General features: G+C 67.5%; 105 protein-coding genes (2 of these 105 cut by a window edge). 72 read left to right on the top strand and 33 right to left on the bottom strand.

From position 1 onward, the window contains the following. Nucleotides 1–829: the 5' portion of a bifunctional phosphopantothenoylcysteine decarboxylase/phosphopantothenate--cysteine ligase CoaBC gene (gene coaBC, locus J2126_RS10175; RefSeq protein WP_209486410.1), read on the bottom strand. It extends 389 nt beyond the left edge of the window; the window shows 829 of its 1,218 coding nt (coding positions 1–829); it begins with the start codon at nt 827–829; the stop codon falls past the left edge of the window. Nucleotides 830–1,187: 358 nt separating this feature from the next. On the opposite strand from coaBC, the gene J2126_RS10170 reads away from it, so the two are divergent. The 17 genes from J2126_RS10170 to J2126_RS10090 all read left to right on the top strand — a co-directional run bounded on the left by J2126_RS10170 (nt 1,188) and on the right by J2126_RS10090 (nt 21,453). Next, the gene (locus J2126_RS10170) at nt 1,188–3,572 is read left to right on the top strand and encodes a putative bifunctional diguanylate cyclase/phosphodiesterase (protein WP_209486408.1); all 2,385 of its coding nucleotides are present in this window, start codon (nt 1,188–1,190) and stop codon (nt 3,570–3,572) included. Nucleotides 3,573–3,905: 333 nt separating this feature from the next. Then, complete coding sequence (gene nifA / locus J2126_RS10165; protein WP_209490022.1) at nt 3,906–5,678, top strand: nif-specific transcriptional activator NifA; 1,773 nt, start codon at nt 3,906–3,908, stop codon at nt 5,676–5,678. A 286-nt stretch (nt 5,679–5,964) separates the two neighbouring features. Further along, the gene (locus tag J2126_RS10160; RefSeq protein WP_024281078.1) at nt 5,965–6,159 is read left to right on the top strand and encodes a 4Fe-4S binding protein; all 195 of its coding nucleotides are present in this window, start codon (nt 5,965–5,967) and stop codon (nt 6,157–6,159) included. A 168-nt stretch (nt 6,160–6,327) separates the two neighbouring features. Continuing rightward, a complete protein-coding gene (sufB, locus tag J2126_RS10155) occupies nt 6,328–7,812 on the top strand; it encodes a Fe-S cluster assembly protein SufB (RefSeq protein WP_209486406.1) in 1,485 nt (494 codons plus the stop codon). Nucleotides 7,813–7,871: 59 nt separating this feature from the next. Next, nucleotides 7,872–8,633 carry a Fe-S cluster assembly ATPase SufC gene (gene sufC, locus J2126_RS10150; RefSeq protein WP_168457244.1) on the top strand — a complete coding sequence of 254 codons (762 nt, stop codon included), beginning with the start codon at nt 7,872–7,874 and terminating at the stop codon, nt 8,631–8,633. After that, nucleotides 8,633–9,976, top strand: coding sequence for a Fe-S cluster assembly protein SufD (sufD, locus tag J2126_RS10145; RefSeq protein WP_209486400.1), 1,344 nt, complete (start codon nt 8,633–8,635; stop codon nt 9,974–9,976). Before sufC ends, sufD begins: the two co-directional genes overlap by 1 nt. 3 nt (nt 9,977–9,979) lie before the next feature. Next, on the top strand, nt 9,980–11,230 hold the full coding sequence (locus tag J2126_RS10140) for a cysteine desulfurase (RefSeq protein WP_209486398.1): 1,251 nt from the start codon (nt 9,980–9,982) through the stop codon (nt 11,228–11,230). Nucleotides 11,231–11,694: 464 nt separating this feature from the next. Further along, entirely contained in the window at nt 11,695–12,579 is an 885-nt protein-coding gene (gene nifH / locus J2126_RS10135; protein WP_209486269.1) for a nitrogenase iron protein, read from the top strand. An 84-nt stretch (nt 12,580–12,663) separates the two neighbouring features. Next, nucleotides 12,664–14,169 carry a nitrogenase molybdenum-iron protein alpha chain gene (nifD, locus tag J2126_RS10130; protein WP_209486396.1) on the top strand — a complete coding sequence of 502 codons (1,506 nt, stop codon included), beginning with the start codon at nt 12,664–12,666 and terminating at the stop codon, nt 14,167–14,169. Nucleotides 14,170–14,267: 98 nt separating this feature from the next. Next, a complete protein-coding gene (gene nifK, locus J2126_RS10125; RefSeq protein WP_209486393.1) occupies nt 14,268–15,827 on the top strand; it encodes a nitrogenase molybdenum-iron protein subunit beta in 1,560 nt (519 codons plus the stop codon). Nucleotides 15,828–15,958: 131 nt separating this feature from the next. Beyond that, entirely contained in the window at nt 15,959–17,854 is a 1,896-nt protein-coding gene (gene nifE, locus J2126_RS10120) for a nitrogenase iron-molybdenum cofactor biosynthesis protein NifE (protein WP_209486387.1), read from the top strand. A gap of 9 nt (nt 17,855–17,863) precedes the next feature. Then, a complete protein-coding gene (nifN, locus tag J2126_RS10115) occupies nt 17,864–19,291 on the top strand; it encodes a nitrogenase iron-molybdenum cofactor biosynthesis protein NifN (RefSeq protein ID WP_209486379.1) in 1,428 nt (475 codons plus the stop codon). A 40-nt stretch (nt 19,292–19,331) separates the two neighbouring features. Beyond that, on the top strand, nt 19,332–19,727 hold the full coding sequence (nifX, locus tag J2126_RS10110; RefSeq protein ID WP_209486377.1) for a nitrogen fixation protein NifX: 396 nt from the start codon (nt 19,332–19,334) through the stop codon (nt 19,725–19,727). 9 nt (nt 19,728–19,736) lie between these two features. Continuing rightward, nucleotides 19,737–20,207 carry a NifX-associated nitrogen fixation protein gene (locus J2126_RS10105; protein ID WP_209486375.1) on the top strand — a complete coding sequence of 157 codons (471 nt, stop codon included), beginning with the start codon at nt 19,737–19,739 and terminating at the stop codon, nt 20,205–20,207. A gap of 16 nt (nt 20,208–20,223) precedes the next feature. Further along, nucleotides 20,224–20,424 (top strand): CCE_0567 family metalloprotein, encoded by a 201-nt coding sequence (locus tag J2126_RS10100; protein WP_029555930.1) that lies wholly within the window; start codon nt 20,224–20,226, stop codon nt 20,422–20,424. Nucleotides 20,425–20,446: 22 nt separating this feature from the next. Then, nucleotides 20,447–20,743: a ferredoxin III, nif-specific gene (gene fdxB / locus J2126_RS10095; RefSeq protein WP_168457254.1), complete on the top strand. Its 297-nt coding sequence runs from the start codon at nt 20,447–20,449 to the stop codon at nt 20,741–20,743. 59 nt (nt 20,744–20,802) lie between these two features. After that, nucleotides 20,803–21,453, top strand: a complete 651-nt coding sequence (locus tag J2126_RS10090) for a nitrogen fixation protein NifQ (protein ID WP_209486372.1) — start codon at nt 20,803–20,805, stop codon at nt 21,451–21,453. A 93-nt stretch (nt 21,454–21,546) separates the two neighbouring features. Here the strand turns inward: J2126_RS10090 and J2126_RS10085 are convergent, their stop codons facing one another. The 4 genes from J2126_RS10085 to J2126_RS10070 all read right to left on the bottom strand — a co-directional run bounded on the left by J2126_RS10085 (nt 21,547) and on the right by J2126_RS10070 (nt 23,621). Next, nucleotides 21,547–21,864: a hypothetical protein gene (locus tag J2126_RS10085; protein ID WP_024281063.1), complete on the bottom strand. Its 318-nt coding sequence runs from the start codon at nt 21,862–21,864 to the stop codon at nt 21,547–21,549. 52 nt (nt 21,865–21,916) lie between these two features. Then, nucleotides 21,917–22,171 carry a hypothetical protein gene (locus J2126_RS10080; RefSeq protein ID WP_209486370.1) on the bottom strand — a complete coding sequence of 85 codons (255 nt, stop codon included), beginning with the start codon at nt 22,169–22,171 and terminating at the stop codon, nt 21,917–21,919. Nucleotides 22,172–22,182: 11 nt separating this feature from the next. After that, complete coding sequence (sseA, locus tag J2126_RS10075) at nt 22,183–23,043, bottom strand: 3-mercaptopyruvate sulfurtransferase (protein ID WP_209486368.1); 861 nt, start codon at nt 23,041–23,043, stop codon at nt 22,183–22,185. A gap of 116 nt (nt 23,044–23,159) precedes the next feature. Further along, nucleotides 23,160–23,621, bottom strand: a complete 462-nt coding sequence (locus J2126_RS10070; protein WP_209486366.1) for a hypothetical protein — start codon at nt 23,619–23,621, stop codon at nt 23,160–23,162. Nucleotides 23,622–24,005: 384 nt separating this feature from the next. Between J2126_RS10070 and J2126_RS10065 the strand changes: the two genes are divergently transcribed. Both J2126_RS10065 and J2126_RS10060 read left to right on the top strand, forming a co-directional pair. Further along, nucleotides 24,006–25,634 (top strand): flavin monoamine oxidase family protein, encoded by a 1,629-nt coding sequence (locus J2126_RS10065; protein WP_209486364.1) that lies wholly within the window; start codon nt 24,006–24,008, stop codon nt 25,632–25,634. An 11-nt stretch (nt 25,635–25,645) separates the two neighbouring features. Continuing rightward, complete coding sequence (locus J2126_RS10060) at nt 25,646–26,131, top strand: Rieske (2Fe-2S) protein (RefSeq protein WP_209486362.1); 486 nt, start codon at nt 25,646–25,648, stop codon at nt 26,129–26,131. A 138-nt stretch (nt 26,132–26,269) separates the two neighbouring features. Here J2126_RS10060 and J2126_RS10055 read toward each other — a convergent pair whose 3' ends face one another. Beyond that, nucleotides 26,270–26,857, bottom strand: a complete 588-nt coding sequence (locus tag J2126_RS10055) for a hypothetical protein (protein ID WP_209486360.1) — start codon at nt 26,855–26,857, stop codon at nt 26,270–26,272. 532 nt (nt 26,858–27,389) lie between these two features. Here J2126_RS10055 and J2126_RS10050 point away from each other — a divergent pair. From J2126_RS10050 to J2126_RS09970, 17 genes are all read left to right on the top strand, one after another. Next, the gene (locus tag J2126_RS10050) at nt 27,390–27,710 is read left to right on the top strand and encodes a HesB/IscA family protein (protein ID WP_209486358.1); all 321 of its coding nucleotides are present in this window, start codon (nt 27,390–27,392) and stop codon (nt 27,708–27,710) included. 74 nt (nt 27,711–27,784) lie between these two features. Beyond that, complete coding sequence (locus J2126_RS10045; RefSeq protein WP_209486356.1) at nt 27,785–28,186, top strand: NifU family protein; 402 nt, start codon at nt 27,785–27,787, stop codon at nt 28,184–28,186. A gap of 49 nt (nt 28,187–28,235) precedes the next feature. After that, complete coding sequence (nifS, locus tag J2126_RS10040; protein ID WP_209490020.1) at nt 28,236–29,435, top strand: cysteine desulfurase NifS; 1,200 nt, start codon at nt 28,236–28,238, stop codon at nt 29,433–29,435. Between the two features lie 150 nt (nt 29,436–29,585). Continuing rightward, the gene (gene nifT / locus J2126_RS10035) at nt 29,586–29,801 is read left to right on the top strand and encodes a putative nitrogen fixation protein NifT (protein ID WP_209486349.1); all 216 of its coding nucleotides are present in this window, start codon (nt 29,586–29,588) and stop codon (nt 29,799–29,801) included. Between the two features lie 6 nt (nt 29,802–29,807). After that, on the top strand, nt 29,808–30,674 hold the full coding sequence (locus tag J2126_RS10030) for an SIR2 family NAD-dependent protein deacylase (protein ID WP_209486347.1): 867 nt from the start codon (nt 29,808–29,810) through the stop codon (nt 30,672–30,674). A gap of 333 nt (nt 30,675–31,007) precedes the next feature. Then, entirely contained in the window at nt 31,008–32,597 is a 1,590-nt protein-coding gene (gene nifB / locus J2126_RS10025; RefSeq protein WP_394031400.1) for a nitrogenase cofactor biosynthesis protein NifB, read from the top strand. A 24-nt stretch (nt 32,598–32,621) separates the two neighbouring features. Continuing rightward, a complete protein-coding gene (locus tag J2126_RS10020; protein ID WP_011995790.1) occupies nt 32,622–32,846 on the top strand; it encodes a 4Fe-4S binding protein in 225 nt (74 codons plus the stop codon). Nucleotides 32,847–32,857: 11 nt separating this feature from the next. Further along, nucleotides 32,858–33,172, top strand: coding sequence for a HesB/IscA family protein (locus J2126_RS10015; RefSeq protein WP_024281049.1), 315 nt, complete (start codon nt 32,858–32,860; stop codon nt 33,170–33,172). A gap of 101 nt (nt 33,173–33,273) precedes the next feature. Next, nucleotides 33,274–33,825: a hypothetical protein gene (locus J2126_RS10010; protein ID WP_209486331.1), complete on the top strand. Its 552-nt coding sequence runs from the start codon at nt 33,274–33,276 to the stop codon at nt 33,823–33,825. Then, nucleotides 33,815–34,597: a 4Fe4S-binding leucine-rich repeat protein gene (locus J2126_RS10005; RefSeq protein WP_209486330.1), complete on the top strand. Its 783-nt coding sequence runs from the start codon at nt 33,815–33,817 to the stop codon at nt 34,595–34,597. Before J2126_RS10010 ends, J2126_RS10005 begins: the two co-directional genes overlap by 11 nt. Beyond that, nucleotides 34,594–34,920 carry a nitrogen fixation protein NifZ gene (locus J2126_RS10000; RefSeq protein WP_209486328.1) on the top strand — a complete coding sequence of 109 codons (327 nt, stop codon included), beginning with the start codon at nt 34,594–34,596 and terminating at the stop codon, nt 34,918–34,920. The genes J2126_RS10005 and J2126_RS10000 overlap by 4 nt, the downstream gene beginning before the upstream one ends. After that, nucleotides 34,920–35,159 (top strand): nitrogen fixation protein NifZ, encoded by a 240-nt coding sequence (locus J2126_RS09995; protein ID WP_209490018.1) that lies wholly within the window; start codon nt 34,920–34,922, stop codon nt 35,157–35,159. The genes J2126_RS10000 and J2126_RS09995 overlap by 1 nt, the downstream gene beginning before the upstream one ends. Nucleotides 35,160–35,213: 54 nt before the next feature. Further along, nucleotides 35,214–35,543 carry a hypothetical protein gene (locus J2126_RS09990; protein ID WP_209486326.1) on the top strand — a complete coding sequence of 110 codons (330 nt, stop codon included), beginning with the start codon at nt 35,214–35,216 and terminating at the stop codon, nt 35,541–35,543. 88 nt (nt 35,544–35,631) lie between these two features. Next, a complete protein-coding gene (locus J2126_RS09985) occupies nt 35,632–35,892 on the top strand; it encodes a hypothetical protein (protein WP_209486324.1) in 261 nt (86 codons plus the stop codon). Then, nucleotides 35,892–37,097 carry a DegT/DnrJ/EryC1/StrS family aminotransferase gene (locus J2126_RS09980; protein WP_209486322.1) on the top strand — a complete coding sequence of 402 codons (1,206 nt, stop codon included), beginning with the start codon at nt 35,892–35,894 and terminating at the stop codon, nt 37,095–37,097. The genes J2126_RS09985 and J2126_RS09980 overlap by 1 nt, the downstream gene beginning before the upstream one ends. A gap of 47 nt (nt 37,098–37,144) precedes the next feature. Next, complete coding sequence (locus tag J2126_RS09975) at nt 37,145–37,459, top strand: ferredoxin (protein ID WP_209486320.1); 315 nt, start codon at nt 37,145–37,147, stop codon at nt 37,457–37,459. Between the two features lie 253 nt (nt 37,460–37,712). Beyond that, the gene (locus J2126_RS09970; RefSeq protein ID WP_209486318.1) at nt 37,713–37,937 is read left to right on the top strand and encodes a hypothetical protein; all 225 of its coding nucleotides are present in this window, start codon (nt 37,713–37,715) and stop codon (nt 37,935–37,937) included. Between the two features lie 151 nt (nt 37,938–38,088). On the opposite strand, the gene grxD is transcribed toward J2126_RS09970, so the two are convergent. Both grxD and J2126_RS09960 read right to left on the bottom strand, forming a co-directional pair. Then, complete coding sequence (gene grxD, locus J2126_RS09965) at nt 38,089–38,418, bottom strand: Grx4 family monothiol glutaredoxin (RefSeq protein ID WP_209486315.1); 330 nt, start codon at nt 38,416–38,418, stop codon at nt 38,089–38,091. A gap of 62 nt (nt 38,419–38,480) precedes the next feature. After that, on the bottom strand, nt 38,481–38,714 hold the full coding sequence (locus J2126_RS09960) for a BolA/IbaG family iron-sulfur metabolism protein (protein ID WP_209486313.1): 234 nt from the start codon (nt 38,712–38,714) through the stop codon (nt 38,481–38,483). Between the two features lie 240 nt (nt 38,715–38,954). Here J2126_RS09960 and J2126_RS09955 point away from each other — a divergent pair, with 240 nt between their 5' ends. From J2126_RS09955 to J2126_RS09925, 7 genes are all read left to right on the top strand, one after another. Then, nucleotides 38,955–39,818 carry a xanthine dehydrogenase gene (locus J2126_RS09955; protein ID WP_209486311.1) on the top strand — a complete coding sequence of 288 codons (864 nt, stop codon included), beginning with the start codon at nt 38,955–38,957 and terminating at the stop codon, nt 39,816–39,818. Between the two features lie 38 nt (nt 39,819–39,856). Continuing rightward, complete coding sequence (locus J2126_RS09950) at nt 39,857–40,339, top strand: tetratricopeptide repeat protein (protein WP_209486309.1); 483 nt, start codon at nt 39,857–39,859, stop codon at nt 40,337–40,339. A 114-nt stretch (nt 40,340–40,453) separates the two neighbouring features. Continuing rightward, nucleotides 40,454–40,807 (top strand): iron-sulfur cluster assembly protein, encoded by a 354-nt coding sequence (locus J2126_RS09945; RefSeq protein ID WP_432445350.1) that lies wholly within the window; start codon nt 40,454–40,456, stop codon nt 40,805–40,807. Nucleotides 40,808–41,001: 194 nt separating this feature from the next. Continuing rightward, nucleotides 41,002–41,481: a Rieske (2Fe-2S) protein gene (locus J2126_RS09940; RefSeq protein WP_209486305.1), complete on the top strand. Its 480-nt coding sequence runs from the start codon at nt 41,002–41,004 to the stop codon at nt 41,479–41,481. A 44-nt stretch (nt 41,482–41,525) separates the two neighbouring features. Beyond that, nucleotides 41,526–41,858, top strand: coding sequence for a DUF6156 family protein (locus J2126_RS09935; protein WP_245327263.1), 333 nt, complete (start codon nt 41,526–41,528; stop codon nt 41,856–41,858). 27 nt (nt 41,859–41,885) lie between these two features. After that, complete coding sequence (locus J2126_RS09930) at nt 41,886–42,053, top strand: hypothetical protein (protein ID WP_168457281.1); 168 nt, start codon at nt 41,886–41,888, stop codon at nt 42,051–42,053. Nucleotides 42,054–42,076: 23 nt separating this feature from the next. Beyond that, nucleotides 42,077–42,511, top strand: a complete 435-nt coding sequence (locus tag J2126_RS09925) for a group II truncated hemoglobin (protein ID WP_209486298.1) — start codon at nt 42,077–42,079, stop codon at nt 42,509–42,511. A 14-nt stretch (nt 42,512–42,525) separates the two neighbouring features. Here J2126_RS09925 and J2126_RS09920 read toward each other — a convergent pair whose 3' ends face one another. Continuing rightward, the gene (locus J2126_RS09920) at nt 42,526–42,765 is read right to left on the bottom strand and encodes a hypothetical protein (protein WP_209486296.1); all 240 of its coding nucleotides are present in this window, start codon (nt 42,763–42,765) and stop codon (nt 42,526–42,528) included. A gap of 111 nt (nt 42,766–42,876) precedes the next feature. After that, a complete protein-coding gene (locus J2126_RS09915; RefSeq protein ID WP_209486294.1) occupies nt 42,877–43,122 on the bottom strand; it encodes a hypothetical protein in 246 nt (81 codons plus the stop codon). Nucleotides 43,123–43,439: 317 nt separating this feature from the next. Here J2126_RS09915 and J2126_RS09910 point away from each other — a divergent pair, with 317 nt between their 5' ends. Continuing rightward, entirely contained in the window at nt 43,440–43,925 is a 486-nt protein-coding gene (locus tag J2126_RS09910; RefSeq protein WP_209486292.1) for a hypothetical protein, read from the top strand. Between the two features lie 51 nt (nt 43,926–43,976). On the opposite strand, the gene J2126_RS09905 is transcribed toward J2126_RS09910, so the two are convergent. The 8 genes from J2126_RS09905 to nifH (J2126_RS09870) form a co-directional block, all read right to left on the bottom strand. Continuing rightward, nucleotides 43,977–44,312 (bottom strand): hypothetical protein, encoded by a 336-nt coding sequence (locus J2126_RS09905; protein ID WP_209486289.1) that lies wholly within the window; start codon nt 44,310–44,312, stop codon nt 43,977–43,979. A 97-nt stretch (nt 44,313–44,409) separates the two neighbouring features. After that, entirely contained in the window at nt 44,410–45,174 is a 765-nt protein-coding gene (locus J2126_RS09900) for a dienelactone hydrolase family protein (RefSeq protein ID WP_209486287.1), read from the bottom strand. 255 nt (nt 45,175–45,429) lie between these two features. Further along, nucleotides 45,430–46,248, bottom strand: a complete 819-nt coding sequence (locus J2126_RS09895; RefSeq protein ID WP_209486279.1) for a 4Fe4S-binding leucine-rich repeat protein — start codon at nt 46,246–46,248, stop codon at nt 45,430–45,432. A gap of 218 nt (nt 46,249–46,466) precedes the next feature. Continuing rightward, a complete protein-coding gene (locus J2126_RS09890) occupies nt 46,467–46,763 on the bottom strand; it encodes a ferredoxin family protein (RefSeq protein WP_209486277.1) in 297 nt (98 codons plus the stop codon). An 82-nt stretch (nt 46,764–46,845) separates the two neighbouring features. Continuing rightward, on the bottom strand, nt 46,846–48,153 hold the full coding sequence (locus J2126_RS09885) for an FAD-dependent monooxygenase (protein WP_209486275.1): 1,308 nt from the start codon (nt 48,151–48,153) through the stop codon (nt 46,846–46,848). Nucleotides 48,154–48,176: 23 nt separating this feature from the next. After that, the gene (locus J2126_RS09880) at nt 48,177–49,286 is read right to left on the bottom strand and encodes an electron transfer flavoprotein subunit alpha/FixB family protein (RefSeq protein WP_209486273.1); all 1,110 of its coding nucleotides are present in this window, start codon (nt 49,284–49,286) and stop codon (nt 48,177–48,179) included. Nucleotides 49,287–49,346: 60 nt separating this feature from the next. Then, the gene (locus tag J2126_RS09875; protein WP_209486271.1) at nt 49,347–50,195 is read right to left on the bottom strand and encodes an electron transfer flavoprotein subunit beta/FixA family protein; all 849 of its coding nucleotides are present in this window, start codon (nt 50,193–50,195) and stop codon (nt 49,347–49,349) included. Nucleotides 50,196–50,763: 568 nt separating this feature from the next. Continuing rightward, nucleotides 50,764–51,648 carry a nitrogenase iron protein gene (gene nifH / locus J2126_RS09870; RefSeq protein WP_209486269.1) on the bottom strand — a complete coding sequence of 295 codons (885 nt, stop codon included), beginning with the start codon at nt 51,646–51,648 and terminating at the stop codon, nt 50,764–50,766. 494 nt (nt 51,649–52,142) lie between these two features. On the opposite strand from nifH (J2126_RS09870), the gene J2126_RS09865 reads away from it, so the two are divergent. From J2126_RS09865 to lpdA, 16 genes are all read left to right on the top strand, one after another. Continuing rightward, on the top strand, nt 52,143–52,577 hold the full coding sequence (locus J2126_RS09865; protein WP_209486266.1) for a response regulator transcription factor: 435 nt from the start codon (nt 52,143–52,145) through the stop codon (nt 52,575–52,577). A gap of 6 nt (nt 52,578–52,583) precedes the next feature. Next, nucleotides 52,584–53,021, top strand: coding sequence for an ArsC/Spx/MgsR family protein (locus J2126_RS09860; protein ID WP_209486264.1), 438 nt, complete (start codon nt 52,584–52,586; stop codon nt 53,019–53,021). A gap of 3 nt (nt 53,022–53,024) precedes the next feature. After that, nucleotides 53,025–54,686 (top strand): SagB/ThcOx family dehydrogenase, encoded by a 1,662-nt coding sequence (locus J2126_RS09855; protein WP_209486262.1) that lies wholly within the window; start codon nt 53,025–53,027, stop codon nt 54,684–54,686. A 19-nt stretch (nt 54,687–54,705) separates the two neighbouring features. Further along, on the top strand, nt 54,706–55,503 hold the full coding sequence (locus tag J2126_RS09850; protein WP_209486260.1) for an ankyrin repeat domain-containing protein: 798 nt from the start codon (nt 54,706–54,708) through the stop codon (nt 55,501–55,503). A 93-nt stretch (nt 55,504–55,596) separates the two neighbouring features. After that, a complete protein-coding gene (modD, locus tag J2126_RS09845; RefSeq protein WP_209486258.1) occupies nt 55,597–56,439 on the top strand; it encodes a ModD protein in 843 nt (280 codons plus the stop codon). A 355-nt stretch (nt 56,440–56,794) separates the two neighbouring features. Further along, a complete protein-coding gene (gene nifV, locus J2126_RS09840; protein ID WP_209486256.1) occupies nt 56,795–58,042 on the top strand; it encodes a homocitrate synthase in 1,248 nt (415 codons plus the stop codon). A gap of 3 nt (nt 58,043–58,045) precedes the next feature. Continuing rightward, complete coding sequence (cysE, locus tag J2126_RS09835) at nt 58,046–58,825, top strand: serine O-acetyltransferase (RefSeq protein WP_209486254.1); 780 nt, start codon at nt 58,046–58,048, stop codon at nt 58,823–58,825. A 39-nt stretch (nt 58,826–58,864) separates the two neighbouring features. Then, nucleotides 58,865–59,206, top strand: a complete 342-nt coding sequence (gene nifW, locus J2126_RS09830) for a nitrogenase stabilizing/protective protein NifW (protein ID WP_209486252.1) — start codon at nt 58,865–58,867, stop codon at nt 59,204–59,206. A gap of 727 nt (nt 59,207–59,933) precedes the next feature. Continuing rightward, nucleotides 59,934–60,899 carry a malate dehydrogenase gene (gene mdh / locus J2126_RS09825; RefSeq protein WP_209486250.1) on the top strand — a complete coding sequence of 322 codons (966 nt, stop codon included), beginning with the start codon at nt 59,934–59,936 and terminating at the stop codon, nt 60,897–60,899. Nucleotides 60,900–61,152: 253 nt separating this feature from the next. Next, a complete protein-coding gene (gene sucC / locus J2126_RS09820) occupies nt 61,153–62,355 on the top strand; it encodes an ADP-forming succinate--CoA ligase subunit beta (RefSeq protein ID WP_209486248.1) in 1,203 nt (400 codons plus the stop codon). After that, the gene (gene sucD, locus J2126_RS09815; RefSeq protein WP_169124608.1) at nt 62,355–63,239 is read left to right on the top strand and encodes a succinate--CoA ligase subunit alpha; all 885 of its coding nucleotides are present in this window, start codon (nt 62,355–62,357) and stop codon (nt 63,237–63,239) included. The genes sucC and sucD overlap by 1 nt, the downstream gene beginning before the upstream one ends. Before the next feature lie 374 nt (nt 63,240–63,613). Then, entirely contained in the window at nt 63,614–66,568 is a 2,955-nt protein-coding gene (locus J2126_RS09810; RefSeq protein ID WP_209486246.1) for a 2-oxoglutarate dehydrogenase E1 component, read from the top strand. Between the two features lie 37 nt (nt 66,569–66,605). Continuing rightward, complete coding sequence (locus J2126_RS09805) at nt 66,606–66,932, top strand: YciI family protein (RefSeq protein WP_209486244.1); 327 nt, start codon at nt 66,606–66,608, stop codon at nt 66,930–66,932. A gap of 27 nt (nt 66,933–66,959) precedes the next feature. Continuing rightward, nucleotides 66,960–68,180 carry a 2-oxoglutarate dehydrogenase complex dihydrolipoyllysine-residue succinyltransferase gene (gene odhB / locus J2126_RS09800; RefSeq protein WP_209486242.1) on the top strand — a complete coding sequence of 407 codons (1,221 nt, stop codon included), beginning with the start codon at nt 66,960–66,962 and terminating at the stop codon, nt 68,178–68,180. A 13-nt stretch (nt 68,181–68,193) separates the two neighbouring features. Beyond that, nucleotides 68,194–68,619, top strand: coding sequence for a VOC family protein (locus J2126_RS09795; protein WP_209486240.1), 426 nt, complete (start codon nt 68,194–68,196; stop codon nt 68,617–68,619). Between the two features lie 20 nt (nt 68,620–68,639). Then, on the top strand, nt 68,640–70,043 hold the full coding sequence (lpdA, locus tag J2126_RS09790; RefSeq protein ID WP_209486238.1) for a dihydrolipoyl dehydrogenase: 1,404 nt from the start codon (nt 68,640–68,642) through the stop codon (nt 70,041–70,043). 157 nt (nt 70,044–70,200) lie between these two features. On the opposite strand, the gene J2126_RS09785 is transcribed toward lpdA, so the two are convergent. The 3 genes from J2126_RS09785 to J2126_RS09775 all read right to left on the bottom strand — a co-directional run bounded on the left by J2126_RS09785 (nt 70,201) and on the right by J2126_RS09775 (nt 73,799). Next, nucleotides 70,201–70,338, bottom strand: coding sequence for a hypothetical protein (locus J2126_RS09785; RefSeq protein ID WP_168457309.1), 138 nt, complete (start codon nt 70,336–70,338; stop codon nt 70,201–70,203). Nucleotides 70,339–70,502: 164 nt separating this feature from the next. After that, nucleotides 70,503–71,045, bottom strand: coding sequence for a CAP domain-containing protein (locus J2126_RS09780; protein WP_209486236.1), 543 nt, complete (start codon nt 71,043–71,045; stop codon nt 70,503–70,505). Nucleotides 71,046–71,165: 120 nt separating this feature from the next. Beyond that, nucleotides 71,166–73,799, bottom strand: a complete 2,634-nt coding sequence (locus J2126_RS09775) for a DUF3772 domain-containing protein (protein ID WP_209486234.1) — start codon at nt 73,797–73,799, stop codon at nt 71,166–71,168. A gap of 163 nt (nt 73,800–73,962) precedes the next feature. Between J2126_RS09775 and dapE the strand changes: the two genes are divergently transcribed. Both dapE and J2126_RS09765 read left to right on the top strand, forming a co-directional pair. Beyond that, nucleotides 73,963–75,144, top strand: a complete 1,182-nt coding sequence (gene dapE / locus J2126_RS09770) for a succinyl-diaminopimelate desuccinylase (RefSeq protein ID WP_209486232.1) — start codon at nt 73,963–73,965, stop codon at nt 75,142–75,144. Between the two features lie 9 nt (nt 75,145–75,153). Continuing rightward, nucleotides 75,154–75,924 (top strand): alpha/beta hydrolase, encoded by a 771-nt coding sequence (locus J2126_RS09765; protein WP_209486219.1) that lies wholly within the window; start codon nt 75,154–75,156, stop codon nt 75,922–75,924. A 174-nt stretch (nt 75,925–76,098) separates the two neighbouring features. On the opposite strand, the gene J2126_RS09760 is transcribed toward J2126_RS09765, so the two are convergent. Then, entirely contained in the window at nt 76,099–77,427 is a 1,329-nt protein-coding gene (locus J2126_RS09760) for a lytic murein transglycosylase (protein WP_209486217.1), read from the bottom strand. A gap of 289 nt (nt 77,428–77,716) precedes the next feature. Here J2126_RS09760 and galU point away from each other — a divergent pair, with 289 nt between their 5' ends. Further along, nucleotides 77,717–78,616 carry a UTP--glucose-1-phosphate uridylyltransferase GalU gene (gene galU / locus J2126_RS09755; RefSeq protein ID WP_209486215.1) on the top strand — a complete coding sequence of 300 codons (900 nt, stop codon included), beginning with the start codon at nt 77,717–77,719 and terminating at the stop codon, nt 78,614–78,616. 242 nt (nt 78,617–78,858) lie between these two features. On the opposite strand, the gene J2126_RS09750 is transcribed toward galU, so the two are convergent. From J2126_RS09750 to J2126_RS09705, 10 genes are all read right to left on the bottom strand, one after another. Beyond that, nucleotides 78,859–82,335, bottom strand: coding sequence for an indolepyruvate ferredoxin oxidoreductase family protein (locus J2126_RS09750; protein WP_209486213.1), 3,477 nt, complete (start codon nt 82,333–82,335; stop codon nt 78,859–78,861). A 209-nt stretch (nt 82,336–82,544) separates the two neighbouring features. Beyond that, the gene (locus J2126_RS09745) at nt 82,545–83,576 is read right to left on the bottom strand and encodes a nickel/cobalt transporter (protein ID WP_348634274.1); all 1,032 of its coding nucleotides are present in this window, start codon (nt 83,574–83,576) and stop codon (nt 82,545–82,547) included. Then, nucleotides 83,573–84,208, bottom strand: a complete 636-nt coding sequence (locus J2126_RS09740) for a DUF1007 family protein (protein WP_209486211.1) — start codon at nt 84,206–84,208, stop codon at nt 83,573–83,575. The genes J2126_RS09745 and J2126_RS09740 overlap by 4 nt, the downstream gene beginning before the upstream one ends. Nucleotides 84,209–84,373: 165 nt before the next feature. Beyond that, nucleotides 84,374–85,315 (bottom strand): prephenate/arogenate dehydrogenase family protein, encoded by a 942-nt coding sequence (locus J2126_RS09735; protein ID WP_209486209.1) that lies wholly within the window; start codon nt 85,313–85,315, stop codon nt 84,374–84,376. Next, nucleotides 85,312–86,454, bottom strand: a complete 1,143-nt coding sequence (gene hisC, locus J2126_RS09730) for a histidinol-phosphate transaminase (RefSeq protein ID WP_209486207.1) — start codon at nt 86,452–86,454, stop codon at nt 85,312–85,314. The genes J2126_RS09735 and hisC overlap by 4 nt, the downstream gene beginning before the upstream one ends. A 26-nt stretch (nt 86,455–86,480) precedes the next feature. Next, on the bottom strand, nt 86,481–87,341 hold the full coding sequence (locus J2126_RS09725; protein WP_209486205.1) for a chorismate mutase: 861 nt from the start codon (nt 87,339–87,341) through the stop codon (nt 86,481–86,483). A gap of 203 nt (nt 87,342–87,544) precedes the next feature. After that, complete coding sequence (locus J2126_RS09720) at nt 87,545–88,240, bottom strand: hypothetical protein (protein ID WP_209486196.1); 696 nt, start codon at nt 88,238–88,240, stop codon at nt 87,545–87,547. Between the two features lie 17 nt (nt 88,241–88,257). Next, nucleotides 88,258–89,526, bottom strand: a complete 1,269-nt coding sequence (locus J2126_RS09715; protein ID WP_209486194.1) for a cytochrome P450 — start codon at nt 89,524–89,526, stop codon at nt 88,258–88,260. Then, a complete protein-coding gene (locus tag J2126_RS09710; protein WP_209486192.1) occupies nt 89,513–91,246 on the bottom strand; it encodes a di-heme-cytochrome C peroxidase in 1,734 nt (577 codons plus the stop codon). The genes J2126_RS09715 and J2126_RS09710 overlap by 14 nt, the downstream gene beginning before the upstream one ends. 156 nt (nt 91,247–91,402) lie before the next feature. Further along, a complete protein-coding gene (locus tag J2126_RS09705) occupies nt 91,403–92,539 on the bottom strand; it encodes a helix-turn-helix transcriptional regulator (protein ID WP_209486190.1) in 1,137 nt (378 codons plus the stop codon). Between the two features lie 337 nt (nt 92,540–92,876). On the opposite strand from J2126_RS09705, the gene J2126_RS09700 reads away from it, so the two are divergent. The 5 genes from J2126_RS09700 to J2126_RS09680 all read left to right on the top strand — a co-directional run bounded on the left by J2126_RS09700 (nt 92,877) and on the right by J2126_RS09680 (nt 107,221). After that, entirely contained in the window at nt 92,877–94,373 is a 1,497-nt protein-coding gene (locus J2126_RS09700; RefSeq protein ID WP_209486188.1) for a hypothetical protein, read from the top strand. A 356-nt stretch (nt 94,374–94,729) separates the two neighbouring features. Next, nucleotides 94,730–103,990, top strand: a complete 9,261-nt coding sequence (locus J2126_RS09695) for a type I polyketide synthase (protein WP_209486186.1) — start codon at nt 94,730–94,732, stop codon at nt 103,988–103,990. Nucleotides 103,991–104,102: 112 nt separating this feature from the next. Continuing rightward, complete coding sequence (locus tag J2126_RS09690; protein ID WP_209486179.1) at nt 104,103–105,293, top strand: efflux RND transporter periplasmic adaptor subunit; 1,191 nt, start codon at nt 104,103–104,105, stop codon at nt 105,291–105,293. 18 nt (nt 105,294–105,311) lie between these two features. After that, nucleotides 105,312–106,457: an ABC transporter permease gene (locus J2126_RS09685; protein ID WP_209486177.1), complete on the top strand. Its 1,146-nt coding sequence runs from the start codon at nt 105,312–105,314 to the stop codon at nt 106,455–106,457. After that, nucleotides 106,454–107,221, top strand: coding sequence for an ABC transporter ATP-binding protein (locus J2126_RS09680; protein ID WP_209486176.1), 768 nt, complete (start codon nt 106,454–106,456; stop codon nt 107,219–107,221). Before J2126_RS09685 ends, J2126_RS09680 begins: the two co-directional genes overlap by 4 nt. A 157-nt stretch (nt 107,222–107,378) precedes the next feature. On the opposite strand, the gene J2126_RS09675 is transcribed toward J2126_RS09680, so the two are convergent. Continuing rightward, a complete protein-coding gene (locus J2126_RS09675; protein WP_245327262.1) occupies nt 107,379–107,927 on the bottom strand; it encodes a MarR family winged helix-turn-helix transcriptional regulator in 549 nt (182 codons plus the stop codon). A gap of 186 nt (nt 107,928–108,113) precedes the next feature. Here J2126_RS09675 and J2126_RS09670 point away from each other — a divergent pair, with 186 nt between their 5' ends. The 4 genes in view from J2126_RS09670 to J2126_RS09655 are tightly spaced (at most 35 nt apart) and all read left to right on the top strand, a layout consistent with a single transcriptional unit that may run on beyond the window. After that, nucleotides 108,114–108,626: a flavin reductase family protein gene (locus tag J2126_RS09670; RefSeq protein ID WP_209486172.1), complete on the top strand. Its 513-nt coding sequence runs from the start codon at nt 108,114–108,116 to the stop codon at nt 108,624–108,626. Between the two features lie 21 nt (nt 108,627–108,647). Further along, complete coding sequence (locus tag J2126_RS09665) at nt 108,648–110,135, top strand: 4-hydroxyphenylacetate 3-hydroxylase family protein (RefSeq protein WP_209486169.1); 1,488 nt, start codon at nt 108,648–108,650, stop codon at nt 110,133–110,135. 35 nt (nt 110,136–110,170) lie between these two features. Further along, the gene (locus tag J2126_RS09660; protein ID WP_209486167.1) at nt 110,171–110,551 is read left to right on the top strand and encodes a cupin domain-containing protein; all 381 of its coding nucleotides are present in this window, start codon (nt 110,171–110,173) and stop codon (nt 110,549–110,551) included. Between the two features lie 23 nt (nt 110,552–110,574). Beyond that, nucleotides 110,575–111,845, top strand: partial view of an amidase gene (locus J2126_RS09655; RefSeq protein WP_209486165.1) — the 5' portion only. 76 nt of this gene lie beyond the right edge of the window; the window shows 1,271 of its 1,347 coding nt (coding positions 1–1,271); its start codon is at nt 110,575–110,577; the stop codon falls past the right edge of the window.

The following is a 111,845-nucleotide window of genomic DNA, read 5'->3' as shown; positions in this document are numbered from 1 at the left end:
CCGCGGCGAACACGGCGGCGTCCACGGGCAGGTTCTCCTCCACCGCGGCCATCATGTCGCGGGCGCTCTCCACATGGATCACCCGCACGCCCTCGGGGTCGGGGACCTCCGCCGGACCGGAGACGAGGACGACATCGGCGCCAGCGGCGCGGGCCGCGGCGGCGATGGCGTGGCCCTGCTTGCCGGAGGAGCGGTTGGCGATATAGCGCACCGGATCGATGGGCTCGTGGGTCGGGCCTGAGGTGATGAGGACGCGGCGCCCGGCGAGCAGCGGGGACGGGCCTTCGCCGAAATGTGCCTTGATGGCCGCGACGATCTCCATCGGCTCGGCCATGCGACCCTCGCCGAACTCGCCGCGCTCGGCCATGGCACCCGCATTGGGGCCGACCACCGAAATGCCGTCCGCCCTCAGGCGGGCGACATTCCGGCAGGTGGCTGGATGCGCCCACATGCGCGGATTCATGGCGGGAACGACCAGCACCGGCTTGTCGGTGGCCAGCAGGCAGGTGGTGGCGAGGTCGTCGGCGAGGCCGTGGGCCATGCGGGCGAGAAGGTCTGCCGTCGCCGGTGCGACGACGAGGAGGTCGGCCTCCCGCGACAGGCGGATGTGGCCGATGTCATGCTCGGCCGTGAGATCGAAAAGGTCGGTGAACACCCGCTCGCCGGTGATGGCGCCGACCGACAGCGGCGTGACGAATCGCCCGGCGGCCTCGGTCATGATGGCGCGAACCAGCGCGCCGCGCTCTTTCAGCCGGCGGGCCAGATCGAGGCACTTGTAGGCGGCGATCCCTCCCCCGATGAGGAGGAGGATGCGCTTGTCCTTCAGCATCTGCGGCTCCCTGTGCGGTGCCTTTGCGGCGCCCCTTGCTTGGCTTCCCTGGCGTCTCCTGCCGCAGTACAGCACGCGACGGCCGCCATGCAACGCGCCATGCGACGGCACCATACACCGCGCCGGCAGCACATCACTGGGCTGGCCGGGGTATGTGTGTACGTGCGCCATGCATCTCAAAGTAGTATTCACTTGCGCGGCGCTCGCGGGAGCGCATCTTGCCGGTGGGGCATAGGCCATCCATCAGATGCTCCTGAAAAAAGTCGCTGAAGAAATCGGTGGTCGAAGGTATGATTACACGCCGACCAGGCAGCCCGCGTGCTGGCGCGCGGTCAAATGGGCCATTAGAATCCGCGATATGAAAGGTATTTCGGGTCAAGTCGCGAGCGCAGACGGGGCGGGAGGCCCCGAGGCCGCGCGTCTCCGGGCTTTCGGCGGCGAGTTCATCGACAAGGCCCTTGAGCGGCAATTCCGCCTCGCCTGCCTCGAGGAAACCCAACGGCACGCGCGCCTGCTGTTCGCCGCCTCGGTGATTCTCAACGCCCTGTTCCTGATGAGTGACTGGCGATTCGCCGGGACCCCGCATTTCGTGGTCGCGGTGAGTGCCCGGCTCGTGGTGGTGGCGCTGTCGCTCTTATGCCTCGTGGCCGTCCAGGTCGCCACCACGCCGGGGCGGATGACGGCCATCTATGTCACGTGGCTCTGGGGCATATCTGCTGCCATCGCCGTATTGGTCAGTTCGCACAGCGACCTCGCCCTGTTCGTGGTGATGCTGCTGCCGACCGTCTTCTATCTGGCCGTGCCGATCCCGTTCGGCTGGCTGGTGTCCGGCGGGTTCGGGGCCAGCGCCCTGCTGCTCCTGGGCTATCTCGATGGCTCGACGGGCTGGCAGACGGGGATGGGGCTGGCTCTCGCCGTGGCCGTGCTCAACACCATGCTGGCCCTCGTCGCCGCCCGCGCCAACCGCACCGAGCGGCGCTTCTGGTCGGTGGTGCGGGCTGAGCGGGAGGCGAACGAGAAGCTCCGCGCCAGCGAGGACATCCTCGAGAACACATTCCAGGCGGTGCCCATGCCCCTCGTGGTCGCCGGGCTCGACGACGGCCGGCACATCAAGTCCAACGAGGCCGCGCGGCGGTTCTACGGCGGGACGCTGGACCTGCCAGACGCTGCCGGCCTGTGCCAGGCCGCGCTGGGGGGCAACGATGCCGAGGCCCTGCGCGAGCGCCTCCGCCGCGACGGCATGGCCACCGAATTCGAGACCACGGTGACCCTTGCCGATGGCGAGGAGCGCCAGGTGGTGCTTGCTGCCGCGGTCACGCCCTCCGGGCCCATGCCTAATCTCGTGGCGGCACTGGTGGACGTCACCGATCGCCGCGCGGCCGAGCGGCAGGCCCGCTATGCGGCGAGCCACGATGCGCTGACGGGGCTGCCGAACCGCGCGGCCTTCCACGAGGGCCTGGAGGCCGCGCTCGCCCGCCGCAAGCCGGGGCAGGGCATCTGCGTGCTGCTCATGGACCTCGACGGGCTCAAGGACGTCAACGACACCCTCGGCCACGATGCGGGCGACGCGGTTCTCATGGAGACCGCCCATCGGCTCGACGCCCTGATCGACCAGCCGGCCCTCATTGCCCGGCTTGGCGGCGACGAATTCGTATGCGCTGTGGAAGGACCTGATCCGATCGGGCTGGGCCGGCGTCTCGCCCAGAGCATCCTCGTCGAGCTGCGGCGGCCGCTGCTCCATGCCGGCCGGCATTTTTCCACCCGCGCGAGCGTCGGCATCGCCGCCTGCCCGGAACACGACTGTTCCTATGGCGAACTGATGAAGGACGCCGACCTCGCCCTCTACGCCGCCAAGCAGCAGGGCCGGAACCGCGTGGTCGTCTACGCCCCCGCCATGCGCCAGGCGGTGCTGGAGCGCGTGGCGCTGAACCGGGCCATGATCGGCGCGCTCGCCGATGACGAGATCGTGCCCTACTACCAGCCCAAGGTGTCGCTGACGACCGGCCGCCTCGCCGGGGTGGAGGCGCTGGTGCGCTGGCGGCGCTCGCCGCACAGCATTCTGTCGCCCTCCGCCTTCGAGGCCGCGCTCTCCGATCCCGAGCTTGCCGTGCTCATCGGCGAGCGCATGGTACGCCGGGTGGCCAGCGACGTGCGCGGCTGGATCGAGCTCGGCTTCGACTGCGGCCGCGTCGCCATCAACCTTGCGCCCGCCCAGTTCAACAATCGCGACCTCGCGCCGACCCTGCTCCGCCAGTTCCATGCCGCGGGCGTGGAGCCATCGCATTTCGACGTGGAGATCACCGAGACCGTCTTCCTCGGGCGCAGTTCGGAGCATGTGGCGCCGATCCTCGAGGAGCTGGACCGCGCGGGGGTGCGCGTCGCCCTCGACGATTTCGGCACCGGCTATGCCGGCCTCATCCACCTCAAGCAGCTGCCCATCGACACCATCAAGATCGACCAGAGCTTCGTGAAGGACATCGAGCGGGATGCCTTCGACACCGCCATCGTCTGCGCGGTGATCGAGCTCGGACGCAAGCTCGGCATGCGCGTGGTGGCCGAGGGGCTGGAGACCGCGGGGCAGGCGCGGTTCCTGCGCGACAACGGCTGCGAACTGGCACAGGGCTTCCTGTTCTTCCGACCGCTCGCGGCGCCGGAAATGGCTGACCTGCTCCGCGCCGAGCGCCCGGACACCGCGGCCGCCCGACTCGCGCTGTTCTCACAGCCGCTCATCGCAAGGCTGTGAAACGGGTCCTTTGCTGCGCCTGCGTCTTTCACGCTGCACTGCAGAGGTCAGACTGAGGAAAGTTGCGGCAAGTAGAAGCGCCTTGATTTCGCTGGGCGAAATCTTTTTGCCGGATACAGGCCCATATCGTCCCTTCTCTGACAATTGGACCCCAGATGGCCGGCGCAAATGGCCAAGTTGTCGCAGCAAACGCGACAATCGGCATGCCCATGCTCAAACAATCATCAAATCTTGCCGTCAGCTTGGGCACGACATGCGAATAAAACTAAATCAAAGTGTCGCCAATCATACAAAATGGGTGGGGACGGTGCCTGGGGTGATGGAGAGAGCACCATGGTTCAGCAGGAAGCGTTGCAAATCGAGCGCGAGCAGGCGCGATCTCATGTGCCCCTCGTCTCACTGAGCGACGTGGCTCTGACCGGGATCTACGAGATCTCGAAGATCCTGACGGCCCCGAATCGCCTGGAGACCACGCTGTCGAGCGTGGTGAATCTTCTCTCGTCCTTCATGCAGATGCGCCATGGCGTGATTTCGCTGCTCGAAGACGATGGCATTCCCGACATCACCGTCGGTGGCGGCTGGAACGAGGGCACCGATGCGCGCTATCGCGCGCGGCTGCCGGAGAAAGCCATCGGCCAGGTGATCGCGACCGCCGTGCCGCTCATCGCCGAGAATGTCGCCTCTCACCCGGCCTTCAGCGCGGCGGATGCGCAGGCCCTCGGCGCCAGCGAGGACACGCGGGTGTCTTTCATCGGCGTTCCCATCCGCGTCGCCTCCCGCGTCATCGGCACGCTCACCATCGACCGCGTGTGGGACGGGCGCTCCGTGTTCCGGCTCGATTCGGATGTGCGCTTCCTGACCATGGTGGCAAACCTCATCGGCCAGACGGTGCAGCTGCATCGCGTCGTCTCGCGCGACCGCGAGCGGCTGATGGCGGAAAGCGGCCGTCTGCAGAAGCAATTGTCGGAGCTGAAGCCGTCCTCTGTCAGCCGCGAGCGCAAGCGCGTCTATGTCGACGGCATCATCGGCGACAGCCGCGAAATCCGCGCCCTGCTCGACAAGATCATGATCGTCGCCAAGTCCCATTCGCCAGTGTTGCTGCGCGGTGAATCGGGCACCGGCAAGGAGCTGATCGCGAAAGCCATCCACGAGCTTTCGCCCCGCCAGAAGGGGCCCTTCATCAAGCTGAACTGCGCCGCCTTGCCCGAATCCGTTCTGGAGTCCGAGCTGTTCGGCCACGAGAAGGGGGCCTTCACCGGTGCCGTCGGTGCGCGCAAGGGGCGCTTCGAGCTCGCCGACAAGGGTACGCTCTTCCTCGATGAGATCGGCGAGATCTCGCCGGCTTTCCAGGCGAAGCTGCTGCGGGTGCTCCAGGAACAGGAGTTCGAGCGGGTCGGCGGCAGTCACACCCTCAAGGTGAACGTGCGCGTCGTCGCCGCCACCAACCGGAACCTGGAAGAGGCGGTGGCCAAGAACGAATTCCGAGCCGACCTTTATTACCGCATCAGCGTCATCCCGGTGATCGTGCCCTCGCTGCGCGACCGCCGTGGAGATATCCCATTGCTCGCCAACGAGTTCCTCGATCGCTTCAATCGCGAGAACGGCCGGGACCTGCAGTTCAATCAGGATGCCGTGGACGTGCTGATGGGGTGCGGCTTCCCCGGAAACGTGCGCGAGCTGGAGAATTGCGTGCAGCGGACCGCGACTTTGGCGCAGGGCAGCGCGATCGTCGGCGACGACTTCGCCTGCCGTCACAATGAATGCCTGTCGGCGCTGCTGTGGCGCAGCCCGGCCGACGCGCCGCAGACGCGCCGGCCCATGGACATCCCTCTGCCGGTGATGCCGCCGGTGATCAGCGGTGAGGCTGCGAATTCCAACACCGTCTCGCGCCTGCCGCCGCTGACCGTTCCTGTTCCCGCGCCTGCCCCTGCGGTGCCGGTCCGGTCCGCGATTGCGGACGAGGACCTGAACGAGCGCGAGCGTCTGGTGGACGCCATGGAGCGCGCCGGGTGGGTGCAGGCCAAGGCCGCGCGCCTGCTGGGGCTGACGCCCCGCCAGATCGGCTATGCCCTCAAGAAGCACGACATCGAGATCAAGCGCTTCTGAACGGCGACCCGCCGCTCTCCAACCCCGTCACCCTTCGCGACCTATGCCCCCCTCACCACCCGGCGAGGGGGGCTTTTCATTTTTGGCCGAGGCTCCGCGCCATCCGCCGGGCGACCCGGGCGTGAGCTGTCCCCGCTGTCGCACTTGCGACACCGTGTCGGGTGAACGACAGCGGCGCGCGTCGCCAGCTTTCAGGAATAACAATTAAAAATCAATTTGTTGGACGATGGCACGTTGCTTGAAAGAGGCTCTTCGCCTGCCAATCTGCACAGCGCGGAGCTAGCCCATGGCCTACAAGATCGTCGCGTCCCAGTGCACCGTCTGCGGTGCCTGCGAATTCGAGTGCCCGAATGCTGCCATCAGCCTCAAGCGGGACATGTATGTGATCGACCCCAAGAAGTGCACCGAGTGCGAGGGGCATTTCGACAAAGCCCAGTGCGCCGTGGTGTGCCCGGTGGAGAACACCTGCGTCCCGGCCTGACGCCGGTGGCGCCCTGGTGGGGCTGTCGGCTCGCTCCGGACCGGGGCGCCTCCATGGTTCCGGCGGGCCTGACCCCCACACCCAACGAGGTTGGAGCCAGCCGGGCTCCACTCTCCGATCCCCGCGCGGCGGTTCGCGCCGTAGCCTGACAGTTGAATGGAGGACCAGATGGCGGCCGTACAGGACACAGTCGAGCAGGTTCGTTCCATCGACGTCGACCAGTACAAATATGGATTCGAGACCAACATCGAATCCGAGAAGGCGCCGAAGGGCCTCTCCGAAGAGGTGATCCGCTTCATCTCGGCCAAGAAGGAAGAGCCGGAGTGGATGCTGCAGTGGCGCCTCGACGCCTATGCCCGCTGGCTCACGATGCAGGAGCCGGAGTGGGCGCGCGTCAGCTATCCGCAGATCGACTTCCAGGACCTCTACTATTATTCCCAGCCCAAGAAGTTCAAGGCGCCGAAGTCGCTGGACGAGGTCGATCCGGAAATCCTGAAGACCTACGAGAAGCTCGGCATCCCGCTCCGGGAGCAGGTGATCCTGGCCGGCGTGGAAATGCCCGAGGGCGAGCGACCGAAAATCGCGGTGGACGCGGTGTTCGACAGCGTCTCGGTGGCCACCACCTTCAAGGAGGAACTGAAGGCTGCCGGCGTGATCTTCATGCCCATCTCCGAGGCCCTGCGCGAGCATCCCGATCTGGTGAAGCAGTATCTGGGCAGCGTGGTTCCGGCGACCGACAATTATTATGCGACATTGAACCAGGCGGTGTTCTCGGACGGCTCGTTCGTCTACATCCCGCCGGGCGTGCGCTGCCCGATGGAGCTGTCCACCTATTTCCGCATCAACGAGAAGAACACCGGCCAGTTCGAGCGCACCCTGATCATCGCCGACAAGGGCTCCTACGTCTCCTATCTCGAGGGCTGCACCGCGCCCATGCGCGACGAGAACCAGCTGCACGCCGCCGTGGTGGAACTGGTCGCCCTCGATGATGCCGAGATCAAGTATTCCACCGTCCAGAACTGGTACCCCGGCGATGCCGAGGGCAAGGGCGGCATCTATAATTTCGTGACCAAGCGCGGCGACTGCCGTGGCAGGAATTCCAAGATTTCCTGGACCCAGGTGGAGACCGGCTCTGCCATCACCTGGAAGTATCCGAGCTGCGTTCTGCGCGGCGAGGGTTCTTCCGGCGAGTTTTACTCCATCGCCATTTCCAACGGTCGCCAGCAGGTGGATTCCGGCACCAAGATGATCCATCTCGGCAAGAACACCACGAGCCGGATCATCTCCAAGGGCATTTCGGCCGGCAAGTCCAACAACACCTATCGCGGCCTCGTCTCGGCCCATCGCAAGGCGGCCGGCGCGCGCAACTTCACCAATTGCGACTCGCTGCTCATCGGCGACCTCTGCGGCGCGCATACCGTGCCGTATATCGAGGCCAAGAACCCCACGGCGCAGTTCGAGCACGAGGCCACCACCTCGAAAATCTCGGAAGACATGCTGTTTTACTGCATGCAGCGCGGCCTCTCGCAGGAAGATGCCGTCGCTCTCGTCGTGAACGGTTTCGTCCGTGACGTGCTCCAGCAGCTTCCCATGGAGTTCGCCGTCGAGGCGCAGAAGCTCATCTCCATCAGCCTGGAAGGCAGCGTCGGCTGACGCCTCCCAGTCTTCTTTCAGTAGCGTCGCCGGGCAACGATAACCAGAGGATCTTCACCATGGCTCCCCTTCTCGAAATCAAGGACCTCCATGCCGAGATCGCTGGGGGGCGCAAGATCATCAACGGGATGAACCTCACCATCAATCCCGGTGAAGTTCATGCCATCATGGGGCCGAACGGCGCCGGCAAATCCACGCTGTCCTACGTTCTCTCCGGCAAGCCGGGCTATGAGATCACCGGCGGCGAGGTCATCTTCCGCGGTGTCAACCTCCTCGACCTCTCCCCGGACGAGCGCGCCGCGCAGGGGCTGTTCCTCTGCTTCCAGTATCCGCTGGAAATCCCCGGCGTCTCCAACATGGCTTTCCTGCACACCGCAGTGAACAGCCAGCGCAAGAAGCGCGGCGAGGTGGAACTGACTTCTCCCGAGCTGGTGCGCAAGGTGCGCGAGCTGGGCAAGCAGCTGGGCATCGACACCGAGATGCTGAAGCGCCCGGTGAATGTGGGCTTCTCCGGTGGCGAGAAGAAGCGCAACGAGACGCTGCAGATGATGCTTCTGGAGCCTTATTTCTGCGTGCTCGACGAGGCGGACTCGGGCCTCGACATCGACGCGCTCAAGGTGGTCTCCAACGGCGTGAACGCCCTGCGCTCGCCTGAACGCTCGATGCTGGTCATCACCCACTATCAGCGCCTGCTCGACTATATTGTCCCGGACGTGGTGCATGTCTTCAATGCCGGCCGCATCGTCCACACGGGTGGCAAGGAACTGGCGCTGGAGCTTGAGGCCACCGGCTACGCCCAGTACCAGAGCGAGGCCGCGTGATGGCCACGACAGCTCCGGCCATCGTCCGTCCCATGAAGACCGGCGCCGAACTGGCGCTGGCCGAGACCTTCGCCGCCGTGCGCGCCAGCCTGCCCGGCGGTCCCGACGTGGCGGCCCAGCGCACGGCGGCTTTCGAGACCTTCGCCGATGCGGGCCTCCCGCACCGCCGGGTCGAGAGCTGGAGATACACCGACCTGCGCGCCCTGATGCGCGATGCCAAGCCCCTCGCACCGCTGCCCGACGCGGACGCCAAGGCGAAGGCGGTGGCCGCCGGCGGCCTCTTCTCCGCCCTCGGCTTCCGTCGCCTCGTGGTGGTGAACGGCGCCTTCGTGCCCGAGCTGTCCGATCTCTCGGGTCTGGAGCCCGGCCTCACCATCGCCTCCACGGCGGATGCGCTGGCCGATCCGGCGGGCCTTCCCGCAAGCTACCTCGGCCGCACTGTTGCTTCGTCTGACGCCGTGCTCGCCCTCAACACCGCACTCATGGGCGACGGCGTCGTGGTGCATGTCGCCGCCGGCGAATCGATCCTGCGGCCGGTGGAGCTGGTGTTCGTGACCACCGCCGAGACACCGGTGGCTGCCTTCACCCGCTCGCTGGTGGTGGTGGAGGATGGCGCCAGCCTCTCCCTTATCGAGAGCCATGAAGGGCCTGCGGGCATCGCCTATCAGGTCAGTACGGCGCTGGAGCTGGTGGTGGGCGCCGGCGCAACGTTCGAGCGCGTCAAGGTGACGACCGAAGGCAGCGACGCGGTACATCTCGCCACGATGCTGGCGAAGGTGGGCGCCGACGCGCGCTTCTCCAACACCTTCTTCACCACCGGCGGCGCCGTGGTGCGCAACCAGCTTCTGCTGCATCTCGCGGGAGAGAACGTGAAGGCGCACATGGGCGGCGTGAGCCTGCTCGCGGGCAAGCAGCACGCCGACACCCTGCTGTCCGTGGACCATGCGGCGCCGGCCGGGGAGAGCCGGGAATCCTTCCGCGCGGTGCTGGACGGCGCCTCCCAGGACATCTTCCAGGGCAAGATCGCCGTGCGCCAGGCGGCGCAGAAGACCGACGCCCGCATGCTCAGTCGCGCGCTGCTGCTGACCGAGACGGCGGAATCCTGCAATAAGCCGGAGCTGGAGATCTTCGCCGACGATGTGCAGTGCGGCCACGGCTGCACCACCGGCACGCTCGACCAGCAGATCAAGTTCTATCTCATGGCCCGCGGCATCCCCGCCAAGGAGGCCGAGGCGCTCCTCATCCAGGCCTTCGTCGGCGAGGTGATCGACTCCATCGGCGAGGAGGGCATCCGCACCGCTCTCGCCGAGGCGACGCGCGCCTGGCTGCTGGGACGGGAGTGAATGATGACCGCTCTTCACCCCGCGGTCTCGAACGGTTCCTACGACGTGATGCGCGTGCGCGAGGATTTCCCGATCCTCGGCCTCAAGGTCAACGGCAAGCCGCTGGTCTATCTCGACAATGGCGCCTCGGCGCAGAAGCCGAAGGCGGTGCTCGACCGCATCCAGCAGGTCTACACCTCCGAATACGCCAATGTGCATCGCGGCCTGCACTATCTCGCCAATGCCGCGACCGAGGCCTATGAGGGCGGCCGCCATGCGGTGCAGCGCTTCCTCAATGCCGCGCGCCCGGAAGAGATCATCTTCACCCGCAGCGCCACGGAAGCGATCAACCTCGTCGCCGCCACCTTCGGCAAGGCTCGCATCAAGGAGGGCGACGAGATCGTCCTCTCCATCATGGAGCACCACGCCAACATCGTGCCGTGGCACTTCCTGCGCGAGAACCAGGGTGCGGTGCTGAAGTGGGCGCCGGTGGACGACGAGGGCAACTTTCTCCTCGATGAATTCGAGAAGCTGCTCACGGACCGCACCAAGCTGGTGGCCATCACCCAGATGTCCAACGTGCTGGGCACCACCGTCCCGGTCAAGGAGGTGGTGAAGATCGCCCACGCGCGCGGCATCCCCGTGCTGGTGGACGGCTCCCAGGGCGCGGTCCACCTCGATGTGGACGTGCAGGATATCGACTGCGACTTCTACATCATCACCGGCCACAAGCTCTATGGCCCCACGGGCATCGGCGCGCTCTATGGCAAGTATGAGCATCTCGAGGCCATGCCGCCCTTCAACGGCGGCGGGGAAATGATCCGCGAAGTGCGGCAGGATTCCATCACCTATGGCGATCCGCCCCACCGGTTCGAGGCAGGCACGCCGGCCATCGTGCAGGCCGCGGGGCTCGGGGCCGCGCTCGACTACATCCAGTCCATCGGCAAGGCGCGCATCCGCGCCCACGAGAACGAGCTCTGTCGCTATGCGCAGGAGCGGCTGGGCGAGCTGAACTCCGTGCGCATCATCGGCACGGCCAAGGAGAAGGGTGCCATCATCTCGTTCGAGATCGCCGGCGCCCATGCCCACGACTTCGCGACGCTCATCGACAATGACGGCATCGCGGTGCGTGCCGGCACCCATTGCGCCATGCCGCTCCTGGAGCGGTTCGGCGTCGCGGCCACCTGCCGGGCCTCCTTCGGGCTTTACAACACGCGCGACGAAGTAGACCGCTTCGTCGCGGCGCTCAGCAAGGCGCAGGAGTTGATCGGCTGACACGGGCGTCGCGCGCGCCCAAGGCATCTTTCTCATGGACTACGACGGGCCGGCATCGCCGGCCCGTTTTGCGTTGGTCGATGACCATCCGAAAGGGAAGGTCGACAATGTGACAGGCCGGCGCACACCGCCATTGTCAGGTTTCAACAGGCCCGATCAGCGGCTCCGGAGTGTCCTGTTTCAAACAGCCCTAAACTGGCGTGTCGGCCGCAAAATCTCTGTGTCGGGTTTTGGACATGGTTCTGATGTCCCTATAAAGTATTGTTTTCAATAGATAATTCACCCCGAAAATCGCTGGCACACTCGTTGCTACACCTCTGTCAGGCGCCAGGCTGCTGGCTGGTGGGCTCCGGAAGGGCCCCGTCCGCATCCTCGCCTGAGTGCAACGCCCCCGGCCTGGTTGCGTCCTGCGCAGCGGCCCGGAGGGCACCGAATCCTCGTCTGTAGGTTCGAAGGAGAGCAAGATGGCTTCGCTGCGACAGATCGCGTTTTACGGCAAGGGTGGCATCGGCAAGTCCACCACGTCCCAGAACACCCTTGCGGCCCTGACCGAGCTTGGTCAGCGCATCCTCATCGTGGGTTGCGACCCGAAGGCGGATTCGACCCGCCTGATCCTGCATGCCAAGGCGCAGGACACCATCCTTTCGCTGGCCGCCAACGCGGGCTCGGTGGAAGACCTCGAGCTCGAGGACGTGATGAAGGTCGGCTACAAGGACATCCGCTGCGTGGAGTCCGGTGGTCCGGAGCCGGGCGTCGGCTGCGCCGGCCGCGGCGTGATCACCTCGATCAACTTCCTTGAGGAGAACGGCGCCTACGAGGACATCGACTACGTGTCCTACGACGTGCTGGGCGACGTGGTGTGCGGCGGTTTCGCGATGCCGATCCGCGAGAACAAGGCGCAGGAAATCTACATCGTCATGTCCGGCGAGATGATGGCCATGTATGCGGCCAACAACATCTCCAAGGGCATCCTGAAGTATGCGAACTCCGGCGGCGTGCGCCTGGGCGGCCTGGTGTGCAACGAGCGCCAGACCGACAAGGAATATGAGCTGGCGGAGTCGCTGGCGAAGAAGCTCGGCACCACGCTGATCTACTTCGTTCCGCGCGACAACATCGTGCAGCACGCCGAGCTGCGCCGCATGACGGTGATCGAGTATGCGCCCGATTCCGCGCAGGCCCAGCACTACCGCAACCTCGCGACCAAGGTGCATGGCAACTCGGGCAACGGCATCATCCCGACCCCGATCACCATGGACGAGCTCGAAGACCTGCTCATGGAGCACGGCATCATGAAGGCCGTGGACGAGAGCATCGTCGGCAAGACCGCCGCCGAGCTCGCCGTCGGCTGACGCCCCGCGTCGCATGACCCGAGGCCGGCCTCAATTGCGGGGCCGGCCTGCCAAACGGCAACCCAACGAGAGCGAGATTGCGAAATGAGCTTGGCCCAACCGCAAAGCGTTGCTGAAATCAAGGCGCGGAACAAGGAACTCGTCGCGGAAGTCCTCAAGGTTTATCCCGAGAAGACCGCGAAGCGCCGCGCGAAGCACCTCAACGTCCACGAGTCCGGCAAGTCCGACTGCGGCGTGAAGTCGAACATCAAGTCCATCCCGGGCGTGATGACGATCCGCGGCTGCGCCTACGCCGGCTCCAAGGGCGTGGTGTGGGGTCCCATCAAGGACATGATCCACATCTCCCACGGCCCGGTGGGCTGCGGCCAGTACAGCTGGGCCGCCCGCCGCAACTACTACATCGGCACGACCGGCATCGACACCTTCGTGACGATGCAGTTCACCTCCGACTTCCAGGAAAAGGACATCGTCTTCGGCGGCGACAAGAAGCTCGCGAAGATCATGGACGAAATCCAGGAACTGTTTCCGCTCAACAACGGCATCACCGTCCAGTCCGAGTGCCCGATCGGCCTCATCGGCGACGACATCGAAGCCGTGTCCAAGTCCAAGTCCAAGGAATACGACGGCAAGACCATCGTTCCGGTCCGCTGCGAAGGTTTCCGCGGCGTGTCGCAGTCTCTCGGCCACCACATCGCCAACGACGCGGTGCGGGACTGGGTGTTCGACAAGCTGGATCCGAACAAGCCGGCCCCGTTCGAGCAGTCGCCGTATGACGTCGCCATCATCGGCGACTACAACATCGGCGGCGACGCCTGGTCGTCCCGTATCCTCCTTGAGGAGATGGGGCTGCGCGTGATCGCCCAGTGGTCGGGCGACGGCTCGCTCGCCGAGCTCGAGAACACCCCCCGGGCGAAGCTGAACGTGCTGCACTGCTACCGTTCCATGAACTACATCTCCCGCCACATGGAAGAGAAGTTCGGGATCCCGTGGTGCGAGTACAACTTCTTCGGTCCCTCCAAGATCGCGGAGTCGCTGCGCAAGATCGCTGCTTATTTCGACGACAAGATCAAGGAAGGCGCCGAGCGCGTCATCGCCAAGTACGCGCCCCTCATGGACGCGGTGATCGCCAAGTACCGTCCGCGCCTCGAGGGCAAGACCGTCATGCTGTACGTGGGCGGCCTGCGTCCCCGTCACGTGATCGGCGCCTACGAAGATCTCGGCATGGAAGTGGTGGGCACGGGTTATGAGTTCGGCCACAACGACGACTATCAGCGCACCGCCCAGCACTACGTCAAGGATGGCACGCTGATCTATGACGACGTGACCGGCTACGAGTTCGAGAAGTTTGTCGAGAAGGTCCAGCCGGACCTGGTCGGCTCGGGCATCAAGGAAAAGTACGTCTTCCAGAAGATGGGCGTGCCGTTCCGCCAGATGCACTCCTGGGACTACTCGGGCCCCTACCACGGCTACGATGGCTTCGCCATCTTCGCCCGCGACATGGACATGGCCATCAATTCCCCCGTCTGGAAGATGACCAAGGCTCCGTGGAAGCAGGCTCCCGGCCAGGCTGGGCTGCTCGCCGCCGAGTGAGGCGGGTTTTCGAGCGCCTGAACCAGACGCCCCTCCCTTCACGGGGAGGGGCACCCGGGACGGGCTCCCATATTTGACCCACATATTAGGGGTTCGAGATGCCACAGAATGCAGATAACGTGCTCGATCACTTCGAGCTGTTCCGCGGTCCCGAGTACCAGCAGATGCTGGCCAACAAGAAGAAGATGTTTGAGAACCCCCGCGATCCCGCCGAAGTCGAGCGCATTCGCGAGTGGGCCAAAACTCCCGAGTACAAGGAAAAGAACTTCGCCCGCGAGGCCCTGACGGTGAACCCGGCCAAGGCCTGCCAGCCGCTCGGCGCGGTGTTCGTGGCGGTCGGCTTCGAGCACACGATCCCGTTCGTGCATGGCTCGCAGGGCTGCGTCGCCTACTATCGCTCGCACCTGTCCCGTCACTTCAAGGAGCCCAGCTCCTGCGTGTCGTCGTCCATGACGGAAGATGCGGCGGTGTTCGGCGGCCTCAACAACATGATTGACGGCCTCGCCAACACCTACAGCATGTACAAGCCCAAGATGATCGCCGTCTCCACCACCTGCATGGCGGAAGTCATCGGCGACGACCTCAACGCCTTCATCAAGACGGCGAAGGAAAAGGGCTCGGTCCCGCAGGAATACGACGTTCCCTTCGCTCACACTCCGGCCTTCGTCGGCAGCCATGTCACCGGCTACGACAATGCCATCAAGGGCGTGCTGGAGCACTTCTGGGACGGCAAGGCCGGCACCGCCCCCAAGCTGGTTCGCGAGCCGAACGAGAAGATCAACTTCATCGGCGGCTTCGACGGCTACACCGTCGGCAACCTGCGTGAAGTCAAGCGCATCTTCGGCCTGATGGGCGTGGACTACACCATCCTCGGCGACAATTCGGAAGTCTTCGACACGCCGACCGACGGCGAGTTCCGCATGTATGACGGCGGCACCACCCTGGAGGAGGCGGCCAACGCCGTCCACGCCAAGGCCACCATCTCCATGCAGGAATACTGCACCGAGAAGACACTGCCGTTCATCGGCAATCACGGCCAGGAAGTCGTCGCCTTCAACCACCCCGTGGGCGTGAAGGGTACCGACGAGTTCCTGATGGCGATCTCGCGGATCTCCGGCAAGGAAATCCCCGAGGAACTCGCCAAGGAGCGCGGCCGCCTGGTTGACGCCATCGCCGACTCGAACGCCCATATCCACGGCAAGAAGTTCGCCATCTACGGCGATCCCGACCTCTGCCTGGGCCTCGCCGCCTTCCTGCTGGAGCTCGGCGCCGAGCCCACCCACGTGCTTGCCACCAACGGCAATCAGAAGTGGGCGGACAAGGTCCAGAAGCTGTTCGATAGCTCGCCGTTCGGCCAGAACTGCAACGTCTATCCCGGCCGCGACCTCTGGCACATGCGTTCCCTGCTCTTCACCGAGCCGGTGGACTTCCTGATCGGCAACACCTACGGCAAGTATCTCGAGCGCGACACGGGCACTCCGCTGATCCGTATCGGCTTCCCGGTGTTCGACCGTCACCACCACCACCGCCGTCCGGTGTGGGGCTATCAGGGCGGCATGAACGTTCTGATCACCATCCTCGACAAGATCTTCGACACCATCGATCAGAACACGATCGTACCTGCGAAGACCGACTATTCGTTCGACATCATCCGTTGATCGCATAGGTGAAATGATCGATCCGGCCCGGGGCCCCGCCCGGGCCGGCCCGACAGGGAGAGTGAAGTCCGCCCCGATGTGATGTTCGCGCCCGCGATCTTTGCACAGCCCGTCCGCCGAAGGAGAGATCCATGAGCTCGGTTTCCGCCACGATCCAGCAAGTGTTCAACGAGCCCGGCTGCACGAAGAACCAGAACAAATCGGAGGCGGAAAAGAAGAAGGGGTGCACCAAGCAGCTCCAGCCCGGCGGCGCCGCCGGTGGGTGCGCCTTCGATGGCGCCAAGATCGCCCTTCAGCCGCTGACCGATGTCGCGCACCTGGTGCATGGCCCCATTGCCTGCGAGGGCAACAGCTGGGACAACCGCGGCGCGCGCTCCTCCGGCTCGCAGATCTGGCGCACCGGCTTCACCACCGACATCAACGAAACCGACGTGGTGTTCGGTGGTGAGAAGCGCCTGTTCAAGTCCATCAAGGAAATCATCGAGAAGTACGATCCCCCGGCCGTCTTCGTCTACCAGACCTGCGTGCCCGCCATGATCGGCGACGACATTGATGCGGTCTGCAAGGCGGCGAAGGAGAAGTTCGGCAAGCCGGTGATCCCGATCAATTCGCCCGGCTTCGTGGGCCCGAAGAATCTCGGCAACAAGCTTGCCGGCGAGGCCATCCTTGACCATGTCATCGGCACCGAGGAGCCGGAATATACGACACCGTACGACATCAACATCATCGGCGAATACAATCTCTCCGGAGAGTTGTGGCAGGTGAAGCCCCTGCTCGACGAGCTGGGCATTCGCATCCTCGCCTGCATCTCCGGCGACGGCCGCTACAAGGATGTCGCCTCCTCCCATCGCGCGAAGGCGGCGATGATGGTCTGCTCCAAGGCCATGATCAACGTGGCCCGCAAGATGGAGGAGCGCTACGACATCCCCTTCTTCGAGGGCTCCTTCTACGGCATCCAGGATTCCTCGGATTCGCTGCGTGAACTCGCCCGCATGCTCATCGAGCGCGGCGCCGATCCCGAGCTGATGGACCGCACCGAGGCGCTGATCGAGCGCGAGGAAGCGCGGGCCTGGGCGGCGATCGCGAAGTTCAAGGACCGCTTCAAGAACAAGAAGGTGTTGCTCATCACCGGCGGCGTGAAGTCCTGGTCGGTGGTCGCGGCGCTGCAGGAGGCCGGCCTCGAGCTGGTCGGCACCTCGGTCAAGAAGTCCACCAAGGAGGACAAGGAGCGCATCAAGGAGCTCATGGGGCAGGACGCCCACATGATCGACGACATGACGCCCCGCGAAATGTACAAGATGCTGAAGGACGCGAAGGCCGACATCATGCTCTCGGGCGGCCGCTCGCAGTTCATCGCGCTCAAGGCCGCCATGCCGTGGCTCGACATCAATCAGGAGCGCCACCACGCCTACATGGGCTACATCGGCATGGTGAAGCTCGTCGAGGAGATCGACAAGGCGCTCTACAATCCCATCTGGGAGCAGGTGCGCAAGCCCGCCCCATGGGACAATCCCGAAAACAACTGGCAGAACCGCGCCATCGCCGAGATGGAGGCCGAGGCCGCCGCGCTTGCCGCCGATCCGGTCGCCGCCGAGAAGGCACGGCGCGCCAAGAAGATCTGCAACTGCAAGAGCGTGGACCTCGGCACCATCGAGGACGCCATCACGGCCCACGGCCTCACCACGGTCGAGGGCGTGAAGACCCACACCAACGCCTCCGGCGGCTGCGGCGCGTGCTCGGGCCGCATCGAGGATATCTTCGAGGCCCTCGGCGTCGCGGAGCCCCCGCCGGCTGATCCGGTGCTGGCCGAGGCCGCGCGCCGCGCCAAGAAGGTCTGCAACTGCAAGAGCGTCTCCGTCGGTACCATCGAGGATGCGGTCGCCGCCGGCGCGGCGAACCTCGCCGAGGTGACCGCCCGCACCGAGGCCGGCTCCGGCTGCGGCAAGTGCGGTGAGCGCATCGAGGACATGCTGGACGAACTCATCGCCCCGCTCGGCACGCCGGCCGCTCTCGTGGCCGCCGAATAGGAGGGGGCGATGGCCAAGTTCGTCCAAGGCAAGAAGAGCTGTGCGGTCAATCCGCTGAAGATGAGCCAGCCCATCGGCGGCGCGCTCGCCTTCATGGGGCTCCGAGGCGCCATGCCGCTGCTGCACGGCTCGCAGGGCTGCACCTCGTTCGGCCTCGTGCTGTTTGTGCGGCACTTCAAGGAGGCGATCCCGCTCCAGACCACGGCCATGAGCGAGGTCGCCACCGTGCTCGGCGGTTATGACAATGTCGAGCAAGCCATCCTCAACATCTACAACCGCACAAAGCCTGAAATCATCGGCATCTGCTCCACAGGCGTCACCGAGACCAAGGGCGACGACGTGGACGGCTACATCAAGATGGTGCGGGACAAGTATCCGCAACTCGCGGACTTCCCGATGGTCTATGTTTCCACGCCGGATTTCAAGGATGCCTTCCAGGACGGCTGGGAAAAGACGGTCGCCAAGATCGTCGAGGTGCTGGTGAAGAAGCCCGAGCCGGATGCACCGAAGAATCCGAAGCGCGTGAACGTGCTGCCCGGCTGCCACCTCCAGCCCGGCGATCTGGACGAGTTGCGCTGCATCCTTGAGGATTTTGGCCTTCAGCCCTCCTTCCTCCCGGACCTCGTCGGTTCTCTCGACGGCCATATCCCGGACGATTTCACGCCGACCACCATCGGCGGCATCGGTGTGGACGAGATCGCCACCATGGGCGAGGCGGCCTGGACCATCGCCATCGGCACCCAGATGAAGGCGGCCGCCGAGGCGATGCAGAAGAAGACAGGCACGCCCTACCGGCTGTTCGAGCGCCTCTGCGGGCTCGGGCCGAACGACGAATTCTTCATGTTCCTGAGCGAGATCTCGGGCCGCGAGGTGCCGCGCCGCTATCGCCGGCAGCGGGGCCAGCTGGTCGATGCGATGCTGGATGCGCATTTCCACCTCGGCGGCCGCAAGCTCGCCATCGGTGCGGAGCCGGACCTCCTGTTCGATGTCGCCTCCGCCTTGCACGAGATGGGTGCGCACGTCACGGCCGCCGTCACCACCACCCAGTCGCCGGTGTTCGAGAAGTTGCCGTGCGACGAGGTCCTTCTGGGTGATCTTGAGGATCTGGAGACGCTGGCGACGGAGCGCGGCTGTGACCTGCTGCTCACGCACTCCCACGGACGCCAGGCGGCGGACCGGCTCAACATCCCCTTCTACCGCATCGGCATTCCCATGTTCGACCGCATCGGCTCCGGCCACAAGATGACGGTCGGCTATCGCGGCACGCGCGACCTCATGTTCACACTGGCGAACATGTGCATCGCCGACCACGAGCAGAACCACGACGCGACCCCCGAGACCTGGAAAAATCCCTGGGACGACCATGGCCACGGCCATGGAGGTGCCCACTCGGGCGCGCCGGAACTCGGCCCCGCACCCAGCACCGCCCATCACTGACGTTCCCAACGACCCCGACCGCGAGAGAGGCGAGCCTGCCATGAAAGTCGCATTCGCAACCCAGGATCTCAAAAGGGTCGATGCCCATTTCGGCTGGGCGAAGAACATCGCCATCTACGAGGTGGGTCCGGAAGGCCATCACTTCATCGAGGCCATCGAGTTTGACGGCGACCTGAAGGAAGACGGCAACGAGGACAAGCTGGCGCCGAAGATCGATGCGATCAAGGACTGCACCATCCTCTATGTAGCCGCCATCGGCGGTTCCGGCGCCGCCCGCGTGGTCGCCAACAACATTCATCCGATGAAGGTCAACCAGCCCGAGGATATCTCCGATCTCATCGGCAAGCTGGAAGTCGTCCTTCAGGGCAACCCACCCCCGTGGCTGCGCAAGGTCATGTCGAAGGGCCAAGAGCGCACGTTCGATTTCGACGAGTGAGGGATAGTCATGGCCGAAGCAGCGCAAGTCATCGAGCCGTCTCAGGCCGCTGACTCCCCGTTCATCAAGCAACTCATCAAGGTCTGGCGCGCCCAGGACACCCACGGCGCCTGGGAAGGCAAGGCCGATCTCGACCTGATCGAGCCTTACATCGTCGACAAGGAGGCGCGCCGCGCGCTCCCCCTCATCGGCGATCCCGACCCCGAGACCATCTGGCGCCTGGAGCTGTTCTTCAACGCGATCTGCCTGATGATCGAGATGGAGACGCGGGTGATGATCTCGCCCATGCTCAAGATGAGCCACGAAGGCTTCGGCCGCATGGTGCTCATCGGCGGGCGGCTGATCGTCGTCAACAAGCAGCTCCGCGACGTCCACCGCTTCGGCTTCGATAACCTGGCGAAGCTCGCCGAGGAGGGCACGAAGTTTGTCCAGCAGGGCGTTGAGATGATCAACAAGTTCCCCGAAGTGGCGAAATACTGAGACCCAAGGTGCACCCATGAGCGACGTGGACGAACTCAAGGCCGAGATCAAGAAGCTGTCCGCCAAGGCGACGCAGTCCAAGATGGACCTTCACGATCTGTCGGAAGAACTCCCGATCAACTGGGAGCAGATCATGGTTGTCGCAAAGAAGGCGCACGACGCCTTCGCCGAGCTTGAGAAGAAGCGCGCGGACTTGAAGGGACTCGAGGCCGCCTAATATTTCAGAAGGCGATTTTCAGATGTCTAACGAAACCAGGGATGGTCGAGCCTGGCAGCCAGACTACCTGCTCGACATCGACAAGGACAAATGCATCGGATGCGGCCGCTGCTACAAGGTGTGCGGCCGCGACGTGATGACCCTCAAGGGCATCAATGAAGATGGCGACGTCGTTTCTCTCGATGACGACGAGGACGATGAGGTCGAGAAGAAGGTGATGGTCATGAACGATATCGGCGCTTGCATCGGTTGCGGTGCGTGCGCCCGTGTCTGCCCGGCCAATTGCCAGATCCACGGCCTGGAGAAGGCCGCCGCCTGAGGCGGATTCGCCGAGCGCGGGCCTTTTCGGCCCGCGCGTGTCCTTCAAGGAGTGCCGCCATGCGCGCCGAAGAGGTCTATGACTGGTTGATCGCGTCATCGTCCTCCTCTGGTGCGGACGCGCTCGATGTTCATGTGGCGGCCTCCATCGTCAGCCTCGCTTTCGCTGAGGCGGAGGAGGACGGCAGGGAGCGGCTCGAGGCCCTCGGCCTCGACCGCGCGGCCTTCCTGGATGTTGCCGCCATTCTTTTTCCCACTGCGGCCCCTGTGCTTGCAGCGCAGGTTGACCCGCGGGCGATCGAGGTGACGCCCGAAGAACAGTCGGTACGCGACATCCTCGGCATCTATTCTTCCGATGCCGGCCGGCTGCAAACCCATTTCATCGCCATGATCGCGCGGCGCTGCCAGTCCCCCCACCATCTGTGGCAGGATCTCGGGCTGCGGAGCCGTGCCGAGCTGCGCGAATTGATGACGCGTCGCTTCGCGCCGCTCGCCCGCAAGAACAGCCAGGACATGAAGTGGAAGAAGTTCCTCTACCGCATGGTCTGCGGATCGGAGGGCTTCACCCTGTGCGCGGCGCCGGTGTGCTCGGACTGCGATGAATTTCACATCTGCTTCGGCGCGGAGGATGGCGAATCCCGTCTCGCGCGCAACGCCCGCGCGGCGGTCAATGCAAATGAGCCGATCGTCCTGGCGGAGGCCGCCGAATAGTCCTGTATCATTGCCCGCCAATGTAAAAAGCCCCGGCATGCCCGGGGCTTTTTGTCTTCAACGGATCCGGTTGCGGTGCCGCTGGCGCCACCTTCACTCGATGCCTTCGCTCCGGGCCCGCCACATCATGGCGATGCGGAAGCGCTCGTTGATCGCGGCGGGGCTGGCGAGGATTTCCGCCTCGGCTTTCTTGAAGGCGGCCTCGACCGCTTCCGCCTCTTCCTTGGTGAGCGTCACCCGGCCGGCGATGTGGGTCGCCTCGGGGTGCACCTCCCAGATCTTGCGGCGGTTGGGGTGCATCTTCACCTCGGTCAGGTCGAAGGCTTCGAGCTGGCCGTCGAACAGGATTGCGAGGCCGGACACTTCGAGCTTGCGGCCGTCGGAAGTGGTCTTGATGAGCGTGGTCGCCATGTTCGTCTCCCGTCGGCTTTCGCCGGTCTGTCATCCGCGCGCGGCGTGCGCCTCAGCCTTCCGGCGATGCGAGCCAGCTGTAGCCGCCCTGGTCCCAGAGCTGGGCCAGGACTTGGTCCGAACTCCAGTCCGGATACTGGACCCGGATCGTTTCATAGTCGCCGCGGAACCGCTCCGCGTCCTCTCCGGAAATGTCCGCAACGAGGCCGTCCGGCTTGAAGCGCAGGACGAAATGGGTCTGGTCATCAGCACCGTGCAGCGTGAATTCGTCGCCGTCGCCGAGAAGCGTGAGGTCGTCGGTCGCCATGGCGTTTCCCCTCAGGCCGCCGCCGCGCTGGGCGTCTCGTCCTTCAGGCCCCATTCGGCCCACGAGCCGTCGTAGAGCGCGACGTCCGTCTTGCCGAGGAGGTAGAGGGCGAGCATGACCACGCAGGCAATGGTGCCGGAGGCACAGGTGACGACGATGGGCTTTTCCAGATCGACGCCGGCGGCAGCGAGGCGCGCTCTGATGGCGTCGGGCTGAACCAGCTCGCCGCTCTCCTCGACGATGAGATCGCCCCACGGCAGGTTGATGGCGCCGGGGATGTGGCCCTTCTTCTTCGCCGGGAAGACATCGTCCTGGCTCCCGGTGAATTTCGCCGGCCCGCGCGCGTCGATCACCTGTTCGGTGCCGGAGGCGACGTTGGCCAGCATCTGGTCCAGCGAACGTACCAGCGTGGGGTCGAGCACGGCGGTGAAGGTCTTGGGCTCCGGCCGCACCGGAGACATGTCGGACGGGAGCTTCTCCTTCACCCACTTGCCGTAGCCGCCGTCGAGCATGGCCACGTCGTGATAGCCGAAGGTGCGGAACATCCACCAAACGCGCGCGGCCGCCGCGCCGCCGCACATGCGGTCGTAGACGATCACCTTGTCGCCATCGCCGATGCCAAGCAGGCCTACTTTCTTGGCGAACTCCGCCGCCGGCGGCAGCATGTGGGGGAGGGGGCTGGACTTGTCCGCCACGGCGTCGATATCGAAATGCACCGAGCCCGGCAGATGGCGGCCGCGATACTGCGTGCGCCCGTCCATGTTGGAGCTTTCATGCAGCCAGGTGCAGTCCAGAATCTTCACGTCCGGTGCCGACAGATGGTCCGCCAGCCATTGGGTGCTCACCAGCGGTCCGGGAAGAACGGTGGACATGACGCAAGGCTCTCCTGTGGCTGTGGAATGGTCTCTGGTCGGCATTCACGTCCGGGCAGCGCGTCCCGGGGCAGTCACGTCCCGGGGCACGGGGCCCCGGGACGAAATCAGATGGCTCAGCGCACCTTGGGCAGGCTGAAGCCGGGGCGCGGATGGGCGTCGTAATAGTCGGGACGCTCCGGCCAGCCGCCTTCCGGATTGACGGTGAACTTCACCACCTTCACCGGGGCGCCCGGCGAGCAGGAGACTTCCGCAAGCTTGATCTCGCGCGCGCCGGGACCGACAGAGAAGTCGGCGACGGTCTTGCCGTCGGCGGTCAGCGCGCGGGCGAAGCCGGGCGTGCCGACTTCAGACGCCTTCACGGCTGCTTCGACGAAACTCGGCACTTCCGAGCCGTCCTCGGAGGGCGTGCTGAAAGCCGGGGTCGCAAAGGTGAATGCGGCAAGCTTGCCGCTGCGGTCCACCGCATGATCGGCGCTCACCGGCCGGGCGACGGAATAGAAGGTGAGGGTGCCGCCCGCGAGGGCTGCCTTGATGTCGTCGAGCGAGGACGACGCGAATTCGGACGCGACGAGCATTTCCAATCTCCGGGGGCAGAAACGGTCAAACGAACTGTCCCTCAACGGGATCAAGTTTCGTGCCAGCCCGCCGGCGGGTGGGCGCGATGACTTCGGCTCGTCTCGCAAAAGGGTCAAAAATCTCGCGCCGACGCGGGTTTGCGGCCGTGGACAGGCCGGAAGACGGCCGATTGGCCGGAGGTAAATGTGGGCGCCATGTCGGAAATCCGTCGCACCACGCGGGAAATGCGACGCTGGCGAGGTGTGCGATCCCACAGGGCGAGGGCCAAAGCCGTCCGCGCCCGCCGCCGCAGGGCGTTGGAAATGCCCGCAAGGCCATATTTCCCGGAACTGTGCGCGAATCTTGCAAGGGCTCCAATCAGCAAGATTCGCGAGGACTGTTCCATGCTGGATACGGCGATCATCGGCGGAGGGCTCTGCGGCCTCGCGCTGGCGCGGCAGTTCAAGATGCAGGGCCGCAGCTTCACTGTATTCGAGGCGCGCCCGCGGCTCGGCGGACGCATCCTGTCGGCCGTGGCCGCCAGCAATGGCGCGGCGTTCGATCTCGGCCCCACCTGGTTCTGGCCCGAGACCCAGCCACTGATCGCCGCCTTCGTCGCCGAACTCGGCCTCGTAGCCTTTTCACAGCATGACGAAGGCACCGTGCTGCACCTGACCGAAGCCGACAAGCAGCCGCAGGCCTTCACCCAGGAGGTTCACGGCGGCGCGCAGCGCGTGGCCGGCGGCATGGCCCGCCTGGTATCGGTCCTGGCCGAAGGGATCGGCGAGGAGCGCCTGCGCCTCAACCACGTGCTCCACAGTGTGGAGGACAAGGGCGACCACGTGGTCCTCACCTTCCGCGTGGACGACGCCTTCATCATCGTCGAGGCCCGCCATGCGGTGCTGGCCCTGCCGCCCCGCCTCGTCGCCGAGACGGTGCGCTTCATTCCCGAGCTTGACCACGCCACCTTCGACGCGATGGGTGCCGCGCCCACCTGGATGGCCCAGCAGGCGAAGGTGGTGATGGCCTATCCCTCAGCCTTCTGGCGGCTCGCGGGCCAGTCGGGCAACGCCTTCGTTACTCATGAGCAGGCGGTGGTGGGCGAGATTTTCGACGCCTGCGACGTCACCGGCGCGAAGGCGGCGCTGGGCGGCTTCCTGAGTTTCCCTCCCGACCTGCGCGAAGCCTTCGCCGATGGCCTGACCATGTTGATGGACAGCCAGATGGCGCAGGTGTTCGGCTCGGCTGCGGACGGCGGCGAGCAGCTCTATCAGGACTGGGCGTCGGAAGCCTTCACCTGTTCGGCTCGCGACAAGGCGGAGCCGCGCGGCGAGCATGTCGCCTTCTCCAATCCCCTGCTGCGGCGGCCACTGTGGGACGGGCGGCTGCATCTCGGCGGTTCGGAGACGGCGACGCAGGGCGCCGGCTATCTCGAGGGTGCGCTGGAGGCCGCGCGCCGCATTGACCGCGCCCTGTCCCGCGCGCGGGCGGAGGAGACGGGGATCGCCATTCCCGAGGGCTTGCCGGTGAATGGCGCCAGCATCGCGCGGTTCGCCAATTGGGTGGCCGGCCAGAACGATGCGGCATTCGAGGCCTATCGCATCCGCCTCAACCGCGCGCTCGCCAGCCAGGATCGCGAACAGCTTACCCAGCGGGCCATGCTGGGGGCCATAGAAGACATCTACGAGCGCGCGGCCGATCTGATCGAGACCCTGCCCTTCGACATGACCGACGTGCCGGTGGAGAAGGGCCGCTCTGCGCTGATGAGCGACGTGCAACTGCCGTTCCGCGATTTCATCCAGACGCTGCTGGATGATGTTGTCGCGTTCAACCGCACGTCCTGTGCACTTTCCAACTTTCCCGGCGAGCATCACCTCTCGCGCGACTATGTGCAGACCATCCTGCGCGACGTCGCCGCCGCCTGGCGCGACTTCTGCCTCGCCGCCAACCGTCGCCTGCTCGCCAAGGCCGAAGCCGGCACCCCCCTTCCCCCCGGTGCCGCCAGCGGCCCGGTCCTGACGCGCGCATCGTGAACGAGGATCAGATGGAACCGACCGTCATCGACAACGAGGCCCCCCAGGATGCCATCCCGAACGACGCGGCCACCGTCGCCTACGTCATCTGCTCCATGAGCGACATCCCCAGCCAGAGGGCGCGGGGTTTCGAACTGATGCAGGTGGCGGAGGACGGTACCGAACAGCCGTTCAAGATCGTCGTGGTGCGCTGGGGCCGGCAGGTGTTCGGCTATATCAACCGCTGCCCGCACGACCAGGTGCAGCTGGACTGGGAGCGCAACCAGTTCCTCGACCCGAACGGCATCCGCCTGATGTGCGGAAAGCACGGCGCCCTGTTCGAGCTCGGCACCGGCGTGTGCCTCGAAGGGCCGTGCAAGGGCAAAAGCCTCATCCCGGTCGCGCTCACCGTGCTCGACAACGACATCTGCGTGACCGGCGTGACGCTGGCCGAGGAGGTCGATGACGACGATGAGGACGAAATCACCTCCTGTTCGGACGAGGGCGGCGGCGTCTGAACGGCGCCTCGGATCGAGATAAAAATGGCCGGGTTCTGCCCGGCCATTTTCTTTCGTCCTCAGTCGTCGCAATCCGCTGCCGGAACCGTCCCGCGCGTCCTGCCCCCTACGGCAGGCGGCGCGCGGGGACAGGCCCGCTCAGACCGGGCGGTTTTCGTTGCGGTTCTTCACCGGCTCCATGAGGGACACGCCCTTTTCATATGAGATGATCTCGTAGTCTTCGTGCCACGCCGCGGCGGCGTCCAGCACCACATCGGTCTTGCCGCCGGTGTCCATCTTCTTGATGTCGTTCTTGTCGATGGAAAGAAGGTCGGTCATCTCCTTCCACACGGTGCTCTCGTCGCAGGGCAGGACGTAGAAGGTCTTGCCGTTGTGGGTGACGCGGTACTTCGCCAGCAGGTCGATATTGTTGCAGAAGAGGAAATACTTTCCGTCGGGTGCCAGCGCGTCGCCGAGCACGTCCACCACGTCGGAGAGGAAAGCGAAATTCTGCAGGTAGCCGGCCATCACCGGGATGGTGGACTTGCCTTCCTCGGCGAAGGTCAGCACCTGCTCCATGGTGTATTCCGGCGGGCGCTTCTCGTCGGCCACCTGCTGCTGGAACTTCAGCGCAATGTCGCCACGGAAATCGAAGCGGCCCGGCTTGGTGGGCTGCTTGAGCACGGCATTCAGGAGTCGCCCCTCTTTATCCAGCCGGCCCAGGGGGGTGTTCTCGATCGCGGTCATCAAAAAGGTCTCCGGTTCAGCTCACGACTGTTCAGACGGGTCTTGGTTCAACACGGGCGCGAGCCGCGCTCACTGCGGACGGGATCGTCCGGGAGAGAGTGCCGCCCTCCGCCGAATGCGGTTCGGCGGGCCGCCCGCGCAGGGGCAGGCGCTGCGCTTCATGCAAGGCCTTTGCCGCTTTGCGCCACGCCCGCGCCGAAAGCGCGCCGTCGCGACAATTCGCCGTTTGCCGCCCCTCTCCGCTCTTCACCGCGCGCCCTTGCTGGCTTCCGCCATGCCGCGCGAAGCCAGCAAAGGCGCGGGCGCACGGGAGTGGGGATGGGATCGGCGGGTCGCGGGGCTCGCCTGTCGGCGCCATCGCGCCCGGGGGCGTCGCCGACCGGCGCGGCCGCCGGTGGCGTGTCCGAAACCGGACACGCGTCGCAAAGGCAACAGCTTCGATCCCGAAAATCGAAAGAAATCAGTTCGTTGCTGTCTGGCATGAGGATTGCTGATGTCTTGCCAGACCAGTCTCTCAAGCGAAGGTCGAGCAATGATCAATTTGACCGACAGCGCGCTTCATGCGGTCCGCGACGCGATCCATGATGCCGACCAGCCCATCAGCGGCCTGCGCATCATGGTCGAGACCGGCGGCTGCGCGGGCTACCAGTACAAGATGGGCCTCGTCAGCGACGCCGAGCCCGACGACACCGTTGTGGAGCGCGAGGGCGTGCGCGTCTTCGTCGACAACAAGAGCCACGAACTGCTCGCCGGCACCACCATCGATTTCGTGGTGGCCCTGGAGGGTTCGGGCTTCACCTTCGAAAATCCGAACGCCACCTCCAGCTGCTCCTGCGGCAAGTCCTTCGGCTAGTCCTTCGGCTGACCGCCATCCGCGCGCCGTCCCCTGCCGGGCGGTGGAACAGAGAACACACAGAGGATATTGCGATGTTGGCCGAGACCGAAGCGCCCGCCCCGCTGAGCCGTGAAGCCCGCCGCGAGGCGATCATCCGCGAGGTGATCGAGGAGATCCGCCCCAACCTCATCCGCGACGGCGGAGATTGCGAGCTGGTGGAGATCGACGGCACCAAGGTCATGGTGAAGATGACCGGCGCCTGCGTGTTCTGCAAACTGGCCAGCGAGACCATCGAGGGCATCCAGTCCAAGATCGTGGAGCGGCTCGGCGAGTTGATCCGGCTGATCCCGGTCGCCGGCGCGCAGAACAAGCCGCTGGTGAGCCTGAAAGGCCCCACCCCAGCGCTCTCCGCAGCGCCCAAGCCGGCCGCGCCGAAGCCTGCCGCAGCGGCTCCGGCGGTTCCCGCCCCGGCGACGCCGTCTCCCATCCGCTGACGGCTGCCCACACAGCAAGACGCCGCAGCCGAACCGAGGGGTGAGCGCCGTGCGCCCGGTCTATCTCGACAACAACGCGACGACGCGCACCGACCCCGCCGTCGTCGCGGCGATGCTACCGTTCTTCTCGGAGCATTTCGGCAATGCCTCGTCCACCCATGCGTTCGGTGAGCATGTGGGCGAGGCGCTGAAAAAGGCCCGCAAGCAGTTGCAGGCCCTCCTCGGCGCCCAGTTCGACCACGAGATCGTCTACACCTCCGGCGGGACGGAATCCGACAACGCCGCCGTCCTCTCCGCGCTGGAGACGCAGGAGGGGCGGGACGAGATCGTGACCACCACGGTAGAGCACCCGGCGGTGCTCACTCTTGTCGCGCATCTCGAGAAGACGCGCGGCATCAAAGCTCACCTCATCGGCGTGGACGGCCAGGGCCGGCTCGACCTCGACGCTTTTGCAGCGGCGCTGTCGCCGAAGACGGCGCTGGTGTCGGTGATGTGGGCGAACAACGAGACGGGCACGCTGTTCCCGGTCGCGGACCTCGCGCGGGAGGCTCATGCTGTGGGCGCCCTGTTCCACACGGATGCGGTGCAGGCGGTGGGCAAGGTTGCGATTGATCTCAAGTCCACCGAGATCGACATGCTGTCGCTCTCCGGACACAAGTTGCACGGCCCCAAGGGTATCGGCGCGCTCTATGTGCGCAAGGGCGTGAAGTTCCGCCCGCTGGTGCGCGGCGGACACCAGGAGCGCGGGCGGCGGGGCGGCACCGAGAACGTGCCCGGCATCATCGGCCTTGGCGCTGCGGCCGACCTCGCCCTCGGCCATATGGAGGAGGAGCGCACCCGCGTGAGGGCGCTGCGCGACCGGCTGGAGCAGGGCATCCTGCAGCAGGTCAGCCACACCCTCCTCAACGGTGACGGCGACAACCGCCTGCCCAACACCGCCAATGTCGCGTTCGAATATCTCGACGGCGAGGCGGTGCTGCACAATCTCAACAAGGCCGGCGTCGCGGCCTCCACCGGCTCGGCCTGCACGTCGGGCTCCACCGAGCCCTCCCATGTGCTGCGCGCCATGAACCTGCCGGCGAGCGCGCTACATGGGGCGCTGCGCCTGTCCCTGTCGCGCGAGAACACGGCCGAGGACGTGGACCGCGTGCTGGAGGTCCTGCCCGACATCGTGGCCCGCCTGCGCGCCATGTCGCCGGCCTGGGCGGCGGCCACAGGCGGTGCGTCCGCCCTCGCCGATCATGTCTGACCTTGGCCGCGCTTACGCCCGGCGCGCGGCGCCAAACCCTTTCGTGCTCCGTGCGGCCCCGCGCCCGGCGTGCATCACCAGCGTCCCCGTTCGGGCCTTCGGTCCTGCCGGGTCACAGCGGCGAGTAAAGCCCGAGCAAGGAATCAATAAATGAAAGTCATGATTCGCCGTTCCCCCGAAATCGGACTGTCCATATATGTCCCCAAGAAGGACCTGGAAGAGCCGATCGTGGAGTTCGAGCACGAAACCTTGTGGGGTGGTTGGATCAAGATCGCCAACGGCTGGGTGCTGGACCTGCCCGAGATGGCCGAGGGAACCACACTGCCCATCACCGTCAACGCGAAGAAGCGTGGCGAGGAGGAGTGAACTGAGATGAACATTTCCGTCGCCAATGTCGAGACGCTGAAGCTCGCCGACGCCGAGGCCGTCCTGAAGGACGTGGCGGCGGAACTGCGCGCGGACAAGGTCGTGCCCTATCTCGGGCCCGGCCTCGTCGCCCTCGGATCGCCCGCCATCCCGATGACGCCGGAAGACCTCTCGGTCTTCTTCGGCACCAAGGTGGCCCTGCCCAAGCGCGCCAAGGGCAATTGCTGGGCCGCCGCCCAGCACATCGAGAGCATGAAGCACCGCAACACCGTCTCCGCCCTCATGGCGGACGCGTTCGGGCCTCAGGTGGCGCCGCTGCCGTTCCAGACCTTCCTCGCGGGACTGCCCCTCGCGCTGATCGTGGACACCTGGTACGACGGCTCGATGCGTGCGGCCCTTGCCGGCCGCTCGGACTGGGGTGAGGCGCAGGGCATCACCCGCGCCGGCATCGGCGAGGACCGCTGGTATCGCTTCTACGATCCCGCCGGCACCGAGAGCGACCGCGCCACCGCCGAGGGATGGAAGACCGTGCTCTACAAGCCGCACGGCAGTGCGACCCCGGCGAAGAACTGGCTGATCTCCGACGCGGACTATGTCGAGGTTCTCACCGAGATCGACATCCAGACCCCCATCCCGGACGTGGTGAAGAACCGCCGCACCGAGCGCAGCTTCCTGTTCCTCGGCTGTCGCTTCCACGACCAGATGCTGCGCACCTACGCACGGCAGATCGCCAAGCGCTCCCGCGCGCCGCACTTTGCCATCGTGGACGAGGCGACGCTCACGAAGAACGAGCTGCGCTTCCTGCTGGGCCACGCCATCACGCCCATCGCCATGCCGCTGCCGAAGGCGCTCGACGTCATCATGTCAGCCTGACGCCGGCGGCGATCCGGGTCAGTCACGAGGGGAGCATGTCCGCCACCGGACATGCTCCCCTCGGCGTTTTCTGCGTCCGCTCAAGAACTTCGTGGCGCGCATTGATCTCGATCAGGAGCGCGGCCGTTCAGGCAGGAATTCTTGGTCGAACCATGTAACTTTTCCAACATGTCCGTCGTGTCGCGGCGAGATGTTGGCAAGCCGACAGCCTCAACGACATCGGCAAGCCATTGAATTTTATGCGTTATATGAAGTGTCGGAGGCTGGCACGGCTGTTGCTCTTCCTTGAGTCAAGGATTTATCGGGATCCTGCTGCAAGCGAGGAGCAGATAGATGCACGCGTCGACACAGCAAGAAAACGCGGTTGGCTTGAACGCCATTGGAACGGACGCCGTGGGAATGGACGAGAAGCTGGCCGAGGTCATGCAGGCCAAGGCCGAGCACCAGGGCTGCGGCACCTCGGGTGGTTCGGGCAAGGCGAGCTGCGGTTCGTCGGCCGGTCAGGGTGACCTGCCCACCGAGATCTGGGAGAAGGTGAAGAACCATCCCTGCTACAGTGAAGAAGCCCACCATCACTATGCGCGTATGCATGTTGCCGTTGCCCCGGCGTGCAACATCCAGTGCAACTACTGCAATCGCAAGTATGACTGCGCCAACGAGAGCCGCCCCGGCGTGGTCTCCGAGAAGCTGACGCCCGAGCAGGCTGCGAAGAAGGTGCTGGCGGTGGCCTCCACCATTCCGCAGATGACCGTGCTCGGCATCGCCGGCCCCGGCGACCCGCTCGCCAACCCCGAGAAGACCTTCAAGACCTTCGAGCTGATCGCCCGCACCGCGCCGGACATCAAGCTCTGCCTGTCCACCAACGGCCTTGCCCTGCCGGACCACGTGGACACCATCGCCGGCTTCAACGTGGACCACGTTACGATCACCATCAACATGGTGGACCCCGAGGTCGGCGCGAAGATCTATCCCTGGGTGTTCTGGAAGCACAAGCGCTACACCGGCTATGAGGCGGCCAAGCTCCTCACCGACCGGCAGATGCTCGGCCTCGAAATGCTCACCGAGCGCGGCATCCTGTGCAAGGTGAACTCGGTGATGATCCCGGGCATCAACGACAAGCACCTCGTGGAAGTGAACCGCGCGGTGAAGTCGCGCGGCGCCTTCCTGCACAACATCATGCCGCTCATCTCCGCGCCCGAGCACGGCACCGTGTTCGGCCTCAACGGCCAGCGCGGCCCGACCGCCCAGGAGCTGAAGGCGCTCCAGGACGAGTGCGAGGGCGAGATGAACATGATGCGTCACTGCCGCCAGTGCCGCGCCGACGCCGTGGGCCTCCTCGGCGAGGACCGCTCCGCCGAGTTCACCACCGACAAGATCATGGCCATGGAGGTCAATTACGACCTCGACAGCCGCAAGGCCTACCAGGCCCTCGTCGAGGAAGAGCGCGTCGCCAAGGTGGCGGCGAAGCAGGAGGAGCTGGAGGCGCTCGCCGGCGAGCAGAGCGACATCAAGCTGCTCACCGCCGTCGCGACCAAGGGCTCGGGCCTCATCAACGAGCACTTCGGCCACGCCAAGGAGTTCCAGGTGTGGGAACTCTCCACGGCGGGCGCCAAGTTCGTCGGCCATCGCCGCGTCGACCTGTACTGCCAGGGCGGCTACGGCGAGGAGGACAGCCTCGAGACCATCATCCGCGCCATCAACGACTGCCATGCGGTGTTCGTGGCGAAGATCGGCGGCTGCCCGAAGGCGGACCTCATCAAGGCCGGCATCGAGCCCGTGGATACTTTCGCCCACGAGTTCATCGAGAAGTCCGCGATCACCTGGTTCAAGGAATACCTGAACAAGGTGAAGACCGGCGAGATCGAGCACACCGCGCGCGGCGACGCCGAGATCCGGCAGGGCGCGCTCATCAACGCGGCCTGATCGGCGAAGACAAGGAGCATCGCCATGACCCTCAAAATCGTCGCGTCGCAATGCACGAGCTGCTCGGCCTGCGAGCCGGAATGCCCCAACGTGGCCATTTCGGAGAAGAACGGGACGTTCGTGATCGATCCGAAGAAGTGCACTGAGTGCATCGGCCATTTCGACGTGCCGCAGTGCGCGGCGGTCTGCCCCGTGGACGATACCTGCGTGATCGACAACGCATATCCCCGCTACCAGCCCACCGCCTGAGGATCAGCGCGATGAACTTCACCATGACCCGTTCCGCCGCCCGCTTCATGCGCATGATGATCATGGCGGACGGCGGCCCCACCGCCGGTTTCCGCATGCATGTGACTCCTGGCGGATGCTCCGGCCTCAACGCCGACATCTCCGTGCTGCCCGAACCGCAGCCCGGCGATGTGGTGGTGGAAAAGGACGGGGTGAAGCTGTTCCTGCCGGCCGAAAGCCGCCTGCTGCTCGATGGCGTGACCATCGACTTCACCGACACGGCCGCCAAGACCGGGCTCGTCTTCAACGATCCCAAGGCGACGACCTGCTCGTCCCACGCCCACTGAGGGCGCGGGAGACTGTTTTCCCGGAGCGGCCTTGCGCCGCTCCGGGCGTTCCGGGTCCGGCTTCGGCCGGCTTCGGCTCAAGGACAAAATGAGGACAGGGAATGGACGGGATCGAGGGTTCCTCGCAGCTCACCGGCGAGCCCGATGTCCTGACTCCCGAGGCGCTCCTTGCGAGCGCGGTGATGGGCGGAGGGTTGCCGGAGGAGGCGCGGTCCCATTTGTGGGAAGCCGGGCTCTCCTACCAGCAGGACGAGGTGGCGGAAGCGCATCTGCGCCAGGCGGAGGCCATCGCGCCCGGCCATGCGGCGGTGCTCATCGGCCTCTACCGCTTCTACTTCTACAAGGGCCGCCTTCGGGAGTGCCTTGGGGTGGCGCGGGAATGTCTCGCCAAGGCACAGCGGGAGACCAACCTCCCGGCCGACTGGCGGGAGGTGCGGGCGGAGGATGCGGAGTTTTCCCGCTACGACCGCCTGATGCCGCGCTTCTTCCTGTTCACGCTCAAGGGTTACGCCTATCTCAACATGCGCCTCGGCAATCTCGACGAGGGGCGCGCCGCGGTGATGAAGCTGCTCGAGCTGGATCCGTCCGACAAGATCGGCGCGAAGCTCTTGCTCGACGTGCTGAACAGAGCGGGGCAGGACGATGAAGACTGACGACGACATCGAGGATGCCAAGACCTGGCTCGGTGAAGACGTTGATTGCTCGAGCTGCGCGCATGCGTCGGACCTCCTCCCGGCCGGCAAGTGCCAGCTGCGGCGCGCCTGCGTGAACGACCGCTACGCCCGGCGCATCGACCGCTTCTTCAACTGGAATCCTGCCCTCGCCAATTCCTATGTGCGCCATGAGCATTTCGAGGTCCGCGCCATCGCGGCGAAGCACGCCGACGTGTTCTTCCTGAAGCCGCTCCTCAACGACCCCGAGGAGACCGTGCGCTGGAATGCGGCGCGCCGGCTGCCCAAGCGTCTTATCCTGCCGCTGCGCAACGATCCCCATCGCGAGGTGCGCATCCGCATCGTGTCGCTGCTGGAGGATGCCGAACTCGCGCACATGCTCGCCGACGAGGATTACTACGTGCGGCTCGTGGTGGCCCGCCGTATCGCGCCGCCGCTGCTCTCCCGCCTCGTGGACGATCCCGAGCCGGAAGTGCGCAAGGTGGTGGCCCAGCGGCTGCCGGCCGAATGGCTCATGTGCATGGCGGGTGACCGCAGCGCCGCCGTCCGGCTGGAAGTGGCGCAGCGTCTGGCCCCCGACCTCTTGCCGGCGCTCGCCGCTGATGCGGACTGGCGGGTGCGCTACGAGGTGGCGGGCCGGGTGGCGTCCTCCCAGCTCGCACCGTTCCTGAATGACGAAGACGACTTCGTGCGCGAGGTCGCCCGCTCCCGCATCGAGGCGGGCGGGCAGCTCTTGAGGGAGATGCCGCTATGAGCAACATCGTCCGTGACAGTGATGTGGTGGAGGTTTCGGAGCCTCCATACTTCAATTTTGGTGAAAAAGTCAAGGCAAAGCGGGTCATCCGTAACGACGGAACCTATGCCGGAAAAGAAATTGGCGAGATCCTCGCGAAAAAAGGGGAAATTGGATACGTCGTATCCATCGGAACATTTCTCCAGCAATTCTATATCTACGGTGTCGAATTCACGGAAAGCGGTAATCGCGTGGGAATGAAGCGTAAGGAGCTCGAAAGCGCCATCCCGCGCGAAGAAGAGGACATTCCCTTACCCCCAGTCTCCGGAGCCTTGCCGAAATGATGCTCGAACCGCGCCTGCCCAAGTATGATTGGGGCATGAAGGTGAAGACCCTCATCGATCTCTACAATGACGGGTCCTATCCCGACATGCCGCAGGAGGGCCTGCTCGTCGGCGTCGGCACCGTCGGCGAGATCGTGCAGGTGGGCCAGCACACCGACACCAACACGCCCGTCTACATCATCGAGTTCAACGAGCGCTTGGTGGTCGGCTGCCTAGAGGAAGAAATTCAGCCCCTCTGAACCTTCGGCGCGGGGGCCTCGGCCCCCGACGTCACAGCCGCGAGAGAGAGGACGATGAGGCTGCCCGCTCATCCGAACGATCTCGACAGGAAGCGCATCGAGCGTGCCATCAAGGCGCGCAAGCGCTATCGCTATGTGACGCCCCGCGTCATCGCCACCGACGGCGGCTACCGGATCGAGAGCGCGTGCTGCTCGCGCAACATCGATCCCGAGGGCGGGGTGGTCGATATCGCTCTGATGATCTTCGATCCGGAGCAGGCGGCATGGCAGCTGTTCCGCAAGAACCACGGCAAGCGTCTCTGGGAACTCGACAGTATTCACGAGCGCCTGAAGGAAATGCTCGACCTTCTGAACGACGATGCCGAGCGTCGTTTTTGGCAGTGATCCAAACTGGCAATAATCCTGCATGGCATTGGGCGGACCGCGACAAAGCCGCCGGTCGTGTCTCATTCCGGCACGGGAGAGTAAGGTTATGGCCCTGAGCGACAGCGACCTCACCGAGATCGAGAAGGTGCTCACCGCCGAGGATGCCGGCCCGGTCTTCGCCGAGCTGCGCAAGCGCTTTCCGGCGCTCTCCTGGACCCAGTGCGATGCCTCCGACGTCACCGAGGCGCCGTTCCGGACCTATCCCAGATACGACGTGCATCTGCTCGACACCGCGGATCACTGCGCCCACATCACTTCCGACCCCGGCGCAGCCACCGGCGTCATCCTCGCACGGCGGAGCGCGTGATGAGCGACGCCGATTTCCTGGATGATTTCGACCTCGGCGAGGGTGAGAGCGAGGGCGGCGAGGCCTCATCGATCCTTTTGTCCGATCCGGACATCACCGTCATCGAGCTGCAGGCGGTGGCCGAGGCCATGCAGGCCCCGCGCCTTTCCAGCGGCCCGATCGCCCAGGAGTTCGAAGCGGAGTTCGCAGCCTATCTCGGCCGCAAATACGCCGTCGCGGTGCCCAGCGGCACGCTCGGCCTGCTCTACACGCTGAAGGCCTATGGCATCGGTCCGGGTGACGAGGTGATCGCATCGCCCTATTCCTTCCGCGAGACGGTCCACGCCATCAGCCTGTCGGGCGCGCGGCCGGTGTTCGCCGATATCGACTATTGGGCGGGAACCCTCGTGCCGGCCAAGGCCGAGGCGAAGATCACCGACAAGACAAAGGCCATCGTCGCCGGTAACACCAACGGCCATCCGGCGCCCTGGACCGATTTCCAGGAGCTGGCCCGCAGGCACAATCTTGCGCTCATCGAGGATTCCACCGAAGCGATCGGCTCGCGCTACAAGGGCGCGCTGGTGGGGACGTTCGGCGACACGTCCGTGTTCGATTTCTCACAGCCCTTTCCCATCGTCTGCGGCGAGGGCGGCATGGTGGTGACGGACGACATCGACGTGGCCGTGGCGCTGCGGCGGTTCCGGTCCCACAAGCTGGAGGAACGTTCCTCCGTCGTGGTCAGCATGAGCGCGCCCTACCAGGGCGCCATGAGCGACATCACCGCTGCGCTGGGCCTCACCCAGTTGCGCCGGCTCGAGGAGATCCTCGAGCAGCGGCGTACGGTGGAGCACCTCTACCAGAAGTACGTCCAGTCCTTCGAGGGCATCAAGGATCCCTTCATCGGGCCGGACGTGACGGAGGTGAACTGGTTCCTCTACGTGGTTCATCTCGGCACGCGCTTTTCCAAGTCGAGCCGCGATTCCATCGTCGAGGATCTGAAGGTGGAGAAGGTTCAATCCACCGGCTACAGCACGCCGCTGCATGTGCAGCGCCATTACTTCGACCTCGGCTACCGCCGGGGCGACTTCCTCGTGACGGAGAAGGTGGCCGACCGCGCCGTGGCGCTGCCGTTCCACACCCACCTGAGCGAGGAGGAGATCGAGTTCATCGTGGCAACGATGAAGGATGCCTCGGTCAACGTAGGGGCGGGCGCCGCCATCTACTGAAAAACAACATCGCACCGAACACGAAGACGAAACGACAGGAGTTGTTGATGTCCACGGTTACGCTGAAGGTCCTCCCCATGGGCAAGGCCATTGAAGTCGCGGAAGGCACGAACCTCCTCGAGGCGCTTATCACCGTCGAGCCGGGGCTCGCGGAACGCCAGAAGAGCGACAAGGACGGCAGCGCGTCCCACGTATTCGTGCAGGAGGGCCGCAAGGGCCTGTCCAAGACCACCAAGGAGGAGAACGAGAGCCTCGACGCGATCGTCGGCGTGGGCTCCAAGTCGCGCCTCGCCAAGCATGTCACCGTGCTCGGCACCGAGAACGTGACCATCGAGCTGCTCGGTGAGTTCTCGGGCTTCTGAGGGTAGAGCGGCGCTCCTTCTGGGCGCGCCGACGGTCGGTGGCTGGGAGGGCGGCCTTCCAGCCGCTGCCAGAAGAGGTCGCCGGAGGCCGGTTCACCAGCGCGCGTGCGCAAGGCCCGTGTCCGGCGCGAGTTCAGAACAGCGTTCTAATAAAAAGCGTGCCGGGTAATCAATCCATCGCGCGGGCCTGGCGGAAAAGATCCGTCCTGCCTCCCACCACGCGCCAGTCAGAAACGTTGAGAGGAGAGATGAAATGAGCGACGAAACTGTCATCATTCACGCCCGCTTCGCCGCCAACGGCACCATCGCCGAGATCAGCGAGCGGCCGCAGGGCCTCAACCCGCAGGAATGGTTCGATTTCCTGTCCTATCGTGTGCCGCTCACCTACCAGGCGCTCGCCGGCGGCCGCGGCGTGTTCCGCCTCACCCGCGCGGATGTCGAGGCGTTCAAGGTCGAGGCAGCCACCAAGGCGGCGTGAGCCGAAGCTGAACGTCCAGTGCTTTAGTGTTTCCGGAATACTTGAGGGCCGACCTGTTCATCCGGCCCGAGTTATTTGCAAGCCGTTCCATAGTGCAGCAAAGGGGCCCGGATGCTCTCGCGTCCGGGCCCTTTTTTATGGATCCCATCCCTCAGGCGGCGACGGCGACGCCCTTCTCGGCCAGCATCTGGGTCAGCTCACCCGCCTGGAACATCTCGCGGACGATGTCGCAGCCGCCGACGAATTCCCCCTTGATGTAGAGCTGGGGAATGGTTGGCCAGTTGGAATAGGCCTTGATGCCCTCGCGGACCATGGGGTCTTGCAGCACGTCCACGGCCCGATAGGGCACGCCCACGCCCGCGAGCACCTGCACCACGGCGGAGGAGAAGCCGCACTGCGGGGCGGCGGGAATGCCCTTCATGAACAGGACCACGTCGCTGGAGGCGATGATGTCTTCAATACGTTCGGCAGTGGTGGCCATGACAATCTCCTGATGGAAAAGCGGGGGATGAAAAACAAATCGGAAATCGGCCGGACCCGATCTCATTTGGGGACCAGCGTCTCCAGCTTCAGGGCGTGCAGCGTGCCGCCCATGTGGCCCTGAAGCGCCGCATAGACCATCTGGTGCTGGTGCACGCGGCTCTTGCCCTTGAAGGCTTCCGAGGTGATGCGGGCGGCATAGTGGTCGCCGTCGCCGGCGAGATCGATGATCACCACCTGGCTGTCGGGAAGGGCCTCTTTCACGAGGCGCTCGATTTCTTCTGCGGCCATGGCCATCGCTTTGTCTCCTTCGATGAGTGCCGCTCCCATGCAAGCGCGGCACCATGTGTCATTGCGGCATATGCGGATGCGGAAGCGGCCGCGCTGTCGCAAATCCGACAGTCCGTCCGGCGGCCGGGCGCGGTTCCAGCCTTCTGATGCACACTTGGCGGGGGTGTTCCGCAACGACCGTGCAAGCGTTCCAAACGGCCCACCTCTTGCTTACGCCTTGTCGCCCCGGGCAACACGAGAACCGTTATGAGCGAATTGCTACAGCAGGGAGGCGGCGCGGCGCGCACCGGCTTCGCGGCGATACTCGGCACCAACGAGATCGCGTCGGCCGTCGCCGTAGAACTGCATCGCGGTGGCTACGGCGTCGTGCTGTCGCATGATCCGGTTCCGCCGGTGATCCGGCGCAAGATGGCGTTCCACGACGCCCTCTACGAGGACGACGTGCGGGTGGACGGCATCCGCGCGGGGCGGGCCGAACGCGGGGTGGATGTCCGCAAGGGACTGGCGCGCGGGGAGGTGCTTGTGACGCCCCTTGGCCTGCTCGATCTCATCGTCCTCGGCCCCATCGATCTGCTCGTCGATGCCCGCATGAACAAGTACCAGGTGACGCCGGACCTGCGCCGGCTCGCCCGCCTCACCATTGGCCTCGGCCCCGGCTTCAGCGGCGGCACCAATTGCGATCTCGCCATCGAGACTCGCCCGGGCAAGGAAGGTCAGGTGATCCAGCACGGCCCCACCGACGCGCCGGACCATACCCCGCGCGATCTCGGCGGCGTGACGACCGAGCGTTTCGTGCATTCGGGCGTTCCCGGGCGCTGGCACACGGCCATCGAGATCGGTACCCGCGTCTACAAGGATTTCCACATCGGCTTCCTCGGCAACGAGCCAATTCGCGCCCCGTTCGACGGCGTCGTGCGCGGCGTCGCGCGGGACGGCACGGAAGTGCCGGCCGGGGTGAAGCTTCTGGAGATCGATCCGCGCGGCCGTGGCTCCGACTGGACCGGGCTCGATGCCCGTGCCCTCGTCATCGCCAAGGCGGTGGGCCGGGCGCTGACCTTCCGCGCAGCCCGGACCGCAGAAGCTGCGCCCAACCCTCATCTCGTCAAGTAGAGCTGCGCCCTTCGCCGGCCCCACCGAAGGCAAGCACCGTGAGCGTCGATCTTTTTCCCAACACTGATGTCATCAATTTCGGCGAGGTGTCCGGCCCGGTGAACGCCTTGCTGCAGCAGGGCGTCATCGCCTATCGCAAGGACCGGGCGCGCGCGGACGCGCTGTTCCGTCAGGCGCTTGCCACGGCGCCGTCGGAGCTGCCGGTCTATTTCTGCCTCTACAAGATTCACACCTACCAGGGAAACCTGGACGAGGCAGAGGCGGCGGCGCGGGGTGGCCTTGTGGAAGCCGCGCGTCAGGCGGGCTGGGACACGGACTGGCGCAACTGGGCGCCGCACGACCTGCTGCCGGATGGGCCGGGGCGCTTTGCCCTCTACACCCTGAAGGCGCTGGCCTTCATCCACCTGCGCCAGAACCAGCCGGAGCTGGCCGCCGAGAAGCTCGCAGCCCTCAAGGTGCTCGATCCCACTGGCGCCGTGGGGTGGCCCGTTGTCGCGGCCCTCGCCGAGGGTCTGGATTGATCGCTCCGTTCATCGTTGGCATCGTGCTTGCTACGTATCAGGTACGATGAGGGGGCAGGAGGCATTGGTCACATGACTCAGCCTACGGATCACGGCCTCGCCGCACCGACGACCATGATCGTCCACGGCGAGATCCGCAATTTCGAGGAGTTCGCCGAGGACGACGCCGTTCTTCTGGAAGGCATCGTCGCGGCGCTGAAAACCGTCAACGATCCGGAAATTCCGGTGAATATTTATGACCTTGGCCTGATCTACCGGATCGAGGTCAGGGATGATGGGGGCGTCGAGATCGACATGACCCTCACCGCGCCGGGCTGCCCGGTCGCCGGCCAGATGCTGGGTTGGGTGCAGGAGGCGGTGGTGGTGGTGCCGGGCGTCAGCGACGTGAAGATGAAGCTGGTGTTCGATCCGCCGTGGGACAAGTCGCGCATGAGCGACGAGGTACAGCTCGAGCTTGGGCTGCTCTGATCCCATCCTGACGACACGCGAAATGGCCGGTGCTGCACCGGCCATTTTCGTTAAGCGCGACTCGCGGCCGCCCCGGCACGCTTCCTGCTAATCCCGGGGGCAGGTCACGCCGGCCGCCGGGCTGTTGTTCCGGACGGGCGCGGACTGTTTCATTTGCGACAGGGGCCAGCCCCTTACGGGCGGGCGGGGAAGTGATGTCTGCCGAACAATCAGCCGAGCAACGGGGCGCTGCGGAGGAGATCGCGGTCTTCGCCATCTGCGGAACGCACGAGCTTCCACCAGGCGAGGCGAAGGCGTTCGATCTCTCGCGCCTGACCCCGGAGGGCGACGCGCGGCCCTTCCGCATCGTGGTGGTGCGCACCGGCGCGCGCGAGGTGGTGGGCTATGTGAACGCCTGCCCCCACAAGGGCGCGTGGTTGAACATTGGCGGCGGCCATTTCTTCAATGCCGAGCGCACACATCTGCGCTGCGGCCGCCACGGCGCGCTGTTCGACATCGAGAGCGGCGCCTGCGCGGACGGCCCCTGCGCCGGCACGCATCTGGAGCCGGTGGCGGTGGCCATCGTCGGCGCGGACGTGTGCCTGTGCGGCGTGCCGCTGGTGGAGGCCGATGTGCCCGGCTTTCCCTATGACGATTTCGACGAGACCATGGAAATCATGATTTCCCCCGATTGATCGGCAGACACGATGGAGACGGCGCAGGTGTCGGGAGACGCAAGATGAGTGCAGAGGCCGCCAGCGCGGTGTCGCCGGACATGCCGGGCGAGTGCCGTTTCTATGTGACCTATACCGGCGTGAAGATGCCGTTCCGGCTGGTGGAGCCCATCCCCGAGGCACAGCTCACCCACCGCAACACCTTCATCCGGGCGTGGTTCGACGCGGCCGGCCAGCTCACCGGATTCGACAAGATGGTCTATGGCGAGGTCGAGCTGGCCCATCGCTACAGCTACCATGGCAACGGGGCGCTGAAGCGCGCCGAGGTCCGGATGGTGGATGAGGACACGGTGATCGTCGCCTTCGACGCAGCGGGATCGCTGGTGCGGCCGGACTAATCCGGCACCGACAGGAGGACAGGACGCATGACGGTGGCTCAGCTGGTCGAGGCGCTCGGCAGGATGCCGCCGGACGCCGTGGTGCTGATGGAGGCGGATGGCGGCCTGTCGCTGGTGTCGGCCCTCGACTTTGTCGCGGCGCAAGGCGCCGGTGCGCCGGCCGAGGTCATCCTGCTGCCCAACATGGACGAATAGGGCCGAGCCCGAGGGAACAGATCATGTCGGATGTCGCCGAGACCACAACCATGTTCGAGCGCCTGGGCGGCGCCGTCGTCATCGACCGGCTGGTGGAGGCCTTCTATGCGCGCATGGACACGATGCCCGAGGCGGAGGGCATCCGCGCCATGCATGCGGACGATCTCGCCCACACCAAGCAGGTGCTGAAGCGCTATCTCAGCGAATGGACGGGCGGCCCCAAGCTCTATTCGCCGGAGAAGGGCCACCCCCGGCTGCGCCAGCGGCACATGGGGTTCTCCATCGGCAATGCGGAGCGCGACGCCTGGCTTCTGTGCATGCGGGGCGCGTTGGAGGAAACCGTGGCGGACGCCGGTGCGCGCGCCGGCATCTACGACGCCATGGCGAAGCTCGCCGACTGGATGCGCAACACCGCCGGCAATCCCCACGACACGGTGGGCCACGCCGCGCGGCCCTGAGCCTGGCGGTGGTGCTAAAGCGGCACGCCGAAAAAATCCTCGTCGGACCCGCCCCAGGCCTGATGCAGCGCAAGGGCATTCTTCCATTTCGCCACTTCGTCCTCGGAGGCGGCCCGGTGGGTGATCTTGCCCTCCGGCTTCTCCGCGAGGAGGAAGTCCTTTGCGTTGCGCAGGAAGCGGTTGAGGGCTTTGGTGTCGTTGGGGCGGACGACGCAGCGGGGCGCCTCGTCGATGAGAATGGTCGTGGGGAGCATCGCCAATTCTCCTGTGCTGTGTGGGGAGGGTGGGCAGGGGTGCCCACGCTCCGGGTTCTTGACGATACGCATGATCTTCAAGCGAAGCGGACTGCTTCGCATGAAACGACCTTAGAAACCGTCCTCCTTCGAGCCCCACGGGTGGGAGCCCGGGACGAAGCCGGCCTTGATGCCGGCCTTCGCGATGTCGTCCATGGTCTTGTAGAAGGTGCCTTCGTGCACCAGCGTGCCGGTCTTGGTCGTCACCGCCACGTATTTCGCGACACGATCGGTCTCGCACAGATAGCCACCGCCGGGATCATCGACGCTACGGGCGTTGCCGTCCCAATCGATGAAGAATCCTTCGCTCGTCGACATGCCTCACTCCAAAGGACGCGCTCCGGGAAAGGACCTTCCCGAGGCCGGGGGCTTCAATCAGGTTTGGCGGAGAGATCGACTGTCCCCGCGCGTTGCCCGCAGCAAGGTTCTTGCCAAGAGGCGCCGGCCGCATGTCGCCGGCCGAGGTGTCGCGCATCGCACATTTGCGAGCTGTGGGCGTATGCTTCATGACATTGACATACGTCGAGATGAAAGCGCCGGCTAATGGCGGGGCTGTGAGCGGTAATTATTGAATTGACTATTATTTTAATTAAGGTGTCGACGTTGTTTTTCTGTCTGCTCCGGAGATACATTTCATGACTGAATTGACTCGCCGCATGGCGTCCCTCAGCGACGTCCAGGGCCTGTGGGGCCTGCTGCGGCAGGCCGCCGCTGCCGTCCCCTTCAACGCGGAGGACGAAGCCGATCAGGAGACACTCCTGTCGGAGCTTGTCGCCTGCTGCACGTCCGGCCTGTCGCCGGTGGTCGTGGACCATGAGAAGGGCATCGTGGGCGCGCTGCTGGCCCGGCGCGACACGTTCGAGTGGGGCTTCCGCAACAGCGAGGCCATCCATGTGACCTACGCCGCCGTCGCGCCGGCCGCCAAGGGTGACGAGGTGCTCCCCTCGCTCCTCGGCGAATTGCAGGGCCGCAAGGTGCCGCTGCTGGCCAGCGTGAAGAGCGGAGAGCAGCTCGGCTTCGCCGCCGCGCTGAGCGATCTCGGCTTCACACACGAGGTGAAGGCGCTGAACGGCTGGGGCGATCTCTATCAGTGGACCCCGCCACCCTCCGTCCACAACTGACGCGCGGGCCGTGGGCGCGTCCGCACGCTCACGGCCTGTTGGGCCTGCGTCTCAGCGCGGCTCTTCGTCCTCAGGCCGCGCCTGGATCTCGGCGAGCGCGGAATCGATGATGGCGCGGCAGGCGAGAAGGCGCTCGTATTCCGTCTTGGCGATGGTCACGCTAGGCCCCTTGCCGTCGGGCTCTGCACCGAAGGCGGGGCGGGCGGCCAGGGCCGCTTCGAAGATGGTCTTCTCGAGCTGATAGATACGTTCGCTGGCCCGCTCCAGATAGGGCAGGGGATTGGCGCGGACATTCTGCTCGTGGAGGGCGTCGAGGTTCAGGAGGTCGCGGAAGCGCTTTTCCTTCCGCCGCTTGCCCGCCCCGAAATCATGCTCGATCACGCTCATGTGCGACGCTCCCTCCGCGTGATGAAACGGCCGTGCCGGCACGCGTCTCAGGTGACGCGTGCCGGCACACGGATATCGAAAAGGAGCCTGAGCCGCATCAATCGAGCGGTGGGCCCATGTCGTCGTCGCCGGACTTCTTCTTGCCCTTCTTGTCGGTCTTCGCGAGGGCATAGGCGCCGGCATTCTTCAGCTGTACCGGGCCCTGGCCGACCACGTACTGGGAAATCCAGAACAGCGTGCGCTCCATGGCCTGGTCGGCTGCAGCGGCGTCGTAGGCGGGGTTCGCCTTGAAGGTGAAGCCGCGATTGGCGCCGGGATAGGAGAAGGCCGACACGTCGGGCCGGCGGGCGCGGAACTGGACCATGTCGGCTTCCGGGATGGCCGGATCGGCTTCCGCGAAATGAATCAGCGTGGGGATGCGGCGCTTCTCCGACATTGCGTCGAGGATGTCCTCCTGCGCGTGATAGCCGATGGCGCAGGCGAGGCCCTTCACCTTGTTGGCGGCCGTGTAGGCGAGAAAGCCGCCCCAGGCATAGCCGACGAGGGCCACCTTGCCGGCGTCCTTCACCGCATCCACGGTGGCCTGGATGGCCTCCAGCGACCAGTCGGTGCCGACCTCTTCGGTGAGGGCCTTGCCCTCGTCGGTCGCGGCGGCGTCAAGTTCGATGTCGGACTTCACCTTGTCGAACAGCGACGGCGCAATGGCGACATAGCCGGCGGCGGCGAAACCGTCTGCGATCTGGCGGATGTCCGAATTGACGCCGTAGACGTCCTGCAGAACCACCACCGCGCCCTTCGGCGCGCCCTCGGGATCCGCACGATAGGCGGAGAATTTCACGTTGCTTGCTGTGACTTCGACCATGGCATCCTCGATCTCCGAGCGGGAATAGGGGCAGTGCCGCTCGCTCTGCCAGTCAGAAACAGCTTTGACATGCAATTATGACGCCACGCCCACGGAAAATGCCGGCAGTCAATCAGGTATTATACGGGAGTGAGAAGTAAATGTTGCGCCGCAACGAAGATTACTTCGCGAGCGACAATCATTCGCGCTTCTGAAAATGAAAATGGCCGGCCTGTGTGCGCCGGCCATTGGATTGGTCGTGTCGGAAAATGTCGATCAGGTCGTGGAGAGCCGCGCCCGCGCGACCTCGGCGATGGGCGGCACGGCGTCGTTGGTCAGCGGCGCAAGGAAGGCTGGGGAAATCCGCTCGGCGACGACGAAGCGCACCCGCATGTCGGGATCGTCACGCAATGCGACAAGGCGGTCGGCTGCGAGATGCTCGGCCACAACCAGCCGCACCAGCGGATCGGCATCTGAGGCCATGCGGGCCAGGGGCACCTGCGGCAGGCGGGCGGCAACGATGCGCCGCACATCTACCTCGGGGTCGTGCATCAGATAGACCAGTGCATCGACCGGCGCCCGCCGGGCCGCCGCCATGCGCACGCTGTAGTCGACATCCGACATGAGGGCCACGAGGTCGCTGCCGTCGAGGCGGTCGGCCACCGCGATGCGCACCCGGGGTTCGGGATCGAAGCGCATGTCCCGCACGCGGGCGAGCGGCAGGCGCTCGGCGCAGACCATGCGGACGTCGGGCTCGGGGTCGTCCTTGAGCGGTGCGATGAGGAAGACGCTGGCGTGCCGGGCGGCGAGCGCCCGCACCTCGAAATAGGGGTGGTCCAGATAGCGCGCGGCCAGCGCCGCATTGTTCGCGAAGAAACGGTCGATACGCTTGCGCCGCCGGTCGAGGACGCACGCCTTGCCGAGGTCGCAGCGCCCTTCGGCCTTGATGTCCTCGTGCGGACAATCCTGGCAGCGCAGCGGACGCCCCTGCCAGTCCAGCGCCTCGATGGCGAACTCGGACGCGAGCGCGTTGGCTGCGAAACCTTCGGCGAACCCCGGCTCTCCGGCCGTTGATCCTGACGAAAATGCGGACATGACATCGTCCTCCCGGCCCCTAATCTAGGGGGGAAGGCGATCTGATGCCAGATGGCGGAGCGGAAGCCGTCAGACATGAAGCCCTGAGATTGGCTCAGCGCCTCAGATCAAGCCCGCGCGGCGCCTGAGCGTCGCCCTCTCCGCCTCGGACGAAGGCCGAGGCGGACGGCATGACGAACTCCCGATCGCTATTTCGCTACCGTTGAAGGCGTGGAGGTTCAGCCGAACTTGAACAGTACGCCGTAGCCGCCGCGCGGATAGTTCCACTCGATGTCGCCGGAAGGCTCGCCGATGATGCGGCAGGTGCCACATTCCACGCAGCCGTCGGCCGTGATCTCGACCTGCCCCTTGTCGTTCAACTCATAGCAGCGGGCCGGGCAGGCCGTGAGCAGGGTGCGCAGGGCGGGGGAAGGCGTGGTGTGTGCCTTCACCTTGATGTGCGAGCGCCCGGAATCCACCAGGTAGCGGTTCTGGAAAAGCTTGTCCTCGACGCGGACGGCGGTGTCGGTGGCCATGTGAAAGTCTCCCGGAAATCGGGCGGTGGGGTAGGCCCGCCGCGCAAGGTGGGAAAAGGGGATGCGCTGAGCTGAAAATCTCTCAGCGCCAGGCGCGGGCAAGTTTGAAGGCGTCGCCGAAAAGGCCCGCCCACGACCGCGCGGAGGTGAAGGACTTCACCGTCATCTTCTCCTTCTCCTTCTTCGGCGTGCCGTCGACACGCACGAAGTTCTGCATGGCCTTGTTGACCAGCTGGGGGTAGGTGAGGAAGAAGTTCTGCGACTGGATGTGCAGAAGCTGCGGCATGTCCTTGTACTTCTTGAGGTCTTTTATCACGAAACTGTCGTCGAGCATCTTCTTGTAGAGCGAGAGGTTCGCCGCGGTCATCTTGTCCTTGCGGGACTTGACCTGGAAGATGGCCTCGCCGGCGATGCGGCCGGAGGTCATGGCGAGGTTCGAGCCCTCGCGATGGATGGCGTTGTTGAGCTGGGCGGCATCGCCCACCACCACCCAGCCCTCGCCATAGAGCTGCGGGATGGACTTGAACCCGCCCTCGGGGATGAGGTGGGCGGCGTATTCCTTCACCTCGGAGCCTTCCAGCAGCGGCGCGATGGACGGGTGGCGCTTGAACTTCTCAAGCAGCGTGTACGGCGACTCGCCGCTCTTCTGGAAATCCGACACGAGGCAGCCGATGCCCACCGACACGCATTCGCGGTTGGTGTAGAGGAAGCCCATGCCGGTCATGCCTTCCGAGATGGTCCCGGCGGCCTCGATGACGGCGCCCTCGTTGCCCTTCACGTTGAAGCGCTGTTCGATGACTTCCTGCGGCAGGAAGTGCATCTCCTTCACCGCCAGCGCCACCTCGGTGGGCTTGGGGATCTTGCGCAGGCCGGCGCGGGCGCCGAGCAGGCCGGTGACACCTTCCGCCAGCACCACCACGTCCGCATGGATCTGGCCGCCGCCGCGATCGGTCTTCACGCCGATCACCTTGCCATAGGCGTCCTGCACCAGCTCCGTCACCGTGGTCTCGCACACGACCAGGGCACCGGCCTCGCGCACCTTGGAGGAGAACCACTTGTCGAACTGGGCGCGGATGATGGTGTAGCGGTTCGGCTTCTCCTCGTTGAAGTCGTCGGACCGGTAATGCAGGCCGGTGTGGGAGGTCTCGCCCATCATCCAGAAGCGCTGCTCGATCAGGTGACGCTCCAGCGGCGCATCCTCCCGGAAGTCCGGGATGATCTTCTCCATCATCTCGGCGTAGAGGATGGCGCCCTGCACATTCTTGGAGCCGGAATATTCGCCGCGCTCCAGCTGCAGCACCTTCAGGCCGCGGGAGGCCATGGTGTAGGCGGCGGCATTGCCGGCCATGCCGGCGCCGACGACAATCGCATCGAACCTTTCGTCGATCATCGGACTGTTCCTTTCGCTGGCTGTCAGCTGGCGAGCTTGTCGCTGGAGTGGGCCGAGAGGCGCTTGGCGAAGGCTTCCGTCAGGGCCGGGAGGAGGCGGATGGCGTCGGTGACGATGCCCACATGGGCGAAGTCGAAGATCGGCGCGTTCTTGTCGGTGTTGATGGCGACGATCAGGTCGGCGCCCTCGACGCCCACCCGGTGCTGGATGGCGCCCGAGATGCCGGCGGCGATGTAGAGCCGCGGACGGATCGTCTTGCCGGTCTGGCCGATCTGGCGGTCGGAGGAGACCCAACCCTTCTGCACCAGCGGGCGCGAGCAGCCATATTCGGCGCCCATGGCCATGGCGAGGTTGCGCACGAGCTGGAAATTCTCCGGCGAGCCGAGGCCTATGCCGCCGGCCACCACCACGTCCGCATAGGCGAGGTTCGCCTTGTTGGAATCGCGGTCGGGGATGAAATTCAGGATCTTGGTGACGATGTCGGCCTCGACCACGCCGAGCTTGTGCTCGATGACCCGGCCGATGGGCTTCTCCACGCGGATCGGCATGGGCATCACGCGCGGGCGAACCGTCGCCATCTGCGGGCGATAGTTCAGCGTGTAGATGGTGCAGAGCAGGGAGCCGCCGAAGGTCGGACGGGTGGCGGCAAGCGAGCCGTCGGCGTCCACGTCCAGCTCGGTGGAATCGGCGGTGAGGCCGGTAAGAAGGGTGGTCGCCACGGCGCCGGCGAGGTCGCGGCCGAGGGTGGTCGCGCCCAGCAGCAGGATCTCGGGCTTGTAGGTGTTCACAAGGTCGGTCATCGCGGCCGTGTAGGCCTCGTTGCGATAGTCCGTGAGCACCGGGTCGGCCACCACATAGGCGAGGTCGGCGCCGTAGCAGAAGGATTCGGCCACCGCGCCGCGCACGGTCTCGCCCTCGGCGCCGACCACCACGGCCGCGAGCTCCACGCCCAGCTTGTCCGCGAGCTTGCGGCCCGCGCCCATGAGCTCCCAGGACACGGGATGAACCTGGCCGCGCTCCTGCTCGATGAACACCCAGACGTGCTTGTAGGCCTTGAAGTGTTCCGGCAGCTCTTTCTTGGTGGACGCGCGTCCACCGGCGGCGGGGGCTTTGGGGGTGGTTGGCTCGCTCATGATGGTCGGCTCTTCGATCTCGGAGTCACATGGGGCGCGCGGGCTCTGCGGCGAGGGCCGTCAGAAGCCGCGCGCCAGCGCGGTCAGGTCGGCTTCAAGGCCGGGCTGGCGGGAGAAGATCTCGGCGATCAGCGCGTCGGGGAGGCTGCCCCCCTCGCCGGCCTCGATGAACTTGGCCTTCTCGGAACGCGCGCTCGGCGCGAACACGCGCTTGACGATGGTGGGCGAGCCCTTGAGGCCGCACATGTTGAGGTCGGTCACGCCGGCGTCCTTGGCGTTCCACTTCACGACCTCGGCGCGGGCGGCGCGCAGGGCGTCCACCATGGTCCCGCGGCGCATCTCGTTGGTGGCTTCCAGCATGGCGACGAGGCAGGGCAGCTTCGACTTCAGCACCTGCGTGCCGCCCTCGGCGCGCCGCTCCAGGGTGATGGTGCGCTCGGCGGGATCGAACTCGGCGATCTTCGCCACATAGGTGATCTGCATGAGGCCAAGGCGCTTGGCGATGCCGGGGCCGACCTGGGCGGTGTCGCCATCGATGGTCTGCTTGCCGGTGAACACGAGGTCCGGCACGCCCCAGGTCTGGCCGATCTTGGTGATGGCGGTGGCGAGGGCGAAGCTGGTGGCGAGCGTGTCGGAGCCGGCGAAGAAGCGGTCGGTCAGGAGCACGGCGCGGTCGGCGCCGAAGGTCAGCGCCTTGCGCAGGGAATCTTCCGCGGAGGGCGGGCCCATGGTGAGGACCGTGACCTCGCCGCCGAACTTGTCGCGCAGCCGCAGCGCCTCTTCCAGCGCGAACAGGTCATAGGGGTTGATGATCGTCGGCACGCCCTGCCGCATGATCGTGTTGGTGACGGGATGGACGCGGATCTGCGCCGAATCCGGAACCTGTTTGATGCAGACGACGATGTGCATGAATTTGCTCCGAGCCAAACCCGACGGCTCCTGAGCAATGACTGGCAAACGGCGTGCCAAGCCGGACTCAACTGTGAATCGCTCGCATTTTCAGCGATTTGTCCTGCCGTTCATCGAATTGTCGGATATCGACAATGCATGAATACATGGGGAGGGCCCATGTCCGTGTCGGGAAGGTGACAGACGGAGGCCGCGGGGCGTCGGGGCGGCGATGTCGGATTGCGCGCAGGGCGCGAACGTCGGGAACGTGACGCGCGCGATCAGCGAGGATGTGCCAGAGAAGAAACGAACGGGGGCGTGGCGCGGACGGGGCCAAGTCGTCACCCGATGCGGGGAAGGCCGGTATTGCAAAGCAGATCTTGCCGAGGCGCTCTTGCAACGAGGCGCTCTTGCAAAAGGTCCCCCGCCTTGCGGCGAGGGACCGGGACCTTGAATAATCTTCAGCGTACGGTGTGTGAAAAGGCGTATTCGCAAAGGTCACGCCCAGCCCCGGTGAAATATACGCGGCGAGCCGCGGGGACGGACGTTGGGTGGACGGGCCGGCGGTTGCCGGCCCGTCGATCCGGGTTCAGCCGACGGCGAGCTCGGCGGCGGTCTTGCCGACGATGCTCTCGTCCACGGCCTTCATGATGCCGTGCTCCATGAGCAGGTCTTCGAGCTCGTCCATGGTGATCGGGGTCGGGATGATGCCGTTGCCCGAGTTGCCATGCACCTTGGTCGCGAGGTTGCGGTAGTGCTGGGCCTGCGCGGAATCGGGCGCATACTCGATCACCGTCATGCGGCGCAGCTCGGCGTGCTGCACGATGTTGTCGCGCGGAACGAAGTAGATCAGCGTGGTGCCGAGCTTCTTCGCCAGCGACTCCGCCAGCTCATATTCCTTGTCGGTCTGGCGCTCGTTGCACACCAGGCCGCCCAGGCGCACGCCGCCGGAGTTCGCATACTTCAGGATGCCCTTGGAGATGTTGTTGGCCGCATACATGGCCATCATCTCGCCGGACATGACGATGTAGATTTCCTGCGCCTTGTTCTCGCGGATCGGCATCGCGAAACCGCCGCACACCACGTCGCCCAGCACGTCGTAGGACACGTAGTCGATGTCCTCGTAGGCGCCGTTCTCCTCAAGGAAGTTGATCGAGGTGATCACGCCGCGGCCGGCGCAGCCGACGCCCGGCTCCGGACCACCGGACTCCACGCAGCGGATGTCCTTGTAGCCGACCTTCATCACGTCCTCGAGCTCGAGGTCTTCCACCGAGCCCGCGTTGGCGGCCAGCGAAAGGATGGTGTCCTGCGCCTTGGCATGCAGGATCAGGCGGGTCGAATCCGCCTTCGGGTCGCAACCCACGATGAGGATGCGCTGACCAAGCTCGGTCAGGGCCGCAAGGGTGTTCTGGGACGTGGTGGACTTGCCGATGCCACCCTTGCCGTAAAACGCGATCTGTCGCAGCGAAGCCATCTTGCTCTCCTTCGAACCTACTTAGGAAGACCACCGCGCGAATTGGCGCGAGGCCGTTTCTCTCGTCAGCAATATCGATCGGAAACGCCCCGCGGGTTACGGGAAGGAGCGCATCGCTGGCAGCCGGCCTAGGCGTGCACTCAGCCCTCACTCGCTGTTGCGCCATGGCAGGAGCAACCAGCGTGCCACTCGCCGCGAGACCGCGCAGGTCTTTGATCTCAATCAAATTCCGGCTGCAATCGGCGTCTGTCTTCGCCTTTCGGATGCTGTGCCGAACCCGACAGGTGAAGGAAGAGTGTCGGGATTGGAACACATCCTGTCCGCTCCCCGCGCCGATGCTGCGGCGATGCCGCCGAATACTGACGTTGCCGGCGAGGAACGGAACTTGCTTGACGCTCAAAACGTCCCGCCCGCGCGCGGGCCGCCCGGCTTCGGGCGCGCGTTTGGCGGGACGCCCGTGGCATGATGAACGGAAGTAATGAGCGAGGCGACAGATGCAGATCGGCGTTGAGACTTCCAAGGCGGTGGACCAGCGGCGTGTCTTCGTGGTGGACGAGGACGAGATCACGCGCGCGGCGCTGCAATTCATGCTGCACGACGAGATCGAGACCCACGAGCTCGCCACCCCCGAGGAGGCCTATGAGAAGGGGCAGGGCTGGCTGGTGCCGCATGTGATCCTGCTCGGCGTCGGGCTTCTGAAGGCCCGCGGCGATGCGCTGATCGGCGAGTTGAAAGGGAAGTTTCCCGGCGTGCGCATCCTCATCGTCACCGACAAGTCGGAAGAGGCGGTGGCGGTGAGCGGGCTCAAGGCCGGTGCCCATGGCGCGGTGGTCAAGCCGCTGACGCTGGAGAGCGTGCGCAAGAAGGTGGATACGGTGCTCGGTCGTGACGGCGGCGCGCAGCTCGTGCAGCTTTCCGTATTGAAGTAGTACGCCGTGGCCCATGTCACCTTCTGGGAGAAGCCGGGCTGCGGCACCAACGCCCGGCAGAAGCTCGCCCTCGCCAATGCCGGCCACACGCTGGACGTCCGCAGTCTCCTGACCGAGCCGTGGACGGCCGAGCGGCTGAAGGATTTCTTTGGCGCGACGCCGGTCGCCAGCTGGTTCAATCCCGCCGCGCCGAAGGTGAAATCGGGCGCGGTGAAGCCGGATGCGGTGGAAGCGGAGGCCGCCATCGCGCTGATGCTGGCCGAGCCCCTGCTCATCCGTCGCCCGCTGGTGGAGGTGGACGGCGCCCGCTGCGCCGGCTTCGACCGCGAGCCGGTGACCTCCCTGCTGGGGCCGGCCGTGCCGGGCGCGCGCCCGCTTGAGGGCTGCTCCCATCCCGGCGTGGCCCATCCCTGTCCGGACCCCGGCGAACGGAAAGCGTCCTGAACCATGAACGCGCTGCTGCCCCCCCTGCGTCCCTCCGAGGCGGCGCTGGCCTACCACGCCCGCACCAAGCACAGTCTGAAGGGCTACGCCGCCGGCCCCGAGACGCTGGATTGGGACACGCAGCCCAACCCGTTCCGGGACTATGAGGGCGCCCCGCGCACCGCTCTGCCGCTGGCGGCCGAGGCGCTCGGCGTCTCCTTTCCGCAAATGGTGTCGGGCGGCGTGGCGCCCGCGCCCGTGGACCTTGCCGGCGTCGCCTTGCTGCTGGAACTCTCCTTCGGCCTGGCGGCCTGGAAGCAGCTTGGCCCGGACCGCTGGGCGCTGCGCTGCAATCCCTCCAGCGGCAATCTGCACCCCACCGAGGCCTATGTGATCGCCGGCGGCATCGCCGGTCTGGCGGACGGCGTGCACCATTATGTCAGCCGCGACCATGTGCTGGAGCACCGCTTCGCGCCGCCGGGGCCGGACGTGGTGGCGGTGGCGAGCGCATCGGGCTTCGCCATCGAGAACCGGTTCGGCCCGGCCGGCGGGGCGCCGTCGCTCTTTCTCGCGCTGTCGTCCATCCATTGGCGGGAGGCCTGGAAATATGGCGAGCGCGCCTTCCGCTATTGCCAGCTCGATCTCGGCCACGCCTTGGCGGGGGTGCGCTATGCCGCCGCCTGCCTCGGCTGGACGGTGCATCTGGTGGAGGCCACCAGCGCCGATATCGCCCGTCGCGTCGGCCTCGAACGGGACGGCGATTTCGCCGGGGCGGAGCGGGAGGATCCCGACATCCTGATCGCGCTGGCTCCGGCTGGCGGCGACCTGCCCGCCCTTCCGCCGGTGGCGTTCGGCGGGCGCTGGATGGGGCGGGCCAATGTGCTCGACCGGCATCCGCTCTATCGCTGGCCGGTGATCGACCAGGTGAGTCTCGCGACGCATCGCGCGCGCGCCGTTGCGGGTGACGCGGTGTCGGCTCCGGCCCTCCCTGCGCGCGCGGTGGTGGGAGACGCGCCGGCGGCTTCGGTCATCCTCGGCCGGCGCAGCGCCCAGCGTTTCACGGCCAAGGGCAGCGCGATGCCCCGCGAGGTCTTCCTCGGCCTCGTCGATGCGCTGCTGCCGCGTGATGGGGCCCCCTTCGATGCGTGGGGCTTCGAGGCCCGCGTCCACCCGCTGCTGTTCGTGCATCGGGTGGAAGGGCTCGCCCCCGGCCTCTACGCCCTGCCGCGCCGTGCGGGCGTGACCGCCGACCTCAAGGCCGCGCTGCGCTCCGATTTCACCTGGGAGACGCCCGAGGGCGTGCCGGAGCACCTACCGATCTACCGGCTGGTGGAAACCGACTGTCGCGGCATCGCCCGCACCGTGAGCTGCCATCAGGCCATCGCCAGCGACAGCTCCTTCGCCCTCGCCATGCTGGCGGAGTTCGAGCCGCTGGTGAGCGCGGATCCATGGCGCTACCGACAGCTCCATTGGGAGGCGGGCATGATCGGCCAGTCGCTCTATCTGGAAGCGGAGGCGGCGGGCTTCCGTGGCACCGGCATCGGCTGCTTCTTTGACGACGACCTGCACCAGCTGATGGGGCTCGAGGGCGCGGCCTTCCAGTCCATCTACCACTTCACCGTCGGGCGCGCCGCCGTCGACGACCGCATCACCACCGAGCCGGCCTATCCCGGCCGGGGCGCGTGAGCGGGACCGGGGGGATATCATGAGACAGCGCACGCCCTTCCGCCGCATCGGCGTGGACGAGGCGGTCGCCATCGTGGGCACGGGCCAGGCCTTGCTGCTCGATGTGCGCGACGCCAATGCCTACGCCGCCGGCCATGTGGCGGGCGCGCGGAACATGGCCTTCGGCAATCTCGGCGACATCATCGGCACGACGCCTAAGGCGCAGCCGGTGGTGATCTATTGCTATCACGGCAATGCCAGCCAGGAATACGCGCAGGCTTTGTCGGATTTCGGCTTTTCCGACGTGACGAGCGTGGACGGCGGCTATGAAGCCTGGTTCAACCACGCGCAGAGGCAAAAGCCCGCAGGCGCGCTCGACCCCGCGCTGTCCGCCTGGATCGCCAGCCGCGGCTATCCGCCGGATGGGCTCGACGCCACCGCCGAGAACGGCATGACGCCGCTGATGAAGGCGTGCGCCGAAGGGCTCGGCGAGACGGTGACCGCCCTGATCGCCGCCGGCGCCGCCCTCGACATCCGCAACGCGGACGGCAACACGGCGCTGTGGATCGCCTGCGTGGGCGATCATCTCGACATTATCGACGCGCTGGTGGATGCGGGCATCTCCATCGACAGCGCCAACGACAACGGCGCGACGGCGTTGATGTATGCGGCTTCTGCCGGCAAGGCCGGGGTGGTGGAGAAGCTGCTCGCGCGCGGTGCCGATCCGATGCCCGAGACGCTGGACGGCTTTTCGGCGCTGGACCTCGCCTCCACGGTCGAGTGCCTCACCCTGCTGCGGCGGGCGACCAAGGCGGCCAAAGAATCGGCTCAGGCGTGAGGCCCGATTGTCGCGTCGCGCTTTGTCCTGTGGACCGGGGTGCCGACGCGCGCTAAGCCTCCTGCTGTATCGGAATTGACGCAGGATGCGGGCATGACCTACCGCTGGTGGACGCAGGCCATGGTGGACGCCCTCCTCGCCGAGGATGCGCCTTATGGCGACCTGACGACCGAGAGCCTCGGCCTCGCCGGGCATGCCGCGCGCCTCTCCATGGCGGTGCGCGGCGACACCACGCTGTGCGGCGTGGAACTGGCGGCCGAGCTTTTTCGCGCCGCCGGGGCCTCGGCCAACCTTTTGGCGGCGAGTGGGGCGCGGGTGCCGAAGGGCGACACTTTCCTCCTCGCCGAGGGTGCGGCCGGTCCCATCTTCCGGGCCTGGAAGGTGGCGCAGACGCTGGTGGAATATCTCTCCGGCATCGCCACCCTCACCGCCGACATCGTGGCCGCCGCGCGTGCGGTTTCGCCCGAGGTGGCGGTGGTGACGACGCGCAAGACCCTGCCCGGCGCCAAGGCGCAGATGATCGCCGCCATCCGTGCCGGCGGCGCCTTTCCGCACCGGCTCGGCCTGTCGGAAACCCTCCTGCTCTTTCCCGAACACGCCGCCTTCCTCGCCGATCCTGCCGAGGGCATCGCGCAGCTGCGCCGGCAGGCGCCGGAGAAGAAGGTGGTGGTGGAGGTGAAGACGCTGGAGGAGGCGGAAGCCGTGCTTGCCGCGGGCCCGGACGTGCTCCAGTGCGAGAAGATGACGCCGGACGAGATCCGGCAGGTGGTGGCCGTCACCCTCGCGCGAGCGCCCGGCACCAAGGTGGCGGCGGCGGGCGGCGTCAACCTCTCCAACGCCGCCGCCTATGCCGCGGCCGGCGCCCATGTGCTGGTGACCTCCGCGCCCTATTGGGCCAAGCCCGCCGACGTGAAGGTGGTGATCGGCCCGGCCTGACGGGTCCGGGCCGGCAGCGTCTGCGCACGAATATTTGTCCGGGCATGTGAATTCGTCCGCCGCCGCCAAGAAATCGCCGGGTGAAACGCGGGGGTTACGTAGTTTTACGTATGTCCGATACCGACAAGACAGCTCGGCTCGTCGCTCTCGTCTGTCGCGATCCTGTCGAACCCCGGACAAGCTTGCCGGCTGTCGGCTTTGCGACAGGTGCCGTCTACGCGAAATTATCTGAATCCAGAGTGGCTTAGATGTCTGGCACGCGCTTTGCGTGACCCGTGTCGAACCGCTTCTGGCCCAGCGCACGGCTTCCGGGACCGGGCTGACGAAGAGGGCCACGGGACGTGAGGACGACACCATGCTCGCGAAGTCTCCATCGCTGACATCTGGGCGCTCCGGCCGGGCCTCGGCGGAGGCGCGGGGCGCGACGCCGGGGGGTGCGGCCGCCCGCACCGTCTTCCTGAACGACACGACGCTCCGCGACGGTGAGCAGGCGCCGGGCGTCGCCTTCACCCGCCGCGAGAAGATCGAGATCGCCGAGGCGCTCGCCGCCGCCGGCGTGCCGGAGATCGAGGCGGGCACCCCCGCCATGGGCGACGAGGAGATCGAGACGCTGCGATCCATCGTCTCCCTCAAGCTGCCGCTGCGTGTCGCCGCCTGGTGCCGGATGAGCGAGGAAGACCTGTTCGCGGCGGTCTCGGCGGGGGTCAGCTACGTCAACCTTTCCATTCCTACCTCCGACCGCCAGCTCCGGGGCAAGCTGAACCGCGACCGTGACTGGGCGCTGGCGGCCCTCAAGCATGTGGCGACGCTGGCCACCAAGCTCGGCTTCACCGTTGCCATCGGCTGCGAGGACGCTTCCCGGGCCGATCCCGATTTCCTGTGCCAGGTGGCCGAGGTGGCACGGGAGGCGGGCGCCTTCCGCCTGCGCCTCGCCGACACGCTGGGCGTGCTCGATCCCTTCTCCACCTACGCGCTGGTGCGCCGGGTGGCCAATGCCACGGATCTCGAGATCGAGTTCCACGCGCATGACGATCTCGGCCTTGCCACCGCCAACACGCTCGCTGCCGTCACCGGTGGCGCCCGTCATGCCAGCGTGACCGTGGTCGGGCTCGGCGAGCGGGCCGGCAATGCGGCGCTGGAGGAGGTGGCCATAGCGCTGCGCCAGACCGCCCGCGCCGAATGCGGCATCGATCCGCGCGCGCTGCGCCCGCTGGCCGAAAAGGTGCTGGCCGCGGCCGGCCGCGCCATGCCGCGCACCAAGGCCATCGTCGGCGAGGACGTGTTCACCCACGAGAGCGGCATCCATGTCGCCGGCCTGCTCAAGGATCGCGGCACCTACGAGGCGCTGAACCCGGAGTTGCTCGGCCGCTCCCACCGCGTGGTGCTGGGCAAGCATTCGGGTCTTGCCGCCGTGTCCAAGGCCCTCGCTGACGAGGGACTGGCGGTGGACGAGGCGCGCGGCCGCGCCATCCTCGCCCGGGTGCGCGACTTCTCGGTGCGCACCAAGGAGACGGTGACGCCCCAGGTGCTCCGCCGCCTGTACGAGGACAGCTTCACCGAGGAAGCGCTGAAGCGCCGCCACGCCGCCGTGATGGGAGCCTGACCCATGATCATGGGAAGCCCGAAGTGGCATGGTACCGAGGTTCCCCTCGCCGCAGTCGCTCCGTCGGACGCGCCGGCCGCCTCCTTCTCCGTCTGGCAGCTCATCCGCGAGGACGTGAACTGCGTGAAGGCGCGCGACCCGGCGGCGCGGCACACGCTTGAAATCGTGCTCACCTATCCCGGTGTCCACGCCATCATCTGGCATCGCCTCGCCAGCCGGCTGTGGCGGCGGGGGGTGAAGTTCCCGGCCCGCTTCCTGTCCTGGCTGGGGCGTTTCCTGACCAATGTGGACATCCACCCCGGCGCCACCATCGGCCGGCGCTTCTTCATCGATCACGGCGCCTGCGTGGTGATCGGCGAAACGGCCGAGGTCGGCGATGACGTCACCCTGTACCACGGCGTGACCCTGGGCGGCACATCCTGGACGGCGGGCAAGCGCCATCCCACCCTGCGCGACGGCGTGCTGGTGGGGGCCGGAGCGAAGATCCTCGGGCCGATCACGGTCGGGGCCGGTTGCCGGGTCGGCGCCAATTCGGTGGTGATCGAGGACGTTCCGCCCGCCATGACGGTGGTCGGCATTCCCGGCCGGGTGGTGAAGCCCACCTCCGACCGCCGCAAGCTCGGCGACGGCCGCATCGACCTCGAGCATCACCTCATGCCCGATCCGGTGGGCGAGGCCATCGTCTCCCTGCTGGACCGGATCGAGTTTCTCGAAGCCCGCCTCACGCATCTTCAGGGCGAGCGCCAGCGCGGCCGGCCGGCCAGCGCGGACGAGGCGGCCTGACAGCGCGGCCTTGAGCTGATCGACAGGAGAAAGAGCGACATGTCCATCATCGACAAGCTGAAGTCCCTGGGAAGCGCCGAGGAGTTCTTCGAGGTGCTGCAGGTCGAGTACCAGCCCGAGGTGCTTCAGGTGCTGCGCCTGCACATCCTGCGGCGCATGGGCCAGTACCTCGTCTCGGCCGAGTTCGACGGCATGAGCGAGGAGGAGATCTATTCCGCCGCCCAGACCATGCTGGGGCAGGCCTATGAAGACTTCATCAAGTCCAATCCCATGGCGGAGCGGGTGTTCAAGGTGCTGAAGGAGCACGATCCGACCCGCCCGGCGACCCCCGCTGCCAAGCCCGCCTTCGTCCAGCTCGGTTCGCTGAAGACCGGAAGCTGAGACCGTCTCGTCCCGCCCCTCCGCGCAGCCGCGCGGAGGGGTCCGGGGCCACCCTTCCGCCGGAGCACCCCGAAGGGCTCCGGCTGGCTGCCCTCTCCCTGCTTTTTGTTCTTTGATGATGATGTTGTTTCATTTTTTTCATCCGGCTGGTCGCTCGGCCGTGTGCGGGGAGAGGGCAGATTTTTTGAAGGACCGGCGCCCGCCGGCGCCGAGGCTCCCCGGTTAGGCGGGGGCAAGCTCGCGCCGTGCCCATGGAACAGCGTCGATGGCGATGAGGGCTGGGCGGGCCGTCCGGCCGGGCGTCCGTCAAGGGGCGCTGGGGCGCAGTATTTGGTATCCGAGCAATGATGGAAGCCGCGCAGGCCCCTCTCTAAGGGGCGTGGCGGCCCGCGCGCGTCTCGCCGCTTTCCAGATCGCACGATCTTCGGCCGACGGTCCGCAGCCGCGCCATCCGTCCGCCCGGTACCGCCGCGCCTGTGTCGGAAAGCTTGGCCTTGGCTCCGGTCGGGGGTATGCCTTTCCACCGCCCTGCGGGATGGTTTCCCGCATGGTGCAAATCAGCAAAAAATCGACGTAAAACGAACCGTTTTAGCGGCAAAATCCCGCTCGATGCCACTATTTGTGCAGTGCGGCCGGCTTGAACCCCCGGACGGATGGGAGTAGTCAAGCGCCGCGTTCCTGCGGCGGCTCGTCTCATGTGCCTCGCAGCAGTATCCGGGGACTAGGGATGGCCCGCAACAAGATCGCCCTCATCGGGGCCGGCCAGATCGGCGGCACGCTCGCCCTGCTGGCTGGACTGAAGGAGCTGGGCGACATCGTGCTGTTCGACGTCGCCGACGGCGTTCCCGACGGCAAGGCCCTGGACCTCGCCCAGCTCGCCCCGGTGGAGGGGTTCGACGCGGGCATCTGGGGCGCCTCCAGCTATGACGCCATCGCCGGTGCCGACGTGGTGATCGTCACCGCCGGCGTGCCGCGCAAGCCGGGCATGAGCCGCGACGACCTCCTCGCCATCAATCTCAAGGTGATGGAGCAGGTGGGCGCGGGCCTGCGCAAATACGCCCCTGACGCTTTCGTCATCTGCATCACCAATCCGCTCGACGCCATGGTCTGGGCGCTCCAGCGCACCAGCGGCCTGCCGCCGGAAAAGGTGGTGGGCATGGCGGGCGTGCTGGATTCCGCGCGCTTCCGCTTCTTCCTCGCCGAGGAGTTCGGCGTCTCGGTGGAGGATGTGACCGCCTTCGTCATGGGCGGGCACGGCGATACCATGGTGCCGCTGGTGCGCTATTCGGCGGTGGGCGGCATCCCGGTGCCGGACCTCATCCGCATGGGCTGGACCAGCGAGGAGCGCATCGCCGACATCGTGCAGCGCGTGCGCGACGGCGGGGCGGAGATCGTCAATCTGCTCAAGTCCGGCTCGGCCTTCTATGCGCCGGCCGCCGCCGCCATCGCCATGGCGGAGAGCTACCTGAAGGACAAGAAGCGCCTGCTCCCCGTCGCCGCGCGGCTCGATGGGGAATACGGGCTGAGGGATATTTATCTCGGCGTGCCGGCTGTCATCGGGGCGCGAGGTGTGGAGCGTATCGTGGAGGTCGAGCTCGACCGATCCGAGCGCGCCATGTTCGAAAGATCGGTCGCCGCAGTCGAAGGACTGGTGGAGGCCTGCCTGAAGATCGCACCCGGCCTCGGGAAGTGATCTCGCTCAATGACGGCGTGCCGCAAGGCGCGCCGTTTTCGTGCCGGGGTACAACCGGCGTGGTGAAGGAGACGAGTGTTCCCCTCCTCGGGGGCGCCGGCCTCTTCGCTCCTGTCCCTGGGACGGGCGCGGCGGCGCAGGCCCCCCTTCTGCGGTGGAGGCGGTCCGCACACGGTGGTCCCGCATTTGCGCGGGATCCGGGACGGACCGGGGCGGGGGACGGGACACATCGCAACCCTGAGGGACACGGACGATGAATATTCACGAGTATCAGGCCAAGGCGCTGCTGAAGAGCTTCGGCGCCCCGGTCTCGCGCGGCATTCCCGTGCTGAAGGTCGAGGAGGCGGAAGCCGCCGCCAAGGAACTGGGCGGCCCGCTCTGGGTGGTGAAGTCGCAGATCCACGCCGGTGGCCGCGGCAAGGGCAAGTTCAAGGAGCCCGAGGCTGGCGAGAAGGGCGGCGTGCGCCTCGCCAAGTCCGTGGACGAGGTGAAGGAGTTCGTCGGCCAGATGCTCGGCCGCACCCTCGTCACCATCCAGACCGGCCCGGCCGGCAAGCAGGTGAACCGCCTCTATATCGAGGAAGGCTCGGACATCGAGAAGGAGTTCTACATCTCCCTGCTCGTCGACCGCGCCACCTCCCAGGTGGCCTTCGTGGTCTCCACCGAAGGCGGCATGGACATCGAGGAAGTCGCCCACTCCACCCCTGAGAAGATCATCACCTTCTCGGTGGATCCGGTGACCGGCGTGCAAGGCTTCCACGGCCGCAAGATCGCCAAGGCCCTCGGCCTTTCGGGCGAACTCGCCAAGCAGGCCGGCAAGCTCGCCGAGGTGCTCTACACCGCCTTCGTCGAGACCGACATGGCGATGCTGGAGATCAACCCGCTCATCGTCACCAAGGACGGCAACCTGCGCGTGCTCGACGCCAAGGTGTCCTTCGATTCCAACTCGCTGTTCCGCCATCCCAAGCTCACCGAGCTGCGCGACCTGACGGAAGAGGACGAGAAGGAGATCGAGGCGTCCAAGTACGACCTCGCCTACATCGCCCTCGACGGCACCATCGGCTGCATGGTCAACGGCGCGGGCCTCGCCATGGCGACCCTCGACATCATCCAGCTCTACGGCGAGAGCCCGGCGAACTTCCTCGACGTGGGCGGCGGCGCCAACGAGGAGAAGGTGACGGCGGCGTTCAAGATCATCACTGCCGACCCGAACGTGAAGGGCATCCTCGTCAACATCTTCGGCGGTATCATGAAGTGCGACGTGATCGCCAACGGCGTGATCGCGGCGGTGAAGGCGGTTGGCCTCCAGGTGCCCCTCGTGGTGCGCCTCGAAGGCACCAATGTGGAAGAAGGCAAGCAGATCATCCGTGAGAGCGGGCTCAACGTGATCCCTGCCGATGATCTCGATGACGCGGCGCAGAAGATCGTCGCTGCCGTGAAGAAGGATGCTGCGTGATGTCCGTGCTGATCGACGCCAACACCAAGGTCATCACCCAGGGCTTCACCGGCAAGAACGGCACCTTCCACGCCCAGCAGGCCATCGCCTACGGGACGAAGATGGTCGGTGGAACCTCGCCGGGCAAGGGTGGCACCACCCACCTCAACCTGCCGGTGTTCGACACCGTGCTGGAGGCCAAGGAAGCCACCGGCGCCGACGCTTCGGTGATCTACGTGCCGCCTCCGGGCGCCGCCGACGCCATCCTGGAGGCGATCGACGCGGAGATCCCGCTCATCGTCTGCATCACCGAGGGCATCCCGGTGCTCGACATGGTGAAGGTGAAGCGCGCGCTGTCCGGCTCCAAGAGCCGCCTCATCGGCCCCAACTGCCCCGGCATCGTCACCGCCGGCCAGTCGAAGATCGGCATCATGCCGGCCAACATCTTCAAGACCGGCTCGGTGGGCGTGGTCTCGCGCTCCGGCACGCTGACCTATGAAGCGGTGTTCCAGACCTCCCAGGTGGGCCTCGGCCAGACCTCGGCGGTCGGCATCGGCGGCGACCCGGTGAAGGGCACCGAGTTCATCGATGTGCTGGAGATGTTCCTCGCCGACCCCAAGACCGAGTCGATCATCATGATCGGCGAGATCGGCGGCTCGGCCGAGGAAGAGGCCGCGCAGTTCATCGCCGACGAGGCGAAGAAGGGCCGCAAGAAGCCGATGGTGGGCTTCATCGCCGGCCGCACGGCCCCTCCCGGCCGTCGCATGGGCCATGCCGGCGCCATCATCTCCGGCGGCAAGGGCGGCGCCGAGGACAAGATCGCGGCCATGGAGGCGGCGGGCATCCGCGTGTCTCCGTCCCCCGCGCGCCTCGGCAAGACCCTCGTCGAGGTGCTCAAGGGCTGAGCGGGCGGCGCCCGTCACGGGAAGGTCATCCCCCGGCGCGTCCGGGGGATCGCCATTTGGAAGGACAGGAGCGGAGCCTCTGGAATTCCGCTCCCGCAGGGTCATTTGCCGCGCTCTCGCCATGAAGTTCGGCGACTGGCGAGCGCGGTCCGGGGTGGGTGGCGGAGCCGATCTTTCGGCCGGTTGCGGCGCTCCCCATATAGCGGTTGTCGAGCACCGCCGACGAAGGCTGCCACGAGCCTCTCGGGGGTGATGGGGCGTCCGGCAAGGGCCGGGCGCCGGATTTGTGGCAGACGAGCGGCCTTGGGGCTTCATTTTCCGCGCGAAATGCGCTCAAGGAGAGTGAGGCGCCACGGTCTTCCGGGAACAAGCCCATGTCGCGCGCGGAACAGAACGACGTTTTCCTGAACACCTCCTTCCTCTATGGCGCCAATGCCGCCTGGATCGAGGATCTCTACGCCCGCTATGAGACCGATCCCAATTCGGTCGGCGCCGAATGGCAGGCCTTCTTCGCGGCGTTGAAGGACGATCCCAACCAGGTGATCGAGAACGCCCGCGGCGCCTCCTGGAAGAAGCCGCACTGGCCGGTGCACGCCAATGGCGAGCTGGTCTCGGCCATGGATGGCCAGTGGATCGAGGTGGAGAAGGCCATCTCCGAGAAGGTGAAGGCCAAGGCGCAGAAGTCCGGCGTCGAGTTCTCCGCCACCGAGGTGCAGCAGGCCACCCGCGATTCCGTCAAGGCGCTGATGATGATCCGCGCCTACCGCATGCGCGGCCATCTGCATGCCAATCTCGACCCGCTGGGCCTCACCCCCCCGCGCGAGGCGCCGGAGCTGGACCCGGCCTCCTACGGCTTCTACGAGGCTGACCTCGACCGCAAGATCTTCATCGACCATGTGCTCGGCCTCGAATTCGCGACCGTCCGCCAGATGGTCGCCATCCTGCGCCGCACCTATTGCGCGTCCGTGGGCGTCGAGTTCATGCACATCTCCTCGCCCGAGGAGAAGGCGTGGATCCAGGAGCGCATCGAGGGCGTCGACAAGGAAGTCACCTTCACCCGCGAGGGCAAGCGCGCCATCCTCAACAAGCTGGTTGAGGCGGAGGGCTTCGAGAAGTTCCTCGACGTGAAGTTCACCGGCACCAAGCGCTTCGGCCTCGACGGCGGCGAAAGCCTGATCCCGGCGCTGGAGCAGATCATCAAGCGCGGCGGCAACCTGGGCGTGAAGGACATCGTGTTCGGCATGGCTCACCGCGGCCGGCTGAACGTGCTCACCCAGGTGATGGGCAAGCCACACCGGGCGCTGTTCCACGAGTTCAAGGGCGGCTCCTGGGCCCCCGACGAGGTCGAGGGCTCCGGCGACGTGAAGTACCACCTCGGTGCCTCGTCCGACCGCGAGTTCGACAACAACAAGGTCCACCTGTCGCTGACCGCCAACCCGTCCCATCTCGAGATCGTCGATCCCGTGGTGCTGGGCAAGGCGCGCGCCAAGCAGGACCAGCTCGGCGACACCGAGCGCACCAAGGTGCTGCCGCTGCTGCTGCACGGCGACGCGGCCTTCGCCGGCCAGGGCGTGGTGGCCGAGTGCCTCGGCCTTTCCGGCCTGAAGGGTCACCGCACCGGCGGCTCGATCCACTTCATCATCAACAATCAGATCGGCTTCACCACCAATCCGCGCTACTCGCGCTCCTCGCCCTATCCGTCGGATGTGGCGAAGATGATCGAGGCGCCGATCTTCCACTGCAACGGCGACGATCCGGAATCCGTGGTGTTCTGCGCCAAGGTGGCCACCGAATTCCGCCAGCGCTTCCACAAGCCGGTGGTGGTGGACATGTTCTGCTACCGCCGCTTCGGCCACAACGAGGGCGACGAGCCCGCGTTCACCCAGCCGAAGATGTACAAGGTGATCCGCCAGCACCCGAGCGTGCTGGAGCTGTACACCAGGAAGCTGGAGAACGAGGGCGTCGTGACCGCCGGCGAGGTGGACACCATGCGCAATGCGTGGCGGGACCGCCTCGAGGCCGAGCACGAGGCCGGCCAGGCCTACAAGCCCAACAAGGCCGACTGGCTCGACGGCCGCTGGGCCGGCTTCAAGCCCACCCACGAGGATGACGATCCGCGCCGCGGCAACACCGGCGTGCCGGAAGACGAGCTGAAGGCGATCGGCGAGAAGATCACCACCGTGCCGGAGGGCTTCCAGGTCCACCGCACCATCCAGCGCTTCCTCGACAACCGCAAGAAGGCCATCGCGGACGGCAAGGGCATCGACTGGGCGACCGGCGAGGCGCTCGCCTTCTCCTCCCTGCTGCTGGAAGGCAACCCGGTCCGCCTGTCCGGCCAGGACGTGGAGCGCGGCACCTTCTCCCAGCGCCATTCGGTGCTGCTCGACCAGGAGACCGAGGCCCGCTACAAGCCGTTCAACCACCTCTCCGACACCCAGGCCAAGTACGAGGTCATCAATTCGATGCTCTCGGAGGAGGCGGTGCTCGGCTTCGAGTATGGCTACACGCTGTCCGAGCCCAACACGCTGGTGCTCTGGGAGGCGCAGTTCGGCGACTTCGCCAACGGCGCGCAGGTGGTGTTCGACCAGTTCATCTCCTCGGGCGAGCGCAAGTGGCTGCGCATGTCCGGCCTCGTCTGCCTGCTGCCGCACGGCTATGAGGGCCAGGGTCCGGAGCACTCCTCCGCCCGCCTCGAGCGCTATCTGCAGCTGTGCGCCGAGGACAACATGCAGGTAGCCAACGTCACCACCCCGGCCAACTACTTCCACATCCTGCGCCGGCAGATGAAGCGGGAATTCCGCAAGCCGCTCATCCTGATGACGCCCAAGTCGCTGCTCCGCCACAAGCGGGCGGTGTCCGACCTCTCCGACATGGTGACCGGCACCACCTTCCACCGCGTGCTGTGGGACGACGCCCAGTCGCACCCGGACGAGAGCGGCGTCAAGCTGAAGCCGGACGACAAGATCCGCCGCGTCGTGCTGTCCTCGGGCAAGGTCTATTACGACCTGCTGGAGGAGCGCGAGAAGCGCGGCGTGGACGATGTCTACCTGCTGCGCGTGGAGCAGCTTTATCCGTTCCCGCTCAAGACGCTGGTGCAGGAACTCGGCCGCTTCAAGAACGCCGAGGTGGTGTGGTGCCAGGAAGAGCCGAAGAACCAGGGATCCTGGGCCTTCGTGCAGCCCTATCTGGAGTGGGTGCTGGAGCAGGCGGGCGGCGCGGCGAAGCGTCCGCGCTATGCCGGCCGTCCCGCGTCCGCCGCCACCGCCACCGGCCTGATGTCCAAGCACATGGCCCAGCTCAAGGCCTTCCTCGAGGAAGCCCTGGGCTGATCCGACACACCTAGAACCGCCCGAAAGAGGACGCGCCGTGCCGCACTTCCTGCTCCGCCTCTCCCCGCCGCGCCCGAGCTTTCCCTCGGACGCGAGCGCGGCCGAGATGGACGCCATGGGGGCGCACTTCGCGTTCTGGCAGGCCGAGGCGGAGGCCGGCACGGCCCTCGCCGTCGGTCCCGTGGCGGACCCGGCGGGCATCTGGGGGATGGCCGTCATCGAAGTTCCCGACGAGGCCGCCGCGACCGGCCTCTCGCTTCGGGATCCCGTCATCACGGCGGACCTGGGCTTCACCTATGCGGTGATGCCCATTCTGTCGCTCATCGAGCGCCGGGCGCCACGCCCGGCCCAAGCCGAAGTCTGAGGGAGGCCCCCTCAAGGGGCGAACACAATGACCGAGATCCGCGTGCCCACCCTGGGCGAGTCCGTTACCGAGGCGACCATCGGCAAGTGGTTCAAGAAGCCCGGCGAGGCCGTCAAGGCCGATGAGCCGCTGGTGGAGCTTGAGACCGACAAGGTGACCGTCGAGGTGCCGGCCCCGGCCTCGGGCGTCCTCTCCGAGATCGTCGCCAAGGATGGCGAGACCGTGGGCGTCGGCGCGCTGCTCGGCAACATCGGCGCCGGCTCGGGCGCCGAGGCCGCGCCCGCCGCTGCTCCGGCTCCGGCCGCCGCGCCGGCTCCGGCTCCTGCGGCCCCCGCCGCGCCCGCCGCCGCGGTTGCGGCCGGCAGCAACGGTCCGGCCGTCGGCCGCATCGCCGCCGAGACCGGCGTGAACCCGGCCGATGTCGCCGGCTCCGGCAAGGACGGCCGCGTCACCAAGGGTGACATGCTGGCCGCCATCGCCGCCGGCGCCTCGGCCGCCGCCGCGCCCGCTCCGGTCGCGGTCCGCGCCCCCTCGGCGCCCACCGACGCCGCCCGCGAGGAGCGGGTGAAGATGACCAAGCTGCGCCAGACCATCGCGCGCCGCCTGAAGGACGCCCAGAACACCGCCGCCATGCTCACCACGTTCAACGACGTGGACATGACCGCCGTGATGAGCCTGCGCAGCCAGTTCAAGGATGCCTTCGAGAAGAAGCACGGCACCAAGCTCGGCTTCATGGGCTTCTTCACCAAGGCGGTGATCGCGGCGCTGAAGGACATCCCGGCGGTGAACGCTGAGATCGACGGCCAGGATCTCGTCTACAAGAACTACTACAACATCGGTATCGCGGTGGGCACCGAGAAGGGCCTCGTTGTGCCGGTGGTGCGCGATGCGGACCTGCTCTCCGTCGCCGAGATCGAGAAGGCCATCGCCGGCTACGGCCGCAAGGCACGTGACGGCAAGCTCGGCATCGAGGAGATGCAGGGCGGCACCTTCACCATCACCAACGGCGGCATCTACGGCTCGCTGATGTCCACCCCGATCCTGAATGCGCCGCAGTCGGGCATCCTCGGCATGCACCGCATCGAGGAGCGCCCGGTGGTGGTCAAGGGGCAGATCGTGATCCGCCCGATGATGTATCTCGCCCTCTCCTACGACCACCGCATCGTCGACGGCCGCGAGGCCGTGACCTTCCTGGTGCGCGTGAAGGAGACCCTGGAGGATCCCGCGCGGCTCGTGCTGGATCTGTGAGGACCTGAGGAGGATGGCGTTCGGGCCGAACCCTCCGCCGCTCCAGGCGCATCTTTGCGTCCGGGGCGGCACCGAGGCGATTGCTTTTTATGAAGCCGCGTTCGGCGCCTCCTGCACCTTCAGGCAGATGGCGGAAGATGGCGTGCGGGTGATGCACGCCAACGTCGACGTCTTCGGCGCGGAAGTGATGCTGCGTGACGAGTTTCCGGAGTTCGGGAACAGCCTGGCGTCGCCCGTGAGCCGCGGCGGCGCCAGCGTGACGCTCAACGCCAACTTCCGCAGCGGGGCGGAGGTCGAAGCCGCCTTCGCTCGCGCCGTCCGCGCGGGAGCCACCGTGATTATGCCGCCGGCCGATATGTTCTGGGGCGCGCGCCACGCGCGGATCCAGGATCCGTTCGGCCATGTCTGGGCGTTCAACGCTGCGTTGGACCCCCGCTGACCATCCTGCGAGTGCATTCCATGTCCTACGACCTGATCATCATCGGCACCGGCCCCGGCGGCTATGTGTGTGCCATTCGCGCGGCCCAGCTCGGCCTCAAGGTCGCGGTGGTGGAGAAGCGCGGCACCCATGGCGGCACCTGCCTGAACGTGGGCTGCATCCCCTCCAAGGCGCTGCTCTATGCCTCCGAGCTGTTCGAGGAAGCGGGCCACAAGTTCGGCGAGATGGGCATCGGCGTGCCGGCTCCCACCCTCGACCTGCCCGCCATGCTGGCCTTCAAGGACCGCGGCGTGGACGGCAACGTGAAGGGCGTCGAGTTCCTGCTGAAGAAGAACAAGGTCGACGTCTATATGGGCGCCGGCAAGATCCTCGGCCCCGGCAAGGTGGAAGTCACCCTCAATGCCGACGGCAAGGTCGAGGTGCTGGAGACGAAGAACATCGTCATCGCCACCGGCTCCGATGTCGCTCCGCTGCCCGGCGTGACCATCGACGAGGAGCGCATCGTCTCCTCCACCGGCGCGCTGAAGCTGCCCAAGGTGCCCGGCAAGCTCGTCGTGGTGGGCGCGGGCGTCATCGGCCTGGAACTGGGCTCGGTGTGGCGGCGCCTCGGCGCTGAGGTCACGGTGGTGGAATTCCTCGACCGCATCCTGCCCGGCATGGATTCGGACGTGGCCAAGTCCTTCCAGCGCATCCTCGACAAGCAGGGCTTCACCTTCAAGCTTGGCACCAAGGTCACCGGTGTGGACACCTCCGGCGAGACGCTGAAGGTCACGGTGGAGCCCGCCGCCGGCGGCGCCGCCGAGGTGATCGAGGCGGACGTGGTGCTGGTCGCCATCGGCCGCATCGCCTACACCGCCGGCCTCGGGCTGGAGGAGGCGGGCGTCGCCAAGGACGCGCGCGGCCGCGTGGTCACCGACCACCACTTCGCCACCAACGTGCCCGGCATCTATGCGATCGGCGACGTGATCGTCGGCCCCATGCTCGCCCACAAGGCCGAGGACGAGGGTGTGGCGCTGGCGGAGCAGCTGGCCGGCAAGGCGGGCCACGTGAACTACGACGTGATCCCCGGCGTGGTCTACACCTTCCCGGAGGTCGCCTCCGTCGGCAAGACCGAGGACGAGCTGAAAGCCGCGGGCGTCGCCTACAAGGTCGGCAAGTTCCCCTTCACCGCCAACGGCCGCACCAAGGTGAACAACACCACGGACGGCTTCGTGAAGATCATCGCCGACGCCGCCACCGACAAGGTGCTGGGCGCCCACATCATCGGCCCCGAGGCCGGCGAGATGATCCACGAATGCGCGGTGCTGATGGAGTTCGGCGGCTCGTCCGAGGATCTCGCCCGCACCTGCCACGCCCACCCCACCCGCTCGGAAGCGGTGAAGGAAGCGGCCATGGCCGTGGAGAAGCGCGCCATCCACATGTGATGGGCGCGGCGGCTTGGCGCTGCCAATGGTTTGAAAGTGAGCGGCCGGCGGGTATCCCGCCGGCCGTTTGCGTTTCGCGCATAAAAAAGCCCCGGCCCTGGGGCCGGGGAACGGAGGTTCCGTCCGGGAGGAAGCCGAGGCGCGACGTGCGCCGAAATCAGCCGCCCTTCTGGGTCACGGGATTGCTGGCGGTGGTCGTGGTGTCGCCGATGGAGGCGTTGGTCATGCCCGGGCATGCGAGCGCCGGGCCGGCGAGGATGCTCAGGGCGCACGCGACGAAAGCGATCCGCTTCATCTTCCTCTCCTGCCTGTCACGATATCAACAGGCAGATTAGGCCAGAGAAGCCGGCAATGGGAAAGCCCTCCGCCCGTACCGCACGATCACGAACGCGCGCAGCGGTGCCGTAAACAGGATGCCGCGCCGGAGTTTTCGCCCTGCTCAAGCGCCGCGCAGGCGTGTCATCGCGCGGGCGGGGTATCCGGCTGGGCGAGGATGAGCGCCCAATAGACCTTGTATTTGGAATTGGGCGCGTTGGCCGTCGCGATGCCCATGCGGGTCACGCCCGGCTCCAGCATGTTCTTGTTGTGCGAGGGGGAATCGCGCCAGCCGGAGAAGGCCTCGGCCAGGGTGTGGTAGCCGGCGCCCACATTTTCCACCGCGCGCTTCGCGTCATAGCCCGAGGCCTTGATGCGGGTCATGAAATTGCGCCCGCCCACCTCGTGGGAGAGGTTGTCCGCCTTGGCCATGGCGTTGGCCTGGTCCTGGGCGAGGCGGGAAAGCGTGTCATCTATGGTCACGGCCGGCAGCCCGCGCGCGGTGCGGTAGTCGGAGAGGAGCGAGGCCGCGGCGGCGGCATCCACCGGCTTACCGGTCTTGGCGAGGTTGATGTAGAAGGCCGGCTGGGTGTCGATCTGCTCGGTGGTGGCACAGCCGGCGATGGCGGCGAGAAGCGCAAGGCCGGCACCGGCGAGGAGGGAGCGGCGGAGAAAAGTGTCGCGCATGTCTCGGCTTCCGGCTGGCCGCATCGGGCGGGCTTTCGGGGGCGATCCCCCGACGTTCCCCTGTCTTGTGCGCCGGGAGGGTTGAGGAAGCGTTAGCGCCCGCTCCCCCCCGGCCCCGGCCTATTGCAGCGGGTCGGGCGGCGCAGGCGGCGGGGGCACCATGTCGCGCGGGGCCCGGGCGAGGGCGGCCCAGGGCTGCGCCACCATGCCCACGTGCGCCTTGCGGAAGCGCGAGAGCACCTGGAAGTGCAGGTCGCTCTTCACGGTCAGCGCATAGTCCACGTTCGCCACCACGCAGCGAAGCTCGAACACGATGCCCGCATCGGCGAACTTCATCAGGAACACGCGCGGCGGCGGCGACTGGAGCACCTGCGGATGGTCGCAGGCGCAGCCGACGAGGATGTCGCGCACCTCCTCCGGATCGCTGTCATAGGAGACGGTGACGGCGACGATGATGCGGCCGGTGGTGTTGGAGTGCGTCCAGTTCTTCACCATGCCGGTGATGAGGTCGGCATTGGGCACGATCACCGTGGCGCGCTCGAAGGTCTCGATCTCGGTGGCCCGCACCGAGATGCGCCGCACATAGCCTTCCTCGCCCTTCACATTGATGGTGTCGCCCACCCTTATGGGCCGCTCGGCCAGCAGGATCAGGCCGGACACGAAATTGGACACGATGGACTGGAGGCCGAAGCCGATACCGACCGAGAGGGCACCGGCGACCAGCGCGATGTTCTCGAGGTTCAGCCCCAACTGGCCCATGGCCACCATGACGGCGACGATGGTGCCCACATAGCCGACGATGGTGGCGATGGAGGATTGCAGCGACGGCTCGAGCCCGGTGCGGGGCAAGAGCGCGCTCGACACCCATTTCTGCAGTCCGCGCGCCGCCGCGAGGCTGACGAGCAGCAGGAGCACGGCATAGACCACGCTCCACAGGGTGATGGTGGCGTTGCCGATGCGCACGCCGAAGGAAACGCGCTCCACCGTCTCCATCATGTCGGCGGTGGAGGTGCCCCAGCTGCCGACAATGAGAAAGGCGGCGATCACGAACAGCTGCAGCTTGAGCAGGCCCGACGCCAGGACGCCGATCAGCTCCACCCGCTCCGGCTTCAGGCCGAGCATGCTGGAGATCACCCGCGCGCGGTGGGTCTCGGCGGAAAGGCCCTCGCCGAAGAAGGCGTCGATGAGGGCATAGAGCAGGTAGAGCACGCCGAGCACGGCGGCGGCGATGACCATGCGCGCGGCGACGAAGGCCGCGAAGCTGATGTAGCCGGCCACCAGCGCCCCGAGGAGGGCGAACACCGCCACCCATACGAACAGGCGGATGTAGCGGGGCGGAGCCTGCGCGGGGCCGGTGGCGGCGATGGCCGAGGGATCGGTGGTCGCCGGGTCCTTCGCCGTATCCGCATTGGCCTCGGCGCGGGCGGCGCCGACGAGGAAGCGTGAGATGAAGCCGGCGATGAGCAGCGACATGATCGCGCTCGTCACCACCGTCAGCCCCACCGGCGCGAACAGAACCCGGTGCAGGGCATTGAGGGCGGCGGCGATGGCCAGCGTCCACACGGTGAAGGAGTAATAGCGGAAGGCGAGTACGGCGGCGCCATCCGAGAGCGGCGGCAGGCGGCGCCACGGCTCGTTCGGCGCCAGGAAGGCGCGGCCCACGGCGTTGCCGATGGCCTTGATGAAGATGGCGATGACAATGCCCTGCACCAGTTCATCGGCGCGGGGCGGGATGATCTCGAACGCGCCGATGAAGGCGATGGCCGCCATAGCCGCGGCGGGCGCAACGGTGGCGTTCAGGAACAGAACCTTCATCGCCTCGCGCGCCGAGCGCAGGCGCGTGAAGCTTTCGCCCGGCTCCGGCGGCGGGGTGCGCAGGCGCTTGCGCAGCAGGATGCCGCCCGCCACCACGGCGGCCATGATGGCGATGCCGCCGAGGACGATGCCGATCACCGCGAGCGGCGACAGGCGCCGCACCGAATAGGCCCGCCAGTCGTTGCCGAAGTAGCGCAGGGCGCGGAACTCGGAATTCAGCGCGCCGAAGGCGTTGGTCCACAGGTCGGGGTCGATGACAGAATCCACCCGCTCGAACAGCTGCCCGGTGAACAACGCGCGGCGGCGGGAACTGATGCGGTCGGAAATCTGGTCGCCGCGCAGCACCAGCGCGCGGTTCTGCTTCAGCACGCCGCCCAATTCGGCGGCGACCTTGGTCAGGCGCTCGCGGTCGGCCGCGACGGTGGGCTCCTCGGTCGCGCCGTCGGCGGGCTTGGGGCCGAGGCCGTTGAGACGGCTCTCCGCGTCGGCGACGCGGGGGGCGATCTGGTCGGAGACGGCGGCAAGATCCTTGCGGGCGGGGTCGAGGCGCTGGCGCAGCTCGTCGAGGTCGCCGGGGCGCAGGCCTTCCACCGCGAGGGCGGCGTCGATGGAATCGAGGGCGGAGCGGGCCGCCTCCATCTTCTCGCGGGCGGCGACGATGGTCGGATCGGGCGGGACCGGTGCGGGCTTTGGCGCTGGCACCGGCTGTGCGGGCGCCGCATCGCCGGCGGCCGGGGCGGGGGCGCCGGAGGCCGCCGCCGGCGCGGCGGGGGGCGAGGCTGCGGCATTGGGCGTGGCCGCGGCGGGCGTGCTCTGGCCCTGTCCCTGCTGTTGGCCTTGCGCCGGCGGGCTCGCGGCCTGCTGGGCGCCGGCCTGAGCCAGCGGGAAAACCGACAGGGCGAGCGCGACCAGAAAGGCCGCGGACGTCTTCACCTTCATATTTGAACCTCCGCCGCGGCGTTCCTGTCGCCTGAAGGCGGCAGCCTCGTGGCGGATGGGGCATAAAGGCGGCCCGGCCGCCCGGATCGCCGAGAAAACCGCTGGAAAGACCGGCGCGTTTGCCGCTATCTCGTCGTCCCCCGGTCGCGATGAGGCTTTCCTGATGACCGCCGATGCTTCCGTCAAGCCCGAGCTTCGGGCCAATGTTCCCGATGCGCTGACGCTGGCGGCCGAACTGATCCGGGCGCCGTCCGTCACCCCCAATTCGGGCGGCGCGCTGGAACTGGTCGCGCGTCGGCTGGAGGCGTCAGGATACCATGTGGAGCGCCTGACGTTCGACAGCGGCGGCGTGCCCATCCCCAACATCTACGCCCGCATCGGGAGCGGCTCCCCCAATCTGTGCTTCGCCGGCCATGTGGACGTGGTGCCCGAGGGCGATCCCGCCCAATGGCAGCACGGTCCGTTCGCCGGCACGGTGGAGGACGGCAAGCTCTACGGACGGGGCGCCGTGGACATGAAGGGGGCGGTGGCCGCCTTCCTCTCGGCCGCGCTCGCCTGCGGGCGGCCGGAGAGGGGCTCGCTCTCCTTCCTCATCACCGGCGACGAGGAAGGCCCGGCGCTGGATGGTACGGTGAAGGTGGTGGAGTGGCTGAAGGAGAAGGGCGAGGTCATTGATCACTGCGTCCTCGGCGAGCCCACCAACCCCGGCGCCATGGGCGATGCCTTCAAGGTGGGCCGGCGCGGCAGCCTCTCCGGCATCCTCACCGTGAAGGGGGTGCAGGGGCACGTGGCCTATCCGCACCTCGCCGACAATCCCATTCCGCGCCTGGTAAAGCTGGTGGGAGAATTGACCGCCGCGTCCCTCGACCATGGCTCGGACTTCTTCCCTCCGTCGAACCTGGAGGTCGTCTCCATCGACGTCGGCAATCCGGTGTTCAATTTGATCCCGGCCGAGGCCACCGCCCGCTTCAACGTGCGCTTCAACGACCTTTATTCCCTGGAGACGCTGAAGTCCGAGATCATCCGCCGCCTCGACGGCGCCGGCCTCACCTACGATCTCGCCTTCCAGCCCGGCGCCAGCCAGAGCTTCCTCACCGCGCCCGGACCCTTCGTGGAACTGGTGGCGGACGCGGTGGAGGCGGAGACCGGGCGGCGGCCGGAGGCCTCCACCTCGGGCGGCACCTCGGATGCGCGCTTCATCAAGGATCTCTGCCCGGTGGTGGAATTCGGCCTTGTGGGCCAGACCATGCACAAGGTGGACGAGGCCACCCCCGTCGCCGATCTCGAGGTGCTGACGCGCATCTATTCCCGCATCATCGCGCGCTATTTCGCCGCCTTCGCCTGAGCTGACGCCATGACCGAGACCATCCCCGGCGAAACCGCCTCCACCCTCGACGTGGACGGCCGTGCCATCGCCATCCGCGCCATCCCCGGCGCGGCGCCCGGCCTGTTCTGGCTCGGCGGCTTCAAGTCGGACATGACCGGCACCAAGGCGGAGCACCTCGCCCGCTGGGCGCAGGCGCGCGGGCAGGCGAACGTGCGGTTCGATTATTCCGGCCACGGCGCCTCCGGCGGGGCGTTCGAGGAGAGCACCATCTCGCGCTGGCTCAATGAGGCGCTGGCGGTGTTCGACCAGGCCACCTCGGGCGAGCAGGTGGTCATCGGCTCGTCCATGGGCGGCTGGATCGCGCTGCTCCTCGCCCGCGCCCTCGCCGCGCGGGGGGAGAAAAGGCTGAAGGGGCTGGTGCTGGTGGCCCCGGCACCGGACTTCACCGAAGCCCTGATGTGGGAGAAGTTCCCCCCGCCAGTGCGCGCGCTGATCGAGACGACCGGCAAATTCCTCAAGCCGACGCTCTATGGCGAGGAGCCCTATGTCATCACCCGCGACCTGATCGAGGACGGGCGGCGCCATCTGCTCCTGGGCGCGCCGTTCGCGGTGGGCTGCCCGGTGCGCATCCTGCAGGGCGCGCGGGACGAGGACGTGCCGTGGGAGCACGCCATGCGCCTCGTGAGCTGCCTCGCCGAGGACGACGTGGTGTTCTCCCTCATCAAGGACGGCGACCATCGCCTGTCCCGCCCGGAGGATCTGGAGCGGCTGACGGAGGCGGTGGACGGGCTGGTGTGAGCCCGTTCGCGGACCAGCAACGGCGCACCAGGAGCGCCGAGGGCAATTACAGCTGTCGCCCTCCGACTTGATCGGAGGGCCCATCCCTCCGCCATCGCGGGCGGCCGGAGGTCGGGACGAGCGGCGCCATGGGTCCTCCGATCAAATCGGAGGACGACGACGGATTCGCCCCGCTCAGCGGCGCATCTGCTGGAGCAAGGCGACGTCGGGATAGCCGTCCGGCAGGAGGCCGGCGCGGACCTGGTAGTCCTGGATGGCGACCCGGCTCTTCTGGCCGAGGATGCCGTCCACATTGCCGATGTCGTAGCCCATCTGGGTGAGACGGCTCTGGATTTCCTGCCGCTCGGCCTTGGAGAGCCCGCGCTCCTCCTTCGGCCACGCCTGGGCGAAGGCGCCGCCGCCGCGCAGCCGGTCGGCCAGATGCCCGATGGCTAGGGCGTAGGCGTCGGCCGGGTTGTACTTCAGGATGGCGTCGAAATTCTTCATCATCAGGAAGGCCGGGCCGCTGGCACCGCCCGGCAGCAGCAGATAGGCGGTGTCGCCGGGGCGCGGATAGGCGATGCCGCTCGGCCGGCGCACGCCCAGCGCGTTCCATTCCGCCAGAGTCTTCTTGTTGCTGCGGTTGGCGAGGCGGTAGTCGAAGCCCTGCGGCAGCGCCACCTCATAGCCCCACGCCTTGCCGAACTCCCAGCCGTCCAGCTTCAGATTGTTGGCGGTGGAGGCGATGATGTCGGGAATGGAATCCACCACGTTGCGCTTGCCGTCGCCGTCGAAATCCACCGCGAAGCGCTGGAACGAGGTGGGCATGAACTGGGTGGGCCCGAACGCACCCGCCCACGATCCGGTGAGGTGGTCGTAGGGCACGTCGTCCTTCTCCAGGATCTGGAGCGTGGCGATGAATTCGTCGCGGAAATAATCCTGCCGCCGCCCGATGCAGGCGAGCGTGGCGGTGGATTCCAGCACGTTGCGCGAGCCGATGCCCTTCGGATCGCCATAGGTGGATTCGATGCCCCAGATGGCGGTGACGGCGTAGCGGTCCACGCCATAGGCCTTCTCGACGCGGTCGAAGATGGGCTTGTAGCGTTCCAGAATCTCGCGGCCCTTCTTCACGCGCCACTCGGTGACCAGCATGTTCACATAGGCGCCGATGGGCTTGGAGAATTCCGGCTGGCTGTCCATGAATTCCATGATCTTCATCTGCGGCTGCAGAGAAGCGGTGTAGCGCTCGAAGGTGCGCCGGGACACGCCCTTGGACTGGGCCAGCGGCCACAGATTGGCGATGCACTGGGGGAAGTTCGCTTCAGCCTGGGCGAGCGCCTGCGGCGTCATCAGCGGATGGCCCGCGCCGGCCTGCGCCGCCTGCGGGGCGGGCGGCGGGAAGCCGAAGATGGAGCCCGTGGTCTGGGCCTGTCCGGCGGCGGGGGTAACGAGGCCGGCGATGAGGGCGAGCGCCACGGCCACGCCGCTTCCCAAGGTGGTCCTTCCGCGCGTCGTCGAAGCCATCTTGAAAGCCTTCCCTTTCCGCCCCGCCATGAGGGCCGGGTTGATCGTCTGAGGCGTCTACTGGGCGGCAATATGGTTGCGTCGCGGTTAATGGATGGCAAGTTTCGATGGCCGGTATCGCGTTGGGGCCGCATTAACCCATCTTGGGGAACAGCGGGGCGATTTCGGCCGTTGCCACTCGGCTGCCATAGGGGCAGGACAGATTCGCGCAGCGGCCGACGTGCCGCACGCTCACGCTCCAGCTGTGCTAGACCACGGGCGTGGGTATTCAGGAGGGGCGTTACTCGAAATGCGTAAACCCATTCGCAAGGCGATCCTACCCGTCGCGGGCCTCGGCACGCGCTTCCTTCCGGCGACCAAGGCTGTGCCGAAGGAGATGCTGACGGTGGTGGACCGGCCCGTCGTGCAGCACGTCGTGGATGAAGCCCGCGCCGCCGGCATCGAGCACATCGTTTTCGTCACCGGCCGCAACAAGGCGGTGATCGAGGATCATTTCGACCGGCAGTTCGAGCTGGAGCGCACGCTTCAGGAGCGCGGCAAGGTCAAGGAGCTGGAGCAGCTCGACCGCGACACGCCCAAGGCCGGCACCACGTCCTTCACCCGCCAGCAGCTGCCCCTCGGCCTTGGCCATGCGGTGTGGTGCGCGCGCGACATCATCGGCGACGAGCCGTTCGCGCTGCTCCTGCCCGACATGCTGCACATGCCGAGGACCGGCAACGGCAACGGCCACGGCTGCCTCGGCTCCATGGTCGAGGCCTACAACGAGACCGGCGGCAACGTGGTGGCGGTGTACGAGGTGCCGGACGACCAGACCCACCAGTACGGCATCGTCGGCACCGGCGCCGATGCGGCGAAGGGCGCCAAGACCATCACCCAGATGGTCGAGAAGCCCAAGGCCGGCACCGCGCCGAGCAACCTCGCCATTTCCGGCCGCTACATCCTCCAGCCCGGCATCTTCGACCTGCTCGCCAAGCAGGAGCGCGGCGCCGGCAACGAGATCCAGCTCACGGACTCGATGCTGAAGCTGAAGGAGACCGAGCCGTTCTACGCGGTGCGTTTCGACGGCAACGTCTATGACTGCGGCTCGAAGATCGGCTTCCTCATGGCCAACGTCGCCTATGCGCTCTCGCGCCCCGACATCGAGGCGGAGTTCCGCGCCGAGCTGAAGGCCATCCTCGGCGGGAACTGAGGCAAGGCGGCGCGCGCCGCTCCTTCCAGTCTTCCCCCCTCTCCCCTTGAAGTCGGCTTTTGCCGACTTCAATCTCCGCGAACCGAACTCGGCTGCTGCCGAGTTCGGGCGGGAGAGGGGCCGGGGGTGAGGGGGGCGCTCAGCGCATGACCGGCGATGGGGCGATCGGCGCCACCCCCTCATCCGTCTCGCGGCGTGCGCCGCGATCCGCCTTCTCCCGCGAGGGGAGAAGGCAATTTCCCCTACTCCGCCGCAACCGCTGTCGGCGCCGGCGGGTTGCGGAAGCGGGCGAGGAGGTCCTGCTCCTCGGCCTTGGCCGCCTCCAGGTGCCGCAGCTTCACGTGGCCGAAGCCGCGGATCTTCTCCGGGATGGAGGCGATGGCGACGGCGATCGCGTGGTTGGCGGGGTCGAGCTTGGCCAGCAGCTCGCCCACCGTGCGCTCATAGTCCGCGATCAGCGTCCGCTCGGTGCGGCGCTCCTGCGTGTAGCCGAACAGGTCCAGCGCGCTGCCGCGCAGGCCCTTGAGCTTCGCCAGCAGGGAGAAGCCCTTCATCATCCAAGGTCCCAGCGTGATCTTGCGCGGCTCCCCCGTCGCGTCGCGGCGGGCGAGGAGGGGCGGGGCGAGGTGGAACTCGAACCTCAGCGCACCGTCGAAGGCCGCGTCCGCCTGGGCGCGGAAAGCGCCATCGGCATAGAGCCGGGCGACCTCGTACTCATCCTTGTAGGCCATGAGCTTGTAGAGGTTCTTCGCCACCGCCTCGGCGAGGCCGCCCCGACCGGGCGCCTTGGCCTGCTCATTGATGCGCACCTTGTCCACGAGCGCCTTGTAGCGGGCCGCATAGGCGGCGTTCTGGTAGAGGGTGAGGTCGGCGACGCGCCGGGCGATCACCTCGTCGAGGCTCTGCGAGAGCCGCCGCGCGTCGCTGGAGACGGTGCCCTTCGGCGTGGCGATGGCCTCCACGGCGGCCGGATCGTGTGCGGCGCGGCGGCCCCAGAGGAAGGCGGCCTTGTTCATGGCCACCGCCTCGCCGTTCAGCTCGATAGCCCGCTCGATGGCGGCGGCGGACAAGGGCAGGGCGCCGAACTGGTAGGCATAGCCGACCATGAAGATGTTCTGCGCCAGCGCGTTGCCGAACAGCGCCTGGGCGAGGCGGCTCGCCTCGATGAAGTGGGTCTGCGCATCGCCCACCAGATCGCGGATGGTGCGCTTGATGCGCTCGGTGGGGAGCGAATAGTCCGCGTTGCGGGTGAAGTCGCCGGGCAGCACCTCGTGCGTGTTCACCACGCAGATGGTCTTGCCCGGCTTCACCGCCGCCAGCACCTTCTTGGTGCCCGCGACCACCAGATCGCCGCCCAGCACCACGTCGGCGCCGCGCGCCGGCACGCGGATGGCGGTGATGTCGGCCGGGTCGTTGGCGAGGCGGATGTGGCTGTAGACCGCGCCGCCCTTCTGGGCGAGGCCGGCCATGTCGATCATGCCGCAGGCCTTGCCTTCCAGATGCGCCGCCATGCCGAGGATGGCGCCGATGGTGACGACGCCGGTGCCGCCCACGCCCGTGGCAATGATGCCATAGGTGCCGTGGATCTCGGGATGCGCCGGCTCCGGCAGCTCGGGCCATGAGTCCGCGCCGGCCGCCGCGCCCGCGCTCTTCTTCGGCTTCGCCCCGTGGACCGTCACGAAGGAGGGGCAGAAGCCGTTCACGCAGGAGAAGTCCTTGTTGCAGGACGACTGGTCGATCTCGCGCTTGCGGCCGAATTCGGTTTCGAGCGGCTGCACGGAGACGCAATTGGACTTCACCCCGCAATCGCCACAGCCCTCGCAGACGCGCTCGTTGATGAGCACGCGCTTGTCGGGGTCGGGGAACTGGCCGCGCTTCCGGCGCCGCCGCTTCTCCGAGGCGCAGGTCTGGTCGTAGATCATCACCGTGACGCCGGGAATGGCCGCCAGCTCCCGCTGCACGGCGTCCAGCTCGTCGCGGTGGTGGATGGTCATGCCGGCCGGCCAGAGCGTGTTGGCGGGGTACTTCCCCGGCTCGTCGGTGACGACGACGACCCGCTCCACCCCTTCCGCCGCCACCTGACGGGCGATGACCGGGACGGTGAGGTTGCCGTCATGGGTCTGGCCGCCGGTCATGGCGACCGCGTCGTTGAAGAGGATCTTGTAGGTGACGTTCACCTTGGCGGCGCAGGCGGCGCGGAGCGCGAGATAGCCTGAATGGTTGTAGGTGCCGTCGCCGAGGTTCTGGAACACATGGCCGCGCTTGGAGAAGGAGGATTCGCCGATCCAGTTGGCGCCCTCGCCACCCATCTGGGTGAAGCCGGTGGTCTCCCGGTCCATCCACTGCACCATGTAGTGGCAGCCGATGCCGGCATAGGCGCGCATGCCCTCGGGCACCTTGGTGGAGGAATTGTGCGGGCAGCCGGAGCAGAAATAGGGGATGCGCGTCGCCACGTCCGAAGTGGCGGCAAGCACCCGCTGCGCCTCTTCCAGCTCCGCCACGCGGGCGGCGATGTCCGGGATGTGGCCATAGGCCAGGAGGCGCCGGCCGAGCTGGATGGCGATGTCGTTGGGATCCAGCGCGCCTTTCACCGGGAACATCCAGCGGCCCTGCTCGTCCTTCTTGCCGATGCAGACGGGCTGGTTGGCGGTGCCGTACAGCTCCTCGCGCACCTGCACCTCGATGAGGGAGCGCTTCTCCTCCACCACCATGATGAGGTCGAGGCCCTTGGCGAATTCGTGGAGGCCCTGCGTCTCCAGCGGCCAGGGGCAGGCCACCTTCCAGATGCGCAGGCCGAGATCGTTCGCCCGCACCTCGTCGATGCCGAGTTCGTCGAGCGCGAGCCGCACGTCGAGATAGGACTTGCCCACGGTGGCGATGCCGATGCGCGGGCGGGCGCCGCCGGAGGTGATGAAGCGGTTGAGGCGGTTCGCCCGCAGGAAATGCAGCACGGCGTCGCGCTTGAATTCCTGGAGCCGCTCCTCCTGCGCCAGCGGCGTGTCGCCGAGGCGGATGTTGAGGCCGCCGGGCGGCATCTCGAAGCCCAGCGCCGGCTCGATGCGCACGCGGTCCAGGCGCCCGTCCACGATGCCGGTCGACTCGATGGTGTCCTTCACCGCCTTGAGGCCGACCCACGTGCCGGCGAAGCGCGACAGCGCCCAGCCATAGAGCCCGTAATCGATGATCTCCTGCGCGCCCGCAGGGTTCAGCACCGGGATCATCACGTCGACGAAATGGAATTCGCTCTGGTGGGCGGTGGTGGAGCTTTCGCAGGTGTGGTCGTCGCCCATGAGGGCGAGCACGCCGCCGTGCCGCGAGGTGCCGGCATTGTTGGCGTGGCGGAACACGTCGCCGGAGCGGTCGACGCCCGGTCCCTTGCCGTACCAGAGGCCGAACACGCCGTCATACTTGCCCTCGCCGCGCAGCTCCGCCTGCTGCGAACCCCAGAGAGCGGTGGCGGCGAGGTCCTCGTTGAGGCCGGACATGAACTTGATGTCGTTGGCCTTGAGCACCTTCTCGGCGCGCAGGAACTGCTGGTCGAGCCCGCCGAGGGGGGAGCCGCGATAGCCAGTGACATAGCCGGCCGTGTTGAGGCCGGCGCGCCGGTCGCGCTCCTTCTGCATCAAGGCGAGGCGGACGAGAGCCTGCGTGCCCGATACGAACACGCGCTCCTGGGACAGGTCATATTTGTCGTCGAGCGAAACAGGCTTCAGAGCCATCGCGACGCCTCCAGCGGGGCCGGGCAGGGAACGGCATCGCGTGGAAATCACGTGCACCGTTCGCCTTTAGGCTGGCACGGAGTGTCGCACCCGGCAATTTCGTTGTTTTAATTCAAAGCGCAACGAAATTGCCGAAAAGCTGGGCGTGACGTATTTTGGTGCATTGCACCCGGAATTGGCTGCGCTGCGGCAACCCAAACCGACGAGGATCAGCCCGGCAGCAGCCGCTCGCTTTCCAGATAGCCGGTCAGCAGGCCGAAGCCGAACAGCATCACCAGCAGCGCCGCGCCCAGTTCCACCCCCAGCCGGGCCATGACGGACCATCGCGTGTCGCGTCCGGCGATGCGCACGGCGAGCCTTTTGCCGTAGACGGCGATGCCGGCGATCAGGGTCACCATGGCGGCGGTGCCGAGGCCCATGGCGAAGGCGGCTGCGACGCCGCTCAGGAACACGCCCTGCGAGAGTGCGAACGTCAGCACGAGGATGGCGCCGGAGCAGGGCCGGGCACCGGCCGAGACCACGGCGATCGCGGCGCGCTTCCATCCGCCCTGTCCCGCGAGAAGCGCGGGGTTGGGGGCGTGCTTGTCGCCGCAGTCGCAATCGGCGGCGTGGACGTGGGCCGCATCGCCCCGCGCCGCAGCAATCAGCGCGCGGCCCTTCACGATCGCGAGATAAAGCCCGAACAGGCCGATGCCGCCATAGGCGGCGACCTCTACCACCGTCATGGCCTGCGCCATGGAAACGGCGGTCGCCCCCAGCGCCAGCGCGAGGATGCCGACGAAGAGGATGGCCGCCACCGCCTGCACCATGCCGGCGGCCAGCGACAGCACGGCACCCCGGCGCAGGGTGCCGCCATCGGCGAGGAGATAGGAGGAGATCACCGCCTTGCCGTGCCCCGGCCCGGCCGCGTGGAACACGCCATAGGCGAACGAGAGGCCGGCGAGGAGGAAGGTGGCGTTGCCGTCCTGCTTGGCGGCGCGCACCGCCCCCACCAGCGCGCGGTAGAATTCCGCCTGCTTGGCGAGGATGAAGCCGGTGATGCCGGAGGGCGGCGGCTGGGCGGCGGCCCCGCCGAGCCCGAAGGGCGTCGCCTTTGGCGGGCCAAACCCCTGCGCGAACGCCATGTCGGGATAGAGCACCAGCGCCACCAGCAGCGCGAACAGCACCATGGCGCCGAGGGCGAGAAGGATCATCCCCGCCCGGCGCATCCGCGCGGGCACTGCCGCCGGGAGTGCGCTCACGGGCACTTCACCGTGATCTTGTCCGCGAACTGGGCGCCATAGGTGCTGCCGGAGGTCAGGCCGGCGAAGAAGGATTCGTTGAGCGCCGAGCTGGACGGCGGCTCCGGCGAGGTGACTTCCTGCGTGCAGCCGGCCGGCGCCGCGACCATCTTCACCGGCTCCGTGTCGGCGAAGGAGAAGGAGACGAACACGGTGGGATCATAGATCTCGATGGTGGCCGCCCCCTTCACCGCGACGGGCTTCGCCAGCGGCAAGGTGAAGTGCAGGGTGAGCAGCTCGTTCTCGTAGGTGAGGTAATAATCCACCGGGTCCTTGAAGGCGAGCTTGCCGGTGGCGCTTTTTCCCCGGACGAAATAGTCGTATTCCTTCAGGGACGTGACATTCACCTCGGCGAGCGGCTTCAGCACGTCGTCGCCATAGGTGCCGTCCTTCTGCTTCTCCAGCCCCTGCAAGGCGAAGGCGGTGAAGGCGTCGTCGAAGGTCCAGGCCTGCTTGAGCGCGGTGAGCTTGCCGTCGGTGCCGTAGACCACTTCGGTCTTCATGGTGACCCAGACGTGGGGATGCGCCTCTGCCACGCGCGGAAAGAGCGCCGCGGCGAGCAGCATGACGACGGGCAGCAGGCGCGCCAGCATCCGAATCTACTTCCTTGTGTCGGGGCGAACCCCTCTCAGGTCGCGCGAGACTTCGGCGGAATGGTGACGCTGGTCCCTACAGGGCGGATGCCACGCGGATATGACACGCGGGTGTGACGGAAGCTGACCGACCGTCATATTCCGGGCGTCACATGTCCCACTTCGTCAGCTGTCCTCGTGCTTCGGCTTTTCCGCCGCGCGACGGCCGAAGTCAGGGGCGGCGGTTTCCTGCCCCTGCTCGATGATGGAGCGGCGGATGGCGCGGGTGCGGGCGAAGTGCTCGAACAGCGCATCCCCGTCGCCGTAGCGGATGGCCCGCTGCAGGGCGGTGAGATCCTCGGTGAAGCGGCCGAGCATCTCCAGCACCGCCTCCCGGTTGGTCAGGAACACGTCGCGCCACATGGTGGGGTCGGAGGCGGCGATGCGGGTGAAGTCGCGGAAGCCGCCGGCGGAGAATTTGATGACCTCGGAGGTCAGCGTCTCCTCCAGATGCGCCGCCGTGCCCACGATGTTGTAGGCGATGAGGTGGGGGACGTGGCTGGTGATGGCGAGCACCAGATCATGGTGCTGGGCGCTCATGGTCTCGACGTTCGCCCCGGCCGCCCGCCACAAGGCGACGATGGCTTCCACCGCGGCGGGGTCCGCGCCGTCGGGCGGGGTGACGATGCACCAGCGGTTCTCGAACAGGGAGGCGAAGCCGGCGTCCGGGCCGGAGAATTCCGTGCCGGCCACCGGATGGGCCGGGATGAGATGGGCATGGGCCGGCACGTGCGGGGCCATGGCCTCCACCACGAAGCCCTTCACCGAGCCCACGTCGGACAGGATGGCGCCGGTCTTGAGGCGCGGCCCCACCGCCTGGGCCACCTTGCCGGAGGCGCCCACCGGAACGGCGACGATCACGATGTCGGCGCCTTCGGCGGCGTCCCCGGCGTCTTGCGTCACCACATCGGCGAAGCCGAGCTGCCGCACCCGCTCGCATACGGCGGGATCAGCGTCGGCGACGACGATGGTACCGGCGAGATGTTTCTCTCGCGCGGCACGGGCCATGGACGAGCCGATGAGACCCGCGCCGATGATGGCGAGGCGCGGCACGAGAGGCTGGATCACGTGTTGGACCCCGCCGCTCCGCCGGCCATGAACTCGGCGAGCGCCGCGACCACCAGCTCGTTGGCCTCTTCCGTCCCCACCGTCATGCGCAAGGCGTTGGGCAGGCCATAGCTCGCCACCTGCCGCAGCACGAGGCCGCGGCGCATGAGGAAGGCGTCCGCCTCCTTCGCCGTGCGGCCGGGAGTGTCCGGGAAATGGATGAGCAGGAAGTTCGCCACCGAGGGCGTCACCTGAAGCCCCAGCGCCTCGATCTTGCCGGTGAGCCAGGGCAGCCACTGGGCGTTGTGCGCCACCGCCTTTTCCACATGGGCGGCATCGGCGATGGCCGCGGCGCCCGCCAGCAGGGCCGGGGTGTTCATGTTGAACGGCCCGCGAATGCGGTTCATGGCGTCGATGACATGGGCCGGCCCCACCGCCCAGCCGATGCGCAGCGCGGCGAGGCCGTGGATCTTGGAGAAGGTTCGGGTCATGAGCACGTTGTCGGTGGAGAGCGCCAGCTCCAGCCCGGTCTCGTAATCGTTGCGGCGGACGTATTCGGCATAGGCCGCGTCCAGCACGAGGAGCACGTTGGAGGGCAGGCCCGCGTGCAGGCGCTTCACCTCGTCGAACGGCAGATAGGTGCCGGTGGGGTTGTTCGGATTGGCGAGGAAGACGAGGCGCGTCTTCGGCGTCACCAGCGCGAGCATGGCGTCCACGTCGGCCGTGAGGTCGCGCTCCTTCGCCACGACCGGCACGCCGCCGGCGGCGAGGGTCGCGATCTTGTAGACGAGGAAGCCGTGCTCCGAATAGATCACCTCGTCCCCCGCCGCCACATAGGTGTGGGTCACGAGGTTCAGGATCTCGTCGGAGCCGGCGCCGCAGATGATGCGGTCGGGATCGAGCCCGTTGGCCTTGGCGATGGCCTGGCGCAACGCGCTCGCGGAGCCGTCGGGATAGTCCTCCAGCCGGCGGCCGGCCTCGGCGAAGGCGGCGAGCGCCTTCTCGCTCGGGCCGAGGGGGGTCTCGTTGGAGGAGAGCTTGAACACCTTCTCCACCCCCGGAGCATGGCTCTTGCCCGGCACATAGGCCTCGATGGCGAGCACGCCCGGCTTCGGCTCGGGCCGGCCGGTGGGGATGGGGTCGTTCAGCACGGCGGACATCTCGGGTTACTCCAGACGATCTTTCTTCACGGCCGGGCGGAGACGCGCTCCACCTTGTGGGTGGCGGCGTGGCTGCCCACCTCGGCGACGGCGCGGATGCCCGCGCCCGCTTCTGCGAGGGCGCCCGTCACCTCGTCCACGGCATGGCCGGGGGGCAGGGACACGAGCAAGGCGGCGCCGTCGAGGGCTTCGTCCGGCGCCACCACCACCTCGGCGAAGGCGGGTATGGCACGGCCCGCGGCCGCGCTCCATCCCGTCACGCGCAGCGAATAGACGCGGACCTCCCGCACGGCGGCATCCGCGATGGGGTGGGACACCACGAATACCGGCAGGCCGGCGGGATGGTCGTCCCGCTCCACGAAGGGCAGGCGGGCGATGATCTTGGGTGCGCCTTCCGCCTCCAGCGCTGTCCACCATGGGTCGGCGGCAGACGGAGAGGGGGCGGCGGCGAGCAGCCCGAGATCGCCGCGCGAGCCGGCCACCGCATCGATCACGCCCCGCGCGCCCATGTGGGGCAGGAACGGCACGGTGAAGCCGAAATGGAAGCGCGCACTGTCGCGCATGGAGGCCTCGCCGCCGGAGAGGTCGGCATGGACCGAATAGGGCGCCTGGACATAGGTGAAGGTGGCGATGATGACGCGCCAGATGCTTTCCACCGTGTCGAGCGGCAGCAGGCCGCGATGGCGCTCCACCAGCCGGCGCATCATGTCCGCCTCGCGGGCGGGCCGGAAGGCGGAGCCGCCCTCGGTGCCCTGCGTGTGCTTCACCTGCACGAGGCGATCGATGATCTCGCTGCGCTCCATGAGCAGCTGGTGCATGGCCGCGTCGATGCGGTCGATCTCGGAGCGAAGGTCTGCGAGGGAGAGGGGAGCGTCTGTCTTTGTCATGGCGTTCGCGCGTCTGGAGCGCGACGCCCGGGCGGATGAAATCCGTCCGCCGGATGAAACGCCCCTCCAACTCGGGGACGGAGAGCGCGAGCCCGATCCGCCCGCATTGCAGGCTTCCGGCGCGCCCTCCAGCCGGCGAGGCTTACCGGGAACGGGCGCGGGAATCAAAACTTTGTTGCGCGCGGCGCCGGTATCAAGGCGCTCTAGCGCTTGAAATAGCCCTTCACCAGATGCTGCGCCACGAAGGCGTCGATGGCGGCGTGGATGGTGTCCCAGCGGGGCAGGGCGCTCGCCGGCACCTCCACGGCGGCCGACCAGACGGGCGTCTGGAACCAGAGCTGCGCGCGGGCGTCGGGGGCGTCAGGCGTCGCGGGCAGGCGGGCGAGCACGCCGCGATCCTCGGAAATGCGCACCAGATAGTCGCCCCCCGCTGCCGGAAACCGTTCCAGATCGTTGACGAAGCCCTGCCTCTTGTCCTCCCGCCGCACGCTGGCGATGGTCTTCGTCATGCCGGCGAAGTCGGGATGGGGGCCGAGATGGAAGGCCGTTACGCGGATGGTGGGGTCATCCCCCGCCGGGGCGCCCTCTGTGCGCGGCGGCGCGACGCCGGGGGTGGCCGCATGGGCGGCCATGGCCGCGGCCATGTCAGACAAGCGGAAGGCGAAGGCGGTCTCGCGACTGCGGATGATGCAGCCGATGAGGCCAAGCTCCGGCGGCGCGAGGGCATAGCGCGCGGGAAAGGCGAAGAGATCGTCCCCCGCGCGGTAGAACAGCGCCTCGCCATACTTCGCCACCGCCGCCTGCCGCGCCTCGTCCGTCTTGGCCGAAGGTTTGGCGGTTGGTTTGGCCGGCTTCGCCGGTTGGCAGATGGCGGGAGGGACGTCGGGAACGGGAGCCATCCCGCAACTCTACTCCGTCAGGTCAGCCCGATGCGATAGGTCTGGGGAAACGGCGTGCCCGCCATGTCCACCGGCGCCAAGGGGCGGGCGGCGGGGCGCAGGAGCACGCGCTTCACGATCTCGGGGATCATGGTGCCGCCCACATAGCGCCCAAGGCATTCGTGGTGCCCGTAGCCGAAATGCAGGTAGGTGTGGAACGGCCGGTCCGGCTTGAAGGCGTCCGGCTCCGGCACGAAGTCCGGATCGAACATGGCGGAGAGGCTCAAGGGGAGCACCACCGTGCCCTTGCCCAGCACCTTCTCCCGTGCCGTGCCCTTGGCCAGCGTGTAGGTCGCCGCCGCCTCGCGGAACATGAAGGCGACGATGGGGGAGAAGCGCAGCGCCTCCCACACATAGCCGTCGAACACCGCGTCATCGCCGGCCCTGGCCGCCGCCCGCGCGTCGCTGAGCACTTCCGGCCGGGCGAAGAGTTCGGCCAGCGCGTTAATGGCGGCTTCCGCCGTGGTCTCGATGGCGCCGATGAGCAGGCCGCCGATGTTGATGACTACCCGGTCCATGCCGAAATGGTCCGCCGCCGGCAGGTTCAGGCTGAGGATGCGGGTGAGGCTGTCGTCCGGCGCGGTGCCGGCCTTGATCTCGGCGATGCGCGCCGGGATGAGGGCGGCGAACAAGGCGCGCAGCTTCACCCGGCTGTCCTCCGCCGCCTGGTGGATGGCGTCGGCGTCCGGGCGGTCGTCGTAGGGCAGGTTGTTGAACTGGTCCATCTGGTTGGCATAGGACCAGTCGAGCAGGTCGGCGTCCGGCCCCTTGATGCCGAAGACGCGCTGCACGATGCGCAGGGGCACAAGGCGCGCCAGCTTCTGCACCGCCTCGATCTCGCTGCCCGCAGCATTCAGCGCCTCGTCGGCCACCTCGGCCACGGTGGCGCGGATCTTCGGCAGGTCGTCCCACGCGAGGATGGCGCGCATCACGGACTTGTCGCGGTAGTTCACCACCGTCTCGTCCATGGCCAGCATGAAGTCGCCCATCTTGGGCTTGTAGAGATCGACGGTGAACACCTTCGGCACGGACAGGATCTCGATCACGTCCGCGCGCTTGGCGACGAGCGTCACCTCGCTGGTCTCGTAGACCGGCGCATGGGCGCGCAGCTCGGCGAAGAAGGGGCGGGGCTCGCTGGAAATCCAGCCCCGCACCAGCGGCCAGCGCTCGGCGGGGCGGACGGCGGCGAGCTTGTCCAGATAGGGCGTATAGGGGCGCACCCGCGCCGCGGCCTCAGGGACGGACATCGGGGCCCTCCAGGACCTTGAGATATTCGATGATGGCATAGCGATCCTCGGGCGGGAGCTTCGCCCCCGTCGGGAAGGCGTGGCCGCGGTTGGAATTGCCAGGCAGGGCGGTGTCGAAGCGGGAGACGCGGGCGCGCTCGGCCTCGGGCATCGAGTCATAGGAGGACACGAAACCAAGCTTCTCCGTGTCGAGGCGCCTGGAGCCCACGTAGAACACCGCCGGCCGCTCCTCCTCGGGAGAGAGCAGGTCGTAGATGGTGGGCACGGAGCCGTTGTGGAGGAACGGCCCCGTCGCCCACACGCCGGCGAGCGGGCCGGCCTTGTAGCTCGGCGGCAGCAGCCAGCCGGATTGCGGGGTGTTGCTGCCGGGGGCAAAGCGCCAGCCGTAGGCGGCCTTGCGCGCATCGCCGGTGATGCCCCGGGCGCGCAGGTCGTTCTCGGTGATGGCGGTCACCGCCGCCAGCAGCAGCGAGCCGGCGAGCACCTGCCCGTCCGGCAGGCGCGGCGTGGTGGGCGGCAGCTGGGTGAAGGGGCCGGGCTTGGCGTAGCGGGTGATGAAGTTCATCGCCATCTTCGGGTCGGTCTTCACGGTGTCGATGTTCACCATGGAGACGGCGATCCACTGCCGCCCGCCCTCGGTCTCGGCGGCGGGGGTCAGGCGATAGTCGGGCCCGCCGTGGCAGCCGGCGCAATTGGCCTTGAACAGTTCGGCGCCGCGCTTCGCCTTGGCGGCGTCGACCTTGCCCAGCACCTTCTCCGGCCACGGCGGCGGCTTCAGTGTCGCGACCCAGGATTCGAGCGCGACGAGGTTTTCGCCCAGCGCGGTGGAGCTGGCGGCGGCGAGGTTGCCATTGGCGAAATCGGGATGGCCGAACACGCCCAGCACCTCGCCGAGGTTGCGGCCGAGCGGGTTTCCAGCAACGCCGTTCCACTGCACGTAGCGCTGCTGGGGCGTGGTCCAGAGGAAGGGATAGCTCACCGGCGCGTCGGGGATGCGGAAATTGGCCGGTTCCTTCAGGGCGTTGGCCGCCACCGCATTGAGGATGTGGCCGAAGGCGTCGAGCCGTCCCCGCCCGTAGGGGATGGGGGTCCAGGCGGAGGCCTCCAGGCGCCGGATGTCGGTGGCGAGGGCCTCCAGCGCGGGACGCACGGCCTTCGGGTCCACCGCCACCAGCCGCGCGGCGAAGCGCTGGAACTTGGCGGGATCGGCCAGGGTGTTGTCGAGCGCCTTGCTCAGGCGCGCCATCAGCAACTGGTAATCACCCTGCGAGGCGCCGCCGTCGATGCGGATCAGGGCGCCGGTCTTCGCCTCGATGTCGGCGGTGTGGCAGGCGGCGCAGGTGAGCCCGACCATGGGGCCGAGCGCGCCCGGGGCGGGGCGCGGGTCCTTCACGAAGCCGATGGGAAGCCCATCCGGATTGAGCGCCGAGGGGCCGTCCGCCGGCAGGAAGCCCATCTGCGCCACATGGGCGGGATCGAGGAAGAGCTTGTCGGAGAGCGGCTGCTCCAGCGCCCGCAGCACGGCGTAGGGCATCAGCTGGGAGCCTTGAGGGGTGTAATAGAAGGCCTCGCGCAGCTCCCTGGACCAGCCCTGGTCGAGCGGTTGCGCCTTGCCCGGCTCGGCCGGCGCGTCGTTGCGCGACATGATGGCGTCGGTCAGGGCCGCGAGCCCCAGGAACACGACGATCCCCGCCCCGAGGATCAGACCCTTGCGCCCCACCATTCTTTCCCCCGGCAATAATCCTGCCGCGCCGCCGGCCCCTGCCGGACGACGCCCGTTTCAACCCCTCACGCTTGAGCGGCCGCGCCACCTCGGGCGCGGCCGTATGATGTTCACGCGACATGAACGCGCGATGAAGCGATCCGCGGTGACGCGTCAGACCAGCGACAGGTCGAGGCTTTCGCGCAGCCGGGCGACCAGCTCGCCCTGCCGGTTGGTGCCCGTCTTCTCGTAGAGCGCCTTCAATTGGCTGCGCGCGGTGGAGAGCGCCACGTTGCGCTGCTGGGCGAAGTCGGCGAGGGAAGCCCCCACCGCCAGCGCCGCCGCCAGCGCCGCCTCGGAGGGCGTGAGCTTGAAGGTGGTCTGGATGCGCCGCGCCACGTCGGCCCCGCCGCGCCCGGGCTGGCGCACCACCACCGCGATCTGCGAGCGGGTGGCAAGGCGCGGGCTGCCCTCGCCCGCGGGCAGCGGATGCAGCGACACCCGGAACGGGCCGGCATCATCCCCGGCGCGCGACACCTCCATGTGCTCGGCATGGGTGATGTTCGCCTCGCCCCGCGCGGCGGCCAGCGCCAGCGCGACGGCGGCGGCGACCTGCCGGGAGGCGCGGTCGTCGCGGAAGGCGAGCCGGCCCTGCCGCACGGCGATGTCGCCGGACTTCACCATGCTCTCGCCGGCGCGGTTGACATGGGCGACGTGCATCTCCGCATCCACGAGGAAGATGCCGGCGTCCACGATGTCGAGGGCGGCGGCGATGTCGCCGACCTTCGCCTTGGCCTCGTCGAGCAGCGCGTAAAGCTCGAAGGCTCGCCTGAGGTGCGGCACCACGAGGCCGAGCTTCTGCCGCTCCGCCTGCCCGAACGGGCCCTGCGCCCGGCCGCGCATGGCGCAGATGGTGGCCATCACGTCGGCTTCCTGGGCGAAGTAGGAGACGAGCGAATGCTCGATGTCCATGGGCTCCACCACCTCGCGGAACAGCGCGGAGGCGCGGAACTGGTCCGGGTCCACCCCGTCCTCGCCGCAGATGACGCGGCCGGGATTGGAGAGGATGTAGGAGAGGCGGGGGTCTTCCGTCGCGTGGCGATAGAGGAAGGTCTTGTAGTCGTTGTGGTCGTGGCCCCACACCCGCCAGGTGGGCTTGGTCTGCTGCTTGAGGCTGAAGACCGCGAGCTGGCCGACCCGCCCGTCGATGAAGCGGGTGACGCCCTCCAGCAGGATGCCCCATTGCCGGGGATCGCCGGAAAGCTCGTAAACGTCGCCGACGAGGCGGGAGTAGTGATCGAGTTCGCCCATGTCCGTCCCATTTTTTGCGCGGCGATGGGTCCGGCCGGGCCGGCGCATCGCGACGCCATGATCCGATGGGCCGCCATGGCCCACCCCGCGGGGGCCGGACGGCGACGGGTTCGTGCCTGATGCCTGCCTTGGCGCCCTGCCGAACTCGGCGGGTGCCCACGGAGATCGCGAGCGCAGCATTGCACAACCACCTCAGGCTGCAAGACGTCGCAGGAGCGGTCATCCCCCATTCGGATGATGCTGACCGAACCGTCGAAATGCTGACGTAAGGGGGAGCCCCGGGGCTGGGGGATCAGAGGAGTGTGCCCTGAGAATGCGTGTCGAAAGGCCCCTTGAGATGACCGGAAGCGACGAGCCGCGCCCCTCGACCCGGGAGGCCATCAGCGCGCGCGTCCGGAACCTTGCCATCGAGGCGGGGGCGCGGCCGAGCGACCATGGCTTTGGCCGCATGTTCCCCGCCCTCGCCGCGCCGGCCTGCCGGATCGACGAGGGGTCGCGGACGCTGAAGGACCTCGCCCGCCTCGCCGCCGCCATGGGCGCCTGCGCCGAGGCGCCGAACGGGCAGCCGCCGCGCCGCCGGGCGGAGGGCGATTCGGACATCCCCGCCGCCTATGCCTTCCTTGTGGAGTTCGTGCTCAACGATCTCGTGTGGGAGCGGCGGCCGGCCGAGGAGGCGCAATTCGCCGGGGCAACGGGGGCCGCCGCCTTCGCGCCGGCCTTCACCCCCTTGGGCAGCTTCTCCGCCCTGTTCAACCGCCGCTCCGGCGGCCTCGACCTCGAATCCGTCTATGACGCGCCGCGCGATCCGGCCGCTGTCCGGCGGATGCTGCTCGGCGAGGTGTGGCGCGACCCCTTCGGCGAGCCGCCGCTGCCGCCGCGCAAGAGCCCGCGCAACGACCTGCCGCGCCAGCCGCGCGGCCTCGATCCGGCCCGCGACCGCGCGCCCCGCATGAGCGACGCGCGCAACGATGCGAGCCTGCCCCTGAGCCAGCTCCACGTCGCCTTTCTCAAGGCGCACAACGCCCTCGTCGCGACCGGCCTCTCCTTCGAGGCGGCGCGCCGGGCGCTGCGCCAGCGCTACCAGTGGATGGTGCTGTTCGACCTGTTGCCGAAGATCGCCGATCCCCAGGTGGTCGAGGCAGTGATGGCCGAGGGGGGGCGCCTGTGGCGGCAGGACCGGCCCGGCGACATCTTCATTCCGGTGGAATTCTGGGCGGCGGCCTTCGTCATCGGCCGGAGCCTCGCCCGGCCGAGCTACGATTATAACCCACGCCTGCGCAACGCGGAGGCGCCCGCGCTCGCCACCCGCGCCGCGCTCGGCCCCTCCGGCTGTGGCCCCGGCGGGCTGCCGGCCGACCGCATCATCGCCTGGGAGGGCTTTCTGCCGCTGGAGGCAGAGGCGCCGCAGCGGGCGCGGCGGCTCGACACCCGCCTCGCCGGCGCGCCGGACACGGTCGAGGCGCTGGCGATGCGGCACCTCTCGCGCGGCTATCGGCTCGGGCTGCCCACCGGACAGGCGGTGGCCAAGCATCTCGGCCTGAAGCCGCTCAGGGACGACACGCTGCTCGCCGCCTTGCCGGAAGCCCAGCGCGTCGCAGCCTTGCCGTTCTGCGAGGCGACGCCGCTGTGGTTCTACATCCTCGCCGAGGCGGGCGATCCGGCGGGGCCGGCCGGGAAGCATCTCGGGCCGGTGGGCAGCCGCATCGTCGCCGAGGCGCTGTGGACGCTGGCCCGCCAGTCCGACGCCTCCATCCTCGCCCCGGGCGAGCTGCGCGACTTCGACCGCTTCACCCTGAGCGACCTCGTGCTGCTGGCGGCGGAAGAGGACGCCTAAACCGGCCTGTCGCTCACTCCCCGTCGCCCAACCCAGGCCGACCAACCGAGGCAGACCAACCGAGGCAGACCAACCGAGGCAGACCCTTGGCATGGGACCGCCGGAACCATGTTCCGGCGGCTTTTTTTGCAAAAGAGCAGCCCGGCGGTGGTCTTGCTGCGATGCGGCCAAATTCCGGCAGGCCGCTTGGGCGGATTTGCTTATAGAAGAGGCGAAGTGGATGGTATTTCGGTAGACGATGTCTTACTAAAATACCATTCTCAAGTATTTCATGGCTCACTCAAGAATTGGTGATGACAACAATTTTCGGATGAGCCTATTTTGCAGCGCGGGATCAACGGAAGGGGGCGCTTCCGATGGACAGTGTCGATCTGCTCGAAGGCGAGTTGAAAGCCGTCATTTCCCAAGGCCTCACCGAGTCGAGGCCCACTGAACCCCTCGCCGTTGCCGTGGTCGGCATCGGCTGCCGGTTCCCCGGCGGGATCGCGAGCGGGGCGGATTATTGGTCTTTCCTCGTCGGAAAACGCTGCGGCATCCGGGAAATTCCGGCCGACCGCTGGAATTTCCGCAATTATTACGATCCCGACCCCGAATGCGCCGGGCGCTCCTATTCCAAATGGGGCGGCTTCCTCACCGGCGACGTGTTCAGCTTCGATCCCGCCTTCTTCGACATGGCCCCGCGCGAGGTCATGTCCATGGACCCGCAGCAGCGGCTGCTGCTGCAGGTGGCGTTCGAGACCGTGGAGGATTCCGGCATCACCCTGCGCACGCTTCAGAAGAAGCGTACCGGCGTATTCGTCGGTATTTCCACATCGGACTTCAGCTATTCCCAGCGCTACCGGCGTGTCGCCACCGACATCTTCGCCGGCACCGGCTCGGCCTATTCCATCGCCGCGAACCGCATCTCCCACCGGCTCGACTTCACCGGCCCGAGCATGGCCCTCGACACGGCCTGCTCGTCGGCGCTTGTTGCGGTGGATCAGGCGATCCGCCATCTCTCCATGGGCACCTGCGACGTGGCTTTGGCCGGCGGCGTGAACATGATGCTGGACCCCGGCCCCTTCGTCGCCTTCTCCAGCGCCAACATGCTGTCGGCGACGGGCGCCATCTACACCTTCGATGCCCGCGCCGACGGATTCGTGCGCGGCGAGGGCTGCGGCCTCGTGCTCCTGAAGCCGCTCGCCCGTGCGGTGGCCGATGGCGACCACATCTACGCGGTGCTGCGCGGCTCGACCGTCAATCAGGACGGCCGCACGCCGACCCTCACCGCGCCCAGTGACGTAGCCCAGACGGCCATGCTCAACAGCCTGCTGGAGCAGACCGGCATCGACCCGGAAGACGTGGGCTATGTGGAGGCGCATGGCACCGGCACGCCGGTGGGCGACCCCATCGAGGCGAGCGCCATCGGCCGCGTGTTCGGCGCGGGGCGGGTGGACCGGCCGGTGCTGGTGGGCTCCTTCAAGCCCAATCTTGGCCATCTGGAATCCGCGTCCGGCATCGCCGGCCTCATCAAGATCGTGCTCTCGGCGCACCATGGCGTGGTGCCGCCAAACCTGAATTTCGAGCGGCCGAACCCCAACATCCCGTTCGATGCCCTCGGCCTCAAGGTACCGGTGGAGCCGACCCCCTACGATGCCGAGGACGGGGTGCGCCTCTCCGTGGTGAATTCCTTCGGCTTCGGCGGCACCAACGCCTCGGTGGCGGTGGAGAGCTGGCACGGCGGCGCGCGGACCGCGAAGGCCGCGCCCGCGCGGGCGGTGCCGACCGACGATCCCGCCTTCATCCCCCTCTCCGCCAACGGCAAGCCGGCGCTCGCGCTCTGGGCCGAGGAACTGGCCGAGGCGGTGGACGACGGCGGCGCGCTCTCCGGCGTCTCCTACGACAGCCTCTCGCAGGTGCTGAAGACCAGCCGCGACCATCTCAACGAGCGCGCCGTGCTCCTCGCCGACCGTGCGGCGCAGGATCTGCCCTACAAGCTCAGGATGCTGGCGCTGGGCGCCGACGCGCCGGCGGAAGAGTTCGAGGCGGTCGCGCCGTACATCATCACCGGCCGCGCGCGGCCGCGCCGGCTCGCCTTCACTTTCTCGGGGCAGGGCGGGCAGTGGTGGGCCATGGGCCGCAAGCTGCTCACCACCGATCCCGTCTACCGCGCCTTCGTGGACGAGTTCGACGCCGTGCTGAAGCCGTGGACCGGCTGGTCCGTGGTCGAAGAGGTGCTGAAGGACGAGAGCAAGACCCGCATCAACGACGCGGACGTGACGCAGGCCTCCATCTTCACCATGCAGGTAGGCCTCTACCGCATGTGGCGCGCGCGCGGCCTCACGCCCGAACTGCTGGTGGGCCACAGCTTCGGCGAGGTGGCGACCACCTATATCGCCGGCTGCATCGATCTCGAAACCTGCGCGAAGATCATCTACCACCGCGGCCTCATCCCCCACGGCAGCACGCGCCGCGGCGCCATGGCGACGCTGGGCGTCACCTATGACCAGCTCGCGCCTTTGCTGCCCGACGACGGCACCGTGGTGGTGGCCGCCTATAATGGCCCCACGGCCCAGACCATCTCCGGCATGGAAGGCCCGGTGGACGCCGTGCTCGCCGAGGTGAAGCGCCTGTTCCCGGATGTCCTCGCCCGCCGCCTCACCATGGATTTCGGCTGGCACTCGCCCCATCTCGACGATTGCGAGGCGAAGTTCCGCGCCGGCCTCGGCGAGATCGACTGGAAGCCGCCGTCCATCCCCATCGTCTCCACCGTCACCGCCATGCTGGAGACGCGGTTCGACAGCGAATACTGGTGGCAGAACCTGCGCCAGCCGGTGAATTACAAGAAGGCCATCGATTTCTGCCTCGACCTCGGCATCGACGCCTTCCTGGAGCTGGGGCCGCACCGCACGGTGACGCCGTTGATCCACGGCATCTCGCAGGAGCGCAACGCGTCCGTGGTGGCGGTGCCCTCGCTGGAGCGGCAGGGCGACGATCGCCTCGTCATGGCCCGCTCCATGGCGAGCCTCTATGTGAACGGTGTGTCCTTCGACTGGACCGAGGCGGCGAAGGACGGCTCCGATGAGGCGCCCGCCCGCGCCGACCACCTTGCCCTGCCGCGCCGCCCATGGGCCAACGAGCGCCTGGTGCAGCTGCCGCTGGAGGCGAAGCAGTTCCTGTTCGACGACGACCGCCACCCGCTGCTCGGCTGGCGCGAGAGCGGGCCGGAGCCGGCCTGGACCAACGAAATCACGCTGAAGAGCCTCAAGTACCTCGCCGATCACCGCCCCGGCGGCGACTGCCTGTTCCCCACGGTCGGCTATGTGGAGATGATGACGGCGGCGCTGCGCGAGCTGTTCGGCGCGGCCCCGGTGGAATTGCGCGACTTCAAGATCATGGAGGCGCTCTCCATCGGCACGGACGACGTGGTGCTGCTGCGCACGTCATATGATCCGGTCACCAACCGCCTGCGCATTTCCTCGCTCAAGCGCGACACGGATGAGGACTGGCGCCTGCGCGTCGAGGCCTATGGCTGGCAGCACGCCTTCACCTTGCCCAGGGCGAAATTCGATCCGGCGGTGCTCGCCGGCACCCCGGCCATCACGCGGGAGGATTTCTATCGTCTCACCGCCCGCCACGGGCTTGATTACGGCCCCACCTTCCAGGCGGTGGAGGCGCTCTGGCTGCCCGGCCCGCGCCATGCGGTGGCGCGCATCGTCAGCTCCGAGGCGGCGCGGCGCACCGGCTTCGTCGCCTTCCCCGGCCTGTTCGATTCCGTGCTGCAGGCCGGCCTCGTCGTGGACGACGTGGAGGCCGGGCTCTGGATCCCCGGCGCGCCATTGCCGGAGATGGAGGAGGTAGAGGGCAAGTATCGCCTCATGCTCCCCATCGGCATCCGCAAGGTGATGGTGGCCGGCCCGCTGCCGAGCGAGGTCATCTGCGAGTTCTTCACCGACCCGCGCGACGACACCGGCATCTATCGCGTCTACGCGCTGGACGGCACGCCGCTTCTGGCGGTGGAAAACCTCCAGGTGAAGACGCTGGGCGCGCTGAAGGCGTCCACCGGCGAGGGCGCCGTCGTCATCGACGAGACCTATGAGAGCGATGCGGACAAGCCGCCGGCCCCGGTGCGCACCGGCCGCTGGCTGCTGGTGACCGGCGATGCCGCCGAGACCGCATCGCTGACCGCCGCTCTGGAGGCACAGGGTTCCACGGTCGAGACCATGGACCCGGCCCCGCTCTTCGCCATGGAGGCCGAGGCCTTCACGGCCCGGCTGGAGGCGATGCTTGCGGCGGCGGAAGGGCTCGTCGGCATCATCTATGCCGCCACCGCCGGCACCCATCTGGCGGACGCCGAGGCTCTGTCCACCGAGGCGCTGTTGGCCGCCGTGGAGCCGGCGGCCAACGGCCTCGTCACGGTGGGCAAGGCGCTCGACCTGCTGCGCACCGCGCCGCTTCGGCCCACCCTCGTCGTGCTCGGCCGCGCCGGGCGGCGGGTGCCCGGCGACGGGGCCATGACCACGGACGGCCTCGCCGATGCGCCGCTCCTCGGCCTCAGCCGCACCATCGCCAATGAATGCCCGGAATTCGCCGTCCGCCATGTGGACGCGAACCCCGCCGCCTTCGCGGCCGGGGCGACGCTGGCCCAGGCGGTGGCGGAGGAGAGCGCGGAGGCGGAGATCGTGCTGCGCGGCGCGGGCCGCCTCGTGCCGCGCCTGCGCCAGAGCGAGCTTGCCGCCCAGGCGCCGAAGCACTGCGTGATCGCGGCCGGTACCGACCGCTCCAACTTCACCGTGACGATGACCCAGCCCGGCGTCATCGACAATGTGGTGCTGCGCGAATGCCGCTATCCGACCCCCAAGGCGGGCGAGGTGGTGGTGGAGGTCGCGGCCGTGGGCCTCAACTTCCGTGACATCATGGCGGCCACCTCCATCCTGCCGGACGAGCAGGACGGCGAGGGCGCGTGGTGGCGCAATCTGGGCCTCGAATTCGCCGGCACGATCCAGAGCGTGGGCGAGGGCGTCACCGGCTTCAAGCCCGGCGACCGGGTGATGGGCATGGGCAAGGGCTTCCTGCGCCGCTTCGCCGCCGCCGATGCCCGCTTCCTCATGCACGTGCCGGACACGGTGGATCTGAAGGACGCCGCGACCCTGCCGGCCGCCTTCATGACCGCCCATTACTCGCTGGTGGACATCGGCCGCCTGCTGCCCGAGGAGCAGGTGCTGGTGCATCTCGCCACCGGCGGCGTCGGCCTTGCCGCCATCCAGGTGGCGCGCAACATCGGCGCCGATATCCTCGCCTCCGCCGGTTCCGACGCCAAGCGTGACCATCTCAGGGCGCTGGGCATCGTCCATGTGATGAACTCGCGCAGCCTCGAATTCGCCGAGGACGTGCGCGCGGCTACAAAAGGGCGGGGCGTGGACGTGGTGCTGAATGCGCTTTCGGGCGCGGGCATCGACAAGGGGCTGGAATGCCTCGCGCCGTTCGGCCGCTTCGTGGAGATCGGCAAGCGCGATCTCGCGCAGGACAAGCCCATCGGCCTCAAGTCCCTCTATTACAACAATTCCTACTCCGTCATCGACCTCTCCACCATCGCCGACGAGCGCCCGGCGCGGCTCTCCTCTTTGCTGCGGGCGGTGGAGGCGGAGGTGGCGCGCGGCGCCTACCGGCCGCTGGTGGCGACGCGCTTCCCGGTGTCCCGCGCGGCGGATGCCATGCGCCTGTTCGCCAAGGCGCAGCACATCGGCAAGGTGGTGCTCACCTTCGACGAGCCGGAGGTGGAGGTGGAGATCGACCTCGCCCAGCCCATGCAGCTCTCCGGCGAGGCGAGCTATCTCGTCACCGGTGGCCTGCGCGGCTTCGGTGTCGCGGTGGCGGACTATCTGAGCCGGGCCGGCGCCGGGCGCCTGCTGCTCGCCGGCCGCAACGGCACGCCGGATGAAGACTCCGCGCCGGCCATCGCGGCCATCCAGGCGCGGGGGACGGAGGTGGTGCCGCTCGCCCTCGATGTCACCGACCCGCAAGCGGTCGAGGCGGTGATCGCCGCTTATGCGGCCTCCGACAAGCCGCTGAAGGGCATCGTCCACGGCGCGGCGGTGATCGAGGACGGCTTCCTCGCCCAGCTCGACGCGGCGCAGATCAGCCGCGTCATCCGCCCCAAGGTGGGCGGCGGCTGGAGCCTGCACCGCGCGGTGGCAAAGCATGGCGCGGCGCTGGATTTCTTCGTCAGCTTTTCCTCGCTGGCGCAGGTCATCGGCAGCCCGGGACAGGCGAACTACACGGCGGCCAACGCCTTCCTCAACGCGCTGGGCTCGTTCCGCAAGGGGCGGGGTGTCGCCGGCTCGTCGGTGGCGTGGGGCTCCATCGCCGGCTCGGGCTTCGTCGCCCGCTCCGAGGCGCTGGGCAATTATCTCGAAAGCATCGGCATGAAGCCGGTGCCGGACACGGAAGCGGCGGCCTCGCTGGGCACGCTGCTGCGCGCCGAGGAGGAGAACCCCGCGTTCGCTCGCGCCGACTGGTCCGCCATCGCCCGCGCGCTCGCCCGCACGGCCGGCACGGGCCGGGTGAAGCCGCTGCTGGCGCAGCGGTCCGCCGGGCGCTCGCGCATCCAGGCGGATCTCCTCGCCGCCCCGCGCGAGCAGTGGGACGCCATGCTTGCCGATCTCATCCGTGGCGAGGTGGCGAAGGTGCTGAAGGTGGCCGCCGCCGACATCCCGCCCGACCGGCGGCTGTCGGAGCTGGGGCTCGATTCGCTCTCCTCCTTCGAGCTGAAGAACCGCATCGAGGCCCATGTGGATGTGAACATCCCCGTGGCCAAGTTCCTGCAGACCCCCACCATCACCGGCCTCTCCGGCGTGGTGGCCGCCACCTTCGAGGCGGCGCAGAAGGCCCGCGCGGCGAGCGCGGAAGCTCTTGCGGCGGGCGGGGAGGGGACGGCCGGAAACGCCGGTCCGCTGGCCTTCCGCCCGCTGGTGCGGCAGGAGGCGCTCATTGCCCTCGCCACCCGGCCCATGACCACGCAGGCGGTGCGCGACGCGCTGGAGGTCTCGGCCTCCCGCGCCGTGCCGGCCGGCGTCGCCTTCGAACAGCTGGCGCAGGCGCTGGCCGATCTCGCGGCGGCGCAGGATGGCCTGCGCCTCACCGCCACAGAGACCGGCTCGATCGTGCTCAACGGTGCGCCGGACCTGGAATGGGTGGCCTCCGCCGGCGCGCTCGCCCCGGTGACGCAGCCGGGGCCGCTGTGGCGGTTCGGGGTTTCCAAGTTCGGCGTCTCCAAGGGTGCCGATGGCACGCTGACGCTCCATGCCCGCGCCCACCGCGCGGCGGCGGATGCGCTCTCGCCCCATCTCGCCCTCGCGGCCTTGCTGGCGGCGGTGGAAACCGCCCCCTCCGCAGGCGCGCCCTTCACCGCCTTCGCGGCGGAAGGCCGCCCGGCCGATGGCTCGCCGGAGCAGGGGCGCCATCTCGCCTTCTGGAAGGAAGTGCTGCGCGCCGTTTCGCCCGCGCTCCGGACCGGGGTGCGCTCGCTGGCGCTGGCGCCGGCCGGCTTCGGGCTCAATCGTGGGCCGGTGGGGCGCCTCACCGCCCGCATCGACATGCCCGGCTTCGCCGCCTTGACGGTCGCCGAGCAGGAGGCGCTGCTGCTCACCGCCCTCGCGCGCTCCCTCGCCACGCGGCACGACGCACAGGCGCTGGTGATCGAGTGTCACGATCCGGCGCGGCGCGACGGGCTGCTCGGCCCGGTCTCGACCTCCGTGCCTCTGCTTATGGACCGGCTGTGCGAGGCGCCCGACCGGATCGTGCGCCGGACCCGCCAGCGGCTCGCCATGGCCCGGGATCACCGGGCGCTGGACACGGCGGCGCTGGAATCGCTGCTCGGCACCAAGCTCAACGCGGCCGGGGCGGCGCTCCGGCAGCTCGGATTTGCCTATGTGGATGCCGCCTCCGCGTCGGCGCTCGCCGCGCGCGGCGTGGCGGACCCGCTGGCGGCCCTGGCGGACCCGTTCAACGAGCTGCGGTTCGATGCGGTGGCGGAGGGCGACGGCGTGCGCCTCGTCCTCGCGATCGACACGGCGGCCTTCGACGCCGGGGCCGCGCGCCCCTTCCTCGACGCCTTCGCCGCGACGCTGGAGACCCTCGGCGGCAGCGCCGCGACGCTCTCCGATGCCACATGGCACGCCCCGGCCGAGGCCCTGACCCGCACCGCCGCGGCGGCGCCCGAACCGGTGGCCGCGTCTGCCCCGGTGCGGGTGAGCGGCGAACGGGAGGTGCCTCTCTCGCTCAAGCAGGGGCTGCTGCTGCGCTCCTTCATGAGGCCACAGACCGGCTACGCCTGCCGGGCCGCCTGGACCGTCAACCGCGCCTTCCGCATCTCCCCGCGGATGGATATCGAGCGCCTGCGCCGGGCGCTGCGGCTGGTGGAGGAGCGGCAGGAGGCGCTGCGCTCCCGCTTCATCGTCGACGACAACGGCCGGCCGCGCGTCTTCATCCTGCCGCCCGGCGAGCCGCCGCTGGTGGTGGAGGACATGCCCGACGCCGACGAGGCGCAGATGGAGGCCCGCGTCGCCGAGCTGATCGGCGATCCCATGGACCCCTTCACCAATCCGCCCTATCGCATCACCGTCCTGCGCTGCGGGCCGGAGGGCGACGTGGTGGTGGCGCACGGGCACCACACGGTGTTCGACGGCTGGTCCCTGGGCCTGTTCGTGGAGGAGCTGTTCCAGGCCTTCCTCGGCATCCCGCTGCCACCGCCGGAGATGGATGTCGAAACCTATGTGAATACGTTCGAGCGGGCGACCGATCCGGCCTTCATGGCCGAGCGCGACGCCTATCTGCGCAGCCTCTACGCGGTGGACCCGCCGCCGGTGCCCAACTTCGGGCGCCGGGCCAAGGGCCTCGCCCCGAATTTCGACCTCACCCAGGGCGGGCCGGCGGGCGAGATGTACGCCTTCCTCAGCGCCGACGGCCAGCAGCGGCTTCAGGCCCGCGCGCGGGCGGCCGGCGTCACCGAGACGGCGCTGCTCATCGCCGCCGTCGGCCAGACGGTGGCGGCGCTTGGTGGGGTGGACGACGTGATGCTGAACGTCCCCACCGCCATGCGCACGGACCGCCGGCTCAACGGCTTCATCAGCTGGGTCGCCGGATCGGCCCTGCTGCGGGCGCCGGCCCGCGCCACACCGCGGCTGGAGACGCTGGCCGCGAGCCTCGCGGACCAGCTCAACCGGGCCATGCCCTACGTGCCGTTCGAGTATGCGGCGCTGGACGGAGCCGTGCATGACGAGGTGATCGCCGCCGGCTCCTACCTCGCTCTGTACCAGACCGGCATGCAGGCGCCCGACCGCTTTGCCCGTGGTGCCACCACCTCGACATTGCAGCGGCAGGGCAAGGCGGAGGTGCTGGACCTCGGCCACATCAAGGTCGCGCCCATGAGCCCCAAGCTCATGCGCTACGCCATCAACGAGTTCGACCTGCGCTCCTTCCAGAGCGCGGACGGACTCGCCTACCGTCTCGGCTTCGACCTCACCGCCTTGACACCGGACGAAGGACGGGGCTTGTTGGAGGAGGTGCTGGACCGTATGGGGCTTGGCGGCAGCGGCTGCACCGGGATCGTCGATACGGACGAGGAGCAGCCCGCGTGAGCCCCAGCGAGATGACCCGGCCGTGCCCCGCGCGGGCACGGCGCATTCACTTTTCCACCGCCTTCGCCCGTCCCCGCCATCGGGGCGCGATCTCCCGCAGCGGGTCCCGGCCATGAAGCCGGAGCGCGTCCAGCCCGTTCATCTCAAGCCCGACCATTCGGCCGGGTGGCGGCGCTTCGCCGTGGTCATGGTGCTCGCCCTCGCGGCGGGCGGCGCCGGATTCTGGTGGTACGTGCTGCCGACGCCGGTGGCGTACCACGAGGTGCGGCTTCGCATGATGAGCCTCGAGATCAACGGCCCCGGCCTTCTCGACGCCATCAACCGCGTGACCGTGACGAGCCGCATCCAGGGCTTCCTGAAATCCATCGAGGCCGACCGCAACGACACGGTGAAGCGCGGCCAGGTGCTGGCCCGGCTCGAATCCGTCGACCTGCAGAACCAGCTCGCCGCGGCCCAGGCGGAGGCGAGCGCCGCCGGGCGCGGGGTGAGCGAGGCCGAGGCCGACCGCGCCCGCGCGCAGGCCATGCTCGACAAGACGAAGATCGAATATGAGCGCCGCGCCACGCTGGTGAAGCTCAATGCCGCCTCCCAGGCGGAGCTGACCACCACGGAGGCCGCCTTCAAGCAGGCCGAGGCGGACATGGCCCGCGCCGAGGCCGGCATCGAGCGGGCGCGGGCGCAGGTGCTCTCCCAGCAGGCCAATGTGAAGGTGCTGGAGGCGCGCCTGGGCGAGGCCACCATCAGCGCCCCCCTCGACGGCGTGGTCATCTCCCGCGAGCGCAATCCCGGCGACCTGCTACTGCCGGGCGCCAACCTGATGCAGGTGGTGGAGCTGTCCACCATCATCATCTCCGCCCGCTTCGACGAATCCGCCCGCGCCACCATCAAGGCCGGCCAGCCGGCGCGCATCACCTTCGCCGCCGATCCCGGGCGGGTGTGGAACGGCAAGGTGCTGCGCCTGTCCCGGCAGGTGGACCAGGAGACCCGCGAGTTCACCGCCGACATCACCCTCGATTCCCTGCCCGACAGCTGGGCCATGGGCCAGCGCGCCAATGTGGCGGTTGAGGCGCAGTCTCCCGAGCAGGTCATCGGCATTCCGGAATCGCTGGTGATCCGCCGCGACGGGCGGGCCGGCGTGTGGCTGGCGCAGCGCGGCCGCGCCACCTGGACGCCGGTGACGCTCGGCTACATCAGCGGCTCCAACGTGGTGGTGACGCGCGGGCTGAAGGAGGGCGACGCCGTGCTGGCCCCCGCCGGACGCTATGCCTTCCAGCCGGTCACCCTCGGCACCAAGCTGCCCTGAGGGCCGGGGAGCTGCACCATGAACATCGCTCTTCGGGACATGCGCTTCTCCGCTTTGCGCTTCGCGCTGACGGCGGTGGGCATCGGCATGCTGCTCGGCGCCACCATGGGGATGATCGGCCTTTATCGCGGCATCGTCCACGAGGCGCTGCTCATCATCAACGACATCGGCGCCGACCTCTGGGTGGTGGAGGGCGGACGCTCCGGCCCCTTCGCCGAGACCTCGGCCGTGCCGGCCAATCTCGACCGGCGGGTGGAGGGCGTGCCGGGTGTGGATTCCACCCGCCGCTTCATCCAGTACAATCAGCAATACACGATCGACGGCAAGCCGGTCCGCCTCGCCGTGACCGGGGTGGATTATCCGAAGGATTCCGGCGCGTGGATTCCGCTCATCGACGGGCGCGCCTTCCGCTCCACCCGCTACGAGGCCATCGCCGACCAGTCCACCGGCCTGCTGGTGGGCGATGTGATCCGCCTCGGCCATGACGATTACACGGTCGTGGGCCTCACCAAGGGCCAGGTGGACATGGGCGGCGACGGCATGTTCTTCGTCACCATTCCCGATGCGCAATCCATCAACCGCGTGCTGCCCTCCGAGGCTGTGCTGCTGAACCGCCTCGCCAAGGGCCGCTCGCGCATGGGCATGGGCGATGGCGGCTCCGTCGCCGCCGTGATGGTGGAACTGAAGCCCAATGCCGATGCGAGCGAGGTGCAGCGCCGCATCAAGGCGTGGGGCGACGTGGAGGTGCTGACCCAGCAGGAGGAGCGCGACATGCTGCTGAACGGGCGCCTGTGGCGGCTCAGGGTGCAGATCCTCGCCTTCACCGCCATGACGCTGCTGGTGGCCGGCTCCATCATCGCGCTGACGATCTACATGCTGACGCTGGAGAAGATCAACCAGATCGCGCTTCTGAAGCTCATCGGCGCGCGGGACAGGGTCATCATCGGCCTCATCGTGCAGCAGGCGCTGTGGATCGGGGTGCTGGGCTATTCGGTGGCCCTCGCCATCTCCTTCACCCTCTATCCCAACTTCCCGCGCACGGTGCTGCTGCTGCCGGACGACCTCGCCTGGATCGCCTTCTCGCTCCTCCTCATCAGCCTGTTCGCGAGCTGGTTCGCCATCCGCCGCGCCATGCGCGTGCGGGCGCAGGAGGTGCTGGCATGAGCGCGCTCGCCGGGCCGGACCCGGTGCCCGCGCTTCCCGTTGCGCCCGCCTCGCCCGATGCGGTGATGGAGGTGCGTGGCGCCAGCAAGATCTATCTCGCCGGCCCCAATGCGGTGGCCGCGCTCTCCGACATGACGCTGGCGCTGAACGCCGGGGAGCTGACCGGCATCGTCGGCCCCTCCGGCTCGGGCAAGACCACCTTCCTGATGATCGCGGGCCTGCTGGAGCCGCCCTCCACCGGCACGGTCTACTTCCGCGGCCGGCCCATCGCCGATCCGCAGACGAAGCTCAACAGCCTGCGCGACTTCCGCCGCACCCATGTGGGCTTCATCTTCCAGAAGGCGAACCTCATTCCCTTCCTCACGGCGGTGGAGAACGTCCAGATCGCGCTGGAGATCAACGACGTGCGGCCGAAGCTGGCGCGCGAGCGGGCGCGGGAACTCCTCGCGCAGTTCGGGCTCGGCCACCGCGAGGACAATTATCCCACCCAGCTCTCCGGCGGCGAGCAGCAGCGCGTCTCCATTGCCCGCGCGCTGGCCAACGATCCGGTGCTGCTGCTGGCCGACGAGCCCACGGCGGCGCTCGACGGCACGCGCGGCCGGCAGGTGATGCAGGTGTTCCGGGCGCTCGCCGACGAGCGGCGGGTGGCGGTGGGGGTGGTCACCCACGACCCGCGCTGGTCGGACATCTTCGACCGCATCGTGGAGATGAGCGACGGCCGCATGGTGTCGGAGCGGGCCGGGGGCGTGGCGGGGCATTTGTAGGGGGCGGCGCGGTCATCTTTACCGCAGGAGTGCCGTCATCCCCGGCTTGTCCGGGGGATCCACGGTGTGGCCGGGCAGGGTCCTGGAGCGCGCCCAGCCAGCTGGGGGCCGGGTGGATGCCCCGGACAAGCCGGGGCATGACGGCTGTCAGGCCCCCTCACACCAGCGGCGAAACCTGTTCGCGGGCGGTCTCGATCCTGCCGTCCGGGGCGAGATAGTCGATCAGCTTGAGGGTGCGCTCGCCAGTGCCGGCGAGCTTGGCGATGATGGAGCGCATGGCCCGGAATTCGCTCGCCGAGAGCGGGCCGAACAGGGTGTCGTTGGCCGGCGCCTGCACCCGCGTCAGCTCGGCGAGGCGCTGCTCGGCCTCGTTGGTGACGGTGAGCAGCACGCGGCGGCGGTCGCTGGGGTTGGTGGCCTTGCTCACGAGGCCGGCGGCGACCAGCTTGTTGACCTCGATGGTGACGAAGGCGCCGGACAGATGCAGGTGCTCTGCGAGGGTGGCGACGCCCAGCTCGGGCATCTTGCCGGCGAGCCGGGCGATGGACATCAGGATCGTATATTGCGTGCCCGACAGGCCGATGAGGCCGCCGAGGCGATTGCGCACCTCCTGGATGGCCGCCGCGAACGCCAGCATGTCGTGCACCAGTTCGCGGAACTCGGTGTCCGATCCGTCGACCAGCAAGGCGGCGCGGGACGCCGTCAAGGGCAATGGCCTTCTGCCCCGCCCGTTCTTCGTTTGAGGCATGGAACGTCTGCTCCCGCGCGCCGTGGACCCTCCCCCTGCAGAAGGGCGGCACGCTGAATGTTTTTAGCCGGGCAGAGGGCTTGACGTCCATCACCCATTTGATAATAGCTTTATTACAAAGCTATCTAGTGCGGACATTGCCCCATGTCTTCGCCGTCCCTCCCCGACCCCGCCGTGTTCGATCCGCGCGCCTTCCGCCAGACGCTGGGGGCGTTCGCGACCGGCATCGCCGTCGTGGCGGCGGAGGCGGGTGACGGCAGCCTCGTCGGCATGACCATGAGTTCGTTCAACTCGGTCTCGCTCGACCCGCCCCTCGTGCTGTTTTCCGTGGCCCGCACGGCGCTTTCGCTTCCGGCCTTGCGCACCGCGGCGGCCTACGGCATCTCCGTTCTCGCCCACGACCAGCAGGACCTGTCCGGCCGCTTTGCCCGCGCCCAGGGCGAGAAGTGGGCGGGCGTCGATCACCTGCGCGGCCATGGCGGGGCGCCGCTCCTCGCCGGGGCGGCCGCGCATCTGGAATGCGTGCCCCACGCCATCCACGACGGGGGCGATCACGAAGTTTTCATCGCCCGCGTCGTCGCCCATCGCTCGGCCGCGGCCGAGCCGCTTATCTTCCATGCCGGACGCTACCGCACGCTCGCGGCCGTTGCCGGCTGAACCGAACTTGAGGACCCAGCCATGATCAAGACCGGTGCCGAGCACATCCAGAGCCTGAGGGACGGCCGCGAGATTTTTATCGACGGCGAAACGGTGGGCGATGCCACCACCCACCACGCCTTCCGCCGGTCCATCGCCTCCGTCGGGAAGATGTTCGACTTCCACAGCGCCCCGGAAAACCGGGAGCTGATGACCTTCGAGACCGACACAGGGACCCGCGCCAACCGCATCTGGCAGCTGCCCACCAGCTATGAGGATCTGAAGACGCGCCGGCGCGGCCTCGAGGCCTGGACCGAGCTGCACGGCGGCTTCCTCGGCCGCGCGCCGGATCACGTCGCCTCCTGCATCTCCGGCATGTACATGGGCGTCGACCAGTTCGAGCTGTACGATCCGGCCCGTGCCCGCGCGCTGGCGGACTATTACCGCTACGCCCGCGATAATGATCTTTATCTCACCTACGTCATCATCAACCCGCAGGCCGACCGCTCCAAGAACGCGGCCGAGCAGGCCGACCCCTTCCTCTCCGCTGCCATCGTGGACGAGGACACCTCCGGCATCACCGTGCGCGGCGCCAAGATGCTGGCCACCGGCGGCATCATGGCCAACGAGGTGTTCGTCACCTGCATCCAGCCGCTGCAGAAGGGCGAGGAGCCCTATGCGCTCTCCTTCTGCATCCCGATGAATGCGAAGGGCCTGAAGATCCTCTCCCGCAAGTCCTACGAGGCGGGCGCGCCCAGCGTGTTCGACAACCCGCTGTCGAGCCGCTTCGACGAGAATGACGCGGTGCTCTATTTCGACGACGTGAAGGTGCCGTGGGACCGCATCTTCATCGCCCGCGATGTCGCCATGACGAACAAGCAGTTCCACGCGACGCCGGCGCACGTCTACCAGAACTACCAGGCGCAGATCCGCCTCTCGGTGAAGCTGAAGTTCCTGCTCGGCATCGCCCGCCGCATCACCGAGGTGAACGGCACCACCAACTTCCCGCAGGTGCGCGAGACGCTCGGCCAGCTCGCCGCCGAGGCCGGCATGGTGGACGCCTTCGTCGCCGCCATGGAGGCCAAGGGCAGCTATTACGGCCCCTATTTCGTGCCCGACCGGCACACGCTCTACGCCGCGCAGACGCTGGCCCAGCAGCTCTACGGCAAGTTCATCACCACTTTGCGCGAGCTGGCCGGCGGCGGCATGATCATGCTGCCCTCATCGGTGCACGACTATGAGAATACCGAAGTCGCGCGCCTCATCGGCAAGACCCAGCAGTCGCCGGCCGCGACCGCCGAGGAGAAGGTGAAGTTCTACAAGCTCGCCTGGGACGCGGTGGGCTCTGAATTCGCCTCGCGCCACACCCAGTACGAGATGTTCTATGCGGGCGCCTCCTTCGTGGTGAAGGGCCACTCCTTCCGCACCTATGACTGGGCGGGCGCGGAGAAGATGCTCAACGACATGCTCGCCTCCTACGCCCTCTCCGACGAGGTGAAGCCCTTCGCCGCTGCCCGCGCGGCCGAGTGATCCCTTTCCACCGATACACAGCGAAGACCACAGCCATGGCGATCAACAAGATCCACGACGAGTTCCACACGCTCGACCTGACGACCGGCTGGGAAGTGCCCCCCGGCTATCCCGCCGGCATCCAGCAGAAGATCCTCGCCGGTGCCCTCGACGAGGAGAACCGCGCCGGCTCGCGCTCGCGGCTGTTGAAGTTCGAGCCCGGCGTGTTCACCACCAAGCCGTTCGTGCACGAATATTGGGAAGAGGTGTTCCTGGTCTCCGGCGACCTCACCGTCGGCAATGACGACAAGGGCGAGGGCGGCGAGAGCTTTCCCCCCTTCACCTATGCGGTGCGTCCCCCGGGCGCCGTGCATGGGCCGTTCAAGTCGGAAAAGGGCTGCATCCTGTTCGAAATCCATTATTTCGATCCGGCCTGATTCTCTTCTTCGCGGACGCCCCCATGCAGCCCACCCTCGCCGCCCTCGCCGCTGATCTCGCCTCCGGCCGCACCACGGCGCGGGTGCTGGTGGAGGACTGCATCGCACGCATCGACGCTCCGGACGGGGAGGGCTCGCGCGCCTTCGTGCGGGTGAACCGGGAGGCGGCCCGCGCGGCCGCCGATGCGCAGGATATGCTGCGCAAGGCGGGGGCCGCGCCCTCGCCCTTCGCCGGCATCCCCATCGGCATCAAGGACCTGTTCGACGTGGCCGGCGAGGTCACGGCGGCGGGCTCCAAGGTGCTGCGCGATTCACCGCCGGCTCAGGCGGACGCGCCCGCCGTGGCGCGCCTGCGCCGGGCGGGCTTCGTGCTCATCGGCCGCAACACCATGACCGAGTTCGCCTATTCCGGCCTCGGCATGAACCCGCACACGGGCAATCCCGCCGCTCCCTTCGAGCGGGCGACCGGCCCGCGCGTCTCCGGCGGCTCCTCCTCCGGCGGCGCGGTGGCGGTGGCGGACGGCATGGCCCATGCGATCCTCGGCACCGATACCGGCGGATCCTGCCGCATCCCGGCGGCCTTCTGCGGCCTCGTCGGCTTCAAGCCCACGGCGCGCCGCGTGCCCCGCGAGGGCGCCTTCCCGCTCTCCACCACGCTGGATTCCATCGGCCCCATCGCCCGCTCGGTGGCCTGCTGCGCCGCGCTCGACGCCATCCTCTCGGGCGGTGACGCGCCGCTGCCGGCCCGTCCTGTTGCGGGCCTGCGCCTCCTCGTGCCCATCACCGTCGCCCTCGACGGGCTGGACGCGCCGGTGGCCGCCGCCTTCGAGGCGGCGCTGGACCGTCTCGCCAAGGCCGGCGCGCAGATCGTCTCCGCGCCCTTCCCGGAGTTCGGCGAGATCGCCACCCTCAACGCCAAGGGCGGCTTCGCGGCGGCGGAATCCTACGCCGTCCACCGCCGCCTGCTGGCCGAGAAGGGCGAGGCCTACGACCCGCGCGTCTCCGTCCGCGTGCGGCGCGGCTCCGAGCAGTCGGCGGCGGATTATGTGGATCTGGTGGCGGCCCGCGCCGGTCTCGTCGCCCGCGCCGCCGCGCGGCTCGCCGGCTTCGATGCGCTGGCGCTGCCCACCGTCGCCATTGCCCCGCCGCGCATCGCCGATCTCCTCACCGACGACGACGCCTATGGCCGCGCCAACATCATGGCCCTGCGCAACCCCACCCTCATCAACATGATCGACGGCTGCGCCATCTCCTTGCCCCTCACCGGCGAAGGCGGCCTGCCCGCCGGCCTCAT

Origin of the sequence: Xanthobacter flavus (assembly GCF_017875275.1) — a bacterium.
Lineage (GTDB): Bacteria > Pseudomonadota > Alphaproteobacteria > Rhizobiales > Xanthobacteraceae > Xanthobacter > Xanthobacter flavus_A.
Note: the sequence above shows the minus strand (reverse complement) of the source record. Positions and strands in the feature narration are given on the sequence as shown.

What these genes read in the sequence shown, in the direction of transcription:
- J2126_RS10170 (WP_209486408.1), top strand. Translation starts at nt 1,188, where the DNA reads ATGAAAGGTATTTCGGGTCAAGTCGCGAGCGCAGACGGGGCGGGAGGC.
- nifA (WP_209490022.1), top strand. Translation starts at nt 3,906, where the DNA reads ATGGTTCAGCAGGAAGCGTTGCAAATCGAGCGCGAGCAGGCGCGATCT.
- J2126_RS10160 (WP_024281078.1), top strand. Translation starts at nt 5,965, where the DNA reads ATGGCCTACAAGATCGTCGCGTCCCAGTGCACCGTCTGCGGTGCCTGC.
- sufB (WP_209486406.1), top strand. Translation starts at nt 6,328, where the DNA reads ATGGCGGCCGTACAGGACACAGTCGAGCAGGTTCGTTCCATCGACGTC.
- sufC (WP_168457244.1), top strand. Translation starts at nt 7,872, where the DNA reads ATGGCTCCCCTTCTCGAAATCAAGGACCTCCATGCCGAGATCGCTGGG.
- sufD (WP_209486400.1), top strand. Translation starts at nt 8,633, where the DNA reads ATGGCCACGACAGCTCCGGCCATCGTCCGTCCCATGAAGACCGGCGCC.
- J2126_RS10140 (WP_209486398.1), top strand. Translation starts at nt 9,980, where the DNA reads ATGACCGCTCTTCACCCCGCGGTCTCGAACGGTTCCTACGACGTGATG.
- nifH (WP_209486269.1), top strand. Translation starts at nt 11,695, where the DNA reads ATGGCTTCGCTGCGACAGATCGCGTTTTACGGCAAGGGTGGCATCGGC.
- nifD (WP_209486396.1), top strand. Translation starts at nt 12,664, where the DNA reads ATGAGCTTGGCCCAACCGCAAAGCGTTGCTGAAATCAAGGCGCGGAAC.
- nifK (WP_209486393.1), top strand. Translation starts at nt 14,268, where the DNA reads ATGCCACAGAATGCAGATAACGTGCTCGATCACTTCGAGCTGTTCCGC.
- nifE (WP_209486387.1), top strand. Translation starts at nt 15,959, where the DNA reads ATGAGCTCGGTTTCCGCCACGATCCAGCAAGTGTTCAACGAGCCCGGC.
- nifN (WP_209486379.1), top strand. Translation starts at nt 17,864, where the DNA reads ATGGCCAAGTTCGTCCAAGGCAAGAAGAGCTGTGCGGTCAATCCGCTG.
- nifX (WP_209486377.1), top strand. Translation starts at nt 19,332, where the DNA reads ATGAAAGTCGCATTCGCAACCCAGGATCTCAAAAGGGTCGATGCCCAT.
- J2126_RS10105 (WP_209486375.1), top strand. Translation starts at nt 19,737, where the DNA reads ATGGCCGAAGCAGCGCAAGTCATCGAGCCGTCTCAGGCCGCTGACTCC.
- J2126_RS10100 (WP_029555930.1), top strand. Translation starts at nt 20,224, where the DNA reads ATGAGCGACGTGGACGAACTCAAGGCCGAGATCAAGAAGCTGTCCGCC.
- fdxB (WP_168457254.1), top strand. Translation starts at nt 20,447, where the DNA reads ATGTCTAACGAAACCAGGGATGGTCGAGCCTGGCAGCCAGACTACCTG.
- J2126_RS10090 (WP_209486372.1), top strand. Translation starts at nt 20,803, where the DNA reads ATGCGCGCCGAAGAGGTCTATGACTGGTTGATCGCGTCATCGTCCTCC.
- J2126_RS10085 (WP_024281063.1), bottom strand. Translation starts at nt 21,864, where the DNA reads ATGGCGACCACGCTCATCAAGACCACTTCCGACGGCCGCAAGCTCGAA.
- J2126_RS10080 (WP_209486370.1), bottom strand. Translation starts at nt 22,171, where the DNA reads ATGGCGACCGACGACCTCACGCTTCTCGGCGACGGCGACGAATTCACG.
- sseA (WP_209486368.1), bottom strand. Translation starts at nt 23,043, where the DNA reads ATGTCCACCGTTCTTCCCGGACCGCTGGTGAGCACCCAATGGCTGGCG.
- J2126_RS10070 (WP_209486366.1), bottom strand. Translation starts at nt 23,621, where the DNA reads ATGCTCGTCGCGTCCGAATTCGCGTCGTCCTCGCTCGACGACATCAAG.
- J2126_RS10065 (WP_209486364.1), top strand. Translation starts at nt 24,006, where the DNA reads ATGCTGGATACGGCGATCATCGGCGGAGGGCTCTGCGGCCTCGCGCTG.
- J2126_RS10060 (WP_209486362.1), top strand. Translation starts at nt 25,646, where the DNA reads ATGGAACCGACCGTCATCGACAACGAGGCCCCCCAGGATGCCATCCCG.
- J2126_RS10055 (WP_209486360.1), bottom strand. Translation starts at nt 26,857, where the DNA reads ATGACCGCGATCGAGAACACCCCCCTGGGCCGGCTGGATAAAGAGGGG.
- J2126_RS10050 (WP_209486358.1), top strand. Translation starts at nt 27,390, where the DNA reads ATGATCAATTTGACCGACAGCGCGCTTCATGCGGTCCGCGACGCGATC.
- J2126_RS10045 (WP_209486356.1), top strand. Translation starts at nt 27,785, where the DNA reads ATGTTGGCCGAGACCGAAGCGCCCGCCCCGCTGAGCCGTGAAGCCCGC.
- nifT (WP_209486349.1), top strand. Translation starts at nt 29,586, where the DNA reads ATGAAAGTCATGATTCGCCGTTCCCCCGAAATCGGACTGTCCATATAT.
- J2126_RS10030 (WP_209486347.1), top strand. Translation starts at nt 29,808, where the DNA reads ATGAACATTTCCGTCGCCAATGTCGAGACGCTGAAGCTCGCCGACGCC.
- nifB (WP_394031400.1), top strand. Translation starts at nt 31,008, where the DNA reads ATGCACGCGTCGACACAGCAAGAAAACGCGGTTGGCTTGAACGCCATT.
- J2126_RS10020 (WP_011995790.1), top strand. Translation starts at nt 32,622, where the DNA reads ATGACCCTCAAAATCGTCGCGTCGCAATGCACGAGCTGCTCGGCCTGC.
- J2126_RS10015 (WP_024281049.1), top strand. Translation starts at nt 32,858, where the DNA reads ATGAACTTCACCATGACCCGTTCCGCCGCCCGCTTCATGCGCATGATG.
- J2126_RS10010 (WP_209486331.1), top strand. Translation starts at nt 33,274, where the DNA reads ATGGACGGGATCGAGGGTTCCTCGCAGCTCACCGGCGAGCCCGATGTC.
- J2126_RS10005 (WP_209486330.1), top strand. Translation starts at nt 33,815, where the DNA reads ATGAAGACTGACGACGACATCGAGGATGCCAAGACCTGGCTCGGTGAA.
- J2126_RS10000 (WP_209486328.1), top strand. Translation starts at nt 34,594, where the DNA reads ATGAGCAACATCGTCCGTGACAGTGATGTGGTGGAGGTTTCGGAGCCT.
- J2126_RS09995 (WP_209490018.1), top strand. Translation starts at nt 34,920, where the DNA reads ATGCTCGAACCGCGCCTGCCCAAGTATGATTGGGGCATGAAGGTGAAG.
- J2126_RS09990 (WP_209486326.1), top strand. Translation starts at nt 35,214, where the DNA reads ATGAGGCTGCCCGCTCATCCGAACGATCTCGACAGGAAGCGCATCGAG.
- J2126_RS09985 (WP_209486324.1), top strand. Translation starts at nt 35,632, where the DNA reads ATGGCCCTGAGCGACAGCGACCTCACCGAGATCGAGAAGGTGCTCACC.
- J2126_RS09980 (WP_209486322.1), top strand. Translation starts at nt 35,892, where the DNA reads ATGAGCGACGCCGATTTCCTGGATGATTTCGACCTCGGCGAGGGTGAG.
- J2126_RS09975 (WP_209486320.1), top strand. Translation starts at nt 37,145, where the DNA reads ATGTCCACGGTTACGCTGAAGGTCCTCCCCATGGGCAAGGCCATTGAA.
- J2126_RS09970 (WP_209486318.1), top strand. Translation starts at nt 37,713, where the DNA reads ATGAGCGACGAAACTGTCATCATTCACGCCCGCTTCGCCGCCAACGGC.
- grxD (WP_209486315.1), bottom strand. Translation starts at nt 38,418, where the DNA reads ATGGCCACCACTGCCGAACGTATTGAAGACATCATCGCCTCCAGCGAC.
- J2126_RS09960 (WP_209486313.1), bottom strand. Translation starts at nt 38,714, where the DNA reads ATGGCCATGGCCGCAGAAGAAATCGAGCGCCTCGTGAAAGAGGCCCTT.
- J2126_RS09955 (WP_209486311.1), top strand. Translation starts at nt 38,955, where the DNA reads ATGAGCGAATTGCTACAGCAGGGAGGCGGCGCGGCGCGCACCGGCTTC.
- J2126_RS09945 (WP_432445350.1), top strand. Translation starts at nt 40,454, where the DNA reads ATGATCGTCCACGGCGAGATCCGCAATTTCGAGGAGTTCGCCGAGGAC.
- J2126_RS09940 (WP_209486305.1), top strand. Translation starts at nt 41,002, where the DNA reads ATGTCTGCCGAACAATCAGCCGAGCAACGGGGCGCTGCGGAGGAGATC.
- J2126_RS09935 (WP_245327263.1), top strand. Translation starts at nt 41,526, where the DNA reads ATGAGTGCAGAGGCCGCCAGCGCGGTGTCGCCGGACATGCCGGGCGAG.
- J2126_RS09930 (WP_168457281.1), top strand. Translation starts at nt 41,886, where the DNA reads ATGACGGTGGCTCAGCTGGTCGAGGCGCTCGGCAGGATGCCGCCGGAC.
- J2126_RS09925 (WP_209486298.1), top strand. Translation starts at nt 42,077, where the DNA reads ATGTCGGATGTCGCCGAGACCACAACCATGTTCGAGCGCCTGGGCGGC.
- J2126_RS09920 (WP_209486296.1), bottom strand. Translation starts at nt 42,765, where the DNA reads ATGCTCCCCACGACCATTCTCATCGACGAGGCGCCCCGCTGCGTCGTC.
- J2126_RS09915 (WP_209486294.1), bottom strand. Translation starts at nt 43,122, where the DNA reads ATGTCGACGAGCGAAGGATTCTTCATCGATTGGGACGGCAACGCCCGT.
- J2126_RS09910 (WP_209486292.1), top strand. Translation starts at nt 43,440, where the DNA reads ATGACTGAATTGACTCGCCGCATGGCGTCCCTCAGCGACGTCCAGGGC.
- J2126_RS09905 (WP_209486289.1), bottom strand. Translation starts at nt 44,312, where the DNA reads ATGAGCGTGATCGAGCATGATTTCGGGGCGGGCAAGCGGCGGAAGGAA.
- J2126_RS09900 (WP_209486287.1), bottom strand. Translation starts at nt 45,174, where the DNA reads ATGGTCGAAGTCACAGCAAGCAACGTGAAATTCTCCGCCTATCGTGCG.
- J2126_RS09895 (WP_209486279.1), bottom strand. Translation starts at nt 46,248, where the DNA reads ATGTCCGCATTTTCGTCAGGATCAACGGCCGGAGAGCCGGGGTTCGCC.
- J2126_RS09890 (WP_209486277.1), bottom strand. Translation starts at nt 46,763, where the DNA reads ATGGCCACCGACACCGCCGTCCGCGTCGAGGACAAGCTTTTCCAGAAC.
- J2126_RS09885 (WP_209486275.1), bottom strand. Translation starts at nt 48,153, where the DNA reads ATGATCGACGAAAGGTTCGATGCGATTGTCGTCGGCGCCGGCATGGCC.
- J2126_RS09880 (WP_209486273.1), bottom strand. Translation starts at nt 49,286, where the DNA reads ATGAGCGAGCCAACCACCCCCAAAGCCCCCGCCGCCGGTGGACGCGCG.
- J2126_RS09875 (WP_209486271.1), bottom strand. Translation starts at nt 50,195, where the DNA reads ATGCACATCGTCGTCTGCATCAAACAGGTTCCGGATTCGGCGCAGATC.
- nifH (WP_209486269.1), bottom strand. Translation starts at nt 51,648, where the DNA reads ATGGCTTCGCTGCGACAGATCGCGTTTTACGGCAAGGGTGGCATCGGC.
- J2126_RS09865 (WP_209486266.1), top strand. Translation starts at nt 52,143, where the DNA reads ATGCAGATCGGCGTTGAGACTTCCAAGGCGGTGGACCAGCGGCGTGTC.
- J2126_RS09855 (WP_209486262.1), top strand. Translation starts at nt 53,025, where the DNA reads ATGAACGCGCTGCTGCCCCCCCTGCGTCCCTCCGAGGCGGCGCTGGCC.
- J2126_RS09850 (WP_209486260.1), top strand. Translation starts at nt 54,706, where the DNA reads ATGAGACAGCGCACGCCCTTCCGCCGCATCGGCGTGGACGAGGCGGTC.
- modD (WP_209486258.1), top strand. Translation starts at nt 55,597, where the DNA reads ATGACCTACCGCTGGTGGACGCAGGCCATGGTGGACGCCCTCCTCGCC.
- nifV (WP_209486256.1), top strand. Translation starts at nt 56,795, where the DNA reads ATGCTCGCGAAGTCTCCATCGCTGACATCTGGGCGCTCCGGCCGGGCC.
- cysE (WP_209486254.1), top strand. Translation starts at nt 58,046, where the DNA reads ATGATCATGGGAAGCCCGAAGTGGCATGGTACCGAGGTTCCCCTCGCC.
- nifW (WP_209486252.1), top strand. Translation starts at nt 58,865, where the DNA reads ATGTCCATCATCGACAAGCTGAAGTCCCTGGGAAGCGCCGAGGAGTTC.
- mdh (WP_209486250.1), top strand. Translation starts at nt 59,934, where the DNA reads ATGGCCCGCAACAAGATCGCCCTCATCGGGGCCGGCCAGATCGGCGGC.
- sucC (WP_209486248.1), top strand. Translation starts at nt 61,153, where the DNA reads ATGAATATTCACGAGTATCAGGCCAAGGCGCTGCTGAAGAGCTTCGGC.
- sucD (WP_169124608.1), top strand. Translation starts at nt 62,355, where the DNA reads ATGTCCGTGCTGATCGACGCCAACACCAAGGTCATCACCCAGGGCTTC.
- J2126_RS09810 (WP_209486246.1), top strand. Translation starts at nt 63,614, where the DNA reads ATGTCGCGCGCGGAACAGAACGACGTTTTCCTGAACACCTCCTTCCTC.
- odhB (WP_209486242.1), top strand. Translation starts at nt 66,960, where the DNA reads ATGACCGAGATCCGCGTGCCCACCCTGGGCGAGTCCGTTACCGAGGCG.
- J2126_RS09795 (WP_209486240.1), top strand. Translation starts at nt 68,194, where the DNA reads ATGGCGTTCGGGCCGAACCCTCCGCCGCTCCAGGCGCATCTTTGCGTC.
- lpdA (WP_209486238.1), top strand. Translation starts at nt 68,640, where the DNA reads ATGTCCTACGACCTGATCATCATCGGCACCGGCCCCGGCGGCTATGTG.
- J2126_RS09785 (WP_168457309.1), bottom strand. Translation starts at nt 70,338, where the DNA reads ATGAAGCGGATCGCTTTCGTCGCGTGCGCCCTGAGCATCCTCGCCGGC.
- J2126_RS09780 (WP_209486236.1), bottom strand. Translation starts at nt 71,045, where the DNA reads ATGCGCGACACTTTTCTCCGCCGCTCCCTCCTCGCCGGTGCCGGCCTT.
- J2126_RS09775 (WP_209486234.1), bottom strand. Translation starts at nt 73,799, where the DNA reads ATGAAGGTGAAGACGTCCGCGGCCTTTCTGGTCGCGCTCGCCCTGTCG.
- dapE (WP_209486232.1), top strand. Translation starts at nt 73,963, where the DNA reads ATGACCGCCGATGCTTCCGTCAAGCCCGAGCTTCGGGCCAATGTTCCC.
- J2126_RS09765 (WP_209486219.1), top strand. Translation starts at nt 75,154, where the DNA reads ATGACCGAGACCATCCCCGGCGAAACCGCCTCCACCCTCGACGTGGAC.
- J2126_RS09760 (WP_209486217.1), bottom strand. Translation starts at nt 77,427, where the DNA reads ATGGCTTCGACGACGCGCGGAAGGACCACCTTGGGAAGCGGCGTGGCC.
- galU (WP_209486215.1), top strand. Translation starts at nt 77,717, where the DNA reads ATGCGTAAACCCATTCGCAAGGCGATCCTACCCGTCGCGGGCCTCGGC.
- J2126_RS09750 (WP_209486213.1), bottom strand. Translation starts at nt 82,335, where the DNA reads ATGGCTCTGAAGCCTGTTTCGCTCGACGACAAATATGACCTGTCCCAG.
- J2126_RS09740 (WP_209486211.1), bottom strand. Translation starts at nt 84,208, where the DNA reads ATGCTGGCGCGCCTGCTGCCCGTCGTCATGCTGCTCGCCGCGGCGCTC.
- hisC (WP_209486207.1), bottom strand. Translation starts at nt 86,454, where the DNA reads ATGTCCGCCGTGCTGAACGACCCCATCCCCACCGGCCGGCCCGAGCCG.
- J2126_RS09725 (WP_209486205.1), bottom strand. Translation starts at nt 87,341, where the DNA reads ATGACAAAGACAGACGCTCCCCTCTCCCTCGCAGACCTTCGCTCCGAG.
- J2126_RS09720 (WP_209486196.1), bottom strand. Translation starts at nt 88,240, where the DNA reads ATGGCTCCCGTTCCCGACGTCCCTCCCGCCATCTGCCAACCGGCGAAG.
- J2126_RS09715 (WP_209486194.1), bottom strand. Translation starts at nt 89,526, where the DNA reads ATGTCCGTCCCTGAGGCCGCGGCGCGGGTGCGCCCCTATACGCCCTAT.
- J2126_RS09705 (WP_209486190.1), bottom strand. Translation starts at nt 92,539, where the DNA reads ATGGGCGAACTCGATCACTACTCCCGCCTCGTCGGCGACGTTTACGAG.
- J2126_RS09700 (WP_209486188.1), top strand. Translation starts at nt 92,877, where the DNA reads ATGACCGGAAGCGACGAGCCGCGCCCCTCGACCCGGGAGGCCATCAGC.
- J2126_RS09695 (WP_209486186.1), top strand. Translation starts at nt 94,730, where the DNA reads ATGGACAGTGTCGATCTGCTCGAAGGCGAGTTGAAAGCCGTCATTTCC.
- J2126_RS09690 (WP_209486179.1), top strand. Translation starts at nt 104,103, where the DNA reads ATGAAGCCGGAGCGCGTCCAGCCCGTTCATCTCAAGCCCGACCATTCG.
- J2126_RS09685 (WP_209486177.1), top strand. Translation starts at nt 105,312, where the DNA reads ATGAACATCGCTCTTCGGGACATGCGCTTCTCCGCTTTGCGCTTCGCG.
- J2126_RS09680 (WP_209486176.1), top strand. Translation starts at nt 106,454, where the DNA reads ATGAGCGCGCTCGCCGGGCCGGACCCGGTGCCCGCGCTTCCCGTTGCG.
- J2126_RS09670 (WP_209486172.1), top strand. Translation starts at nt 108,114, where the DNA reads ATGTCTTCGCCGTCCCTCCCCGACCCCGCCGTGTTCGATCCGCGCGCC.
- J2126_RS09665 (WP_209486169.1), top strand. Translation starts at nt 108,648, where the DNA reads ATGATCAAGACCGGTGCCGAGCACATCCAGAGCCTGAGGGACGGCCGC.
- J2126_RS09660 (WP_209486167.1), top strand. Translation starts at nt 110,171, where the DNA reads ATGGCGATCAACAAGATCCACGACGAGTTCCACACGCTCGACCTGACG.